This window comes from Klebsiella sp. RHBSTW-00484 (assembly GCF_013705725.1).
Classification (GTDB): domain Bacteria; phylum Pseudomonadota; class Gammaproteobacteria; order Enterobacterales; family Enterobacteriaceae; genus Klebsiella.
Map to the genome: position 1 here is coordinate 1,771,852 of NZ_CP055481.1, position 115,343 is coordinate 1,887,194.

The 115,343-nt window shown below is 50.6% G+C and carries 108 protein-coding genes, 7 tRNA genes, 1 other RNA gene and 1 pseudogene (1 of these 117 running past the window's edge); 80 read left to right on the forward strand and 37 right to left on the reverse strand.

Annotated elements, in window-relative coordinates; genetic code table 11:
- On the reverse strand, positions 1-691 hold the 5' end (the start) of the coding sequence (gene acrD / locus HV213_RS08510) for a multidrug efflux RND transporter permease AcrD (RefSeq protein WP_181485359.1). 2,423 nt of this gene lie to the left of the window's left edge; 691 of the gene's 3,114 nt are visible here — the first part of the coding sequence; it begins with the start codon at positions 689-691; its stop codon lies off the left edge, out of view.
- Between the two features lie 382 nt (positions 692-1,073).
- Between acrD and aegA the strand changes: the two genes are divergently transcribed.
- From aegA to HV213_RS08525, 3 genes and pseudogenes are all read left to right on the forward strand, one after another.
- Entirely contained in the window at positions 1,074-3,056 is a 1,983-nt protein-coding gene (gene aegA, locus HV213_RS08515) for a formate-dependent uric acid utilization protein AegA (protein WP_181485360.1), read from the forward strand.
- Between the two features lie 58 nt (positions 3,057-3,114).
- Positions 3,115-3,712, forward strand: a pseudogene (gene nudK, locus HV213_RS08520) (GDP-mannose pyrophosphatase NudK).
- Positions 3,713-3,777: 65 nt separating this feature from the next.
- Positions 3,778-4,845 carry a DUF1176 domain-containing protein gene (locus HV213_RS08525; protein WP_181485362.1) on the forward strand — a complete coding sequence of 356 codons (1,068 nt, stop codon included), beginning with the start codon at positions 3,778-3,780 and terminating at the stop codon, positions 4,843-4,845.
- A gap of 8 nt (positions 4,846-4,853) precedes the next feature.
- Here HV213_RS08525 and tkt read toward each other — a convergent pair whose 3' ends face one another.
- The gene (gene tkt / locus HV213_RS08530) at positions 4,854-6,857 is read right to left on the reverse strand and encodes a transketolase (protein WP_181485363.1); all 2,004 of its coding nucleotides are present in this window, start codon (positions 6,855-6,857) and stop codon (positions 4,854-4,856) included.
- Positions 6,858-7,145: 288 nt separating this feature from the next.
- On the opposite strand from tkt, the gene maeB reads away from it, so the two are divergent.
- Positions 7,146-9,425: an NADP-dependent oxaloacetate-decarboxylating malate dehydrogenase gene (gene maeB, locus HV213_RS08535; protein ID WP_181485364.1), complete on the forward strand. Its 2,280-nt coding sequence runs from the start codon at positions 7,146-7,148 to the stop codon at positions 9,423-9,425.
- Between the two features lie 629 nt (positions 9,426-10,054).
- On the forward strand, positions 10,055-11,707 hold the full coding sequence (locus HV213_RS08540) for a sulfatase-like hydrolase/transferase (protein WP_181485365.1): 1,653 nt from the start codon (positions 10,055-10,057) through the stop codon (positions 11,705-11,707).
- Positions 11,708-11,750: 43 nt separating this feature from the next.
- Here HV213_RS08540 and HV213_RS08545 read toward each other — a convergent pair whose 3' ends face one another.
- Entirely contained in the window at positions 11,751-12,992 is a 1,242-nt protein-coding gene (locus HV213_RS08545) for an anaerobic sulfatase maturase (RefSeq protein WP_181485366.1), read from the reverse strand.
- A gap of 403 nt (positions 12,993-13,395) precedes the next feature.
- On the opposite strand from HV213_RS08545, the gene HV213_RS08550 reads away from it, so the two are divergent.
- The 21 genes from HV213_RS08550 (at position 13,396) to eutR (ending at position 33,269) form a co-directional block, all read left to right on the forward strand.
- A complete protein-coding gene (locus tag HV213_RS08550) occupies positions 13,396-13,671 on the forward strand; it encodes a YtcA family lipoprotein (RefSeq protein WP_181485367.1) in 276 nt (91 codons plus the stop codon).
- A 19-nt stretch (positions 13,672-13,690) separates the two neighbouring features.
- The gene (gene mdtN, locus HV213_RS08555) at positions 13,691-14,722 is read left to right on the forward strand and encodes a multidrug transporter subunit MdtN (protein WP_181485368.1); all 1,032 of its coding nucleotides are present in this window, start codon (positions 13,691-13,693) and stop codon (positions 14,720-14,722) included.
- A complete protein-coding gene (mdtO, locus tag HV213_RS08560; RefSeq protein WP_181485369.1) occupies positions 14,722-16,770 on the forward strand; it encodes a multidrug efflux transporter permease subunit MdtO in 2,049 nt (682 codons plus the stop codon). The genes mdtN and mdtO overlap by 1 nt, the downstream gene beginning before the upstream one ends.
- Positions 16,767-18,227 (forward strand): MdtP family multidrug efflux transporter outer membrane subunit, encoded by a 1,461-nt coding sequence (locus tag HV213_RS08565; protein WP_181485370.1) that lies wholly within the window; start codon positions 16,767-16,769, stop codon positions 18,225-18,227. Before mdtO ends, HV213_RS08565 begins: the two co-directional genes overlap by 4 nt.
- 223 nt (positions 18,228-18,450) lie before the next feature.
- On the forward strand, positions 18,451-18,786 hold the full coding sequence (eutS, locus tag HV213_RS08570) for an ethanolamine utilization microcompartment protein EutS (protein WP_110272167.1): 336 nt from the start codon (positions 18,451-18,453) through the stop codon (positions 18,784-18,786).
- 12 nt (positions 18,787-18,798) lie between these two features.
- Complete coding sequence (gene eutP, locus HV213_RS08575; RefSeq protein WP_110272168.1) at positions 18,799-19,278, forward strand: ethanolamine utilization acetate kinase EutP; 480 nt, start codon at positions 18,799-18,801, stop codon at positions 19,276-19,278.
- Positions 19,256-19,948, forward strand: coding sequence for an ethanolamine utilization acetate kinase EutQ (gene eutQ / locus HV213_RS08580; protein ID WP_181485371.1), 693 nt, complete (start codon positions 19,256-19,258; stop codon positions 19,946-19,948). Before eutP ends, eutQ begins: the two co-directional genes overlap by 23 nt.
- Positions 19,945-20,748 (forward strand): ethanolamine utilization cob(I)yrinic acid a,c-diamide adenosyltransferase EutT, encoded by an 804-nt coding sequence (gene eutT / locus HV213_RS08585; RefSeq protein ID WP_181485372.1) that lies wholly within the window; start codon positions 19,945-19,947, stop codon positions 20,746-20,748. Before eutQ ends, eutT begins: the two co-directional genes overlap by 4 nt.
- Positions 20,745-21,761, forward strand: coding sequence for a phosphate acetyltransferase (gene pta / locus HV213_RS08590; RefSeq protein ID WP_181485373.1), 1,017 nt, complete (start codon positions 20,745-20,747; stop codon positions 21,759-21,761). The genes eutT and pta overlap by 4 nt, the downstream gene beginning before the upstream one ends.
- A 39-nt stretch (positions 21,762-21,800) precedes the next feature.
- On the forward strand, positions 21,801-22,094 hold the full coding sequence (eutM, locus tag HV213_RS08595; protein ID WP_110272172.1) for an ethanolamine utilization microcompartment protein EutM: 294 nt from the start codon (positions 21,801-21,803) through the stop codon (positions 22,092-22,094).
- Positions 22,095-22,200: 106 nt separating this feature from the next.
- A complete protein-coding gene (eutN, locus tag HV213_RS08600) occupies positions 22,201-22,488 on the forward strand; it encodes an ethanolamine utilization microcompartment protein EutN (RefSeq protein WP_110272173.1) in 288 nt (95 codons plus the stop codon).
- 11 nt (positions 22,489-22,499) lie between these two features.
- Positions 22,500-23,903, forward strand: coding sequence for an aldehyde dehydrogenase family protein (locus HV213_RS08605; RefSeq protein WP_181485374.1), 1,404 nt, complete (start codon positions 22,500-22,502; stop codon positions 23,901-23,903).
- 12 nt (positions 23,904-23,915) lie between these two features.
- Entirely contained in the window at positions 23,916-24,755 is an 840-nt protein-coding gene (gene eutJ / locus HV213_RS08610) for an ethanolamine utilization protein EutJ (protein WP_181485375.1), read from the forward strand.
- Positions 24,745-25,932: an ethanolamine utilization ethanol dehydrogenase EutG gene (gene eutG, locus HV213_RS08615; protein ID WP_181485376.1), complete on the forward strand. Its 1,188-nt coding sequence runs from the start codon at positions 24,745-24,747 to the stop codon at positions 25,930-25,932. Before eutJ ends, eutG begins: the two co-directional genes overlap by 11 nt.
- 154 nt (positions 25,933-26,086) lie before the next feature.
- Positions 26,087-27,319 (forward strand): ethanolamine utilization protein EutH, encoded by a 1,233-nt coding sequence (gene eutH, locus HV213_RS08620; protein WP_181485377.1) that lies wholly within the window; start codon positions 26,087-26,089, stop codon positions 27,317-27,319.
- Positions 27,316-28,719 carry an ethanolamine ammonia-lyase reactivating factor EutA gene (gene eutA / locus HV213_RS08625; protein WP_181485378.1) on the forward strand — a complete coding sequence of 468 codons (1,404 nt, stop codon included), beginning with the start codon at positions 27,316-27,318 and terminating at the stop codon, positions 28,717-28,719. The genes eutH and eutA overlap by 4 nt, the downstream gene beginning before the upstream one ends.
- Before the next feature lie 11 nt (positions 28,720-28,730).
- Positions 28,731-30,092, forward strand: a complete 1,362-nt coding sequence (eutB, locus tag HV213_RS08630; protein ID WP_181485379.1) for an ethanolamine ammonia-lyase subunit alpha — start codon at positions 28,731-28,733, stop codon at positions 30,090-30,092.
- A 20-nt stretch (positions 30,093-30,112) separates the two neighbouring features.
- Entirely contained in the window at positions 30,113-31,006 is an 894-nt protein-coding gene (gene eutC, locus HV213_RS08635; protein ID WP_181486366.1) for an ethanolamine ammonia-lyase subunit EutC, read from the forward strand.
- A 9-nt stretch (positions 31,007-31,015) separates the two neighbouring features.
- A complete protein-coding gene (gene eutL / locus HV213_RS08640; RefSeq protein ID WP_181485380.1) occupies positions 31,016-31,675 on the forward strand; it encodes an ethanolamine utilization microcompartment protein EutL in 660 nt (219 codons plus the stop codon).
- 10 nt (positions 31,676-31,685) lie between these two features.
- Positions 31,686-32,168 carry an ethanolamine utilization microcompartment protein EutK gene (eutK, locus tag HV213_RS08645; protein ID WP_181485381.1) on the forward strand — a complete coding sequence of 161 codons (483 nt, stop codon included), beginning with the start codon at positions 31,686-31,688 and terminating at the stop codon, positions 32,166-32,168.
- A gap of 48 nt (positions 32,169-32,216) precedes the next feature.
- A complete protein-coding gene (eutR, locus tag HV213_RS08650; protein WP_181485382.1) occupies positions 32,217-33,269 on the forward strand; it encodes an HTH-type transcriptional regulator EutR in 1,053 nt (350 codons plus the stop codon).
- Positions 33,270-33,573: 304 nt separating this feature from the next.
- Here eutR and HV213_RS08655 read toward each other — a convergent pair whose 3' ends face one another.
- The 3 genes from HV213_RS08655 to amiA form a co-directional block, all read right to left on the reverse strand.
- Positions 33,574-34,845: a DUF1963 domain-containing protein gene (locus tag HV213_RS08655; RefSeq protein ID WP_181485383.1), complete on the reverse strand. Its 1,272-nt coding sequence runs from the start codon at positions 34,843-34,845 to the stop codon at positions 33,574-33,576.
- A gap of 174 nt (positions 34,846-35,019) precedes the next feature.
- Positions 35,020-35,919 (reverse strand): oxygen-dependent coproporphyrinogen oxidase, encoded by a 900-nt coding sequence (gene hemF / locus HV213_RS08660; protein WP_181485384.1) that lies wholly within the window; start codon positions 35,917-35,919, stop codon positions 35,020-35,022.
- Positions 35,919-36,791 (reverse strand): N-acetylmuramoyl-L-alanine amidase AmiA, encoded by an 873-nt coding sequence (gene amiA / locus HV213_RS08665; RefSeq protein WP_181485385.1) that lies wholly within the window; start codon positions 36,789-36,791, stop codon positions 35,919-35,921. The genes hemF and amiA overlap by 1 nt, the downstream gene beginning before the upstream one ends.
- A gap of 211 nt (positions 36,792-37,002) precedes the next feature.
- On the opposite strand from amiA, the gene HV213_RS08670 reads away from it, so the two are divergent.
- The 4 genes from HV213_RS08670 (at position 37,003) to HV213_RS08685 (ending at position 39,495) form a co-directional block, all read left to right on the forward strand.
- Positions 37,003-37,428 carry a GNAT family acetyltransferase gene (locus HV213_RS08670; protein ID WP_004104360.1) on the forward strand — a complete coding sequence of 142 codons (426 nt, stop codon included), beginning with the start codon at positions 37,003-37,005 and terminating at the stop codon, positions 37,426-37,428.
- The gene (locus HV213_RS08675; RefSeq protein ID WP_181485386.1) at positions 37,415-37,864 is read left to right on the forward strand and encodes a DUF2919 domain-containing protein; all 450 of its coding nucleotides are present in this window, start codon (positions 37,415-37,417) and stop codon (positions 37,862-37,864) included. The genes HV213_RS08670 and HV213_RS08675 overlap by 14 nt, the downstream gene beginning before the upstream one ends.
- 61 nt (positions 37,865-37,925) lie before the next feature.
- A complete protein-coding gene (locus tag HV213_RS08680; RefSeq protein ID WP_181485387.1) occupies positions 37,926-38,501 on the forward strand; it encodes an RpoE-regulated lipoprotein in 576 nt (191 codons plus the stop codon).
- A 94-nt stretch (positions 38,502-38,595) separates the two neighbouring features.
- Complete coding sequence (locus tag HV213_RS08685) at positions 38,596-39,495, forward strand: Dyp-type peroxidase (RefSeq protein ID WP_181485388.1); 900 nt, start codon at positions 38,596-38,598, stop codon at positions 39,493-39,495.
- Between the two features lie 146 nt (positions 39,496-39,641).
- Here the strand turns inward: HV213_RS08685 and HV213_RS08690 are convergent, their stop codons facing one another.
- On the reverse strand, positions 39,642-40,004 hold the full coding sequence (locus tag HV213_RS08690) for an endonuclease domain-containing protein (protein ID WP_181485389.1): 363 nt from the start codon (positions 40,002-40,004) through the stop codon (positions 39,642-39,644).
- 199 nt (positions 40,005-40,203) lie between these two features.
- Between HV213_RS08690 and cysP the strand changes: the two genes are divergently transcribed.
- The 5 genes from cysP to cysM all read left to right on the forward strand — a co-directional run bounded on the left by cysP (position 40,204) and on the right by cysM (position 45,060).
- Positions 40,204-41,220 carry a thiosulfate/sulfate ABC transporter substrate-binding protein CysP gene (cysP, locus tag HV213_RS08695; RefSeq protein WP_181485390.1) on the forward strand — a complete coding sequence of 339 codons (1,017 nt, stop codon included), beginning with the start codon at positions 40,204-40,206 and terminating at the stop codon, positions 41,218-41,220.
- Positions 41,220-42,053 (forward strand): sulfate/thiosulfate ABC transporter permease CysT, encoded by an 834-nt coding sequence (gene cysT, locus HV213_RS08700; RefSeq protein WP_110272189.1) that lies wholly within the window; start codon positions 41,220-41,222, stop codon positions 42,051-42,053. The genes cysP and cysT overlap by 1 nt, the downstream gene beginning before the upstream one ends.
- Positions 42,053-42,928: a sulfate/thiosulfate ABC transporter permease CysW gene (gene cysW / locus HV213_RS08705; RefSeq protein ID WP_110272190.1), complete on the forward strand. Its 876-nt coding sequence runs from the start codon at positions 42,053-42,055 to the stop codon at positions 42,926-42,928. Before cysT ends, cysW begins: the two co-directional genes overlap by 1 nt.
- A complete protein-coding gene (gene cysA / locus HV213_RS08710) occupies positions 42,918-44,012 on the forward strand; it encodes a sulfate/thiosulfate ABC transporter ATP-binding protein CysA (RefSeq protein WP_181485391.1) in 1,095 nt (364 codons plus the stop codon). The genes cysW and cysA overlap by 11 nt, the downstream gene beginning before the upstream one ends.
- A gap of 136 nt (positions 44,013-44,148) precedes the next feature.
- Complete coding sequence (gene cysM / locus HV213_RS08715) at positions 44,149-45,060, forward strand: cysteine synthase CysM (protein WP_110272192.1); 912 nt, start codon at positions 44,149-44,151, stop codon at positions 45,058-45,060.
- On the opposite strand, the gene HV213_RS08720 is transcribed toward cysM, so the two are convergent.
- The 4 genes from HV213_RS08720 to ptsJ all read right to left on the reverse strand — a co-directional run bounded on the left by HV213_RS08720 (position 45,057) and on the right by ptsJ (position 47,973).
- The gene (locus HV213_RS08720; RefSeq protein WP_181485392.1) at positions 45,057-45,464 is read right to left on the reverse strand and encodes a YybH family protein; all 408 of its coding nucleotides are present in this window, start codon (positions 45,462-45,464) and stop codon (positions 45,057-45,059) included. The two genes, cysM and HV213_RS08720, sit on opposite strands and share 4 nt — an antisense overlap.
- A gap of 22 nt (positions 45,465-45,486) precedes the next feature.
- Positions 45,487-45,861, reverse strand: coding sequence for a YfeK family protein (locus HV213_RS08725; protein ID WP_181485393.1), 375 nt, complete (start codon positions 45,859-45,861; stop codon positions 45,487-45,489).
- Positions 45,862-45,952: 91 nt separating this feature from the next.
- Positions 45,953-46,660: a type 1 glutamine amidotransferase gene (locus HV213_RS08730; protein ID WP_181485394.1), complete on the reverse strand. Its 708-nt coding sequence runs from the start codon at positions 46,658-46,660 to the stop codon at positions 45,953-45,955.
- 14 nt (positions 46,661-46,674) lie between these two features.
- Positions 46,675-47,973, reverse strand: a complete 1,299-nt coding sequence (gene ptsJ / locus HV213_RS08735) for a MocR-like B6 salvage transcription factor PtsJ (protein ID WP_181485395.1) — start codon at positions 47,971-47,973, stop codon at positions 46,675-46,677.
- A gap of 82 nt (positions 47,974-48,055) precedes the next feature.
- Here ptsJ and pdxK point away from each other — a divergent pair, with 82 nt between their 5' ends.
- Together pdxK and HV213_RS08745 are read left to right on the forward strand one after the other, a co-directional pair.
- A complete protein-coding gene (gene pdxK, locus HV213_RS08740) occupies positions 48,056-48,922 on the forward strand; it encodes a pyridoxine/pyridoxal/pyridoxamine kinase (RefSeq protein WP_181485396.1) in 867 nt (288 codons plus the stop codon).
- A complete protein-coding gene (locus tag HV213_RS08745) occupies positions 48,919-49,158 on the forward strand; it encodes a cytoplasmic protein (protein ID WP_110272198.1) in 240 nt (79 codons plus the stop codon). The genes pdxK and HV213_RS08745 overlap by 4 nt, the downstream gene beginning before the upstream one ends.
- 42 nt (positions 49,159-49,200) lie before the next feature.
- Here the strand turns inward: HV213_RS08745 and crr are convergent, their stop codons facing one another.
- The 5 genes from crr to cysZ all read right to left on the reverse strand — a co-directional run bounded on the left by crr (position 49,201) and on the right by cysZ (position 54,062).
- Positions 49,201-49,710, reverse strand: coding sequence for a PTS glucose transporter subunit IIA (crr, locus tag HV213_RS08750; RefSeq protein ID WP_000522253.1), 510 nt, complete (start codon positions 49,708-49,710; stop codon positions 49,201-49,203).
- 42 nt (positions 49,711-49,752) lie between these two features.
- The gene (ptsI, locus tag HV213_RS08755) at positions 49,753-51,480 is read right to left on the reverse strand and encodes a phosphoenolpyruvate-protein phosphotransferase PtsI (RefSeq protein ID WP_181485397.1); all 1,728 of its coding nucleotides are present in this window, start codon (positions 51,478-51,480) and stop codon (positions 49,753-49,755) included.
- 44 nt (positions 51,481-51,524) lie between these two features.
- Positions 51,525-51,782: a phosphocarrier protein Hpr gene (gene ptsH / locus HV213_RS08760; RefSeq protein ID WP_002913505.1), complete on the reverse strand. Its 258-nt coding sequence runs from the start codon at positions 51,780-51,782 to the stop codon at positions 51,525-51,527.
- Positions 51,783-52,163: 381 nt separating this feature from the next.
- Entirely contained in the window at positions 52,164-53,135 is a 972-nt protein-coding gene (gene cysK, locus HV213_RS08765) for a cysteine synthase A (protein WP_181485398.1), read from the reverse strand.
- 165 nt (positions 53,136-53,300) lie between these two features.
- Positions 53,301-54,062 carry a sulfate transporter CysZ gene (cysZ, locus tag HV213_RS08770; RefSeq protein ID WP_181485399.1) on the reverse strand — a complete coding sequence of 254 codons (762 nt, stop codon included), beginning with the start codon at positions 54,060-54,062 and terminating at the stop codon, positions 53,301-53,303.
- A 230-nt stretch (positions 54,063-54,292) separates the two neighbouring features.
- Between cysZ and zipA the strand changes: the two genes are divergently transcribed.
- The 3 genes from zipA to HV213_RS08785 all read left to right on the forward strand — a co-directional run bounded on the left by zipA (position 54,293) and on the right by HV213_RS08785 (position 57,613).
- Positions 54,293-55,303: a cell division protein ZipA gene (zipA, locus tag HV213_RS08775; RefSeq protein WP_181485400.1), complete on the forward strand. Its 1,011-nt coding sequence runs from the start codon at positions 54,293-54,295 to the stop codon at positions 55,301-55,303.
- A gap of 74 nt (positions 55,304-55,377) precedes the next feature.
- Positions 55,378-57,402 carry an NAD-dependent DNA ligase LigA gene (gene ligA / locus HV213_RS08780; protein WP_181485401.1) on the forward strand — a complete coding sequence of 675 codons (2,025 nt, stop codon included), beginning with the start codon at positions 55,378-55,380 and terminating at the stop codon, positions 57,400-57,402.
- Positions 57,395-57,613: a DUF3820 family protein gene (locus tag HV213_RS08785; RefSeq protein ID WP_110272204.1), complete on the forward strand. Its 219-nt coding sequence runs from the start codon at positions 57,395-57,397 to the stop codon at positions 57,611-57,613. The genes ligA and HV213_RS08785 overlap by 8 nt, the downstream gene beginning before the upstream one ends.
- On the opposite strand, the gene HV213_RS08790 is transcribed toward HV213_RS08785, so the two are convergent.
- Positions 57,610-58,608: a bile acid:sodium symporter family protein gene (locus HV213_RS08790; protein WP_181485402.1), complete on the reverse strand. Its 999-nt coding sequence runs from the start codon at positions 58,606-58,608 to the stop codon at positions 57,610-57,612. The two genes, HV213_RS08785 and HV213_RS08790, sit on opposite strands and share 4 nt — an antisense overlap.
- Before the next feature lie 89 nt (positions 58,609-58,697).
- On the opposite strand from HV213_RS08790, the gene HV213_RS08795 reads away from it, so the two are divergent.
- A complete protein-coding gene (locus HV213_RS08795; RefSeq protein WP_181485403.1) occupies positions 58,698-59,624 on the forward strand; it encodes a LysR family transcriptional regulator in 927 nt (308 codons plus the stop codon).
- 31 nt (positions 59,625-59,655) lie between these two features.
- Here the strand turns inward: HV213_RS08795 and HV213_RS08800 are convergent, their stop codons facing one another.
- Positions 59,656-60,420: a nucleoside-specific channel-forming Tsx family protein gene (locus tag HV213_RS08800; RefSeq protein ID WP_181485404.1), complete on the reverse strand. Its 765-nt coding sequence runs from the start codon at positions 60,418-60,420 to the stop codon at positions 59,656-59,658.
- 273 nt (positions 60,421-60,693) lie between these two features.
- On the opposite strand from HV213_RS08800, the gene xapA reads away from it, so the two are divergent.
- The 4 genes from xapA (at position 60,694) to HV213_RS08820 (ending at position 64,009) form a co-directional block, all read left to right on the forward strand.
- Positions 60,694-61,527: a xanthosine phosphorylase gene (gene xapA, locus HV213_RS08805; RefSeq protein WP_181485405.1), complete on the forward strand. Its 834-nt coding sequence runs from the start codon at positions 60,694-60,696 to the stop codon at positions 61,525-61,527.
- A 70-nt stretch (positions 61,528-61,597) separates the two neighbouring features.
- Positions 61,598-62,854, forward strand: a complete 1,257-nt coding sequence (locus HV213_RS08810) for a nucleoside permease (protein WP_181485406.1) — start codon at positions 61,598-61,600, stop codon at positions 62,852-62,854.
- Between the two features lie 57 nt (positions 62,855-62,911).
- Positions 62,912-63,070 carry a XapX domain-containing protein gene (locus HV213_RS08815; protein WP_181485407.1) on the forward strand — a complete coding sequence of 53 codons (159 nt, stop codon included), beginning with the start codon at positions 62,912-62,914 and terminating at the stop codon, positions 63,068-63,070.
- Positions 63,071-63,124: 54 nt separating this feature from the next.
- Positions 63,125-64,009, forward strand: coding sequence for a LysR family transcriptional regulator (locus HV213_RS08820; protein WP_181486367.1), 885 nt, complete (start codon positions 63,125-63,127; stop codon positions 64,007-64,009).
- A 139-nt stretch (positions 64,010-64,148) separates the two neighbouring features.
- Here HV213_RS08820 and HV213_RS08825 read toward each other — a convergent pair.
- The 5 genes from HV213_RS08825 to HV213_RS08845 all read right to left on the reverse strand — a co-directional run bounded on the left by HV213_RS08825 (position 64,149) and on the right by HV213_RS08845 (position 64,700).
- Positions 64,149-64,274: non-coding RNA, RtT sRNA (locus HV213_RS08825), on the reverse strand.
- Between the two features lie 29 nt (positions 64,275-64,303).
- Positions 64,304-64,379, reverse strand: a tRNA-Lys gene (locus HV213_RS08830).
- 4 nt (positions 64,380-64,383) lie between these two features.
- Positions 64,384-64,459, reverse strand: a tRNA-Val gene (locus HV213_RS08835).
- 46 nt (positions 64,460-64,505) lie between these two features.
- Positions 64,506-64,581 (reverse strand) — tRNA-Val (locus HV213_RS08840).
- A gap of 43 nt (positions 64,582-64,624) precedes the next feature.
- A tRNA-Val gene (locus HV213_RS08845) sits at positions 64,625-64,700 on the reverse strand.
- A gap of 259 nt (positions 64,701-64,959) precedes the next feature.
- Between HV213_RS08845 and gltX the strand changes: the two genes are divergently transcribed.
- On the forward strand, positions 64,960-66,378 hold the full coding sequence (gltX, locus tag HV213_RS08850; protein ID WP_112212923.1) for a glutamate--tRNA ligase: 1,419 nt from the start codon (positions 64,960-64,962) through the stop codon (positions 66,376-66,378).
- Between the two features lie 55 nt (positions 66,379-66,433).
- Here gltX and HV213_RS08855 read toward each other — a convergent pair whose 3' ends face one another.
- The gene (locus tag HV213_RS08855) at positions 66,434-66,829 is read right to left on the reverse strand and encodes a YfeC-like transcriptional regulator (RefSeq protein ID WP_181485408.1); all 396 of its coding nucleotides are present in this window, start codon (positions 66,827-66,829) and stop codon (positions 66,434-66,436) included.
- A gap of 4 nt (positions 66,830-66,833) precedes the next feature.
- Positions 66,834-67,187, reverse strand: coding sequence for a YfeC-like transcriptional regulator (locus HV213_RS08860; RefSeq protein WP_110272213.1), 354 nt, complete (start codon positions 67,185-67,187; stop codon positions 66,834-66,836).
- Positions 67,188-67,403: 216 nt separating this feature from the next.
- On the opposite strand from HV213_RS08860, the gene HV213_RS08865 reads away from it, so the two are divergent.
- The 3 genes from HV213_RS08865 to HV213_RS08875 all read left to right on the forward strand — a co-directional run bounded on the left by HV213_RS08865 (position 67,404) and on the right by HV213_RS08875 (position 69,983).
- Positions 67,404-67,479 (forward strand) — tRNA-Ala (locus tag HV213_RS08865).
- Positions 67,480-67,518: 39 nt separating this feature from the next.
- Positions 67,519-67,594: transfer RNA gene (locus HV213_RS08870), tRNA-Ala, on the forward strand.
- Positions 67,595-67,802: 208 nt separating this feature from the next.
- A complete protein-coding gene (locus HV213_RS08875; RefSeq protein ID WP_181485409.1) occupies positions 67,803-69,983 on the forward strand; it encodes an EAL domain-containing protein in 2,181 nt (726 codons plus the stop codon).
- A gap of 42 nt (positions 69,984-70,025) precedes the next feature.
- Here HV213_RS08875 and HV213_RS08880 read toward each other — a convergent pair whose 3' ends face one another.
- On the reverse strand, positions 70,026-71,228 hold the full coding sequence (locus tag HV213_RS08880) for a NupC/NupG family nucleoside CNT transporter (RefSeq protein WP_110272215.1): 1,203 nt from the start codon (positions 71,226-71,228) through the stop codon (positions 70,026-70,028).
- A 345-nt stretch (positions 71,229-71,573) separates the two neighbouring features.
- Between HV213_RS08880 and HV213_RS08885 the strand changes: the two genes are divergently transcribed.
- On the forward strand, positions 71,574-72,809 hold the full coding sequence (locus HV213_RS08885; protein ID WP_181485410.1) for an Nramp family divalent metal transporter: 1,236 nt from the start codon (positions 71,574-71,576) through the stop codon (positions 72,807-72,809).
- A 40-nt stretch (positions 72,810-72,849) separates the two neighbouring features.
- Here HV213_RS08885 and HV213_RS08890 read toward each other — a convergent pair whose 3' ends face one another.
- Both HV213_RS08890 and mgrA read right to left on the reverse strand, forming a co-directional pair.
- Positions 72,850-73,200 carry a DUF2502 domain-containing protein gene (locus HV213_RS08890; protein WP_181485411.1) on the reverse strand — a complete coding sequence of 117 codons (351 nt, stop codon included), beginning with the start codon at positions 73,198-73,200 and terminating at the stop codon, positions 72,850-72,852.
- A gap of 130 nt (positions 73,201-73,330) precedes the next feature.
- Positions 73,331-74,323 (reverse strand): L-glyceraldehyde 3-phosphate reductase, encoded by a 993-nt coding sequence (mgrA, locus tag HV213_RS08895; protein WP_181485412.1) that lies wholly within the window; start codon positions 74,321-74,323, stop codon positions 73,331-73,333.
- A 175-nt stretch (positions 74,324-74,498) separates the two neighbouring features.
- Between mgrA and HV213_RS08900 the strand changes: the two genes are divergently transcribed.
- Positions 74,499-76,160 carry an alpha-keto acid decarboxylase family protein gene (locus HV213_RS08900; RefSeq protein WP_181485413.1) on the forward strand — a complete coding sequence of 554 codons (1,662 nt, stop codon included), beginning with the start codon at positions 74,499-74,501 and terminating at the stop codon, positions 76,158-76,160.
- Here the strand turns inward: HV213_RS08900 and HV213_RS08905 are convergent.
- A complete protein-coding gene (locus tag HV213_RS08905) occupies positions 76,157-77,392 on the reverse strand; it encodes an ion channel protein (RefSeq protein ID WP_181485414.1) in 1,236 nt (411 codons plus the stop codon). The genes HV213_RS08900 and HV213_RS08905 overlap by 4 nt on opposite strands.
- Before the next feature lie 264 nt (positions 77,393-77,656).
- Here HV213_RS08905 and glk point away from each other — a divergent pair, with 264 nt between their 5' ends.
- On the forward strand, positions 77,657-78,622 hold the full coding sequence (glk, locus tag HV213_RS08910) for a glucokinase (protein ID WP_112212930.1): 966 nt from the start codon (positions 77,657-77,659) through the stop codon (positions 78,620-78,622).
- Positions 78,623-78,663: 41 nt separating this feature from the next.
- Here glk and HV213_RS08915 read toward each other — a convergent pair whose 3' ends face one another.
- Both HV213_RS08915 and HV213_RS08920 read right to left on the reverse strand, forming a co-directional pair.
- Complete coding sequence (locus HV213_RS08915; protein ID WP_110272222.1) at positions 78,664-79,404, reverse strand: LytR/AlgR family response regulator transcription factor; 741 nt, start codon at positions 79,402-79,404, stop codon at positions 78,664-78,666.
- A gap of 11 nt (positions 79,405-79,415) precedes the next feature.
- Complete coding sequence (locus HV213_RS08920; RefSeq protein WP_181486368.1) at positions 79,416-81,095, reverse strand: sensor histidine kinase; 1,680 nt, start codon at positions 81,093-81,095, stop codon at positions 79,416-79,418.
- 398 nt (positions 81,096-81,493) lie between these two features.
- Here HV213_RS08920 and alaC point away from each other — a divergent pair, with 398 nt between their 5' ends.
- Entirely contained in the window at positions 81,494-82,732 is a 1,239-nt protein-coding gene (alaC, locus tag HV213_RS08925) for an alanine transaminase (RefSeq protein ID WP_181485415.1), read from the forward strand.
- A gap of 45 nt (positions 82,733-82,777) precedes the next feature.
- Here the strand turns inward: alaC and ypdK are convergent, their stop codons facing one another.
- The 4 genes from ypdK to HV213_RS08945 form a co-directional block, all read right to left on the reverse strand.
- A complete protein-coding gene (gene ypdK, locus HV213_RS08930; protein WP_077777854.1) occupies positions 82,778-82,849 on the reverse strand; it encodes a membrane protein YpdK in 72 nt (23 codons plus the stop codon).
- A gap of 802 nt (positions 82,850-83,651) precedes the next feature.
- On the reverse strand, positions 83,652-84,515 hold the full coding sequence (locus HV213_RS08935) for a hypothetical protein (protein WP_181485416.1): 864 nt from the start codon (positions 84,513-84,515) through the stop codon (positions 83,652-83,654).
- 461 nt (positions 84,516-84,976) lie between these two features.
- A tRNA-Arg gene (locus HV213_RS08940) sits at positions 84,977-85,048 on the reverse strand.
- A gap of 74 nt (positions 85,049-85,122) precedes the next feature.
- Positions 85,123-86,016, reverse strand: coding sequence for a formate/nitrite transporter family protein (locus tag HV213_RS08945; RefSeq protein ID WP_181486369.1), 894 nt, complete (start codon positions 86,014-86,016; stop codon positions 85,123-85,125).
- Positions 86,017-86,273: 257 nt separating this feature from the next.
- Here HV213_RS08945 and mlaA point away from each other — a divergent pair, with 257 nt between their 5' ends.
- Positions 86,274-87,035 (forward strand): phospholipid-binding lipoprotein MlaA, encoded by a 762-nt coding sequence (mlaA, locus tag HV213_RS08950; protein WP_181485417.1) that lies wholly within the window; start codon positions 86,274-86,276, stop codon positions 87,033-87,035.
- Between the two features lie 64 nt (positions 87,036-87,099).
- On the opposite strand, the gene fadL is transcribed toward mlaA, so the two are convergent.
- A complete protein-coding gene (gene fadL, locus HV213_RS08955; RefSeq protein ID WP_181485418.1) occupies positions 87,100-88,440 on the reverse strand; it encodes a long-chain fatty acid transporter FadL in 1,341 nt (446 codons plus the stop codon).
- A gap of 371 nt (positions 88,441-88,811) precedes the next feature.
- Here fadL and HV213_RS08960 point away from each other — a divergent pair, with 371 nt between their 5' ends.
- From HV213_RS08960 to sixA, 4 genes are all read left to right on the forward strand, one after another.
- Positions 88,812-89,096 (forward strand): YfcZ/YiiS family protein, encoded by a 285-nt coding sequence (locus tag HV213_RS08960; RefSeq protein WP_181485419.1) that lies wholly within the window; start codon positions 88,812-88,814, stop codon positions 89,094-89,096.
- A gap of 159 nt (positions 89,097-89,255) precedes the next feature.
- Positions 89,256-90,566, forward strand: a complete 1,311-nt coding sequence (fadI, locus tag HV213_RS08965) for an acetyl-CoA C-acyltransferase FadI (protein ID WP_181485420.1) — start codon at positions 89,256-89,258, stop codon at positions 90,564-90,566.
- On the forward strand, positions 90,566-92,710 hold the full coding sequence (gene fadJ, locus HV213_RS08970) for a fatty acid oxidation complex subunit alpha FadJ (RefSeq protein ID WP_181485421.1): 2,145 nt from the start codon (positions 90,566-90,568) through the stop codon (positions 92,708-92,710). The genes fadI and fadJ overlap by 1 nt, the downstream gene beginning before the upstream one ends.
- 209 nt (positions 92,711-92,919) lie before the next feature.
- Positions 92,920-93,405, forward strand: coding sequence for a phosphohistidine phosphatase SixA (sixA, locus tag HV213_RS08975; protein ID WP_110272233.1), 486 nt, complete (start codon positions 92,920-92,922; stop codon positions 93,403-93,405).
- Between the two features lie 20 nt (positions 93,406-93,425).
- On the opposite strand, the gene smrB is transcribed toward sixA, so the two are convergent.
- Positions 93,426-93,977 (reverse strand): endonuclease SmrB, encoded by a 552-nt coding sequence (smrB, locus tag HV213_RS08980; RefSeq protein ID WP_181485422.1) that lies wholly within the window; start codon positions 93,975-93,977, stop codon positions 93,426-93,428.
- 167 nt (positions 93,978-94,144) lie between these two features.
- Here smrB and prmB point away from each other — a divergent pair, with 167 nt between their 5' ends.
- The 22 genes from prmB (at position 94,145) to HV213_RS09090 (ending at position 115,131) form a co-directional block, all read left to right on the forward strand.
- On the forward strand, positions 94,145-95,077 hold the full coding sequence (gene prmB / locus HV213_RS08985) for a 50S ribosomal protein L3 N(5)-glutamine methyltransferase (protein ID WP_110272429.1): 933 nt from the start codon (positions 94,145-94,147) through the stop codon (positions 95,075-95,077).
- Between the two features lie 41 nt (positions 95,078-95,118).
- Complete coding sequence (gene aroC / locus HV213_RS08990; RefSeq protein ID WP_181485423.1) at positions 95,119-96,204, forward strand: chorismate synthase; 1,086 nt, start codon at positions 95,119-95,121, stop codon at positions 96,202-96,204.
- A 3-nt stretch (positions 96,205-96,207) separates the two neighbouring features.
- Entirely contained in the window at positions 96,208-97,032 is an 825-nt protein-coding gene (mepA, locus tag HV213_RS08995) for a penicillin-insensitive murein endopeptidase (protein ID WP_181485424.1), read from the forward strand.
- A complete protein-coding gene (locus tag HV213_RS09000) occupies positions 97,032-97,841 on the forward strand; it encodes a sulfite exporter TauE/SafE family protein (RefSeq protein WP_181485425.1) in 810 nt (269 codons plus the stop codon). Before mepA ends, HV213_RS09000 begins: the two co-directional genes overlap by 1 nt.
- A complete protein-coding gene (locus tag HV213_RS09005; protein ID WP_181485426.1) occupies positions 97,841-98,389 on the forward strand; it encodes an elongation factor P hydroxylase in 549 nt (182 codons plus the stop codon). The genes HV213_RS09000 and HV213_RS09005 overlap by 1 nt, the downstream gene beginning before the upstream one ends.
- Positions 98,390-98,420: 31 nt before the next feature.
- Complete coding sequence (locus HV213_RS09010; protein WP_181485427.1) at positions 98,421-98,702, forward strand: YfcL family protein; 282 nt, start codon at positions 98,421-98,423, stop codon at positions 98,700-98,702.
- A gap of 2,206 nt (positions 98,703-100,908) precedes the next feature.
- Positions 100,909-101,151, forward strand: coding sequence for a Flp family type IVb pilin (locus tag HV213_RS09015; RefSeq protein WP_181485428.1), 243 nt, complete (start codon positions 100,909-100,911; stop codon positions 101,149-101,151).
- Positions 101,152-101,519: 368 nt separating this feature from the next.
- Positions 101,520-102,431, forward strand: a complete 912-nt coding sequence (locus HV213_RS09020) for an SAF domain-containing protein (protein WP_181485429.1) — start codon at positions 101,520-101,522, stop codon at positions 102,429-102,431.
- A gap of 77 nt (positions 102,432-102,508) precedes the next feature.
- The gene (locus tag HV213_RS09025; RefSeq protein WP_181485430.1) at positions 102,509-103,927 is read left to right on the forward strand and encodes a type II and III secretion system protein family protein; all 1,419 of its coding nucleotides are present in this window, start codon (positions 102,509-102,511) and stop codon (positions 103,925-103,927) included.
- A 16-nt stretch (positions 103,928-103,943) separates the two neighbouring features.
- The gene (locus HV213_RS09030) at positions 103,944-105,080 is read left to right on the forward strand and encodes a hypothetical protein (protein ID WP_181485431.1); all 1,137 of its coding nucleotides are present in this window, start codon (positions 103,944-103,946) and stop codon (positions 105,078-105,080) included.
- Between the two features lie 77 nt (positions 105,081-105,157).
- Positions 105,158-106,447 carry a CpaF family protein gene (locus HV213_RS09035; protein WP_181485432.1) on the forward strand — a complete coding sequence of 430 codons (1,290 nt, stop codon included), beginning with the start codon at positions 105,158-105,160 and terminating at the stop codon, positions 106,445-106,447.
- A gap of 2 nt (positions 106,448-106,449) precedes the next feature.
- On the forward strand, positions 106,450-107,358 hold the full coding sequence (locus HV213_RS09040) for a type II secretion system F family protein (protein ID WP_181485433.1): 909 nt from the start codon (positions 106,450-106,452) through the stop codon (positions 107,356-107,358).
- A 1-nt stretch (position 107,359) separates the two neighbouring features.
- Complete coding sequence (locus tag HV213_RS09045) at positions 107,360-108,217, forward strand: type II secretion system F family protein (protein ID WP_181485434.1); 858 nt, start codon at positions 107,360-107,362, stop codon at positions 108,215-108,217.
- Positions 108,211-109,497 carry a tetratricopeptide repeat protein gene (locus HV213_RS09050; RefSeq protein WP_181485435.1) on the forward strand — a complete coding sequence of 429 codons (1,287 nt, stop codon included), beginning with the start codon at positions 108,211-108,213 and terminating at the stop codon, positions 109,495-109,497. The genes HV213_RS09045 and HV213_RS09050 overlap by 7 nt, the downstream gene beginning before the upstream one ends.
- 137 nt (positions 109,498-109,634) lie before the next feature.
- Positions 109,635-109,994 (forward strand): hypothetical protein, encoded by a 360-nt coding sequence (locus tag HV213_RS09055; RefSeq protein ID WP_181485436.1) that lies wholly within the window; start codon positions 109,635-109,637, stop codon positions 109,992-109,994.
- Positions 109,995-110,078: 84 nt separating this feature from the next.
- The gene (locus HV213_RS09060) at positions 110,079-110,576 is read left to right on the forward strand and encodes a roadblock/LC7 domain-containing protein (RefSeq protein WP_181485437.1); all 498 of its coding nucleotides are present in this window, start codon (positions 110,079-110,081) and stop codon (positions 110,574-110,576) included.
- An 18-nt stretch (positions 110,577-110,594) separates the two neighbouring features.
- Positions 110,595-111,083 (forward strand): hypothetical protein, encoded by a 489-nt coding sequence (locus HV213_RS09065; protein ID WP_181485438.1) that lies wholly within the window; start codon positions 110,595-110,597, stop codon positions 111,081-111,083.
- A gap of 147 nt (positions 111,084-111,230) precedes the next feature.
- The gene (locus HV213_RS33710; protein ID WP_442788163.1) at positions 111,231-111,581 is read left to right on the forward strand and encodes a prepilin peptidase; all 351 of its coding nucleotides are present in this window, start codon (positions 111,231-111,233) and stop codon (positions 111,579-111,581) included.
- Positions 111,582-111,591: 10 nt separating this feature from the next.
- Complete coding sequence (locus HV213_RS09075; protein ID WP_181485440.1) at positions 111,592-112,068, forward strand: TadE/TadG family type IV pilus assembly protein; 477 nt, start codon at positions 111,592-111,594, stop codon at positions 112,066-112,068.
- A gap of 23 nt (positions 112,069-112,091) precedes the next feature.
- On the forward strand, positions 112,092-112,694 hold the full coding sequence (tadF, locus tag HV213_RS09080; RefSeq protein ID WP_181485441.1) for a tight adherence pilus pseudopilin TadF: 603 nt from the start codon (positions 112,092-112,094) through the stop codon (positions 112,692-112,694).
- A gap of 28 nt (positions 112,695-112,722) precedes the next feature.
- Complete coding sequence (locus tag HV213_RS09085; protein ID WP_181485442.1) at positions 112,723-114,438, forward strand: pilus assembly protein; 1,716 nt, start codon at positions 112,723-112,725, stop codon at positions 114,436-114,438.
- Between the two features lie 24 nt (positions 114,439-114,462).
- A complete protein-coding gene (locus tag HV213_RS09090) occupies positions 114,463-115,131 on the forward strand; it encodes a lytic transglycosylase domain-containing protein (RefSeq protein ID WP_181485443.1) in 669 nt (222 codons plus the stop codon).
- Positions 115,132-115,343: the final 212 nt, after the last annotated feature.

Here is a 115,343-nt window from a genome sequence, read left to right on the forward strand (position 1 = left end):
TCAATGCCTGTTTATCCACCGACGGCGTGCCGCCCAGTTGGCCGACGGCAATCTGGGCGTTCTGTGACGAAATCGCATCGGTGACGTCTTTCGCCGTCATCTGAAAACTATTGAGCTTGGCCGGGTCGAGCCAGATGCGCATTGAGTACTGGGAGCCGTACGCGTCGATGTCGCCGACGCCGTTTACGCGGCTCAGCGGGTCCTGAATATTACTGGCGACGTAGTCGGAGATATCCTGTTTATCCATGCTGCCATCGGTAGAGACAAAGGCGATGGTCAGGATATTGGTATCCCCGGTTTTGCGCACCGTCACACCCTGGTTTTGTACGGCCTGCGGGAGTTTACGCATTGCTGATTGCAGCTGGTTCTGCACCTGCTGAACGGCTTCGTCCGGGTCGGTCCCGGCGGTAAAGCTCAGCGTCACGCTTGCCTGACCTGTGCCGCTACTCTGTGATGACATATACATCAGGTTGTCGAGTCCGGTCATGTTTTGTTCGATGACCTGGGTAACGGTATTCTCCAGCGTTTGTGCAGAGGCTCCGGGATAGTTCGCTGTGATTCGCACGTTGGGCGGTGCTAGTTCGGGGTATTGCTCCACGGGAAGCGACAAAATCGCGAGCGTTCCGGTCAGGCATAAAAGGATTGCCAGAACCCACGCAAAAATGGGGCGATCGATAAAGAAATTCGCCATCAGAATTGGAACCTCATTTTGCTCATCTTTTTGTTATTGCATAGCCTGTGACACTTTAGCGGCAAGCCCTCAGGCAATCGTGGAGAAATTAAGGAGATAGTGTAATTTATCATGTGGCTTTTATGGCAGCGTAAAGAACTGTCCTGCTATCTCCACCAATCTTCTGCTTTTCTGTGCATCGTCGCCTGACCTCTAACGTAACCAATTATTACTTAGCTAAATAAAACGTAATTTCATTTAAGTCAAAAAAATTGATCCACCTCGGGTTATCACCAAAAAATCGGCAACCTGTGCAAATGCACATTGTCCCTGCACCGTTTTGTCGGGTAATAGATAAGCATGCGAATTGAGGGGTTATTCACCAATAAGACTGAAGGATGTCATGAACCACTTTATTTTAAGCGATAGTCATAAGTGCATCGGATGCCAGGCTTGTGAAGTTGCCTGCGTCATGGCGCACAACGATGAGCAGCATGTATTGACCCCGCAGCGTTTCTTGCCGCGTATTACGGTTATCAAAAGCGAGCAAAAACGTAACGCAGTAACATGTCACCATTGTGAAGGAGCTCCTTGCGCCCGGAGCTGTCCAAATGGCGCAATCAGTCAGCTTAACGGCAGCGTGCAGGTTAATCAGGAGAAATGCATCGGTTGCAAATCCTGTATGGTTGCCTGCCCGTTTGGCGTGATGCAAATCGTTCTTACCCCAGTACAGGAGGGAAAATTTAAAGCGACAGCGCACAAATGCGATTTGTGTAATGGTCGTGAAGAGGGGCCCGCCTGCGTGCAAAACTGCCCGGCACAAGCATTACAGCTGGCGACGGACAACACGCTGTTAAATCTGGCAAGACAGCGGCGTCAGCGCGCAGCGCGTCTGGAAGCGCAGCCGTGGCATAGCCACCCGGGCGCAGTAGCATCGCCGTGTTCGGGCGGAAAGGTTGCCCAGATGGCCGCCACGCCATCGCGCGGTGAGCCTGACAAGCTGTCCGCTGAAGCGCGCAAAGCCAACTTTTCTGAGATCTATCTGCCGTTCAGCGCCGGCCAGGCCAACCGCGAGGCGGAACGCTGCCTGAAGTGCGGAGAAAACAGTATTTGCGAATGGACCTGTCCGCTGCATAACCATATTCCGCAGTGGATTGAGCGAGTGAAAGAGGGCGATATCTCAGCAGCCGTGGAGCTTTCTCATCAAACCAACTGCCTGCCGGAAATCACTGGCCGCGTTTGTCCGCAAGATCGCCTGTGCGAAGGGGCCTGTACGCTGCGCGATGAGCACGGTTCGGTCACTATCGGCAATATTGAGCGCTATATTTCCGATCAGGCGCTGGCCAGCGGCTGGCGACCGGATCTCTCTCAGGTCGTCGAAAGCGGCAAGCGGGTGGCGATTATTGGTGCCGGTCCTGCGGGGCTTGCTTGTGCCGACCGCCTGGTGCGCAACGGTGTGCAGCCGGTAGTGTTTGACCGCCATCCGGAAATCGGCGGCCTGCTAACCTTTGGTATTCCGGCATTTAAGCTGGATAAATCACTCCTTGCCCGGCGGCGCGAAATCTTTACCCAGATGGGCGTACGCTTTGAGCTGAACTGCGAGATAGGCAAAGATATCCCGCTGACTGCGCTGCTTGAGGACTATGATGCGGTGTTTATTGGTGCCGGAACCTACCGTTCAATGAAGGCGGATCTGCCCAATGAAGACGCCCCCGGCGTGTACGATGCGCTGCCATTCCTGATCGCCAACACCAAGCAGGTGATGGGGCTTCTGGAGCTGCCGGAAGAGCCTTACGTCAACACAGAAGGCCTGAACGTGGTCGTGCTGGGTGGGGGCGATACGGCGATGGACTGCGTGCGAACCGCGCTGCGTCACGGTGCGAAGCAGGTGACCTGTGCCTATCGTCGTGATGAAGCCAACATGCCAGGCTCGAAAAAAGAGGTCAAAAACGCGCGCGAAGAGGGCGCGATGTTTGAGTTCAATGTTCAGCCGGTAACGCTGGAACTGGATGCTGAAGGTAACGTCAACGGCGTGCGCTTCCTGCGTACTCAGCTTGGCGCACCGGATGCCCAGGGGCGTCGTAGCCCATCACCGATCCCAGGGAGTGAATTCGTCATGCCCGCTGATGCGGTGATTATGGCCTTTGGTTTCCATCCGCACGGTATGCCGTGGCTGGAGTCGGTCGGCGTACAGCTCGATAGTCGCGGACGAATCAAAGCCAATGTCGAAAGCCGCTATCGTTACCAGACCACCCATCGCAAGGTGTTTGCTGGCGGTGATGCGGTGCGCGGTGCCGATCTGGTGGTGACCGCGATGGCCGAAGGCCGCCACGCGGCGCAGGGGATCATGGATTTCCTCGACGTTAAATCGATTCCTCTTCACTAACGACAAAGCAGGTCCCACGGCGTAGTATGGCGACGTTATTTCATGCCGTGGGGCCCGTATGTCACTCAATATCAACGTTATCAAAGATAAAATTCTCTCCGAAAACTGGTTCGTTTTACGCAATATGACCTACGAGCTGACGCGTAGCGACGGCAGCGTGGTTCGCCATAAACGTGAGGTCTATGACCGCGGCAACGGTGCTACCATCATGCTCTATAACCGCCGCAAGCAGAGCGTGGTCCTGGTGCGCCAGTTTCGCGTCGCGACCTGGGTAAACGGCAATGAAGACGGCATGTTGATTGAGACCTGCGCTGGGCTGTTGGATAACGACGAGCCAGAAGTGTGCGTGCGCAAAGAAGCTATCGAAGAGACCGGCTTTGAGGTCGGCGAAGTTCGTAAACTGTTCGAGCTGTATATGTCCCCCGGTGGCGTCACCGAGCTTATCCACTTCTTTATCGCTGAATACAGCGATGCCCAGCGGGCTAACGATGGCGGCGGGGTTGATGATGAAGAGATTGACGTGCTTGAGCTGCCTTTCAGCCAGGCGCTGGAGATGGTGGCGAATGGGGAAATACGTGATGGCAAAGCAGTGATCCTCCTGCAATATTTGCAAACTTCCGGGCTGATGACGCGGGATATCTGATAAATCCGATTGAGTAAAAGCTCGCCGCTGGTGAACATAACCGCTGTTAATCGTGTTCTCACCGGGGTCGTGCCGCTCATGTTGTATCGGGTTATTTTGTTCCTGCTTTTCGGTTTGCTGCCGACTTCGTCGGCGTGGGCGGCACCGGCGCAACAGCTCTTTAGCGACTGGATGGTAACCTGCAATAATCAAAACTTCTGCGTCGCCCGCAACGTTGGGCTACATCATGGGCTGGTAATGACCCTCACTCGCAGCGCCGGAGCGGCCACCAATGCCAGCCTGCGCATCGAACTTGGCGGCGTGGGCAACCCGGTTGCTACCCTGGCGCCGATTGCGCCTCGTCTTCTCCTCGACGGTCAGTCCCTGACGTTGGGCGATGAACACTGGCAGATTGCCGATAAACTCCTTAAAACTGACGATAGCGCCACCATTAATGCCTTCCTGCAACAAGTGCAGGAAGCGCAGGCGATTACCCTCGAAAATGGCCTGCAGAAGATTTCTCTGCAGGGACTGAAGGCTGCTTTGTTGTTTATTGATAACCGACAAAAGCGGGTGGGTAGCGAAACAGCGTGGATTGGTAAGGGAGAAGAGCCGCCGCTCAGCGTTCCGCCAGCGCCTGCGCTGCGGACGGTAGCGAAAGTGGATATGACGCAATCGCCCCTCAGCCGTGATGAGCTTAACGATCTGATGGATTACGGTAACGAACGAATGAATAACAGCGCCTGTTCACTGGACCCGTTTCGCCGCGAGGTACGGGTTGCCGCGCTGACCGACGATAAAGTTCTGCTGATGACCAGCTGTGAAGCGGGCGCTTACAACACCATCTGGTTGGCCTGGCTGGTGTCGCGCCAGCGTCCATTTATTGCCCGCCCGCTACGCCTGACACTGCCTTTCCAGCCCCCCGGCGATGCGCCCCGCGCGATTGAGCTGGTTAACGCCAGCTATGACGATCGGCACCAGGAACTGGTGACGCTGGATAAAGGGCGTGCGCCCGGCGACTGCGGGACGCAAACGCGCTGGCGCTATGACGGCCAGCGGTTTAGCCTTGTGCGCTACGCCCGGCAGCCGCAATGCGATAACTGGCAGGGGCCAGACGCCTGGCCCACTTTATGGGTTACCCGTTCAGTTGCGCAGCCGCCACGCTGACAAGATACTCAACGGTGAAACCCGTTCTGTAATTCATCCGCCACGCTGACGATATGATCAACGGTAAAGCCGAAGAACGGGAAGAGGTCATCCGCCGGGGCCGATTCGCCAAAGCCGGTCATACCGACAACCTTGCCTTTTAAGCCGACGTATTTATACCAGTAGTCGGCGATCCCGGCCTCGACGGCGACGCGAGCTTCTACGCCCGATGGCAGGACCGATTCCCGATACGCCTCGTCCTGGGTATCAAACACATCGGTTGACGGCAGGGAGACGACACGAACATTCACCCCGTTGGCGAGCAGCTTCTCCGCTGCCAGCACGGTAATCTCCACTTCCGAACCGGTGGCGATCAGGATTAGATCCGGCTTGCCGCCGGCGTCCTTCAGTATGTATCCGCCGCGCGCAATATTCTGCACCTGCTCCGGCGTGCGCGCCATCTGCGTCAAATTTTGTCGTGAGAGAATGAGCGCAGTCGGTCCGTTGTGACGCTCTACCGCCAGTTTCCACGCTACTGCGGCTTCCACCTGATCGCACGGTCGCCAGGTGCTGAAATTCGGCGTCAGGCGCAGGCTGGCAAGCTGTTCCACCGCCTGGTGAGTTGGGCCATCTTCCCCAAGTCCAATGGAGTCGTGGGTATAAACCATGATTTGCCGCGCTTTCATCAGCGCCGCCATCCGCGCCGCGTTGCGGGCATACTCGACAAACATCAGGAAGGTGGCGGTATAGGGGACAAACCCGCCGTGATGCGCGATGCCGTTGGCAATGGCGGTCATGCCGAATTCGCGCACCCCGTAGTGAATGTAGTTGCCCGCCAGATCTTCTTTTAGCGAGGTAGAACCTTTCCAGATGGTCAGGTTACTTGGCGCGAGATCCGCCGAACCACCGAGCAGTTCCGGCAGCATCGGGCCGTAAATATTTAGGGTGTTTTGTGATGCTTTACGGGTGGCGATTTTTGCCGGATTGGCCTGTAGGTCGGCAATATATTTCTGCGTAGTTTCATTCCAGGAGTCAGGCAGACCGCCGCTCATGCGACGCGTAAACTCGGCCGCCAGGTCCGGCCAGGATTTTTGGTATGCGGCAAACTTCTCTTGCCAGTTTTTCTGCGCCTTTTCGCCTTTTTCGCGGGCGTCCCAGGCGCGGTAAATTTCTTTGGGGATTTCAAAAGCGGGATGGTGCCAACCTAGTTTCTGCCGCGCCAGCGCCACTTCCTGTTCGCCCAGCGCCGCGCCGTGGGCCTCTTCTTTGCCAGCTTTATTTGGCGAACCAAAGCCAATCACCGTCCGGCAGATAATCAGCGACGGTTTATCTTTCACGCTCTGGGCTTCCAGAATAGCTTTTTTCACCGCTTCCGGATCGTGGCCGTCGATTTCATGCACCACATGCCAGTGGTAGGCTTCGAAGCGTTTTGCCGTGTCATCGGTAAACCAGCCTTTAACTTCGCCATCAATGGAGATGCCGTTGTGATCGTAGAAGCCGATCAGCTTGCCTAATCCCAGCGTGCCTGCCAGCGAGCACACCTCGTGGGAGATCCCCTCCATCAGGCAACCATCTCCCATAAAAACATAAGTGAAGTGATCGACAATCTCGTGCCCCGGCTGATTAAACTGCGCGGCCAGCGTGCGTTCGGCGATCGCCAGACCAACGGCATTCGCCAGCCCCTGACCCAGCGGCCCGGTGGTGGTTTCAACGCCTGGGGTATAGCCAATTTCCGGATGGCCTGGGGTTTTTGAGTGCAGTTGACGGAAGTTTTTCAACTCCGCAATGGGTAAGTCATAGCCCGTCAGATGCAACAGGCTGTAAAGCAGCATCGAAGCATGACCGTTAGACAAAATAAAGCGGTCACGGTCGTACCACTGCGGGTTTTCGGGGTTGTGCTTGAGAAAATCATTCCACAGCACCTCGGCAATATCCGCCATACCCATTGGGGCGCCGGGATGGCCGGAATTGGCTTTCTGAACAGCATCCATACTCAGGGCGCGAATCGCGTTGGCAAGTTCTCTTCGGGACATAATGTGCTCCTGAAACAATACGTTGCGTGAGTTTTTATTGGCTTAGGATAGAGAGGTTGATGAAGTGCATAACTAAAAAGCATAGCAGACGGGACTATCATTGCTTCCGAAACTAAGTTACATAAACATTATAAATCGATAACAAATATAACTTTGTTTTGGCGAGAGTTTGGCGGTGTTCAAAGTTTACGAAGCCGTCAGGCGAGATACTAGGTGGCCCTTTAGGGTGAACATCCGATACGCCATTACGCTTCACCCCTACGATCGATATGTGAAAGGAAAGATAAAATGGATGAGCAGTTAAAACAAAGCGCCCTCGACTTCCATGAATTCCCTGTTCCCGGAAAAATCCAGGTTTCCCCGACTAAACCGCTCGCGACTCAGCGTGACCTGGCTCTGGCCTACTCGCCGGGCGTTGCCGCCCCGTGTCTGGAAATCGAAAAAGATCCGCTGGCGGCCTACAAATATACCGCGCGTGGCAACCTTGTTGCGGTGGTCTCTAACGGCACGGCGGTTCTGGGTCTTGGCAATATCGGTGCACTGGCCGGTAAGCCGGTGATGGAAGGCAAGGGCGTTCTGTTTAAAAAATTCGCCGGTATCGATGTTTTCGATATTGAGGTCGATGAACTGGACCCGGACAAATTTATCAACGTCGTTGCGGCTCTGGAGCCGACCTTTGGCGGCATTAACCTGGAAGATATCAAAGCGCCGGAGTGCTTCTACATCGAGCAAAAACTGCGCGAGCGCATGAATATTCCCGTCTTCCATGACGATCAGCACGGCACGGCGATTATCAGTACCGCCGCAATCCTTAACGGCCTGCGAGTGGTAGAGAAAAACATCTCCGATGTGCGAATGGTGGTTTCCGGCGCAGGCGCGGCGGCGATTGCCTGTATGAACCTGCTGGTGGCGCTGGGGATGCAGAAGCACAACATCGTGGTGTGCGACTCGAAAGGGGTTATCTACAAAGGCCGCGAGCCGAACATGGCGGAAACCAAAGCGGCTTACGCGGTGGAAGACAGCGGTAAACGCACGCTGGATGACGTGATTGAGGAGGCGGATATTTTCCTTGGCTGTTCGGGCCCGAAAGTGCTGACTCAGGAGATGGTCAAGAAGATGGCCCGCGCGCCGATGATTCTGGCGCTGGCCAACCCGGAGCCGGAGATTCTGCCGCCGCTGGCGAAAGAGGTGCGCCCCGACGCCATTATTTGCACTGGCCGCTCTGACTATCCGAACCAGGTTAACAACGTATTGTGCTTCCCGTTCATCTTCCGTGGGGCGCTGGACGTCGGCGCGACGGCGATTAACGAAGAGATGAAGCTGGCGGCAGTAAACGCGATTGCCGAGCTGGCTCACGCCGAGCAGAGCGAAGTTGTAGCTTCAGCCTACGGCGATCAGGATTTGAGCTTCGGTGCGGAATACATCATTCCGAAACCGTTCGACCCGCGCCTGATCGTCAAGATCGCGCCAGCGGTGGCGAAAGCAGCGATGGACTCCGGCGTTGCCACGCGTCCGATTGCCGATTTTGATGCCTACGTCGAGAAACTGAGCGAGTTCGTCTACAAAACCAACCTGTTTATGAAGCCGATTTTCTCGCAGGCGCGTAAAGAGCCGAAGCGTATCGTGCTGGCGGAAGGTGAAGATAACCGCGTGCTGCACGCGACGCAGGAGCTGGTGACGCTGGGGCTGGCAAAGCCAATTCTGATTGGTCGTCCGAGCGTGATTGAGATGCGCGTTCAAAAGCTGGGCCTGCAGATTAAACCGGGTGTCGATTTTGAAATCGTCAACAACGAGTCCGATCCGCGTTTTAAAGAGTACTGGCAGGAATACTACGGCCTGATGAAACGCAACGGTATTACGCAAGAGCAGGCGCAGCGTGAGATGATCAGCAACACCACCGCCATCGGCGCAATTATGGTACAGCGTGGAGAAGCGGACGGAATGATTTGTGGCACCATTGGTGATTACCACGAGCATTTCCACGTCATTAAGCCGTTGTTTGGCTACCGTGATGGTGTTCATACCGCCGGAGCGATGAACGCGCTGCTGCTGCCGAGCGGCAACACTTTTATTGCCGATACCTATGTTAACCACGACCCGTCACCAGAGCAGATTGCTGAAATTGCGCTGATGGCGGCGGAGAGCGTGCGCCGTTTTGGCATTGAACCGCGGGTAGCTCTGTTGTCGCACTCGAACTTCGGCTCGTCGGATTGCCCGTCCGCCAGCAAAATGCGCCAGGCGCTGGAGCTGGTGAAAGCGCGTGCGCCGGATTTGATGATCGATGGTGAAATGCACGGTGATGCTGCGCTGGTGGAAAGCATTCGTAACGACAGGATGCCGGACAGCCCGCTGAAAGGCTCGGCGAATATCCTGGTGATGCCGAATATGGAAGCGGCGCGTATTAGTTACAACCTACTTCGCGTCTCCAGCTCCGAAGGCGTCACCGTCGGTCCGGTGTTAATGGGCGTGGCGAAACCCGTTCATATTCTGACGCCTATTGCCTCGGTACGCCGCATTGTTAATATGGTCGCACTGGCGGTTGTCGAAGCACAAACTCAGCCGCTGTAATATATAAAGGTGCGGGAACTCTCCCGCACCTTTACTTTACTTCACTTCTCGTTTTCTTTGATTTTATCATTATTCAAATCTTGATTTTATCAATGCGCGACATTAATCATCCCGTCTTTTATTTATTAGATAACAGGGAATTCATCTCTTTAATTTGTTTTTCATTTCTTGTGAAATGGTCTTTTATCGGATTCTTTGTAAGGAAGTTTTAATGATATATTCATTGATTATATTGTTTTTGTATTTCATATGAAAGGTGTGAGTTGTGTCTGGAAATGAAATTTATTTAAATACAATTAATTGTGAAGTACGTGCTCAGGTTTAAAACGGACTATTCATACAGGGTATGAAATGATTTTATTCACTATTTTGATGATTGTGTTAATGGTTGAGCAGAATTGCCAACTTAATAGCATTTACAAAGATGACATCGGGTTAGTATTGAAGTGGTGTGGCTGGGATTATGATGATTTCCAATGCGTTGCCAATAATGTTAAGTGTGATTGTATTAGCCGCATTGAATTCAAAAATAACCAGCGAGTCATGACGTAGGTATGGCTAAAGTTATTATTTAGCGTGGCTATTGTCTCATCCCCTTTGGGGAACAAAAAATTAGGGAGCTTATCTTTATGGAATTAGCATTTTCTCCGAGGCTGCTTGCAATCGCTATTGCCGCAGCGATCCCATTTACCGCCAGCGCGGCAGATACCCCCGCCGTTGCGACTTCCCAAAATGGACATGCAGGTTACGACCATCCCAATCAATATCTTGTTACGCCAGCGACAAAAATTGCTGACAACTTGATGCCGGTCATGTCCCACCCTGAGCAGGATAAAGATACGCGGCAGAAACTGGCCGAGTTAGAAAAGAAAACGGGCAAAAAGCCCAATATTGTGGTGTTCATTCTCGATGATGTCGGCTGGATGGATGTCGGTTTTAACGGAGGAGGGGAGGCCGTCGGTAACCCGACGCCGGATATCGATGCCGTCGCGAATCAGGGATTAGTCCTGACGTCGGCTTATTCGCAGCCGAGTTCCTCTCCAACTCGTGCGACGATCATGACCGGGCAATACTCCGTTCACCACGGAATTCTAATGCCGCCAATGTACGGTATGCCTGGCGGCCTTGAGGGACTGACCACGCTGCCGCAACTGCTGCACGATCAAGGCTATATCACTCAGGCTATCGGTAAATGGCACATGGGCGAGAATACCGGATCGCAGCCGCAAAACGTCGGTTTTGACGATTTCCGCGGTTTTAACTCCGTCTCCGATATGTACACCGAATGGCGCGATCCGAATGTGAACCCGGAAGTGGCGCTAAGTCCTGCCCGTAGCCAGTATATTCAGAATCTGCCATTCGATAAAAATGATGTCCATGCGGTACGCGGAGGCAAGCAGGAAGCTGTAGCCGAAATCACGCCGAAGTATATGGAAGATCTGGACCAGCGTTGGATGAAGTACGGCGTTGAGTTTATCAACAGCATGGCGAAAAAAGATAAGCCGTTCTTCTTGTATTACGGAACGCGCGGCTGCCATTTTGATAACTATCCGAATGCCCATTATGCCGGGCGCTCGCCAGCGCGTACTTCCTACAGCGATTGTATGGTGGAGATGAATGACGTCTTTGCCAACCTGTACAAAGCGCTGGAGACCAGCGGGCAACTGGATAATACGCTGATCGTCTTCACCTCCGATAACGGCCCGGAAGCGGAAGTGCCGCCACATGGCCGCACGCCGTTCCGTGGCGCGAAAGGCTCAACGTGGGAGGGCGGGGTGCGCGTGCCGACGTTTGTTTACTGGAAGGGAATGATCCAACCGCGTAGATCCGACGGGATTGTGGATTTGGCGGATTTGTTCCCGACCAGTCTTTCACTGGCAGGCCATCCGGGCGCGGAGCTGGCGAAGCTGGTGCCTGAAAAAACCTTTATTGATGGTGTTGACCAGGCATCTTTCTTTATCGGTAAAGACGGACAGTCAAACCGTAAAGCAGAACACTACTTCCTCAATGGCGAGCTTTCGGCGGTTCGTATCGATGAATTTAAATATCATCTGCTTATCCAGCAGCCTTTCGCTTTCACGCAAACCGGCTATCAGGGCGGGTTTACCGGCGCAATTATGAAAACGGCGGGGACGATGATATTTAACCTCTATACTAACCCGCAGGAAGATGAAAGCGTCGGCGTACGCCATATCCCGATGGGGGTACCTTTGCAGGATGAAGTCCATAACTATATGGAAATTATGAAAAAATACCCACCTAAAGTGCAGATTAAACTCTAAGTTGTATTTAGTGGATAACCGGCCTCTTATGAAGCCGGTTATTTTATTGCTCTTTTCTGCGATGGTGTAAATGGGCATGCATAATATCGCTGGCCGGGCGGCCCATCGCCATCAGATCGGCCATTGCCTTCAGATATGGCGGTAAGTGCTGGAAATAGCGGTGAAGCCCGACACACAAATAATTCAATCCCGGTTTGCCCTCTTCCGTTAACGCAAAACGATGCTTTGGACATCCGCCCCAGCAGGCTTTTAGTACCGAACACTGACGGCACTGATTGGGCAGAGTGGCGTATTTATCTTTACCGAAATCAACCTGTTTTGCTGAGTCCAACATTGCTGCAAAGGTTTGCTCGCAGATATTTCCTAAATGATATTGCGGGTAGACGTAATGATCGCAGGCATAAACGTCGCCATTATGCTCGACAACCACGGAACGACCGCAGGTTGGCTGGTGATGGCAGACCGCACCGGGCGCGCCGACAAAGCTGGCGAATGCCCACTCAATGTTCATGACATAAATTTTACCTACATCACGCTTAACCCAGCGGTCAAAAACGTGACAAAGAAATGCACCATAGTCTTCAGGTTGTACCGACCATGATGTTAACGTCCCGCAGGTTTCGCCGGGCGAGCGTAGCGTCAGGCCAGACTGCTGCGATGACGTATCGGCCAGACGCTCGACGACGGGGATGAACTGAATAAACTCGATGCCGCTGGCGACGAGAAATTCGTACACTTTCTCCGGCTGCCGGGCGCTGTTGTGATTCACGCAGGCCAGCACGTTATATTGTACGCCATGCTGCTGAAGCCGGGCTAAAGCACGCATAACCAGCTTGTGCGTTGGACGGCCACCCTTCGTCAGGCGGTATTCGTTATGAATATCCTCAGGCCCGTCCAGCGATAAGCCAATCAGGAAATTATGGCGTACAAAAAACTCGCACCACTCATCATCTAACAGCACGCCGTTGGTTTGAAAACTATTGCTGATCTGCCGTCCGGCACCATATTGGACCTGAAGTTCGACAGCGTGACGGTAAAAATCCAGTCCCAGTAGCGTCGGCTCGCCGCCTTGCCAGGTGAATGCCACCTCTGACTTTGGATCGCATGAGGCAATATAATCGCGGACATAATGCTCCAGCATTGCATCATTCATACGAGGTTGTGGAATATCGTCATATAACGCGTGTTTTTCGAGATAGAAGCAGTAAGCGCAGTTCAGGTTGCAGTCCGATCCGCTGGGTTTCGCCATAGCATGAAAAGCACGGGTTGATATATTTTGAGACATATTACGCTGACCCTTAAAAACTATTTCCGATGCTCTGCGCCACTTCATTCGGAGCGGGCGGCAGGCAATGCGTCTATTGGTTGTAATAACATTCAACCATATCACCTGAGAATTTATTGAGGCCGAAGCGTAAATTCAGAATAATACATGCCGATATTGTCCATTATGGCACTATAGGGCGGTAATATCATGGGGAGAGAAGTTGGCTGTGAGCTGTTTAAAATATCCAATCATTTATTTGTTGAATGTGTTTGATTAAATAATAGATGGGAAATATAAGTTATGAATGCGGTGATTTGATAAAAGAGTTTACTATCAGTAATGGATAGCGATACTTTTACCTTCTTAAGATATTTTACATTCATTCAGGATATTGTTCGCAATAAACAGGATGTATTTCATTATGCAAACATTTAAATCCCGTATTGTGACGCAAATAGAAAGATTTTTCTGGCTTACGCCAGCGATATTATTAACAGGATGTACCCTGTCGCCCGCTATTCCCGTTATCGGCGCATATTATCCTGGTTGGCTATTTTGCATTATTATGGGCGTTCTTCTGACATTGCTCACCCGGCGATTGATTACTTACAGAAATATACAGCCGGGATTCCCCGCTATTGTGTATACCAGCCTTTTTGTCCTCTACTCCATGCTGTTCTGGCTGGTATTTTTTTAATTCATGTTGAGATGCCCTCATGGAAAGTTCACTGAAAAAATCGTCGGGTAAAAAAATACCGGCCTTGATTCTGGTACTACTGACGCTGGTCGTGTTGGTGTTTGTGATCTGGCGAGTGGACAGTTCGCCATCAACAAATGATGCCTATGCCGCTGCGGATACCATTGACGTTGTACCCGAAGTCAGTGGGCGCATTGTCGAGCTGGCGGTAAAAGATAACCAGCCGGTCAAGCAGGGGGAGCTGCTTTTTCGTATCGATCCACGCCAGTATGAAGCCAATCTGGCGAAGGCGGAAGCCGCGCTCATCGCGCTTGATAAGCAGATTATGCTGACCCAGCGCAGCGTAGATGCGCAAAAATACGGTGCCGATTCCGTTCAGGCGGCAGTTGCAAAAGCGCGCGCCGCGGCAAAACAGGCGGGCGATACATTGCGCCGCACTGAACCTCTGTTATCCGAAGGCTTTGTCTCCGCTGAAGATGTTGACCGTGCCAGAACGGCGCAGCGGGCCGCCGCGGCCGATCTCAATGCTATTTTACTCCAGGCACAGCAGGCGGCCAGCGCCGTGAGCGGAGTTGATGCGCTGGTGGCCCAGCGTGAGGTTGTACAGGCTGATATCGCCCTGACTAAGCTCTATCTGGATATGACGATTGTTCGCGCACCTTTTGATGGACGGATTGTTTCTCTGAAAACGTCCGTCGGCCAGTTTGCTTCAGCAATGAAGCCCGTATTTACCCTGATCGACACACGCCAGTGGTATGTCATCGCTAATTTTCGTGAGACGGATTTAAAAAATATTCGCCCGGGCGTTCCCGCGACTATTCATTTGATGAGCGATTCTGGCAGAACCTTCCAGGGGAAAGTGGATTCGATTGGCTACGGGGTGCTGCCCGATGATGGCGGTATTGTGCTGGGAGGATTACCGCACGTATCCCGCTCAATTAACTGGGTCCGCGTAGCCCAGCGTTTTCCAGTGAAAATTATGGTGAATAAACCGGACGCGGAGATGTTTCGTATCGGCGCTTCGGCTGTCGCAACGCTCGAGCCGCAATAATGCGCGCCCTCAATTATTTACCGATGTCATGGGTCCGGCTGCTGGCATTCTTTCATGAGGAGCTAAGCGAGCGGCGTCCAGGGCGGACCCATCAGACGATGCTGCTATGGGTGAATTGCCTGGTGGTGGTGCTGGTTTCAATGACCTTTGAAATCCCATTCCTGGCAATATCGCTGGCGGTGCTGTTTTACGGTATTCAGTCCAACGCCTTTTATACCAAATTTGTGGCGATTCTGTTTGTGGTCGCCACCGTGCTTGAGATTTGCAGCCTGCTGCTGATCTACAAATGGACCTACAGCTATCCGTTACTACGCATGGGTATTGCCAGCCTGATTGTGTTGGGAAGCATGTTTATGATGCGCACCCATCGCCTGGGCCTGGTCTTTTTCGCCGTTGCCATTGTGGCGGTCTATGGCCAAACCTTTCCAGGCATGCTCGATTATCCGGATATCGTACTGCGTTTAACGCTGTGGTGTATCGTGGTCGGCCTTTATCCCACCTTGCTGATGGTGTTGACCGGCGTTTTGTGGTTTCCCAGCCGGGCAGTTCAGCAGATGCGTACGGCGCTTTGCGAAAGGCTGGATGACGCGGTTAGCCATTTGACTTCGCCCGTTCCGCCTCTGGCAGAAAAAAACATTGAGAAAGAAGCGCTGGCTTTGCAAAAACTTAACGTCTTTTGCATGGCTGATGACGCTGACTGGCGCGCAAGAAGCGCCTGGTGGCAGACATGTGTCACAACGGTGACCTGGATATATGCCACGCTTAACCGCTTTGATATTTCGGCCATACCCGGCGACAAGGCAACTGGCGAGTTAATCAGTAAGCTGCGCGCTGAAATTGCCGGGCTGCAAAATGCGATTGCTCAGGGTGAACCCTGGCGTAGTGAATGGCATCTCAGCGCTGACGAGAGTGCCGTCGCGCAGGCGTGTGGTCTGCAAACGCTCTGCCAGATGTTGCTACAGCCAGGGCATATGGCTCCCGACACGCCGCCAACCCCGCCAGCGAAGCAGCCGTCAATGGCTGCCGATGCGTTTACCAACCCGGTCTATATCCGTTATGCCCTGAAAACGCTGCTGGCATGCATGATTTGCTATGTCTTTTATTCCGGCGTCGATTGGGAAGGCATCCACACCTGTATGCTGACCTGCATTATTGTGGCGAATGCCAGTGTTGCTTCGTCGTATCAGAAAATGGTGTTGCGTTTTGGCGGTGCGCTATGTGGCGCAATGTTAGCGCTGCTGGTGACGATTTTTATCATGCCCTGGCTAGACGGTATCGTTGAATTATTGTGCGTTCTGACACCGATATTTCTGCTTGGCGCGTGGATCGCCACCGGCTCGGAACGCTCGTCCTATATCGGGACGCAGATGGTCGTCACTTTCGCACTGGCAACGCTTGAGAACGCATTCGGTCCGATCTACGACCTGGTTGAAGTACGCGATCGTGCCATCGGGATCCTGATTGGCACTGCGGTTTCAGCCATTATCTACACCTTCATCTGGCCAGAAAGCGAAGCGGGCGTGCTGCCGAAAAAGCTGGCGAGCGCGCTGGGGATGCTCAGTAAGCTGATGCGTATTCCGCGCCCGCAAGATGCCGTGGCTCAGCGCAACTATTTGCAACTGCGCATCGGTTTTCTGGCAACCATCAGCAGCTGCGAGGAAATCTGCGAGCGGGTGGCATTAGAGCGTCATCTGGATGCCGATGAGCGCATCAGGCTGGTTAATTACGGCCAGCAGGTTATTCACCAGGGGCGAGAAATTCTTTATGCCTGGGAAACGACCTGGGAGCATGCCGGGATGCTGGACGATGAAGCGCAGCAGGCGAGAGCGGCCCGTTTTGCCGATGCGTTAGAAAAATACGCGCAGGGCCTGACGAGCGGCACGAGTTCACCTCCTGATATCGCGCTCTCATCCTCCTCTTTGGAAAAATTATCCGGGTTAGACAAACTGGAGCAATGCGTCATGCAGCAGATGATCCGTTTACCCGACTGGACCCACACGGATCACTCGCCAGCCAGAGAGCCGGTGCAAGGAGTCTCTCAACTATGACCAGTAACCTTCCGCGATTACTACTTTGCGGCATTCTTGCCAGCACCACCGCGCTCACCGGTTGCGCGCTGATACGCAAAGATTCTGCCCAGCATCAGTCTATTCAGCCCGATCAAATCAAACTGGCCGATGACATTCATCTCGCCAGCCAGGGGTGGCCGCAGGCGCAATGGTGGCGTCAGTTCAACGATCCGCAGCTGGACAATCTTATTCAGCGCACGCTTTCCGGCTCGCATACGCTGGCTGAGGCGAAACTGCGCGAAGAGCATGCACAATCGCAGGCCGATCTGTTAGAGGCCGGATCGCGGCTCCAGGTTGCCGCATTAGGGATGGTCAACCGGCAACGGGTTTCGGCCAACGGCTTCCTTAGCCCTTATGCGATGGATGCGCCAAAGCTTGGCATGGATGGCCCTTACTACACTGAAGCGACGGTGGGGTTGTTTGCCGGTCTGGACCTTGACCTGTGGGGCGTGCATCGTTCAGCGGTGGCGGCGGCCATCGGCGCGCAAAACGCCGCGCTTGCTGAGACGGCGGCGGTTGAGCTGTCTCTCAGCGCTGGCGTAGCGCAGCTTTATTACAGCATACAGGCCAGCTATCAGATGCTTGATCTGCTGCAACAAACTCGTGACGTTATTGATTTCGCAGTGAAAGCTCACCAGAGCAAAGTCGCCCACGGGCTGGAAGCGAAGGTGCCGTACCACGGCGCCAGAGCGCAGATGCTGGCGGTGGACAAACAGATCGCTGCGGTAAAAGGGCAAATCAAAGAAACGCGTGAGTCGCTGCGGGCGCTGATCGGTGCCGGTGCCAGCAATTTACCTGATATTAAGCCGATTGCTTTGCCGCAGATACAAACCGGTCTTCCAGCAACGCTATCGTATGAATTGCTCGCCAGGCGCCCTGATTTACAGGCAATGCGTTGGTACGTGCAGGCATCGCTAAGCCAGGTGGATGCCGCTCGCGCGCTGTTCTATCCGAGTTTCGATATCAAAGCGTTCTTTGGCCTCGATGCAATCCATCTCGATCAGCTGTTTAAAAGCGCCAGCAAGCAGATTAACTTCATTCCGGGTTTGCGCCTGCCGCTGTTCGATGGTGGGCGTCTCAATGCCAACCTGCAGCACACCCGGGCCGCCAGTAACATGATGATTGAACGCTATAATCAACAGGTACTCGACGCCGTGCGCGATGTTGCGATTAACGGTACGCGTTTGCAGACCCTGAATGAAGAACGTGGGATGCAACTGGATCGGGTTGAGGCGATGCGCTATACGCAGGCTGCCGCTGAGGCCGCCTTTAAACGTGGTCTGGGAAGCCGCTTACAGGCAACCGAAGCCCGACTTCCCGTTCTGGCGGAAGAGATATCGCTGCTTATCCTGGACACCCAGCGGGTTATCCAGAATATTCAGCTAATGAAATCGCTGGGGGGCGGCTACCAGGCTCCAGCGGTGACAAAAGAATAGTTTGAAAAATAATGATGATGCCGCGTGAAGTCCTTCACGCGGCATTTTTTATGCGTACACACTCACCACATTAATTAATCACCTCACCCTGATTTTTAGCCCTTATTTTTATTTTATTTTCTTAGTGATCTACCTCACCTTTTAAATCAGCTTGCCGAATTTTGTTATTTACTCCAGCAAAATCTTGTCACCATGAGTCCAGATTTTAGCGGAGCAGTGAGCCATGGATAAAGAACGCATCATTCAGGAATTTGTACCAGGAAAGCAGGTCACGCTGGCGCATCTGATTGCGCACCCTGGCGAGGAACTGGCAAAAAAGATCGGCGTTCCCGAATCCGGTGCTATCGGAATTATGACCTTAACCCCTGGAGAAACCGCCATGATCGCTGGTGATTTGGCGATGAAGGCCGCCGATGTGCATATCGGTTTTCTCGACAGATTTAGCGGCGCGCTGGTTATCTATGGTTCGGTTGGCGCGGTAGAAGAGGCGCTACTGCAAACGGTTAGCGGACTGGGCAGATTATTAAATTATACCCTCTGCGAGTTAACAAAAAGCTAATTAGAGGCGGCGATGAAACGTATTGCATTTGTCGGTACGGTGGGCGCGGGGAAAACAACACTATTTAACGCGTTGCAGGGGAATTATTCCCTCGCCAGGAAAACGCAGGCCGTGGAATTTAATGAAAGTGGCGATATCGACACGCCAGGGGAATATTTCAGTCATCCGCGCTGGTATCACGCGTTAATTACCACGCTACAGGATGTGGACACGCTGATTTATGTCCATGCAGCCAATGACAAAGAGAGTCGCTTACCTGCCGGGCTGTTGGATATCGGCACCAGTAAACGACAAATCGCCGCAATCAGCAAAACGGATATGCCGGATGCCGACGTTGCCGCAACGCGACGGTTACTTCACGCAATGGGGTTTCAGGAGCCGATTTTTGAACTCAACGGCCACGACCCGCAAAGCGTACAGCACCTGGTGGATTATCTGACAGAGCTCAGCCAAAAGGAGGAAGGGGCAGGTGAAGAAACTCATCACAGCTAACGATATTCGTGCGGTCCACGCACGTGGTGAACAGAAGATATCGGTTGTTCTGCGCGCCAGCATCATCACCCCGGAGGCCCGTGAAGTTGCGGATCTGCTGGGCGTCGCCATTACCGAATGCGATGAATCCACACCTGCGGTGGCGGCACCGGTGGCAGAGGAGAAAACCGAAAGCCAGCGCATTCGTGAAACCATCATCGCGCAACTGCCGGAAGGGCAGTTTACCGAAAGTCTGGTCGCGCAGTTGATGGACAAGGTGATGAAGGAGAAGCAGTCGCTGGCGCAGGGCGATATGCAGCCCAGCTTTAAATCGGTCACCGGCAAAGGTGGCGTAAAAGTCATTGACGGTAGCAGCGTCAAGTTTGGCCGCTTCGACGGTGCTGAACCGCACTGCGTCGGCTTAACGGACTTAGTCACCGACCAGGACGGCAGCAGCATGGCCGCCGGGTTTATGCAGTGGGAAAACGCTTTTTTCCCGTGGACGCTGAATTACGACGAAGTTGATATGGTGCTGGAGGGCGAGCTGCACGTGCGCCATGAAGGCGAAACCATGATTGCCAAAGCTGGTGACGTGATGTTTATCCCGAAAGGTTCGAGCATCGAGTTCGGCACTCCGTCGAGCGTGCGCTTCCTGTACGTTGCCTGGCCTGCGAACTGGCAATCGCTATGAAAGATTTCATCACCGAAGCCTGGCTCAGAGCAAACCACACGCTCAGCGAAGGAGCAGAGATTCATCTGCCCGCCGATGCTCGCCTGACGCCATCAGCTCGGGAACTGCTGGAAAGCCGCCGTCTGCGCATCAAGTTTATCGACGAACAGGGAAGCCTGTTTGTTGATGATGAGCAACAGCAGCCGCAGCCGGTACATGGCTTAACCAGCAGCGAAACGCACCCGCAGGCGTGCTGCGAGCTGTGTCGCCAGCCGGTGGTGAAAAAGCCCGACACGCTGACCCATCTGACGGCAGACAAGATGGTCGCCAAAAGCGACCCGCGTTTGGGTTTTCGCGCGGTGCTCGATAGCACTATCGCACTGGCGGTGTGGCTGCAAATCGAACTGGCAGAACCGTGGCAGCCGTGGCTGGCGGATATTCGTTCGCGCCTGGGCAACATTATGCGCGCCGACGCCATGGATGAACCGCTGGCTGCGCAGTCCATCGTCGGCTTGAACGAAGATGAACTGCACCGGCTTTCCCATCAGCCGCTGCGCTATCTCGACCACGATCATCTGGTGCCGGAAGCCAGCCACGGGCGGGATACCGCGCTACTGAATCTGTTGCGTACCAAGGTGCGTGAGGCAGAAACGGTTGCCGCCCAGGTCTTTATTAGCCGCAGTTTTGAGGTATTGCGCCCGGACATTCTGCAAGCGTTAAACCGCCTCTCCAGTACCGTCTACGTGATGATGATTCTGTGCGTCACGAAGCATCCGCTCACCGTTAGCCAAATACAACAGCGCCTGGGAGGGGAGCAATGATTATTGAACGCGCTCGCCAACTTGCATTGCATTCACCCGCTCGGGTGGTCTTTCCGGACGCGCTGGATGTTCGCGTGCTGAAGGCCGCGCACTACCTGCAACAGCAGGGGCTGGCAAGGCCGATTCTGGTCGCCAGTCCGTTTGCTCTGCGCCAGTTTGCGCTCAGCCACCGCGTGCCGATGGACGGTATTCAGGTCATCGACCCGCATAGCAATCTGTCCATGCGCGAAGCGTTTGCCGAGCGCTGGCTGGCCCGCGCCGGAGAGAAAACGCCGCCGGATGCGCTGGAAAAACTCAATGACCCGCTGATGTTCGCTGCCGCGATGGTCAGCGCGGGTAAGGCTGATGTGTGCATTGCTGGCAATCTTTCGTCAACGGCGAACGTGCTGCGCGCCGGATTGCGGATTATTGGCCTGCTGCCGGGTTGCAAAACGCTGTCGTCGATTTTCCTGATGCTGCCGCAGTACATCGGACCGGCATTAGGCTTCGCCGATTGCAGCGTGGTGCCGCAACCGACGGCGGCGCAGCTGGCGGATATCGCTATCGCCAGCGCCGATACCTGGCGAGCTATTACCGGCGAGGAGCCGCGCGTCGCGATGCTGTCTTTCTCAAGTAACGGCAGCGCCCGCCACCCCAATGTTGCCAACGTGCAGCAGGCGACCGAGATCGTCCGCCAGCGTGCGCCGCAGCTGATGGTGGACGGCGAACTGCAGTTTGATGCCGCTTTCGTGCCGGATGTCGCCGCGCAAAAAGCGCCCGCCAGCCCGCTTGAAGGCAATGCGAACGTGATGGTCTTCCCATCGCTGGAGGCGGGCAATATTGGCTACAAAATCGCCCAGCGGCTGGGCGGCTATCGCGCCGTTGGACCGCTCATTCAGGGGCTTGCCGCGCCGCTTCACGACCTCTCACGAGGTTGTAGCGTGCAGGAAATTATCGAACTGGCGTTAGTGGCAGCCGTGCCGCGCCAGACTGACGCGAATCGGGTAAACGACTCGCAAACACTCGTTGTATAGGTCCCGTTCTGGACCCCCTTTGATTAAGAGGAAAACACAATGGAAGCATTAGGAATGATTGAAACCCGGGGCCTGGTTGCGCTTATCGAGGCTTCTGACGCAATGGTTAAAGCCGCACGCGTGAAGCTGGTTGGCGTGAAGCAGATCGGTGGCGGCCTGTGTACTGCCATGGTGCGTGGCGATGTGGCGGCGTGTAAAGCCGCGACGGATGCCGGTGCCGCAGCGGCGCAGCGCATTGGCGAGCTGGTCTCGGTACACGTTATTCCGCGTCCGCATGGCGATCTGGAAGAAGTGTTTCCGATCAGCTTTAAAGGCGACAGCAGCAACCTGTAACCGCTCTCTGTGACGTCACCTGCTGGCGTCACGTTCTCCCTTTTGCAATTGGCTCTCTACGGAGGGCAGGGAACTGCTTTACCTGAAATAAGCCACGGAGGCGGATATGAAACTGGCAATCGTCACAGGACAAATTGTTTGTACCGTCCGCCATCAGGGACTGGCGCACGACAAATTGCTGATGGTGGAAATGATTGACGCCCAGGGTAATCCCGACGGGCAGAGCGCCGTCGCTATCGACAATATTGGCGCGGGGCCCGGTGAGTGGGTGCTGTTGGTTAGCGGTAGCTCAGCCCGCCAGGCGCATGCGCGTGAATCCTCTCCCGTCGACCTGTGCGTGATTGGCATCGTCGATGAAGCGGTGGCTGGTGGTCAGGTGATCTTTCACAAATAGGGCATAAGAAAATGAATCAACAGGATATTGAACAGGTCATCAAAGCGGTACTGCTGAAGATGAAAGACAGCAGTCAGCCTGCTGGCGCCGTTCATGAAATGGGCGTCTTTGCCTCCCTGGATGACGCCGTTGCGGCAGCGAAAGTTGCCCAACAGGGGCTGAAGAGCGTGGCGATGCGCCAGCTTGCCATTCATGCCATTCGTGAAGCGGGCGAAAAACACGCCCAGGAATTAGCGGAACTTGCCGTGACTGAAACCGGCATGGGACGCGTCGAAGATAAATTTGCCAAAAACGTCGCTCAGGCGCGCGGTACGCCGGGCGTGGAGTGCCTTTCCCCGCAGGTGTTAACGGGCGATAACGGCCTGACGCTGATTGAAAACGCGCCGTGGGGCGTGGTGGCTTCGGTAACGCCGTCCACCAACCCGGCCGCAACCGTCATTAACAACGCCATCAGCCTGATTGCCGCTGGCAACAGCGTGGTCTTTGCGCCGCATCCGGCAGCGAAAGGTGTTTCTCAGCGTGCGATCGGCCTGCTTAATCAGGCGGTGGTTGCGGCGGGCGGCCCGGCAAACCTGCTGGTCACCGTGGCGAACCCGGATATCGAAACTGCCCAGCGGCTGTTTAAGTACCCCGGAATCGGCCTGCTGGTCGTCACTGGCGGCGAAGCGGTGGTGGAATCCGCGCGCAAACATACCAATAAACGCCTGATTGCCGCCGGAGCCGGTAACCCGCCGGTGGTGGTTGATGAGACCGCCGACCTGGCGCGCGCCGCGCAGTCCATCGTCAAAGGCGCGTCGTTTGATAACAACATCATCTGCGCCGATGAAAAAGTGCTGGTTGTGGTTGATAGCGTCGCCGATGAGCTGATGCGCCTGATGGAAGGCCAACATGCGGTGAAACTGACTCCCGCTCAGGCCGAGCAGCTCCAGCCGGTGCTGCTGAAAAATGTCGATGAGCGCGGCAAAGGCACCGTCAGTCGTGATTGGGTCGGGCGCGATGCGGGCAAGATTGCCGCGGCCATCGGTCTGAACGTCCCGGAGCAAACGCGCCTGCTGTTCGTTGAAACCTCAGCCAGCCATCCGTTTGCGGTGACCGAACTGATGATGCCGGTGCTGCCGGTGGTGCGGGTCGCCAACGTCGAAGAGGCCATCGCCCTGGCGGTCCAGCTTGAAGGCGGCTGCCATCACACGGCGGCGATGCACTCGCGCAATATCGACAACATGAACCAGATGGCTAACGCCATCGACACCAGCATTTTCGTTAAAAACGGACCGTGCATTGCCGGGCTTGGACTGGGTGGTGAAGGCTGGACCACCATGACCATTACCACGCCAACCGGGGAAGGGGTGACCAGTGCGCGCACCTTTGTTCGCCTGCGGCGCTGCGTGCTGGTGGATGCGTTCCGCATCGTATAAGGAGTGAAAGAGATGGCGCACGACGAACAACTTTGGCTCACCCCCAGACTGCAAAAAGCGGCTGCCCTGTGTAATCAGACGCCTGCCGCCAGTGAATCACCGCTGTGGCTGGGCGTGGATTTAGGCACCTGCGACGTGGTGTCGATGGTTGTCGACAGCGAAGGGCAGCCAGTGGCGGTGTGCCTGGACTGGGCTGACGTCGTGCGTGACGGCATCGTCTGGGATTTCTTCGGTGCCGTCACCATCGTGCGCCGCCATCTCGACACCCTCGAACAGCAGCTTGGCTGCCGCTTTACCCACGCCGCGACCTCGTTTCCGCCGGGCACCGATCCGCGTATTTCGATCAATGTGCTGGAGTCCGCCGGGTTGGAAGTCAGCCACGTGCTGGATGAGCCGACCGCAGTGGCGGATCTGCTGCAACTGGATAATGCGGGCGTGGTGGATATCGGCGGCGGTACCACCGGCATCGCTATCGTCAAACGGGGCGAGGTGACGTACTCCGCCGACGAAGCCACCGGTGGTCATCACATCTCCCTGACGCTTGCCGGAAACCGCCGTATTCAACTGGAAGAAGCGGAGCAGTACAAGCGCAGCAACGCCCAGGAGATCTGGCCGGTGGTGAAGCCGGTATACGAAAAGATGGCCGAGATTGTTGCTCACCATATTGAAGGGCAGGGAATTGCCGATTTATGGCTGGCGGGCGGCTCCTGTATGCAGCCGGGCGTGGATGCGCTGTTTCGCAAGCGCTTCCCGGAATTGCAGGTGCATTTGCCTCAGCACAGCCTGTTTATGACCCCGCTGGCAATTGCCAACAGCGGGAGAGAGAAAGCGGAGGGAATCTATGCAAGCTGAACTGCAGACGGCGCTCTTTCAGGCATTCGATACCCTGAATCTGCAACGCGTAAAAACCTTTAGCGTACCGCCGGTCACGCTGTGCGGCCTTGGCGCGCTCAGCACCTGCGGGCAGGAAGCGCAAACTCGCGGTTTGAGCCATCTGTTCGTGATGGTTGATAGTTTTTTGCATCAAGCGGGAATGACCGCCGGGCTTGAACGCAGTCTGGCGATGAAGGGCGTGGCGATGACCGTCTGGCCGTGCCCACTGGGTGAGCCGTGCATTACCGACGTTTGTGCGGCGGTGGCGCAACTGCGTGAATCGCAGTGCGACGGCGTAGTGGCTTTTGGCGGCGGTTCAGTGCTGGACGCGGCAAAAGCGGTTGCGCTGCTGGTGACCAACCCTGACCAGGCGCTGAGCGCCATGACCGAAACCAGCGCATTGCGCCCGCGTTTGGCGCTGATTGCGGTGCCGACAACGGCCGGAACCGGCTCCGAAACCACCAACGTGACGGTGATTATCGATGCGGTTAGCGGACGTAAGCAGGTGCTGGCGCATGCTTCTCTGATGCCGGACGTGGCGATTCTTGACGCTGCGCTGACTGAAGGTGTTCCTGCTCACGTGACGGCGATGACCGGTATCGATGCGCTGACTCATGCCATAGAAGCTTACAGCGCGCTCAACGCGATGCCGTTCACCGACAGCCTGGCGATTGGCGCGATTGCGATGATTGCCCAGTCGCTGCCGAAAGCGGTGGGCTACGGCCACGACCTCGCTGCGCGCGAAAGCATGTTGCTTGCCTCGTGCATGGCCGGGATGGCTTTTTCCAGCGCCGGTCTGGGCTTATGCCACGCGATGGCGCACCAGCCTGGCGCGGTGCTGCACATTCCGCACGGTCAGGCCAACGCCATGCTGCTGCCGACGGTGATGGAATTTAACCGCATGGTGTGCCGCGAACGCTTTAGCCATATCGGCCGGGCGCTAACCGGCAAGAAAACCGATCACCACGACGCAATTGCTGCCGTACGCGAGCTGATTGCCGAAGTGGGCCTGACCAAACGGCTTTCGGATGCCGGAGCGTTACCTGAACACTTCAGCGCATGGGCGCAGGCGGCGCTGGGGGATATTTGTTTGCGCAGCAATCCGAGGACCGCCAACCAGGAACAGATCGTCGAGCTGTACGCGGCGGCGCAATGATGTGGATTTTCCCGGGTCGCGGCGTGAACGCCTTACCCGGGCTACGGAATAGCAGGCGGCTGTGACTACGTAGCCCGGCTAAGCGCAGCGCGAGCCGGGAAAATCCCCGGCGTTCACAGTATCTATAAATCATAAATGACAGGGAGTAAGGGCTATGGGAATTAACGAAATCATCATGTACATCATGATGTTCTTTATGCTGATTGCCGCCGTGGACAGGATCCTGTCGCAGTTCGGCGGCTCGGCGCGCTTCCTCGGTAAAATAGGTAAAAGCATCGAGGGATCCGGCAGTCAGTTCGAAGAAGGCTTTATGGCGATGGGCGCGCTGGGCCTGGCGATGGTTGGTATGACCGCGTTGGCTCCGGTACTGGCGCATCTGCTTGGGCCGGTGATTATTCCGCTGTATGAAATGCTCGGTGCAAACCCATCGATGTTCGCCGGGACGCTGCTGGCCTGTGATATGGGTGGCTTCTTCCTCGCCAAAGAGCTGGCGGGCGGCGACATTGCGGCTTGGATGTACTCCGGCCTGATTCTGGGTTCCATGATGGGGCCAACCATTGTGTTCTCCATACCGGTCGCGCTCGGCATTATCGAGCCCTCCGATCGTCGTTATCTGGCGCTTGGCGTACTGGCTGGGATTGTCACCATTCCGATCGGCTGTATTGCGGGTGGCCTGATTGCGATGTACTCCGGTGTTGAGGTTAACGGCCAGCCGGTTGAGTTCACCTTCGCGCTGATCCTGATGAACATGATCCCGGTGCTGATTGTCGCTGCGCTGGTGGCACTGGGGCTGAAGTTTATTCCAGAAAAAATGATCAACGGCTTCCAGATCTTTGCCAAGTTCCTCGTGGCGCTGATCACCATCGGCCTTGCCGCTGCGGTGGTTAAATTCCTGCTTGGTTGGGATCTGATCCCCGGACTTGACCCGATCTTTATGGCCGCAGGCGATAAGCCCGGCGAAGTGATGCGCGCCATTGAAGTTATCGGATCCATCTCCTGCGTACTGCTCGGTGCCTATCCGATGGTATTGCTGCTGACCCGCTGGTTTGAAAAACCGCTGATGCGCGTCGGTAACCTACTGAAAGTTAACAATATCGCTGCTGCTGGTATGGTCGCGACGCTGGCCAACAACATCCCGATGTTCGGCATGATGAAGCAGATGGATACTCGCGGCAAAGTCATTAACTGCGCGTTTTCGGTCTCCGCTGCTTTTGCGCTGGGCGACCACTTAGGCTTCGCCGCCGCCAATATGAACGCCATGATCTTCCCGATGATTGTCGGCAAGCTGATCGGCGGCGTGACGGCGATTGGCGTAGCGATGATGCTGGTACCGAAAGATGAAAACGTTTCTACACCAGCAGAAACCGAAGCGGAGGCGCAATCGTGAACACGCGCCAGCTGCTGAGCGTCGGTATCGATATCGGCACCACCACCACCCAGGTGATCTTTTCGCGCCTTGAGCTGGTGAACCGAGCGGCAGTGTCGCAGGTGCCGCGTTACGAATTCATCAAACGCGAAATTAGCTGGCAAAGCCCGGTCTTCTTTACCCCTGTCGATAAGCAGGGCGGTCTGAAGGAGGCCGAACTTAAGGCGCTGATTCTGGCCCAGTATCAAACCGCAGGTATTGCCCCCGAATCGGTGGACTCCGGGGCAATCATCATCACCGGGGAAAGTGCGAAAACCCGCAATGCTCGTCCGGCAGTGATGGCGTTGTCGCAGTCGCTGGGGGACTTTGTGGTTGCCAGCGCCGGTCCGCATCTGGAGTCGGTGATTGCCGGTCACGGCGCCGGGGCGCAAACCCTGTCGGAACAGCGCCTGTGTCGGGTGCTAAACATCGACATCGGTGGCGGTACCTCGAATTACGCCCTGTTTGATGCCGGAAAAGTCAGCGGTACCGCCTGCCTGAACGTCGGTGGTCGTCTACTGGAAACCGATGGGCAAGGGCGCGTGGTTCATGCTCATCAGCCGGGACAGAGGATTGTCGATGAGGTTTTCGGTGCTGGCACCGATGCCCGTTCGCTTAACGCTACCCAGCTGATTCAGGTGGCGCGACGGATGGCGGCGCTTATCGTCGAGGTTATCGACGGCACGCTCTCTTCACTGGCGCAAAAGCTGATGCAAACCGGATTGCTGCCCGTCGATAAGAAGCCAGATGTGATTACCCTTTCCGGCGGGGTGGGCGAGTGCTACCGCAACCAGCCCGCCGATCCGTTCTGTTTTTCTGATATTGGGCCGCTGTTGGCGACGGCGCTGCATGAGCATCCGCGCCTGCGCGAAATGAACGTGCAGTTTCCAGCGCAAACCGTACGCGCCACGGTGATTGGCGCGGGAGCGCACACGCTGTCGCTCTCCGGCAGCACTATCTGGCTGGACGATGTCGCTTTGCCGATTCGTAACCTGCCGGTGGCGATCCCGCTTGAGTCTGCTGACCTCGTGACGGCCTGGCAGCAGGCGCTGGTACAGCTCGATCTGGATCCTCAAACCGATGCTTACGTGCTGGCGCTTCCCGCATCGCTTCCGGTGCGCTACGCCGCATTACTCACGGTTATTGACGCGCTTGTCGCCTTTATCGCGCGTTTTCCCAATCCGCATCCCCTGCTGGTGGTAGCCGAGCAGGATTTTGGCAAGGCGCTGGGCATGCTGCTGCGCCCGCAGTTACAACAACTCCCGCTGGCGGTCATCGATGAGGTGAGCGTCCGGGCGGGGGACTATATCGACATTGGTACGCCTCTTTTTGGCGGATCGGTTGTGCCGGTGACGGTGAAATCACTCGCATTTCCTTCCTGAGGGAACGACTTATGAAACTAAAGACCACATTGTTCGGCAATGTTTATCAGTTTAAGGATGTAAAAGAGGTGCTGGCTAAAGCCAACGAACTGCGTTCGGGGGATGTGCTGGCGGGTGTGGCGGCGGAGAGTTCGCAGCAGCGCGTGGCGGCGAAGCAGGTGCTCTCCGATATGACGGTCGCCGATATTCGTAATAATCCGGTGATCCCTTACGAGGAAGACTGCGTGACGCGCCTGATTCAGGACGACGTCAACGAAACCGCCTATAACCGTATTAAGAACTGGACCATCAGCGACCTGCGTGAATATGTGCTGAACGACGAAGTGACCAGCGACGATATCGCGTTTGTGCGCAAAGGGCTGACCTCCGAAGTGGTGGCGGCGGTGGCGAAGATCAGTTCCAACGCTGACCTGATCTACGGCGCGAAGAAAATGCCGGTGATCAAAAAAGCCAACACTACCATCGGCCTGCCGGGCACCTTTAGCTGCCGTTTGCAGCCGAACGATACCCGTGACGATGTGCAGAGTATTGTCGCGCAAATCTACGAAGGGCTTTCCTTCGGCGCGGGTGATGCGGTGATTGGCGTTAACCCGGTCACCGACGACGTGGAGAACCTGACCCGCGTGCTCGATACCGTTTACGGCGTTATCGACAAATTCAATATCCCGACCCAGGGCTGCGTACTGGCGCACGTCACCACCCAGATCGAAGCGATTCGTCGCGGCGCGCCGGGCGGGCTGATTTTCCAGAGCATCTGCGGCAGTGAGAAGGGCTTAAAAGAGTTCGGCGTGGAGCTGGCGATGCTCGATGAAGCGCGGGCTGTGGGCGCGGAATTCAACCGTATCGCCGGGGAAAACTGCCTCTATTTTGAAACCGGGCAGGGCTCGGCGCTGTCGGCTAGCGCCAACTTTGGTGCCGATCAGGTGACGATGGAAGCACGTAACTACGGTCTGGCGCGGCACTACGATCCGTTCCTCGTTAACACCGTGGTGGGCTTTATCGGGCCAGAGTATCTCTACAACGACCGGCAGATTATCCGCGCAGGTCTGGAAGATCACTTTATGGGCAAGCTGAGCGGCATCTCGATGGGCTGCGACTGCTGCTACACCAACCACGCTGACGCCGACCAGAACCTCAATGAAAATCTGATGATTCTGCTCGCCACCGCCGGTTGCAACTACATCATGGGCATGCCGCTCGGCGACGACATCATGCTCAACTATCAGACCACCGCGTTTCACGATACCGCCACCGTCCGTCAGTTGCTGAATTTACGGCCGTCGCCGGAGTTCGAACGCTGGCTGGAAACCATGGGCATTATGGCAAACGGTCGCCTGACCAAACGGGCGGGCGATCCGTCACTGTTCTTTTGATGACGCGGGGATGACACATGATGGATCAAAAGCAGATTGAAGAAATTGTACGTGGCGTGATGGCGTCAATGGGACAACCGCAAACCACGGCGGCAGCGCCGCAGGCGGCGGTGACGAAGTGCGCCAGCCAGTGCGAAGTTGCCGCGGAGAGTTGCGAACTGGATTTAGGTTCGCCTGAAGCCAAGGCCTGGATTGGTGTGCAGCAGCCGCATCGTGCGGAAGTGCTGGCCGAGCTCAAACGCAGCACCGTGGCGCGCGTGTGTACCGGTCGTGCCGGTCCACGCCCGCGCACCCTCGCGCTGTTGCGCTTTCTTGCCGACCATTCGCGTTCCAAAGATACGGTGCTGAAAGAGGTGCCGGAAGAGTGGGTGAAAACTCAGGGTCTGCTGGAGGTGCGTTCAGAAATTAGCGACAAAAACCTCTACCTGACGCGCCCGGATATGGGCCGTCGCCTGAGTGCTGAAGCGATTGAAGCGCTTAAAACGCAGTGCGTCATGAGCCCGGATGTGCAGGTGGTGGTTTCCGATGGCCTCTCGACCGACGCGATCACCGTCAACTATGAAGAGATCCTGCCGCCGCTGTTGTCGGGCCTGAAACAGGCTGGATTGAAGGTCGGCACGCCGTTCTTCGTGCGCTATGGGCGCGTCAAAATCGAAGATCAGATTGGCGAAATACTCGGTGCGAAAGTGGTGATCCTGTTGGTGGGCGAGCGTCCGGGGCTGGGGCAGTCGGAAAGCCTCTCCTGCTACGCCGTTTACTCTCCGCGCGTGGCGACTACCGTCGAAGCGGATCGTACCTGCATTTCGAATATTCACCAGGGCGGTACGCCGCCGGTAGAAGCGGCCGCGGTGATTGTCGATTTGGCCAAACGCATGCTGGAGCAGAAGGCTTCCGGCATCAACATGACTCGTTAAGGAGGCATCATGCCTGCATTAGATTTAATTCGCCCCTCGGTGACGGCCATGCGCGTGATTGCTTCGGTGAATGACGGTTTCGCGCGCGAACTTAAATTACCGCCACATATACGTAGCCTCGGACTCATCACGGCAGATTCTGATGACGTGACTTATATTGCCGCTGACGAAGCGACAAAACAGGCAATGGTTGAAGTGGTTTATGGCCGTTCTCTGTACGCCGGGGCGGCTCACGGTCCTTCGCCGACAGCGGGGGAAGTGCTGATTATGCTGGGCGGCCCTAACCCGGCGGAGGTTCGCGCCGGTCTGGATGCGATGGTTGCGCATATTGAAAGCGGTGCGGCGTTTCAGTGGGCGAACGACGCTGAAGATACCGCATTCCTCGCACATGTAGTTTCGCGCACCGGCTCGTATCTCTCGTCGACTTCAGGCATCGCGCTGGGTGACCCATTGGCTTATCTGGTCGCGCCGCCTTTGGAAGCGACGTTTGGTATCGATGCGGCGTTGAAATCAGCGGACGTTCAGTTGGTGACCTACGTGCCACCGCCGTCAGAAACCAACTATTCGGCGGCGTTTCTGACCGGGAGCCAGGCTGCCTGTAAAGCCGCCTGCAACGCCTTTACCGATGCCGTTCTGGATATAGCCCGTCATCCAATCCAGCGCGCGTAAGGGGGCTGTGATGATCAACGCGCTGGGATTACTGGAAGTGGATGGCATGGTTGCCGCCGTTGACGCGGCGGATGCCATGCTGAAAGCGGCCAACGTGCGTCTACTCAGCCATGAAGTTCTCGACCCCGGGAGGCTGACGCTGGTGATTGAAGGCGATCTGGCGGCGTGCCGTGCGGCGCTGGATGCCGGAAGCGCAGCTGCACAGCGCACGGGCCGTGTTATTAGCCGCCGGGAAATTGGCCGACCGGAAGAGGATACCCAGCGGCTGATTAGCGGCTTTCAACGCCAGCAGGAAACGCCGGAGGCACCTGCAGCGACGGAGTCATCAGAAGCTCTGGTGGCGCTGCTGACATCGGTGCGTCAGGGAATGACGGCAGGGGAGGTGGCCGCGCATTTCGGCTGGTCGCTTGAAGAAGCCAGAAAGGCGCTGGAGCAGCTCTTTTCTGCCGGGGCGTTGCGTAAACGCAGTAGTCGCTATCGCTTAAAAAATTAACCAGTCGGAGGTGCCGGGAGCGCGACAGGGTTCCCGGCTCAAAAGATCATGAAAAAGAAAAAACCGGCAAACCTGCACCATCTTTATCATGAAGCATTACCCGAAGACGTTAAACTTACGCCGATGGTGGAGGTGGATAATATTCACCAGCGGCGAACTACCGATGTTTATGAGCACGCTCTGACGATTACCGCCTGGCAGCAGATTTACGATCAGCTGCATCCGGGACAATTCCACGGTGAGTTCACTGAGATTCTACTCGATGATATTCAGGTGTTCCGTGAGTATACCGGCCTGGCGCTGCGCCAATCCTGCCTGGTGTGGCCGAATTCCTTCTGGTTCGGAATTCCGGCGACGCGCGGTGAGCAGGGCTTTATTGGTTCGCAGTGTATTGGCAGTGCTGAAATCGCCACCCGGCCCGGCGGAACGGAATTCGAATTAAGTACGCCGGATGATTACACCATTCTTGGGGTGGTTATTTCAGAGGATGTCATCTCCCGTCAGGCCAGCTTCCTGCATCACCCGGAAAGAGTGCTGCATATGCTGCGAAACCAGTCGGCGCTGGAGGTGAAAGAGCAGCATAAAGCCGCGCTGTGGGGCTTTGTGCAGCAGGCGCTGGCGACATTTAGCGAGAGTCCGGATAATCTTCATCAGCCTGCAGTGCGCAAAGTACTGGGCGATAATCTACTGCTGGCGATGGGGGCGATGCTGGAAGAGGCGCAGCCGATGGTCACCGCCGAGAGCATCAGCCATCAGAGCTATCGGCGACTACTATCCCGGGCGCGAGAGTATGTGCTGGAGAATATGTCGGAACCGCTGACCGTTCTCGACTTATGTAATCAGCTGCATGTTAGCCGCCGCACGCTGCAAAACGCTTTTCACGCCATCCTGGGGATTGGCCCGAACGCGTGGCTGAAGCGCATTCGTTTAAACGCGGTACGTCGGGAGCTTATTAGCCCGTGGTCGCAAAGCGCGACGGTCAAAGATGCCGCGATGCAGTGGGGATTCTGGCATTTGGGGCAGTTCGCCACCGATTATCAACAGCTATTCGCCGAGAAACCGTCGCTGACGCTGCATCAAAGGATGCGCCAGTGCGTTTGATGTTGGTGGGCAGGCTCTCCGGTTGCTGATAACGTGCGCGTTTCGGCAATTGCCCGGTGGCGGCTAGCGCCTTACCGGGCCTACGAGATCCGCGTATGACATCAAGCCCGTAGCTAGTAAGGGCAATATCCACCAGTAGATACTGTGAACGCTTGTCGCTATTTTTAGTCAGTAACCCGCAAGTGGCTACAGGCTTGTCGACGGCTGTGAATCCGTAGGCCGGGCAAGGCGTTAGCCGCCGCCCGGCAGAAACGCGAGCACAATATTCAAAACAGTTTTGTCATCAGGCTCTAAGATTGAGCGTTTATGTCTGCTGATAAGATGTCGCCGTTGTACGGCAAGTGTGGCAGATAAACCCGTAAAGCATCCCGTCTGCGTATTCCTCAATATCTTCATAACTTATCTGCGCGAGGAACATCATCGTTTGCGCGCATGTTGGACATTTTGGATATTCCGCATCCTGAACCCAGGCCGGATGACCGCCGAGCTGTGAGAAGGTCGTGGGTAAATTGGGATCGGCGGCGAACAGCGGCAAGCGGATTTCGCCAGGATGCAGGATATCAAGCGGGAGCGTTATCCAGTCGGCGGAGTTCTTCACTGCCAGCGCCGAGATCGCATTTTTTTCGAACCATCGCGGCTGACCCTGGGGATCCAGCGTCGCGAAAACGGTGTCATATACCGTACAGCACTGGCAGATCAGAATACGAATTTGGTCGGGCCAGCAATCCGCGCTGAGGCCGACGGCGCCCGGCGCAACCTCAAACAGATTGATCAGCGGCAGGGAGCAGTGCGGGCAGTTCTCACCATATTCTGTGACGGCGCGAAAAACGGCAGGCTGTTTAGGCGCCTGTTTTACCAGATGGGTACATTGCGAGAAGTAAAGATCGCGTCTGCTACCATTTTCAGCGAGCTCCCATCCTGCCTGGTGAGCATAGTGATGAGGGAGGACATAAAGTGAAGCACTCCACAAAGGTGGTTCCTGACGCCAGCGGTTAAAACGCTCAACGACAACCTCATCGCCAATCCAGGCCAGTGCGCAAAGAATGCGGTCACGGTTTTCGTCATCGGTTTCAACCTCCTGCAAAAGCGCATCGCGTACGTCAGGCGGCGCGTGGTGAAAAGGCAGGGGGGAAGCTAGCTCCAGTTCCTCTTCATTTATTACCAGGCGTAAGAAATTATCCAGATTTGCTTGGGTAAATGCCGCCAGGCACAGAGCAATTTCCTGTGCATCATCCTCGTAACCAGAATCAAATAATTCTTCTGCATAATCGGCCATGTAGCGGCATTCATCAGCGGAGAGCTTTTTGTAAAGCTCATCGGTTGGAATGGGGCAGGGGACCCATTCGATTAACGGATCGTGTTCCCGGGGCTCATGAACGAGCTTAAGCATTTCAACAGGGTCGCTAATGCCGCTGAACGCATCGATCGTTTTTCTGTTTTTCCGGATATATTCTTCCTGCTCATGCCGATAGCGCGCATTGACGCAGGGCATGCAATAACCCTCCGTGCGGGCAGCCGTCGCTGGCAGAATGTGATGTGAGCATTGCGGGTTTTTGCAGGGAATTCGCTCGTCCATGCGATAAATATTCCATATCAGATATGTCGAACGCCTACTGTACCGCGGTGAAAGCTTAACAGCAGCAGGCTGTTATCCGATTTTTTCCGTGTAAGTGGTCACGATAAATATCGTCAACTTTTCCACTTGGCTATTTTTTCGGGGACGGAGGGTTTTAATAAACAGCTCGGTAAATTAAATCCAGTCTCTTACCTGAATAAATTCGCTGAGCGCCGCCTCCGGGCTGCCCGCTTCCGGCTGGTAGTCATATTCCCAACGTACCAGCGGAGGCATCGACATCAGGATGGATTCGGTGCGTCCGCCGGTTTGCAGGCCGAACAGGGTGCCGCGATCCCACACCAGATTGAACTCCACGTAGCGCCCGCGACGGTAGAGTTGAAAATCGCGCTCGCGCTCGCCCCAGAGCATCTCTTTACGTCGCTCGACAATCGGTAAATATGCGTCGGTATAGCCGTTGCCAACCGCCTGCATAAAGTCGAAACCATGGTCGAAATTCGGGGTATTTAAATCATCGAAAAACAGCCCGCCGATACCGCGCTGTTCATTGCGATGCTTAAGGAAGAAATAGTCGTCACACCATTTTTTGTAGCGCGGATAAACCTCTTCGCCGAAGGGGTGGCATACATCACGGGCGGTACGATGCCAGTGGACAGCGTCTTCTTCAAAACCGTAATAGGGGGTTAAATCGAAGCCGCCGCCGAACCACCACACCGGATCCACGCCCGGCTTTTGCGCAATAAAGAAACGCACGTTGGCATGGCTGGTGGGAATGTACGGATTGCGCGGATGCACCACCAGTGACACGCCCATGGCTTCGAAGCTGCGGCCCGCCAGCTCAGGGCGATGAGCGGTAGCAGAAGCTGGCATCGCATCGCCGTGTATGTGAGAGAAGTTCACGCCTGCCTGCTCAAAGATACCGCCGTCGCGCAGCACCCGGCTGCGCCCGCCGCCGCCGGCTTCTCGCTGCCAGCTATCCTCAACGAAATCGCTGCCGTCAACGGCGCTCAGCTTTTGGCAGATAGTGTCCTGCAAATGAAGAAGGAATGCTTTTACCTGCTGCGCGTCGGGTTTCATTAACGTCTCTTCGAATGGGCTTTCTGGTTATCGAACCAGTGGAAATAACTGATAATGCCGTTAGCAATCGCCGTGGCGATTTTCTGCCGGAACGCGGTGGTGCCCAGCAGCTTTTCTTCATTCGGATTGGTGATAAACGAGGTTTCCACCAGCACCGACGGAATCGATGGCGACTTTAGCACCACGAACGCCGCCTGTTCAGTATTGCGGCTGTGCAGCTTATGCACCGGCTTTATCTTTTTCAGGATATGCGAGCCGAGCGTCAGGCTGTTTTTGATGGTATCCGTTTGCACCAGGTCGAAGAGCACTTGCTGCAATAGGTGGTCTTTATCGGTCGCTTTCTTGCCAGCGACTTCATCCGCACGGTTTTCACGATCGGAGAGGTATTTTGCCATGGCGCTACTGGCGCCGCGGTTGGAAAGGGCGAACACGGAGGCCCCGGCTGCGCTCGGATTGGTGAAACCGTCGGCGTGAATCGACATGAAGAGGTCGGCACCGTGCTGATGGGCTATCTCTACGCGGTCGTATAGCGGAATAAAGGTATCCCCGCTGCGCGTCAGCCGCGCATCAATGCCGTTGCTGCGCAGAATGCTGCGCACGTTTTTAGCGATCGCCAGGACAACGTGTTTCTCTTTTGAGCCGTTATGGCCAATTGCGCCGGTATCGATGCCACCATGGCCCGGGTCGAGCATGACGACGCGTTTAGCGCCTTTTTTCTTCGCGGCGGGTTTGCTGTGCCCGTTAGATGTTTTTAACGGTTGTTCTTTCGCGCTGGCCTGTGAGGCGATCCCTGAAAGGGTGATTGCTGCCAGCCCGGCTTTCAGCACCTGGCGGCGCGAAGCCAGTGTTTTTAAGGGTTTAAAAGTGCTCATTCGGCCTGAATTGCAAACAAGTGATAACCAATGTTATATCGTATCGTGTTTTTTGATACGACCATTCAAAATAAGAATTGTTTTACTTTTCATTTCAATACATGACAAAGTCATATTATGCCATTTTTTGCGGCTCATTGCGCCTGATATTGGCTATCGCGCTCAATCGCGCCATAATCACTGTTTTTAACCGTTAATGGTGGGGAATACCATGGAGATACGCGTTTTTCGCCAACAAGATTTCGAAGAGGTGATTACCCTGTGGGAGCGTTGCGATCTCCTGCGGCCATGGAACGATCCGGAAATGGATATTGAACGTAAGCTGAACCACGATGCCAGCTTGTTCCTGGTTGCCGAGGTTAATGGCGAAGTCGTCGGCACGGTGATGGGTGGCTACGACGGTCATCGCGGATCGGCTTATTATCTTGGCGTGCACCCTGAATATCGTGGTCGCGGCATTGCGAATGCGTTGCTTAACCGGCTGGAGAAAAAGCTGATTGCCCGCGGCTGTCCAAAAATCAACATTATGATACGTGAAGATAACGACGTGGTTCAGGGGATGTACGAGCGGCTCGGCTATGAGCATTCGGACGTGCTGTGCCTCGGTAAACGCTTAATTGAAGATGAAGAATACTGAATTTATCCCCTCCGATTTTGATAGCCATGGTCGCCTGCGTTTGCCGTTTCTTTTTTGGTGCGTGCTGCTGTTGCAGGCGCGGACGTGGGTGCTGTTTCTGATGGCAGGCGCGTCGCGTCAACAAGGCGATGCGCTGCTGAATCTGTTTTATCCGAATCATGATAATTTTTGGCTGGGGTTGCTGCCCGGTATTCCGGCGGTACTGGCGTTTGTCGTCAGCGGACACCGTCAAAAATTTCCTCGGCTTTGGATGCTGATGCGCTGGCTGCTGGTCTTCTCGCAAATATTGCTGCTGGTCTGGCAGCCGTTACTGTGGCTGAGCGGTGAATCACCTTCGGCGGTGACCATCGCCCTGTTGGTGGCAGATCTTTACGCGCTCTGGTGGCTGTTGAGCAGCCGTCGGCTGAAAGCCTGTTTTCGTGACGAACAGCTTTAAGGGCACTTTTTGCCGATCGCGTACTCCAACATGCGTTGAATTAATAAGAAAGGACTGAGTCATGAAATCGCGACGTTTACTTCTCTGCGCATTACCGCTGGTCTTAACCGGTTGCTCAACAATGAGCGCGGTCAACTGGTCAGCGGCCTATCCGTGGAACTGGTTTGGTTCCTCAACGGAGGTTACCGAGCAGGGCGTGGGCAACCTGACCGCCGCGACGCCGATGAGCGAGCAGGCCATTAGCGATGCGCTTGGCAGCAGCTATCGCCTGCGCAGCGGTATGAAAACCGCCAACGGCAACATCGTGCGCTATTTTGAAGCGTTAAAAGATGACAAGGTCGCGCTGACCATCAACGGCGAGAGCGGCACCATCAGCCGTATCGACGTGCGTGATAGCGATATCGAAGCCGCCAGCGGCGTGAAAATAGGCACACCGTTTAGCGACATCTACAGTAAAGCTTTCGGCAACTGCCAGAAAGGCCATCATGACAACGGCACGGTTGTGGAATGTAAAGCCGAAGGTAGCCAGCATATCAGCTATACCTTCACCGGCAACTGGAGCGGGCCTGAAGAGCTGATGCCTTCTGACGACACGCTGAAGAACTGGCCGGTGAGCGAGATTATCTGGCGTCGCTAATTTGATCTGAAGTGATTCGACGTCCTGAAAAAGCGAGTACAATAGCACCTTAAAAAGGCCACAGCGTTGTGGCTGTATAATTTCAGGAGGAGCGATGTCTCAGGTTCAGAGCGGCATTTTGCCGGAACATTGCCGTGCGGCGATTTGGATTGAAGCGAATGTTAAAGGCGACGTTGATGCACTGCGTGAAGCCAGCAAGATTTTTGCCGATAAGTTAGCTACTTTTGAGGCGAAATATCCGGATGCTAAGCTGGGGGCGGTGGTTGCTTTTGGCCATAACGTCTGGCGTCAGCTGAGCGGCGGCGTGGGCGCGGAAGAGTTAAAAGACTTCCCGGTCTATGGTAAAGGTCTGGCGCCGTCTACCCAGTATGATGTGCTGATTCATATTCTGTCCGCGCGGCATGAGGTGAACTTCTCTGTTGCCCAGGCGGCAATGGCTGCGTTTGGTAACATCATTGACGTTAAAGAAGAGATTCACGGCTTCCGCTGGATTGAAGATCGCGACCTGAGCGGCTTTGTTGATGGCACCGAAAACCCGGCGGGTGAAGAGACGCGCCGTGAAGTCGCCGTTATCAAAGATGGCGTTGATGCAGGCGGCAGCTACGTTTTCGTTCAGCGCTGGGAACATAACCTCAAACAGCTTAACCGCATGAGCGTTCCAGACCAGGAAATGATGATTGGTCGTACCAAAGAAGCCAACGAAGAGATTGACGGCGACGATCGTCCGGAAACCTCCCACCTTAGCCGCGTTGATCTGAAGGAAGATGGTAAAGGCCTGAAGATTGTGCGCCAGAGCCTGCCGTACGGCACCGCCAGCGGCGTTCATGGTCTCTACTTCTGTGCCTACTGCGCGCGCCTGTACAACATTGAGCAGCAGTTGCTGAGTATGTTCGGCGATACCGATGGTAAGCGCGATGCGATGCTGCGCTTTACTAAACCGGTGACCGGCGGGTACTACTTCGCGCCGTCACTGGAGAGGTTGCAGGCGTTGTAAACTTTCCCCCTCACCCTAACCCTCTCCCCACAGGGGAGAGGGGATCGATCGGCGTTGCTGATGAGTACAGTTTCTCCTCGGCGCGACAGGCGGAACGATCGGCGTTGTTGGTGAGCTCGAGCGCCGACTGCCTTTCTCCCTCTCCCTCAGGGAGAAGGCCGGGGTGAGGGTATCCGCGACTCAAGCGTTTCAAGTATCCTGTCCATCACCGCCTCCTCATGATGTTCAAACTCATTATTCCAGAAACGTAAAACCTGCCATCCCTGACCCTGCAACCAACGGGTGCGACGGGCATCGTAAACACTCCTCTCATCGTGTTGCCCGCCATCCAGCTCAATCGCCAGCCGTACTGAGCAGCAGGCAAAATCGAGAATATAGGGGCCTACGGGATGCTGGCGGCGAAACTTATAGCGAGCAAAGCGACGGTCGCGGAGTAAATACCACAGTCGACGTTCCGCGGGCGTTAAGCTACGTCTGAGCTGGCGAGCTAATAATTGTCTATTGTTCATGTTGGCACGGTACCTTGGTGCCAGCGGCTTGTCAGAGTGACATTCAGATTCTGGATGCACGATTCAGAAATACTTTCCCATGTCCTTATTCTCTTTTCGACTTCCAAATCGCCAAACGGTATATAAAACCGTTACTCCTTTCATCACCGTTATAAATATGATGATCACCAGAAAGTCATCAAATTGATAAGGGTGCGCAATGGCCGTTAAATCACTGAAAAAAGGATATCTGGCGCTGGCAGCTTCTGTGCTGTTGGTTGCGCAGGCACAGGCGACGGAACTGCTGAACAGTTCCTACGATGTTTCCCGCGAGCTGTTTGCCGCCCTTAACCCGCCGTTTGAACAGCAGTGGGCGAAAGATAACGCTGGCGATAAGCTGACGATTAAACAATCTCATGCCGGGTCATCAAAACAGGCGCTGGCGATTCTGCAAGGCCTGAAGGCCGACGTGGTGACCTATAACCAGGTGACCGACGTGCAGATCCTGCACGACAAAGGCAAGCTGATTCCGGCCGACTGGCAAAGCCGTTTGCCGAATAACAGCTCGCCGTTTTACTCCACCATGGGATTCCTGGTGCGCAAAGGCAATCCGAAAAATATTCACGACTGGAATGACCTGGTGCGCTCCGATGTGAAACTGATTTTCCCGAACCCGAAAACCTCAGGCAACGCGCGTTATACCTATTTAGCCGCGTGGGGCGCCGCGGACAAAGCTGACGGTGGCGATAAAGCCAAAACCGAGCAGTTTATGACCCAATTTCTGAAGAACGTCGAAGTGTTTGATACCGGTGGTCGCGGTGCTACTACCACCTTTGCGGAACGCGGGTTGGGTGATGTACTGATTAGTTTTGAATCGGAAGTAAATAACATCCGCAAACAGTACGAAGATCAGGGATTCGAGGTGGTTATTCCTAAAACCAATATCCTGGCTGAATTCCCTGTGGCCTGGGTGGATAAAAACGTCAAAGCCAACGGTACGGAAAAGGCGGCGAAGGCCTACCTGACCTGGCTCTACAGCCCACAAGCGCAGACAATTATCACCGACTATTACTATCGCGTGAACAACCCGAAAGTGATGGATGGATTGAAAGATAAATTCCCGCAGACTGAACTGTTCCGCGTGGAAGACCAGTTTGGCTCCTGGCCGGAAGTGATGAAAACCCACTTTGTCAGCGGCGGTGAGCTGGACAAACTGCTGGCGGCGGGGCGTAAGTAATGTTTGCTGTTGCATCAAAGCGCGTGCTGCCGGGCTTTACCCTGAGCCTCGGCACCAGCCTGCTGTTTGTTTGCTTGATTCTGCTGCTGCCGTTGAGCGCGCTGGTGATGCAGCTCTCTGAGATGACCTGGGCTCAGTACTGGGATGTGGTCACTAATCCTCAGGTGGTGGCGGCCTATAAAGTCACCCTGCTGTCGGCCTTCGTGGCGTCGATTTTCAACGGCGTATTCGGTTTGCTGATGGCATGGATCCTTACGCGCTATCGCTTTCCGGGACGTACGCTGCTAGATGCGCTGATGGATCTGCCGTTTGCCCTGCCGACGGCGGTAGCGGGCCTGACGCTGGCGTCGCTATTCTCGGTCAACGGTTTTTACGGCGAGTGGCTGGCGAAGTTTGATATCAAAGTGACCTATACCTGGCTGGGTATCGCAGTAGCGATGGCTTTTACCAGCATCCCGTTTGTGGTGCGTACGGTGCAGCCGGTGCTCGAAGAACTGGGTCCGGAGTATGAAGAAGCTGCGGAAACGCTGGGCGCGACGCGTCTGCAGAGCTTTCGCAAAGTGGTGTTGCCGGAGCTGTCTCCGGCGCTGCTGGCTGGGATTGCGTTGTCGTTTACCCGTAGCCTCGGCGAGTTCGGTGCGGTGATTTTTATCGCCGGTAACATCGCGTGGAAAACGGAAGTGACCTCGCTGATGATTTTCGTTCGTTTGCAGGAGTTTGATTACCCTGCCGCCAGCGCAATTGCTTCGGTGATCCTCGCGGCATCGTTACTGCTGCTGTTCTCAATTAACACCCTGCAAAGTCGCTTTGGTCGACGCGTGGTAGGTCATTAATGGCGATCGTTGCTCAATTGAAGCGTTATGACGCGCCCCGTATTAACTGGGGAAAATGGTTTCTGATTGGTACCGGGATGCTGGTTTCCGCCTTCATTCTGATTGTGCCGATGGTCTATATCTTCGTGCAGGCGTTTAGCAAAGGCCTGATGCCGGTGCTGCAAAACCTTGCCGATCCGGACATGCTGCATGCTATCTGGCTGACGGTGATGATTGCTTTGATTACCGTGCCGGTAAACCTGGTGTTCGGTGTGCTGCTTGCCTGGCTGGTGACGCGCTTTACTTTTCCCGGCCGCCAGCTGCTGCTGACGCTGCTGGATATTCCGTTTGCCGTCTCGCCGGTGGTGGCGGGGCTAGTTTATTTGCTGTTTTACGGTTCTAACGGCCCGCTGGGCGGTTGGCTCGATGAGCACAACCTGCAGATCATGTTCGCCTGGCCGGGTATGGTGCTGGCGACCATCTTTGTGACCTGCCCGTTTGTGGTTCGCGAGCTGGTGCCGGTGATGATGAGCCAGGGTAGCCATGAAGATGAGGCGGCGATTTTGCTCGGCGCTTCGGGCTGGCAGATGTTCCGTCGCGTTACCTTGCCAAACATCCGCTGGGCGCTGCTCTACGGCGTGGTGCTGACCAACGCCCGCGCCATCGGTGAATTCGGCGCCGTGTCGGTAGTTTCCGGCTCGATTCGCGGCGAAACTTTATCGCTGCCGCTGCAAATTGAATTACTGGAGCAGGATTACAACACCGTCGGTTCGTTTACCGCCGCCGCCCTGCTGACGTTAATGGCTATTTTGACCTTGTTTTTGAAGAGTATGGTGCAATGGCGTTTGGCCAATCAGGAAAAACGCGCGCAACTGGAGGGAAATCATGAGCATTGAGATTGCCAATATTAAGAAGTCTTTTGGTCGCACCCAGGTGCTGAATGATATCTCGCTGGATATCCCCTCCGGACAAATGGTTGCGCTGCTGGGGCCGTCCGGCTCCGGGAAAACTACGCTGCTGCGTATTATTGCCGGGCTGGAGAATCAGTCCAGCGGGCATATCCGTTTTCACGGCACCGACGTGAGCCGTGTGCATGCGCGCGATCGCAAAGTTGGATTCGTGTTCCAGCACTACGCGCTGTTTCGCCATATGACGGTGTTCGACAACATCGCTTTTGGCCTGACGGTGCTGCCGCGTCGCGAACGTCCGAATGCTGCCGGTATTAAAGCGAAAGTGACCAAACTGCTGGAAATGGTGCAACTGGCGCATCTGGCCGATCGCTATCCGGCCCAGCTCTCCGGCGGGCAGAAGCAGCGCGTAGCTTTGGCTCGTGCGCTGGCGGTTGAACCGCAAATCCTGCTGCTGGATGAACCTTTCGGCGCGCTGGATGCTCAGGTGCGTAAAGAATTGCGGCGCTGGCTACGTCAGTTGCATGAAGAGCTGAAATTCACCAGCGTATTTGTAACGCACGATCAGGAAGAAGCCACTGAAGTGGCGGATCGCGTGGTAGTGATGAGCCAGGGCAATATCGAACAGGCCGATGCGCCTGACCTGGTGTGGCGTGAGCCTGCCACCCGCTTTGTGCTGGAGTTTATGGGCGAAGTTAACCGCCTGAAAGGCACCATTCGCGGCGGTCAGTTCCACGTCGGCGCGCATCGCTGGCCGTTGGGCTATACCCCGGCATACCAGGGGCCGGTCGATCTGTTCCTGCGTCCGTGGGAAGTGGATATCAGCCGTCGCACCAGCCTTGATTCGCCTCTGCCGGTACAGGTACTGGAAGCTAGCCCCAAAGGCCACTACACCCAATTAGTTGTTCAGCCCCTTGGGTGGTATGACGAACCGTTGACCGTGGTACTGCAGGGAGAAGACGCGCCGTATCGCGGGGAGCGCCTGTTTGTCGGCTTGCAAAATGCACGCCTGTACAACGGCAATGAACGCATCGAGCCGCGCGGGGAGCTTGCTCTGGCTGAATCGGCCTGATAGCTTAATCCGCAAGTTTATCGCCGTTTTCGCAACGGCAGGATTTGGTAGCCCGGGTTAGACGCAATGCGTCGCCATCCGGGGTCGTTTGCAGGCCGGGTAAACTCTCACCCGGCCTTTTTATTGGGCAAAAACCGTGAATACATTAGAACAAACAATTGGCAATACGCCTCTGGTGAAATTACAACGCCTTGCGCCTGACAACGGCAGCGAAATCTGGGTCAAGCTGGAAGGGAACAACCCTGCGGGGTCGGTGAAAGATCGCGCGGCGCTGTCGATGATTGTTGAAGCCGAAAAGCGCGGCGAGATTAAGCCCGGCGATGTGCTGATTGAAGCGACCAGCGGCAATACCGGCATCGCGCTGGCAATGATTGCTGCGCTCAAAGGCTATCAGATGAAGCTGCTGATGCCGGATAATATGAGTCAGGAGCGTCGTGCCGCTATGCGCGCCTACGGTGCCGAGCTGATTCTGGTCACCAAAGAGCAGGGGATGGAAGGTGCGCGCGATCTGGCGCTGGAGATGGCCCAGCGCGGCGAAGGTAAGCTTTTGGATCAGTTCAATAATCCGGATAACCCTTATGCGCACTACACCACCACCGGGCCGGAGATCTGGCAGCAGACTGATGGACGAATCACCCATTTTGTCTCCAGTATGGGCACGACCGGGACCATTACCGGCGTTTCACGCTTTCTGCGCGAGCAAGATAAAGCGGTGAGCATTGTCGGGCTGCAGCCAGAAGAGGGGAGCAGTATTCCGGGGATTCGCCGCTGGCCAGCCGAATATATGCCGGGCATTTTTAACGCACAGCTGGTGGATGAAGTTCTGGATATTCATCAGCAGGATGCGGAAAACATCATGCGAATGCTGGCGGTGCGGGAAGGTATTTTCTGCGGCGTCAGTTCCGGCGGCGCGGTGGCGGGCGCATTACGTATCGCCCGTGAAAACCCCGGCTCGGTGGTGGTGGCGATCGTCTGCGATCGCGGCGATCGCTACCTCTCTACCGGGGTCTTTGGCGAAGAGCACTTTGCCCAGGGCGCGGGGATTTAAACCTCGGGAGCGTCGAGCAGGTCGGTACCGTAGGAGTTATCTACGGAACATAGCCAGCGCTCACCCTGCTGGCGAAAGACATAGGTTGCGCGCCGCGTGACCTGTGTCGTGCCGCCTTCCGCAGTCGGGATATCCAGCCGGGTTTCCATAATCACCAGCGCATTGCCGCCGCCTTCAATAATCTCCATCTTCCCCTGCGTCACCACCAGCCGGTGCTGAAAATAATCGGCGATGGCGATAAACGCTTTGCGGATATTTTCTTTGCCCCTGACCACCATTCCTGGCTTAACCACCAGCGCGGCGTCTTCGGCGTAATACTCCATCAGGCTGGCGTAATCCTCCTGCGAGATGGCGCGATCGCAGGCTTCAATGGCGGCTTTTAACTGCGGGTTAGGATTGTGCATCTCTGATGGCCCTTTTTGTGAGCTATTGATTTTCCGCCGTGACCGTTTTATCCGTCTCAGCGATCAGGGTGTGCAGGTACGGCTGCGCGTTTTCGTCGCTTTTTCCAGGGATCCTGACGATATAGGGCTTACCGGTAATAGACGACGATGATGCTACCTTATCAATAAATTGCTCGGCGGTATCGATGCGGTTACGGGTATTACCAAGTTTTAACCGCAGATGTGACACTGCTTCCTCGCAGGTATGGGCATCGCCATTGCGTACGAAGATCAGATCCTTTTTTTGCCCCAGGGCGTCGAGCATCGCGTTAATGCGCTCTTCTTGATAAGCGTTGAGTTTGGCAAAGGCGGGAAGTGTAAGAAATAATGCCATCACCGCGCAGAGAATGTTCTTCATCTTGAGTCCCTTCCATAGTGGTTTGTTCGCGATAAAGTTTACTCTTTCCGCAGTGAGGGGATTTAGCTTTAAGAAAAACGCTCGCTTTTGGTTAATTCATCGTCAGTTTGTCGAGAAACGTCCACAGTTTCTGATTCATCTCACGGTAGTCCCAGCCGCGCATTTCTTGTTCGCTGCGGATGAAACGTCTGCCTCTGGCGGCGCTGAGCTCTGGCTGCGAATGAGCAATCAGCAGCTCAATGACCTCAGCATCAAATTCCATATGGCATTGGAAACCATATACCCGGTCGCGATATTTCACTATCTGCCGCGGGCAGCCTTCGCTGGAGGCCATCACTTCCGCTTCCGGGGTCAGTCCCGGCATGTCGTTATGCCAGTGGCCAACCACCAGTGAAGGGCCAAAGTGTGAGAGTTTGCTATCCTGCAGACCCGCAGTGGTTAGCGTTATCGGATAATGACCAACCTCTTTTTCCGGGCTTTGCATCACCGGCGCGCCCAGCGCTTCGCCAATCAGCTGCGAGCCGAGGCAAATGCCAATGACCGTTCGCCCGGCAGCAATCGCTTGGGCGATTAAGCGCTGCTCGGCGTGGGTATCAAAATAAGGGCATTCAGATAGCGTCGTGCACGGCGATTGCGGGCCGCCCAGCACAACCAGCATATCAAAGTCATCCGCATTTTCTGGCAGTGCATCACCCGCGTAAACGCGTGACCAACTGGTAGCGTAACCGCGCGCCTGCGCCCAATGCAGATACGCTCCCGGCGCTTCAAAGACTTCATGGACAATAAAGTGGATCTGCATAGCGTTAACTCCTGTCAATGTTGTTGTAATACCTGGCATAAATCATCGGCGAGTTTATTGATTTCATCATCGTTCAGCGTGGCGAGCGAAAGGCGGAGTCCGTGCGACAGTGCGCCAACACCGAACGTTTCTCCTTCGCGAACCAGCCAACCCGCGTGCGCCAGACGTAGGGCAATCGGCTGGCTGGGTTTCTCCAGGGGAAGCCAAAAGTTAAGACCGTCTCCAGGCGTAAAATGGGTGAGTCCACGCTGAGAGAGCGCGGTGACCAGTTTTTCATGTTGTTGGCGATAGTGGCGTTGGCTCTGCGTTAAAGATGCCATAAAGGCGCTATCATTCAGGCAGGCCAGCACCAGATCCTGCAGCAGATGGCTGACCCATTGGCTGCCGGAGTTCAGGCGTAGACGCAGCGCCGCCGATGTGTCTGGATCGCTGGCGACAATGGCCAGGCGCATATCCGGTCCCAGCGTTTTTGACAGCGACCGTACCAGCGCCCAGCGCTGAGTTTCAGCGGCCAGTGGGGAGTACCAAAGCGTCGCGGACAGCAGCGCAAAATGATCATCGACAATCACCAGAACCAGCGGGTAGCGGGCAAGTATTTCACGTATCGCCCGGGCGCGTGTTTCGCTGAGGCTACAGCCAGTGGGGTTGTGCGCGCGGGGGGTAATAATGACCGCCCGCGCGCCGTTGCGTAGCGCCTCTTCGAGCGCTGCGGGCTGCATCCCTTCACTATCCACCGGCACTGGCGAAGGGTTAAAACCGGCATAGCGCAGCATGTTGATACTGCTGAGAAAGCAGGGGTCTTCGATAGCTACGCTATCGCCGGGCAACAGCAGGGCGCAAAGCAGACGCTCAAGCGCATCGATAGCGCCGCTGGCCAGGTTAATCTCGGCGTCTATGCCCAAGTCTTTATTAACCCAGGTGTGGGCCCAGGTGGCAAGCTGCGGTTCAACTGCCGCATCGCCGTACAGACGTGGGGTGACTGCGATAGCGCTGAAATAGCGTTTAATGTCGGCCAGACGATTAGGGTCAGGATTGCCGCTGGAAATATCCTTCAACGGCGAAGAGGGATCGCCCCCTTCAAGCTCGGGGAGAGTATTGTGTGTCTTGATGACCGTACCATTACGCCCCTGGCTGATGGCTAATCCGGAGGTGACTAACCGCTTATAGGCTGAAGCGACGGTGTTGCGGTTAACCGAGAGATTGGTAGCCAGTTCGCGAACCGGTGGCAGAACATCGCCTGGTTTTAATACGCCGCTTTGTACCAGATGACGGACGTTATCGAAGATCTCACTAGCGGTTTTTCCGACAAACATTATTGACCTATGACAAAATGAATTTTAGCATAGGACGAATGATAATCAGAGTATGACCCGCTGTCCAGCGGGAGGAGAAAGGATGGGCCAGCAAGACGAAATACAATCGGTGCTCTTCAACGATAAAAGCCGGGCGCTACAGGTCGATATTGTGGCCGTGCAATCGCAAGTGGTCTACGGCAGCGTCGGAAATAGCATTGCGGTACCGGCGATAAAGCAGCACGGCCTGCGGGTGATGGCGGTGCCGACGGTGCTGTTCAGCAATACTCCGCATTATGATACGTACTATGGCGGCGTTATTCCGGAAGAGTGGTTTGTCGGGTATTTAAAGGCGCTGGAAGAGCGTGATGCTCTGCGCGAACTGCGTGCGGTCACCACTGGCTATATGGGCAGCGCGGTGCAGATTGAACGGTTAGCGCAATGGTTGTGCCGCATCCGCGAGCATCATCCAGATCTTTGCATTCTGGTCGACCCGGTCATTGGCGATGTGGATAGCGGCATCTACGTCAAGGCGGAGATTCCCGAAGCATATCGCATCCATCTGCTGCCCCTGGCGCAGGTTATCACGCCTAACCTGTTTGAGCTGGAGACGCTAAGTGGCCTGCCTTGCCACAATCAGCAGGAGGCGATTATCGCTGCGCGCAGCCTGTTATCTGATTCGCTGAAATGGGTAGTGATTACCAGCGCGCCGGGAATAGATAACGCCTCGATCAACGTGTTGGTGGTTAGCGCAGAGTCAGTTGAGATGGTGGAACATCCGCGTGTTGAAACGGACCTGAAGGGCACGGGAGACCTTTTTTGCGCCGAGCTGGTTAGCGGTTTAGTTTGCGGGATGCCGCTGAGCGATGCCGCGCGTGCCGCTGCACAGCGGGTACTGACGGTGATGACCTGGACTGATGAGCAGGGTTGTGATGAGTTAATTCTTCCACCGCCAGAGGAGGGAGTATGAAGAGCTACCGTTTAGTGGTTCGTCAGCTGGGAAGAGTTGTTGGACATTTTGATACCTCAGGCAGTGAGGCGCTGGAAGATGCCTGCGAAGTCAGCTCGCTGTTTGGGGCGGTTGGCGGATATCAGTGTGATTTGCTGGTCTCTGACAGCGAGAAGCGGATTCTGGAAAGCTCTCCGGAGGGTATGAAGGTGTTGTCGAGAGAGAAATGCTATCGACCGCTTAAAGCGACGATATAAAAAAATGGCGCCCTTAGAGGCGCCATTCTTCTGCGGCAAGAATTACTTCTTGATGCGGATAACCGGGGTTTCACCCACGGTTACGCTACCGGACAGTTTGATCAGCTCTTTGATCTCGTCCATGTTGGAGATAACAACCGGAGTCAGGGTAGACTTGGCTTTTTCTTCCAGCAGCGGCAGATCGAATTCGATAACCGGGTCGCCGACTTTCACACGTTGGCCTTCTTCAGCGATACGTTTGAAACCTTCGCCTTTCAGTTCAACGGTATCAATACCGAAGTGAACGAACAGCTCAATGCCGCTATCAGATTCGATAGAGAACGCATGATTGGTTTCAAAAATTTTACCGATGGTACCATCTACCGGCGCAACCATTTTGTTGCCAGTAGGTTTGATGGCAATGCCATCACCCACAATTTTTTCCGCAAAAACGACATCCGGCACGTCTTCGATGTTGACGATCTCGCCAGAGAGCGGGGCAACAATCTCAATAGTTCCGGTGTCTTTTTTGTCATCAGAAACCAGAGATTTCAATTTATCGAACAAACCCATGATCTTCTCCTAAGCAGTAATTTGGGCCGCGCATCTCGTGGATTAGCAGATTGTTTTTTCTTCAATGAACTTGTTAACCAGCGTCATTAACTCGTCCGTTGTCGGTTGAGCAAGAGCCTGCTCTGCTAATACTTTCGCATCTTCGAAGTTCGTGTTACGAATAATCTTCTTGATGCGCGGGATGGAAATGGCGCTCATAGAGAATTCGTCCAGCCCCATACCCAGCAACAGAAGTGTAGCACGTTCATCGCCCGCAAGCTCACCACACATGCCAGTCCATTTACCTTCAGCATGAGAAGCATCAATAACTTGCTTAATCAGCGTCAGGACGGACGGTGACATTGGCTGGTAAAGATGTGAAATCATATCATTACCACGGTCAACTGCCAGAGTATACTGCGTTAAATCATTGGTACCGATACTAAAGAAATCAACTTCTTTGGCTAAGTGACGAGCGATTGTCGCGGCGGCAGGGGTTTCTACCATTACGCCAATTTCAATGGCTTCATCAAAAGCTTTACCTTCGTCACGCAGTTCCTGTTTGTAGATCTCGATCTCTTTGCGCAGCGCGCGAACTTCTTCAACAGAGATGATCATCGGGAACATAATGCGCAGTTTACCGAAAGCAGAAGCACGCAGGATGGCGCGTACCTGGTCACGCAGGATCTCTTTACGATCCATTGCGATACGGATAGCACGCCAGCCGAGGAACGGGTTCTCTTCTTTCGGGAAGTTCATGTACGGCAACTCTTTGTCGCCGCCGATATCCATGGTACGAACGATAACGGCCTGAGAGCCGCACGCTTCGGCAACCGCTTTGTAAGCTGCAAACTGTTCTTCTTCAGTCGGCAGCGAGTCGCGGTCCATGAACAGGAATTCAGTACGATACAAACCTACGCCTTCCGCGCCGTTGCGCTCAGCGCCTTCGACGTCACGGACGGTGCCGATGTTAGCGCAGACTTCAACCTGATGGCCGTCCAGCGTAATTGCCGGCAGGTCTTTCAGTTTAGCCAGTTCCGCTTTCTCTTCAGCAACCTGAGCCTGCAGATTACGCAGTTCTTCGATTTGTTCGTTTGTTGGGTTAACCAGAACCTGGTTATTCACCGCGTCGAGGACCAAATAATCGCCGTTTTTCACCTGAGCGGTAACGCTACCGGTGCCCACGATGGCAGGCAGTTCAAGGGAACGCGCCATGATAGAGGTGTGGGAAGTACGACCACCAGCATCAGTAATAAAGCCTAGTACTTTGTCCAGGTTCAACTGTGCCGTTTCAGACGGGGTGAGGTCAGCAGCAACCAGGATAACTTCATCCTGAATCGCGCCCAGATCAATGATGGCCAGGCCGAGGATGTTGCGCAGTAGACGTTTACCGATATCGCGTACGTCAGCCGCACGCTCTTTCAGGTATTCATCATCCAGCTCTTCCAGTGCAATAGCCTGACCTTCGATAACTTCATTGGCTGCCGCGTCGGCAGTCATGTGCTTATCTTTAATCAGGGCTATGATTTCCTGCTCAAGCTCCTCATCTTCCAGCAGCATGATGTGCCCTTCGAAGATGGCTTCTTTTTCTTCACCGAAAGTTTCACCAGCTTTGGTTTTGATGACCTCCAGCTGGGCGGAGGCCTTGGTGCGGCCACTCAGAAAACGTTCAACTTCCTGATCAACCTTATCGGCAGAAATTTTCTTCCGGTCGATGACTACTTCATCTTCTTTCAGCAGGAGTGCCTTGCCAAAAGCGATACCCGGGGATGCTAAAATGCCTGAAATCATAACCCTACCTTACTTGTGACTGATATTAAAAAGAACCCGTGAACTTACTCGAGTTCAGCCATCAGTTTAACCAGATGCTCAACTGCTTTTTGCTCATCTTCGCCTTCGGCAGAAAGAGTCACAACGGTACCCTGAGTCAGACCCAGAGTTTGCAGTTTGAACAGGCTTTTGGCGCTGGCGCTTTTGCCGTTGGAGGTAACAGTGATCTCAGAAGTGAAGCCTTTTGCTTCTTTAACAAACTGAGCAGCAGGGCGGGTGTGCAGACCGTTCGGAGCGGTAATAGTAACTTCTTGCTGGAACATTATATTTCCCCAACTTATAGGTTTAGTGTTGTGGACCTAAAGTTTAGCCTAACGGCCAAACTTTAGCCTGTATCGTTAGCGCCGGCATTACGTGTCCGGCTCCGGCACCAGCAGCAGTGAATCGCCGCGTGAACCTTCAGGCCGTTGACGTCTACCACGTCATTAAACATTATGCCGCGAAAGGAAGACTTGAACCAAATCATAAAATCGATTCAGCTTATGGAAATCCAAATCCGAATAATTTCGCGCATCAAAATAAATGTGCTGGTTAAATACCAGACCCAACGAAGTGAATCAATGCCAGGAGGGGTAAAAATTTGAACTGTGCCACAAAAAAGCACCTGAAAAGGTGCTTTTTTACACGATGTTAACAGGCTGGCACTACTGTTGCAGTTCTTTCTCTGTGAAGAGATCAGCAAATAATGCAGTGCTTAAATAGCGTTCACCTGAAGAGGGTAGGATAACCACAATATTCTTATTGGTAAAGGCTTCATCTTCCTGAAGCTTCAGCGCAGCAGCAACGGCTGCACCGGAAGAGATACCGGCCAGAATACCTTCCTCTTCCATCAGGCGACGTGCGGTTGAAATGGCTTCTTCGTTGGTGATAGCAACGACTTTATCAACCAGCTTCAAATCCAGGTTGCCCGGAATAAAGCCAGCGCCAATGCCTTGAATTTTGTGCGGGCCGGGTTTTAGCTCCTCACCTGCCAGCGCCTGGGCGATAACCGGGGAGTCGGTGGGTTCAACCGCGACGGTAATCAGATCTTTTTTACCTTTGGTGCCTTTGATGTAACGACTTACGCCGGTCAGCGTACCGCCGGTACCGACTCCGGAGATGAAGACATCAACCTGACCGTCAGTATCTTCCCAGATTTCCGGGCCGGTGGTCTTTTCATGAATTTCCGGGTTGGCCGGGTTGCTGAACTGCTGGAGCAGTAAGAATTTCTCTGGGTTGCCCGCGACGATTTCTTCGGCTTTCTGGATTGCACCCTTCATGCCTTTCGCGCCTTCGGTTAATACCAGATTAGCACCTAATGCTTTCAACAGCTTGCGGCGCTCAATGCTCATAGTTTCTGGCATTGTCAGCGTTAGCTTATAGCCACGTGCTGCTGCGACGTAGGCAAGTGCAATTCCGGTGTTACCGCTGGTCGGTTCTACCAACTCAACGCCTGGTTTTAGTACACCGCGTTTTTCGGCATCCCAAATCATATTGGCACCGATACGGCATTTCACGCTAAAGCTCGGGTTACGCGATTCTACCTTTGCCAGGATGCGTCCGTTACCGATTCGGTTCAGTCGTACTAGCGGCGTATGACCGATAGTCAGGGAGTTGTCTTCAAAAATCTTACTCATGGCCCGTCCTTAACTGTATGAAATTTGGGAGTACGGCTTCAGCATACCCGCTTAAAGAATATGCGGAAGTAAGGATTTAGCATATCTATATTCGCAAGAGAAATAATGGCAAGCCATAAGTAATAAGGAGCGGCATAAGCCGCTCCGCAAGAAGAGAGGAGGGGATTACTTCCACATGGCGTGTTTGTCGCGGTAGCAATCGACCCACATCGCCGTTGCACCGCAAATGGCCACCGGCAAAATGACCAGATTCAGTACCGGAATCATGGTAAACAGGCTGGTCAGGGCACCAAATTGCATATTGGTTACTTTGCGGGTACGCAGCGCCTCACGCATGGTTTTAAACGGCACTTTATGGTTATCAAAAGGGTAATCGCAGTACTGAATTGCCAGCATCCAGGCACTGAACAGGAACCACAGTACGGGTGCAACGGTCTGGCCGATGCCGGGGATGAAATAGAGAATTAAAAGCACGATTGCCCGTGGGAGATACCAGGCAAACTTCTGCCATTCACGCTTCATAATGCGTGGCACATCTTTCATTATGCCGAAAACTCCGACATCCGGAGGCGTTGCGCCGGTGAGGCGCGCTTCAAGCTGCTCAGCCAGTAGACCGCTAAAGGGGGCGGCTATCCAGTTGGCAATCGTCGAAAAGAAGTAGCCAAAGACCAGCAGAATGGAGATAACCACTATCGGCCACAGCAAATAGTTAAGCCATTGCAGCCATTCCGGTACACGGCTCATCAGCGAAGGGAGCCAGCTACCCAAGCGAGTGAATAACCACCAGAAGGCTCCACCCATCAAAATGATGTTGACGAGTAAAGGGAGGAATACGTATCGACGGATCCCCGGTAGCCCGATCAGTTTCCAGCCCTGCGAAAAATAATAGACGCCACTACGCGGGGTCGTTGCGGATGATGAAACCATAGTCAGGCAATGCTCCTTTTTTGACATCCAGACTGAATGCCGGGATATTTTATCGGGTTAGCAGACAATAACCAGTTAGGAAATGTTCGAAAAAACAGCAAAAAGCACGATTTAGTTCATCTTTATGTAGTGAAAGCCCCAGACGCACTTGCACTTGATGTAATCGACAAATACTCTTAGTGAGTAAATGTTTGCCGTGGTGGCAAGGTGTTAGAACAACAGAGAATATAATGATGCAGGATTTGCGTCTGATATTAATCATTGTTGGCGCGATCGCCATAATCGCTTTACTGGTGCACGGTTTTTGGACCAGCCGTAAAGAACGTTCTTCGATGTTTCGCGATCGCCCACTAAAACGTATGAAGTCTCGCGACGATGAAGAGTCGGAAGGCGATGACTTTGATGGCGATGTTGAAGGCGTTGGTGAAGTCCGGGTTCATCGGGTTAATCACGCGCCGAATGGGACTCATGGGGAGCATGAAGCACCTCATCAGGCACCGCAACACCAGTATCAGCCGCCTTATGAGCGTCAGGCGCAGCAGCCTGTGCATCAGGAGGAGCCTGCTCGTGCGCCGCAGCCATCTCATCAGCCGCAGCCACATCAGCAGCCAGTTCATACACAGGCTCCGGTTCAGCAACCGCATCACGTTGCGCCGACACAGCAGCCCGTGCCGCCGCAGCCCCAGCAACCTGTTCAACATGTGCAGCAGCCAGTTCAGCATGCGCCGCAATCGGTTCAACAACCTGCAGTCGCTCCGCAGCCGGTACCTGAACCTCAGGCCGCTCCTGAACCGCAGCCAGCACCGCAGCCTAAAGAGCGTAAAGAAACGGTCATTGTGATGAACGTTGCCGCGCACCATGGTTCGCAGCTTAATGGTGAGCTATTAATCAACAGCATCCAGCAGGCTGGCTTCAAATTCGGCGATATGAATATTTTCCATCGCCACCTCAGTCCTGACGGTAGCGGCCAGGTCTTGTTCAGCCTGGCGAATATGGTAAAACCAGGCACATTCAATCCGGATAGCATGGCGGATATGATGACGCCAGGGATCACTATCTTTATGCAGGTTCCGTCCTTTGGCGATGAGCTGCAAAACTTTAAGTTGATGCTGCAATCCGCGCAGTACATTGCCGATGAAGTTGGTGGTGTCGTGCTGGACGATCAGCGTCGTATGATGACGCCGCAAAAATTGCGTGAATACCAGGACCGCATTCGCGAAGTGAAAGAGGCTAACGCCTGATTCATCTTCCTGAGTTTCGTCTACTTATCCTGAACCCCCGCCCGTCGGGGGTTTTTTATCATTGATGGTGCGATATGGAATCGAACGAACAAAAACTGACTGAACTGCGAACCACGCTTCGCCATCATGAATATCTGTACCATGTCATGGATACACCGGAAATTCCTGATGCGGAATACGATCGGTTGATGCGTGAATTACGTGAACTGGAAGCTCAACATCCTGAACTGATTACGCCTGACTCACCCACTCAGCGCGTTGGCGCTGCACCTCTGGCCTCATTTAGCCAGATTCGCCATGAAGTGCCAATGCTGTCGTTGGATAACGTTTTTGATGAAGAGAGCTTCCTCGCGTTTAATAAGCGCGTTCAGGACCGTCTGAAAAATACTGATGATCTGACTTACTGTTGTGAACTGAAGCTGGATGGCCTGGCGGTTAGCATTCTGTATGAAAACGGCGTTCTGGTACAGGCGGCGACCCGAGGCGATGGGACCACCGGAGAAGATATTACCTCCAACGTACGTACCATTCGCGCCATCCCCCTGAAACTGCGTGGTGACGATATCCCGCAGCGGCTGGAAGTTCGCGGCGAGGTGTTTCTCCCGCAGGCGGGGTTTGAAAAAATTAATGATGAGGCGCGTCGCACCGGTGGGAAAGTGTTTGCTAACCCACGTAACGCGGCCGCCGGTTCTTTGCGCCAGCTCGATCCGCGAATTACGGCGAAGCGACCGCTCACTTTCTTTTGCTACGGCGTGGGTGTGCTGGAAGGCGGTGAGCTGCCGGAAAGCCACTCTGCGCGTTTACAGCAGTTTAAGGCCTGGGGACTGCCGGTCAGCGAGCGCGTAAAACTCTGCCATACGCCAGAGGAAGTGCTTACTTACTATCGCAAGGTTGAAGAAGACCGTCCGAACCTGGGTTTTGATATCGACGGCGTGGTTATTAAAGTTGATTCTCTGGTGTTACAGGAGCAACTGGGCTTCGTTGCCCGTGCGCCACGTTGGGCGGTGGCGTTTAAGTTTCCGGCGCAAGAGCAGATGACCTTTGTACGCGATGTCGAGTTTCAGGTAGGGCGTACCGGCGCCATCACGCCAGTTGCCCGTCTGGAGCCAGTCCATGTCGCAGGAGTGCTGGTCAGCAACGCGACGCTGCACAATGCGGATGAAATCGACCGCCTGGGGTTGCGAATTGGCGATAAGGTGGTGATTCGTCGCGCTGGAGATGTTATCCCTCAGGTGGTGAACGTGGTCCTTTCAGAGCGTCCGGAAGAGACCCGTGAAATCGTGTTCCCCACGCATTGCCCGGTCTGCCATTCCGATGTAGAACGCGTGGAAGGTGAAGTTGTCACGCGCTGTACTGGCGGTCTGATTTGCGGCGCTCAGCGCAAAGAAGCGCTCAAACATTTCGTTTCTCGTCGCGCGTTAGATGTCGAGGGAATGGGCGATAAAATCATCGACCAGCTGGTTGAGAAAGAGTACGTCCATACGCCAGCCGATCTTTTCCAGTTGACGCCGGGTAAGCTCACCGGGCTGGACCGCATGGGGCCAAAATCAGCGCAGAACGTGGTGGATGCTCTGGAGAAATCAAAAGAGACCACCTTTGCCCGTTTCCTTTATGCGTTAGGGATCCGCGAAGTCGGTGAAGCGACGGCGGCAGGTTTAGCCGCTCACTTTGGCACCATTGAGGCACTGGAGCAGGCATCGATTGAAGATCTGCAAAAAGTGCCGGATGTTGGGATTGTCGTTGCGACGCATGTGCGTAATTTCTTTGCTGAAGAGAGTAATCGCGAAGTGATCGCTCAGCTTCGCAAAGAAGGGGTTCGCTGGCCCGCGCCGGTAGTGGTCAATGCCGAAGAGATTGATAGCCCATTTGCCGGGAAAACGGTGGTTCTGACCGGTAGTCTGAGCCAGCTCTCGCGTGATGACGCTAAGGCGCAACTGGTTGCGCTGGGGGCGAAAGTTGCGGGCAGCGTATCGAAGAAAACCGATCTGGTGATTGCCGGAGAAGCAGCTGGTTCTAAACTAGCCAAAGCGCAGGAACTGGGTATTACGGTGATTGATGAAGCCGAAATGGTGCGCCTGCTCGGAGAATCTCGTGGATAAAGACCAGCTTATTGAGATTGCCAACACGGAAATGCCGTTTGGTAAATACAAAGGGCGTCGTTTAATTGATGTGCCAGAAGAGTATTTGCTGTGGTTTGCTCGTAAAGATCAATTTCCCGCCGGGCATCTTGGCGAGTTGATGGCATTAACCTTGTTGATTAAAACCGAGGGGCTGACCGATCTGGTTCAGCCCCTTAAGCGCCCGCGTTAAGCTTCGGAGGCGCGGGTCTTTTCCTGCGCCTGTAACGCTTCGGCCTGGCGCTTATAACGACGCGCCAGCACGGCGCACACCATCAGCTGAATCTGATGGAAGATCATTAGCGGTAGCACCATTATCCCTAGTATTGAGGTCGGGAAGAGAATGTTGGCCATCGGGATTCCGTTTGCCAGGCTCTTTTTCGATCCGCAGAAGACAATCGTAATCTCATCCGCTTTATTGAAGCCGCACTTGCGCGCCACAAACACGTTGATAGCAATCACAATCGCCAGCAGAACAATGCTAACCACGACGATAAACAGTAGCGATCCGACGCCCACTTTGTGCCAGATGCCGTTCACAACCGCCTCACTGAACGCGGAGTAAACGACCAGCAAGATTGAAGTCTGATCGGTTTTTGAGATCCACTTTTTATGTTTTGCCACCCAATTGCCAATCCATGGGCGAGAAAGATGCCCCAGAACAAATGGCAGCAGCAGTTGCAGCATGATCTTGCCAACTTGCTCAAGGCTTCCGCCCGCGCCGTGCAAATTCATCAGCAGGCCAACCAGCAGCGGTGAAATAAAAATCCCCAGAAGACTTGAGGCTGATGCCGAGCACACTGCCGCAGCGACGTTGCCGCCCGCCAGCGAGGTAAACGCGATGGCGGACTGTACGGTGGCTGGCAGAATGCAGAGATAAATAAAGCCGGTGTACAGCGCCGGATCAACGTTTATTGGCGCCCACCATGCGAACAGTACGCCGAGGACGGGGAAGACGATAAAGGTGCTGCACATCACCCAGAGGTGTAAACGCCAGTGGCTACCACCGGCAACGATCGCTTCGCGGGAGAGTTTCGCCCCGTGCATAAAGAACAGCAGGGCGATGGCGGCGGTGGTTAAATGTTCAAAGAATGGGACAAATCCACCGCGTGCCGGAAAAAAGGAGGCCAGCAGGACGACGGTGACTAAGGTGAGAGTAAATGGATCAAGAATGCGGAAAAATTTCATAAACGCTCCTGAAAATCGATGCGACTATTGTGCTTTCTTTAGTTTGAGAAATAAAATCGATTTATTGCATCTATTCATGAAAAAAAGAGATGAATTATTCGCTACGTCAGTTAAAGGTGTTTGTGACCGTCGCTCGTGCCAGGAGCTTTAGCCGGGCAGGGGAGAGTATCGGCCTGAGCCAGTCGGCGGTGAGCCATAGCGTCAAAGAGCTGGAGCATCAAACCGGGGTGCGTCTACTCGACCGAACCACCCGGGAGGTGGTGCTCACGGAAGCGGGACAGCAGCTGGCGGCCAGACTGGAGCGTCTGCTGGATGAATTGAACAGTACGCTGCGTGAGGCCGGGCGCGTCGGGCAGCAGCTTACTGGAACCGTCAGAGTTGCCGCCAGTCAGACCATTTCTGCCCACCTGATCCCGCAGTGCATTGCATACGCTAATCGACGCTACCCTGAGATCGATTTTGTTCTCCACGACCGCCCTCAGCAATGGGTGCTGGAGAGCATCCGTCAGGGAGAAGTGGATTTTGGCATCGTTATCGATCCTGGAGCCGCCACCGATTTAGAGTGCGAGACGGTACTGGCGGAGCCGTTTTTGTTGCTTTGCCGCCACGATCACTCTTTTGCCCAACGATACTCTGTGGGCTGGCTGGAGCTACAGCAGCAGCGGCTGGTGTTACAGGATTATGCGTCCGGTAGCCGTCCGCTTATCGATGCGGCTCTCGCTGGATTTTCCGTTGAAGCGAAGATTGTGCAGGAGATTGGCCATCCAGCGACACTATTTCCGATGGTTGAAGCGGGAATTGGCATCAGTATATTACCGGCGTTAGCCCTGCCGCTTCCTCAGGGAAGCCATTTGCAGGTGAAGCGGTTAACGCCGGTAGTTGAACGGCAACTGATGTTGGCACGGCGTAAAAACCGGTCGTTATCAACTGCTGCAGAGGCGTTGTGGGAGGTCGTCAGGTCCCAGGCCAGCGAGTTGACCGCATGCCGTGCGGCAGATCCTCTCTATCAAATATAGTCGACCTGCCGCTTCAGGCAGGCGCAAAAGATTAAAATTGATATTTGAGGGAGTAAATAATGCCGTCCTGAAGAAAAGTTTCCCCAAGCTTATTCTTCGCGTAGCGATACTGAACGCCTGCTGTCAGATGAGGTGTCGCATTCCACCACAGCGCCACAGCGCCGTTAAGCCCATCTTTACCACCGTTGCCCGCAGCATAGGTTGCAGCGCGGTCAAATTCATATTCATTCCAGTTGGTCAGGGTGAATTTTTCACTACCCAGCATAAAGCTATATCCGGCTACCCAGCCCAGCACATAACCATTGTCGCCGCTATAATACGTTTGATCGGTATAGCGTTTGGCGAAGAAGGGTTTAAACCAGTAACCATTGCCGGTGAAATTATATCCGAGACCATAGAGAAACATATCATCATGGAAATTCACTCGATCGGGCGAACCGTAGGTGCCGTATGCGTGTAAATAGAGGTTTAATCCGGTATCGCCCAAATAAATACGGTTGGTATTTTTAAACGTATAGCGCTGTTCGCTACCGGGCTTGTCATGACGGCCATTGTAGAAATTTTCCCAATCAAAAAATCCATACATTTCCCCCCAGCTAAAGTTGGCACCACCTTCAAGTTCCAGATAGCCGAAATCATCTTTGTGGGATTTTTTGCCAGACTTCTCTGTCGTGCTTGATGTCCAGTCGAGGTAATGCAGGCCAAGATTGGCGAAACCACCTTTAAATTCAGCCTGTACGGTATGAGGTAAAACCAATGCGGCGGCAAAACTTAAATTTATAAGCGTTTTATTCATGGGGTGTTCCATCTGCCAGAAATATAAAAATGTAGGTGTTTATTTTATTTTGCTGTGGGCCCCAGCAGATGACATCTTATTCAAAAAAGAGAAGGTAAAACCAATATTTAATTATTGATAATCGATAGGTAAACGATCTGAATGAGGTTTATGTCATCAATATAGAAAGGATATCAATCATTACGGGAAAGTGTATTGGTAAACGATAGTCTTCTCTCGTTATAAACAAGAGGTACACAACACTTTCCGATTATTCAGCCTTAAGGATCTATCATGAGCCACTCCCTTTTGTCACAGAACCCTTGGTATAGCGCAGATATCATTCGTGGTTACAAGCCTGATTTTACGCCGCGCGTGGCATTTATTCTTGGTTCAGGTTTAGGTGCCCTGGCGGAACAAATTGAAGGTGCAGTGGCTATTTCTTACGAGAAACTGCCGGGTTTCCCGGTCAGCACCGTCCATGGACATGCCGGAGAGCTGGTGCTTGGTCATCTGGCTGGTGTTCCGGTTGCCTGCATGAAAGGTCGGGGACATTTTTATGAAGGCCGTGGCATGACCATTATGACCGATGCGATTCGGACTCTGAAGCTGTTGGGCTGTGAACTTCTGTTTTGCACCAATGCGGCGGGTTCTCTTCGTCCGGAAGTCGGGCCAGGTAGCCTGGTGGCATTAAATGACCACATTAACACGATGCCAGGAACACCGATGGTTGGGTTGAACGATGAACGCTTTGGTGACCGTTTCTTCTCACTCGCGAATGCCTATGATGCGGATTATCGTGCTGTATTACAGACTGTCGCGGCAGAAGAGGGTTTTCCGCTCACTGAGGGTGTTTTCGTTTCCTACCCTGGGCCAAACTTTGAAACGGCGGCTGAGATCCGCATGATGCAGATTATTGGTGGCGATGTCGTTGGTATGTCAGTCGTGCCAGAAGTCATCACTGCGCGGCACTGTGGCCTGAAAGTGGTTGCTGTCTCTGCTATTACCAATTTGGCTGAAGGCCTGGGTGATGTGAAATTATCTCATGCGCAGACCCTGGCAGCGGCTGAGTTATCTCGTCAAAACTTTATTAATCTGATCTGCGGTTTCTTACGTAAACTGGCCTGAAATTAATAATAACAATGACCCCGCGCACGGGGTCTTTCTCTTACTCTATCTCTACGGCAAGGAACGAAAAATGGGTATTGCGTCCCGATTAAAGGTCATGTCGTTTTTGCAATATTTTATCTGGGGAAGCTGGCTGGTGACCCTGGGTTCTTACATGATAAACACCCTCGACTTTACTGGCGCAAACGTTGGGATGGTTTATAGCTCCAAAGGACTGGCGGCCATTATTATGCCCGGCATTATGGGGATTATTGCCGACAAATGGTTACGTGCTGAACGCGCCTATATGCTTTGCCACCTGGTCTGTGCCGGGGTGCTATTGTATGCCACTACCGTCACCGATCCGGATACCATGTTCTGGGTGATGTTGATTAATGCAATGGCCTATATGCCGACGATTGCGTTGTCTAACAGCGTCTCTTATTCCTGTCTTGCACAGTCTGGACAGGACCCGGTTACCGCATTCCCACCGATTCGCGTGTTTGGCACGATTGGCTTTATTGTCGCCATGTGGACGGTGAGCCTCATGGGGTTGGAACTGAGTAGCGCGCAGTTGTATATCGCATCAGGTGCTTCGCTGGTGCTGGCGATGTATGCTTTCACGTTGCCGAAGATTCCGGTTGCTGAGAAGAAAGCGGCTACAACGCTTGCCAGTAAGCTGGGGCTAGATGCGTTTGTGTTGTTTAAAAATCCGCGTATGGCGATTTTCTTTCTGTTTGCGATGATGCTGGGGGCCGTGCTGCAAATTACCAACGTCTTTGGTAACCCATTTCTGCACGATTTTGCCCGCAATCCTGAGTTTGCCAATAGTTTTGTCGTTAAGTATCCCTCTATTTTACTTTCCGTTTCGCAGATGGCTGAAGTCGGTTTTATCCTTACCATACCGTTCTTCCTAAAACGCTTTGGCATCAAAACGGTGATGTTGATGAGTATGCTGGCGTGGACGCTGCGCTTTGGTTTCTTTGCCTTTGGCGATCCGTCTCCGTTTGGTTTTGTGCTGCTGCTGATGTCGATGATCGTTTACGGTTGCGCATTCGACTTCTTCAATATTTCAGGGTCGGTGTTTGTTGAGCAGGAGGTGAACTCCAACATTCGCGCCAGTGCTCAGGGGCTGTTTATGACGATGGTGAACGGCGTTGGCGCATGGGTTGGGTCTATTTTAAGCGGTATGGCGGTGGATTACTTCTCTGTTGACGGTGTGAAAGACTGGCAAACCATTTGGCTACTGTTTGCAGCCTATTCGTTGGCGCTGGCGGTGATTTTTGCACTGTTCTTTAAATATAAACATGAGCCAGAAAAAATAGTGATGAAGTCTCTGGCGCATTAATTCTTTTTCACTGGCGAGGGGATGCTCGCCAGTCTTTTTGTTCAGCAAGGATTGTTAATGAAAGAAATTATTTTCTCATCAGGTATCGGATTTGGTATTGGCGCTTTATTTACGCTGTGTCGCCTGCCAATCCCAGCTCCAAGTGTCCTGCCGGGCGTGCTTACCATTGTATTCATGTACATCGGGTATCTCGCCGTTAAATTCATTTTTCACTAGACTGTGTGGTAAATTCCGAGCGTTACCCTCTCTCATTTATGGAGTGCAGTCGTGTTGGAGCGAACCCACCGTATCGATCTTAAGTTGCTGCGTTACTTTCTCGCAGTTGCAGAAGAGCTGCATTTTGGACGGGCTGCCGCTCGCCTGAATATGTCACAACCCCCGCTGAGTATTCATATTAAAGAACTGGAACAGCAGCTTGGTACGCTGCTGTTTGTTCGCCATTCTCGCAGCGTGGTGTTAACACATGCAGGTAAGATCCTGATGGAAGAGTCTCGCCGCCTGCTGGCTAGTGCCAATCAGGCGCTGGCAAGGGTTGAGCAAATTGGACGCGGTGAAGCAGGGCGTATTGAGCTTGGCGTAGTGGGGACGGCAATGTGGGGGAAAATGCGCCCCGTGATGCACCGTTTTTTAAAGGATAATCCGAATGTCGAGGTGCTGTTTCGCGAAAAAATGCCTGCGATGCAGATGGCGCTACTAGAACGGCGAGAGCTGGATGCGGGAATCTGGCGGATGGCCACCGAGCCAACGGAAGGGTTTACCAGTTTACGTTTGCATGAATCGTCTTTTCTGGTCGCTATGCCGGAAGAACACCACCTGACTACCTATGATGTGGTTCCCCTGGAGGCATTGCGAAATGAATATTTTGTCACCATGCCCTCGATCCATACCGACTGGGCATTTTTGCAACGCGTTTGCCAGACTGCTGGATTTTCGCCGATGATTGTTCGTGAAGTGATGGAACCACAAACGGTTCTGGCGATGATCAGCATGGGGATTGGTATTACGCTAATCGCGGATAGCTATGCGCAGATGAATTGGCCTGGCGTTGTATTTCGTCCGCTGGAGGAGCGTATTCCCGCTGATTTATATATCGTCTATGAAGAGTCTCAGGCGACGCTTGCGCTGACGAAGCTAGTGGAAGCGTTGACGGGGTAATTAAGTCGTCGATGGTGGTGCGAACGTGTTATCGGGTCTACAACGTACCGGAGGCCTGATAAGCGTAGCACCATCATATAGGTTCAAATCTTGTATATTGCAGATAGCAAAAAAGCGCCTTTAGGGCGCTTTTTTGCATTGGTGGGTCGTGCAGGATGACTCGCTTCGCTCGCCCTTCGGGCCGTCGCCGCAGGCGGCTCCGTTGTCTCTCTTCGTTCGACTCGAACCTGCTGCAGGTTCGAATCTTGTATATTGCAGATAGCAAAAAAGCGCCTTTAGGGCGCTTTTTTGCATTGGTGGGTCGTGCAGGATTCGAACCTGCGACCAATTGATTAAAAGTCAACTGCTCTACCAACTGAGCTAACGACCCGAAGTGGTGGGTGATGACGGGATCGAACCGCCGACCCCCTCCTTGTAAGGGAGGTGCTCTCCCAGCTGAGCTAATCACCCACTTCGGTACTTCATTTTATTGCAAGAAATCCAGCTGGCGAGAAAGTGGTGGGTGATGACGGGATCGAACCGCCGACCCCCTCCTTGTAAGGGAGGTGCTCTCCCAGCTGAGCTAATCACCCACTTCTCAATTTCTTGCTACACGGCGGAGACTACGTTAAGTAGTGGTGGGTGATGACGGGTTCGAACCGCCGACCCCCTCCTTGTAAGGGAGGTGCTCTCCCAGCTGAGCTAATCACCCCCGCTGTGTGGAGTCGCATTATAGGGAGAGTTGAAAATGAGTCAACGCCTTTTCTAAATAATTTGTTTGTTCGTCGTAAAATTAAACAAAACGATCGCGAACTCATCTATGGCGCATGATTTATAAACAAAAAGAGCAAAGCGTGACGTTGAAACACCAACAACATTGAGGAATCAGCCCACAGTGTTAGAATATTGCCCTATAAAATCCAACGAACACTGCCGCCTGTCGGCATCTTTATCAAACGTAAGGCCAATTCATGAAAATCAAAACTCGCTTCGCGCCAAGCCCAACAGGCTATCTGCACGTTGGCGGTGCGCGTACTGCTCTCTATTCCTGGCTTTTTGCACGTAACCACGGCGGTGAGTTTGTGCTGCGTATTGAAGACACCGATCTTGAACGCTCCACGCCGGAAGCTATTGAAGCCATCATGGATGGCATGAACTGGCTGAGCCTGGAGTGGGACGAGGGTCCGTACTTTCAGACCAAACGTTTTGATCGCTACAACGCTGTGATTGATGAAATGTTGGAAGCGGGCACGGCCTATAAATGCTATTGCTCTAAAGAGCGTCTGGAAGCCCTGCGTGAAGAGCAGATGGCAAAAGGCGATAAACCGCGTTACGACGGCCGCTGCCGCCATGGTCACGAACATCACGCAGATGACGAGCCTTGCGTAGTGCGTTTTGCCAACCCGGAGGAAGGTTCTGTTGTTTTTGATGACCAGATCCGCGGTCCTATCGAATTCAGCAACCTGGAGCTGGACGATCTGATTATCCGCCGTACCGATGGTTCTCCGACCTACAACTTCTGTGTAGTCGTTGATGACTGGGATATGGAAATCACCCACGTGATTCGCGGTGAAGACCATATCAACAATACCCCGCGCCAGATTAACATTCTGAAAGCACTGAACGCGCCGGTGCCGATTTATGCGCACGTCTCTATGATCAATGGTGATGATGGCAAAAAACTCTCCAAGCGTCACGGTGCGGTCAGCGTTATGCAGTATCGCGACGATGGCTATCTGCCGGAAGCGCTGCTGAATTACCTGGTGCGCCTCGGCTGGTCCAGCGGCGACCAGGAGATTTTCTCTCGTGAAGAGATGATCAAGCTCTTTAGTCTGGGGGCGGTGAGCAAATCAGCCAGCGCGTTTAACACCGAAAAACTGCAGTGGCTGAACCATCACTATATCAACTCACTGGCTCCGGAATATGTCGCGACGCATTTACAGTGGCACATTGAGCAGGAAAATATCGACACCCGTAACGGCCCGCAGCTGTCTGAGCTGGTGAAACTGCTGGGCGAGCGTTGTAAGACTTTGAAAGAGATGGCGGCGAGCTGTCGTTACTTCTATGAAGACTTTGCTGAGTTTGATGCTGATGCTGCGAAAAAACATCTGCGCCCGGTTGCCCGTCAACCGCTTGAAGTGGTGCGCGATAAGTTAACGGCCATCAGCGACTGGACGGCGGAAAACGTTCACCACGCAATTCAGGCAACGGCTGATGAACTGGAAGTTGGCATGGGTAAAGTGGGGATGCCGCTGCGCGTCGCTGTGACCGGTGCAGGGCAGTCGCCAGCACTGGATGTCACCGTACATGCAATCGGTAAATTACGCAGTGTAGAACGCATCAATAAAGCGCTGGCCTTTATTGCCGAGCGTGAAAGCCAACAATCCTGATTTTGATTGCAGGATGAGTAAAACGGCAGGTGATTAACTCTGCCGTTTTTTTTGCTTATTTCTCAGCGTCAGTGATGCCTAACCGGGATAAAAATCCACTAATCCCTTCGCGTGCGAGAAGATCCCTCAGATGTAACTGCTCCGCCGGAGTCATAAGATGGAGTGTTTCGACGATTTGACGCCAGATAGCGTCAGCGTCATTAACGAAGTAGTTGCCTGGCTGTTCCGCTAGCTGATATTCCATGGTCAGATGCCGCAGTGCGGGGATATTCACCAGGAAATCGATAACCGGTTTGTCGATAACGATAAGGCGAGCACGCCCACCTTTGACGCCGGGTATGGCTTCTGTCCGCCACTTTTGCTCTCGGGCCCAGCGATTAATCGTCTGTCTGGCGAGGTTTAGACACTCAGCGAGCTCCGCTGGGGTCATTTTGTCTTTGAGTTTCATCATGATTTTACTGGTCGCGGATGCCCAGACGATTGAGTAGCCCGATGATCCCTTCGCGTAACAGCAGTGACATAAACTGCTTTTGTTCGCCCGTTGTCATCTCTTTGCTCAGCGTGAGCAGTAGAGATTCCAGATCGTTATCGGTTGCGGAATAGGGGACTGGATTTTCAGCCACACGCTGTGCGCTGCGAATAAACTCGCGAACTTGCTCGTTAACATGTACGAGACGCGCTTTACCGCCCTGTACACCAGGACGCGGGGACGTCTGCCATCCTTCTTTACGTACCCATTTGTTGATCGTTTGCCGACTGAAGCCAGTCAGATGTGCTATTTCTTCAGGTGTCATTCGTTCCTTGAGCATACTATTTCCTGAGTAAATATGGGGGAATTAGTTGTCCATGTTATAGCATCCTTTTAAGCGAAAGGGTGACATGTTTAGCTTCTCGCTGCGATAAGGCTCGCAATGTCAGCCGTTTGTCTGCTTTTTCAGCGATCAAATGGAGGGGATTCATTTTGCCGTTGACACCTGACGAAGGAATTCATATTATGCCGCCCGTCAACACGACAGCTTTACGTTGGGGCTATAGCTCAGCTGGGAGAGCGCCTGCATGGCATGCAGGAGGTCAGCGGTTCGATCCCGCTTAGCTCCACCAAATCCTGTTCCCATCAGGTTTTGGAACGTAAAACACTGTGGGGCTATAGCTCAGCTGGGAGAGCGCTTGCATGGCATGCAAGAGGTCAGCGGTTCGATCCCGCTTAGCTCCACCAAATTCAGAACCCTCGCTACGGCGGGGGTTTTTGTTTTTCATCGCGCTAACGTAAAGTAGCTTCTGAATAAGTCAGTAAGTATCCAGCAATCTTAGCGAAGAGTAATTTCAGATTTTTTCACGATTTAAAATCTTGCCTGTCATTATTAAGCGACATACCATTTACGCCTTAAATGTATTTAGCTCGGTGGGAGTTTTAATTAACAATAATGATTGATCATCTTAACATTAAGATCAAAAAAACTCTGCTGGCTATATTGATCTGTTTTATCGCGATTCCTCTATCCAGATTTATTTCCCCGCAAACGCTCATTGATGGAAATCAAATTTATCTGGCGTGGTTGCCGATGAGTGTAATGTATTCGGTACTTTTTATTTTTGGCCGATATGCCGTTGCGCCATTGATTATTACGTTTGCGGTGACTAATACCTGGATTATCGACCTGACGCTACCGCAGGCGGCAATCCTGCTGTTTTGTCAGCTTTTCTCGGTCTTTGTTGCGTGTGCTATTGTCCGCCTTCAGCTTGGAAAACGTTGGCGTGCAGGGTTGACGGCAAAGCATATGGGAATGAGGGTGTTTTGGGGCGGTTTTTTTGCTCCCATTCTGCTGAAGATCACCATGTACATGGCTGGACAGTTTTTTTCATTTCCGTTGGCCATCTCCAGCTATTTCGGCAATATGTCGGTTATCTACACGATTATTGATATCCAAAGCCTAATTAGTGCAGCATTAATTTTTACAACATTCTTTTATTATCCGTTGCGGATGATTATCAGTCCGCAGTATGCGCGTGCATTCTGGCTCAATCTTTCTCAATCGTGGCGCACGCGCGAGCAGCGGGTATTTACGCTATATTGGTTTGCGGCGTTGGCGACTATATTACTTATACTCTGTTCACCTTATGATTCTGATTTCATTGCAGGTTATTTAGTCCCCCTTATATTCATCCTGCACTTCATTGGGATTAGTCGCCTGGATCATATGCTAATTCGCATCTCATGGTCTGTTTCTGCATTTTTACTCGTGGCGTACAACCAGAATTTTTTACATGGTGTGCAGACTGAATATTCACTCTCGTTTGTCCTCTCTGTGTTGATTTCTTTCACCATCTGTTTGTTTTATATGGTAGATATTTATGCTCGTAGCGAGAGGATAAAGCTAAGATGGCGAGACCAGGCTGAGGAAGACCCGCTAACCGGTTTACCGAATTTGCGTGCACTGGAGAGCTATCTGCACCGTAATCCGACGGTCGTTATCAGCAGCTTACGGATTCAAAATCTGGATTTCCTCAGTCGTCATTACGGCATGATGATGAGAGTCGATAGCAAACGACAAATTGTCCGCAAAATGCAGCCGTTACTCAGTCAGGGTGAGAAGATTTTTCAGCTACCCGGCAGCGAGCTGTTACTCGTACTGAATGGTCCGGAGCCTGCGGCACGCCTCAGTCATATTGTCTCAACACTTAATCACAAAAAATACAGCTGGCATAACCAGATGCTTGATCTTGAATTTGGCGCGTCCTGGGGTCGCTATAACGGCATAGAATCGGAACTTCATCCAATGTTGGGTCAGCTAAGCTGGCTGTCGGAGCAAGCGGGAGCGGCTCGTCGAGTATTAGCGTTAGATATAGCTCAAGAGCAAATATCCGATCAAACTACTGACCAGGTACGGTTGTTAGCCCAGGTTAAACAGGCGCTTAACAACCGCGAAATTGTGTTGTATGCCCAGCCTATTCAGGATGCTTCAGGAAACGGTTACTACGAAATACTTAGCCGTATACGTTGTGGTAACAGCATCATTACTCCCGATCGGTTTATTCCTCTGATTGCGCAGTTCAACCTGAGTCAGCGTTTTGATATGCAGGTTCTGGAAACGCTATTCAGTACGGTGCATCAATATCCAGGGATGCATTTCTCCGTCAATTTAATGCCTTACACGTTGATGCAAAACGACAGCGCAGCACAAATTATCTCACTGTTTAAGCGCTATAACTTGTCACCAGAGGTCATAACCATCGAAGTGACTGAAGAGCAGGCATTTTCTGATGTTGAAACCAGTCTGCATAATATCCACCAGCTACGAAATTTTGGCTGTAGTATCGCCATTGATGACTTCGGTACGGGCTACGCTAACTATGAACGCCTGAAAAGTTTACAGGCTGATATCGTTAAAATAGACGGTTGCTTTGTGCGTGATATTGAGACCGATCCGCTAGATACCATCATGATCAAATCGATTATTGAAATGGCGAAGGTAAAGAATATGAAGGTGGTTGCAGAGTATGTTGAAACTCAGGAACAGAGGGAAAAGCTTCTACAGCTAGGGGTCGACTATTTACAGGGCTATTTGATTGGCAAGCCGCAGCCACTGAGCGAACTGCAGGCATGAAAAAGCCGGGACTCGCCCGGCTTTTTCAATACAAGTTACAGATTACAATACCAGTGCAGCGATAGATGCAGAAAGCACACTCACCAGAGTAGAACCGTAAAGCAGCTTCAGGCCGAAACGGGAAACCACGTTACCTTGCTCTTCATTCAGTCCTTTAATCGCGCCAGCGATGATACCGATTGAGGAGAAGTTGGCGAAGGACACCAGGAAGATGGAGATGATGCCTTCCGCACGTGGAGAGAGGGTTGAGGCCACTTTCTGCAGATCCATCATGGCGACGAATTCGTTAGAAACCAGTTTGGTGGCCATAATGCTTCCCACCTGCAACGCTTCGCCCGCCGGTACGCCCATTATCCATGCGACCGGATAGAAGATGTAGCCGAGGATCCCCTGGAAGGAAATGCTATAGCCGAACCAGCCGGTAACGGTGGCAAACAGGGCATTCAGCGCAGAAATCAGTGCGATAAAACCGATCAGCATCGCGGCAACGATAATCGCTACTTTAAAGCCTGCAAGGATGTATTCCCCCAGCATTTCGAAGAAGCTTTGTCCTTCATGCAGGTTAGACATCTGCAGATTTTCTTCACTTTCATCAACGCGATATGGGTTAATTAATGACAGCACAATAAAGGTGCTGAACATGTTAAGTACCAGTGCCGCAACAACGTATTTCGGCTGCAGCATGGTCATGTATGCGCCCACGATAGACATGGATACGGTAGACATCGCCGTTGCCGCCATGGTGTACATGCGGTTGCGGGACATTTTACCGAGGATATCTTTATAGGCGATGAAGTTTTCGGACTGGCCCAGAATCAGCGAACTGACTGCGTTAAAGGATTCCAGTTTGCCCATGCCGTTAATTTTGGACAGCACGGTACCGATGGCGCGAATGACGATAGGCAGAATACGGATATGCTGCAAAATACCGATCAGCGCAGAGATGAAGACGATTGGGCACAACACTTTCAGGAAGAAGAAAGCCAGGCCTTTGTCGTTCATGCTGCCGAAGACGAAGTCTGTCCCTTCATTGGCGAACCCGAGGAGTTTTTCGAACATCTCGGAGAATCCTTTCACAAAACCCAGACCAATGTCAGAGTTCAGGAAGAACCAGGCCAGCAGAACTTCAATGACAAGCAGTTGAATGACATAACGAATACGAATCTGCTTACGGTTGTGGCTAGCCAACAGGGCCAAAATAGCAACCACTACGATCGCGAGAATAAAGTGCAAGACGCGGTCCATATTTGCTCCAAATATGAGGCAGGTTAAATTTCTTTGCACATTCTATGTAACGGGAGCAAAGAAAACGAGAGCTAGCACACACTATTGCAAGCATATGTGACTAATGGCAAAAATAGTGATCAACCATGCATTTTTGTTATGTTACGTAAAGGTTTTAAAAGTTGCATCGTTGTACTATTCTGAAGGTCGTATAAAAACAATTTATCAGCTGCAGTTTTCAGTTGCCGACCCGCTATCGTTCCCTTCTATCACAGCAATTATTATCACCTTTTTAAATGAGCTTGATAATCATTCGCATTTTGATAGCATGAAACATAGCAAAGGCTATATTTCCAGAGGCAGAAAATGACAAGCAGTCGCGTTGAGAATAGCAGCGGTCGCGCAGCGCGCAAGATTAAGCTCGCCTTGATGGGGCCTGCGTTCATTGCTGCCATTGGCTATATCGACCCGGGTAATTTCGCCACCAACATTCAGGCCGGGGCCAGCTTTGGCTATCAATTGCTGTGGGTTGTGGTCTGGGCGAACCTGATGGCGATGCTGATTCAGGTGATGTCAGCGAAGCTGGGCATTGCTACTGGCAAAAATTTGGCGGAACAGATTCGCGACCATTATCCGCGTCCGGTGGTGTGGTTTTATTGGGTACAGGCTGAGATCATCGCTATGGCGACCGATCTTGCTGAATTCATCGGCGCGGCCATCGGCTTTAAGTTGATTCTTGGCGTCTCCTTACTGCAAGGGGCGGTACTGACCGGCGTGGCAACCTTCTTGATTTTGATGCTTCAGAGTCGTGGACAAAAACCGCTGGAGAAAGTGATTGGTGGCTTGCTGCTGTTTGTCGCCGTGGCGTACGTTGTCGAGTTGATATTCTCCCAGCCGGCGTTGGCACCGCTGGCAAAAGGGATGCTCATTCCATCGCTACCCACCAGTGAAGCGGTATTTCTTGCCGCCGGGGTGCTGGGGGCGACTATTATGCCCCACGTCATCTACTTACATTCTTCACTAACTCAGCATCTACACGATGGGACACGCAAAGAGCGCTATAACGCGACGCGCTGGGATGTGGCGATTGCCATGACTATTGCAGGCTTTGTGAACCTGGCGATGATGGCGACCGCCGCCGCAGCGTTTCACTTTAATGGTCATACGGGGATTGCTGACCTGGATCAGGCTTACCTGACGTTGGAACCGTTGTTGAGCCACGCGGCGGCGACTATTTTTGGCCTTAGCCTGGTGGCTGCGGGATTGTCATCTACGGTAGTGGGTACGCTGGCGGGGCAGGTGGTAATGCAGGGTTTTATTCGCTTTCATATTCCACTTTGGGTTCGCCGGACGATTACCATGTTGCCGTCATTCATTGTTATTTTGATGGGGCTGGATCCCACTCGCATTTTGGTCATGAGCCAGGTCTTGCTGAGCTTTGGTATTGCACTGGCGCTGGTGCCGCTGCTGATCTTCACCAGTAATTCACAGCTGATGGGTGATTTAGTTAATGCCCGATGGGTGAAATTGCTGGGATGGGCGATAGTCGCGATTGTGGTAGTTCTGAACGGTTGGCTGATCGTCGGGACGATATTTAGCTAATCCTTATATAAAATGGGGAGCCATCTGGCTCCCCATGCTGTTAGTGATGCCCGTGGCCATGCCCGCGGCCACCTCCTGGCCCACGTCCCCGGCCGCCGTGTCGGTCATCGCGATCGTTCCAGCCTTCGCGATAGCCGCGCTCGTAAGCCTTACGTTTATCCCAGCCGCGGTGCCAGCCGTTGTCGTGACGATGCCAGCGGTTATCGCGCCATTCATAGTTTTTGCGCCAATAGTCACGGTTGCGCCAGCCGCCACCGTCCCAGTAGTTACCGTAATTGTCGCGATCGCCAATTTGTAATTTTATTGATGGCAACAGGGTGATTTCACCAGCATTAGCGACCAATGGCGCTGTAGCCAGTAGTACTGCAGCCAGAATCAGTGACCTGAACATACTCTTCTCCTTCACGATCGGGGCCGTTGTCGGCCTGTTAACCTGATATTACGGGGCGGTAAAGCCCCATCGCATCGGCTGAACTCCTAAATCGCAAGGGAGAGCACTTTTTGCTAAAGTAAAAATGAGTTTACACCGCAAGGATCGCGTCAATGACTGCATTTTCTTCGGTGCTGAAATGGCGGTTTCCCAGCATGCCAACCGCGTCATCCAATTGGGAGGTTTTGCTTGCGCCAATCAGCACCGAGGTCACTTTCTCCTCGCGCAGTACCCAGGCCAGCGCCATCTGCGAGAGCTTCTGCCCACGAGATTCGGCCAGCGCATTCAGTTGACGAACTTTCTCCAGTTTGTCATCAGTGAGCTGATCCGGTTGTAGAAAACGGCTGCCGCTGGCGGCGCGCGAGTCCGCTGGGATCCCATGTAGATAACGGTTGGTCAACTGACCGCCCGCCAGTGGTGAAAACGCTATACTACCCACCCCGGCAGTTTGCAGGAAATCCAGAAGCCCATCTTCAACCCAGCGTTCAAACATCGAATATTTGGGTTGATGAATCAGGCACGGCGTGCCGAGATCGTTGAGGATGTTGACGGCTTCCTGGGCTTGTTCGAGCGGGTAGTTAGATAACCCGATGTACAGGGCTTTACCCTGGCGAACGATATGATCCAGCGCGCGCATCGTTTCCTGAAGCGGTGTCTCGGGATCAGGGCGATGATGGTAGAAAATATCGACATATTCCAGCCCCATTCGCTTCAGGCTTTGATCGAGGCTGGCAACCAGATACTTGCGTGAGCCCCAATCGCCATAAGGCCCGTCCCACATGGTGTAGCCGGCTTTACTGGAGATGATCAGTTCGTCACGATAAGGCAAGAAATCTTCCCTCAGGATCCGGCCGAAATTGCTCTCCGCCGAACCCGGAGGCGGCCCGTAGTTGTTCGCTAAATCGAAATGAGTAATGCCGAGATCGAATGCATGGCGCAGAAGCTGACGGCTGTTTTCCACCAAAGTTTCATCGCCAAAATTGTGCCAAAGTCCAAGAGATATAGCCGGTAGCTTCAATCCGCTATGGCCGCAACGGCGGTATTCCATCGTCTGATATCGCGTCGCATTTGCCTGGTAAACCATACTTCCTCCGCAGATAAAACAGGGTGTGTATACGTTTACACTAAAGAATGTTTGCCGCTGAGTACACTCCCTAAACACGTAAATTTTGCTTTCCACCACATTTGTGGTGCGGAATCTGGACAGTGCATCTGTGTATTCAATACTCAACTTACCTGCACGAGAGGAGAGTATGGATATGCAACCGACTTACACTATTGGCGATTACCTACTGGATCGTCTCGTAGATTGCGGCATAGACCGCTTATTTGGCGTCCCTGGAGATTACAATCTACAGTTCCTCGACAGTGTGATTGCGCATCAGGACTTAGGGTGGGTCGGTTGTGCTAATGAGTTAAACGCGGCCTATGCCGCCGATGGCTATGCGCGTATCAAAGGCGCAGGTGCGCTACTGACTACTTATGGCGTCGGTGAACTGAGCGCACTTAACGGTATTGCCGGGAGCTATGCGGAGCATATTCCAGTCCTGCATATCGTGGGTGCCCCCTGTACCGGCGCGCAGCAGCGTGGTGAATTGCTGCACCATACGCTCGGTGATGGTGACTTTAGCCATTTCTCGCGTATGAGTGAGCACATTACCTGCTCTCAGGCGGTGTTGGCGGCGGGAAATGCCTGCCATGAGATCGATCGCGTATTGAGCGAGATGCTAACTCACCATCGTCCTGGCTATCTGATGCTACCCGCCGATGTTGCAAAAGCAAAGGCTACGCCGCCAGCCAGTCGTTTGCTTATAGAAAGCTTGCCCGCTGATGAGAACCAACTGATCGGCTTTCGTGAGCATGCGGAGTTGATGCTAAGAAGCAGCCGTCGCGTATCGCTGCTGGCTGATTTCCTCGCCCAGCGTTATGGGTTGCAAAACACGCTCAGAGAGTGGGTGGCGAAAACGCCGATTTCTTATGCCACGATGCTGATGGGGAAAGGGCTTTTTGATGAACAGCAGCCGGGTTTTGTCGGAACCTACAGCGGGATCGCCAGCGCTGATAAAACCCGTGAAGCGATTGAAAATGCCGATACGATAATCTGCGTGGGGACGCGATTTACCGATACCATCACCGCTGGTTTCACTCAGCATCTTCCTCAGGAAAAAACAATTGAAATCCAGCCGTTTGCCGTCCGAGTCGGCGACCATTGGTTTAGCCGGGTTCCGATGGATAAGGCGCTTGATATCCTTATTAATCTTGCCGCAAACCTGGCTGCAGAGTGGCTGCCCCCACAGGTTTCGGCTTTCGGTGTGGATAATGCAGCGGGTGATAGTCTGACGCAGAAAAACTTCTGGAGCGCTGTACAGAAACAACTACGTACTGGAGATATTATTCTTGCCGATCAGGGGACCGCCGCTTTTGGTGCCGCAGCACTCAAGCTTCCCGCCAACACAACGCTGATTGTCCAGCCGCTATGGGGATCGATTGGCTTTACTCTCCCGGCGGCCTACGGGGCGCAAATAGCGGCGGCGGACAGAAGAGTGGTGCTGATTATTGGCGACGGTGCCGCGCAGCTTACTATTCAGGAGATGGGATCGATGCTGCGTGATAAGCAACGTCCGCTGATTTTACTGCTTAATAATGAGGGATATACGGTTGAGCGTGCGATTCACGGCCCTGAGCAACGGTATAACGATATTGCGCTTTGGGACTGGAATCGCCTGCCGGAAGCCTTCGCCCCTGATGTTCCTTCCCGCTGTTGGCGAGTCGCGCGTATGCAGGAACTGGAGGAGGCGATGGCCAGCAGCGTTACCTCGGACAGGCTGATGCTGGTGGAGGTGATGCTGCCAAAAATGGATATCCCTGATTTTCTGCGCGCTGTCACTCAAGCTCTGGAGGAGCGAAACAGCCGCGTTTAATCGCCGCGCTTCCTGGCGATCATTAGCGGTTTTCCGGCTAACATTAGCCAGGCCGGTAGCATAACGATACACAGCAGTGGCAACAGGGTAGAGTCCGGGACCACAACTGCGGCCATAAACAGGCTCAACCAGCCATCCCGAGTGACAACCAGCGTTAGCCCGAGAATGGCGCAGGAGATGGTTATGGCTGCCGGGACGGCGGGAACGTGCGCATGCAGCATCAGCCCAAGCGCTACGCCGACGAATACCGCCGGGAAAATTCTCCCGCCGCGAAAGCCGCTGGCGGCGGCCAGCACCAGCGCCGCCAGCTTCACCAGTGCAATAAGCATGTAATCGTTAGCGGTCAGGGTGAGGCTAAGCGCCAGTTGCTGCATCTCATCCAGACCTTTAAACAGCGTAACATGCCCGCCGATGATGCCCAGTACCCCTAATAAAAAGCCGCCAATCCCCAAGGTTAATATCGGGTTTTTCAGGCTTTGCATCAGCGTATGCAGGCGCGGCAGGCACCAAACGGCAACCATACCGACGGCAATCGCGATAAGTGACACGATGGCACCGCTAATAATATCCACAAAGCGCAATTCAGGAAGATACGGAAGCGGTAGCGAAAATTGGGGATGAAAAAACAGGCTGGTGGTCAGTGAACCGGCAGCTGCCGCAAGCAGCGGTGCGAATAGCCGATCCCACAATGGGACATCGTTGCTGCTATTGAGCGTTTGCGAAAAGATGAGCGCAGCCGCAACCGGAGTACCGAATAGCGCGCCAATGGTGCCTGAGGCGGCAAGAATCGTCCAGTCCAGGGCGCTGACTCGCGGGAATAACCGGGTACCAAGTGCGGCTGCCAGGGCAATATTCATTACCATAATGGGATACTCAGGCCCAAGACTAACGCCGCCAGCCAGACCTAAGATCAGTGCGGTGAGCAGGCCCGGCAGCGCGCTGATGCTGACAGGTGCGCCAATTAATGACTCTGTCGCAGGATCTGGCCCGGCGTGACCCGGGCTAAAGCGTACCACCAGGCCGACGGCGATACCGGTGCAGGTAAGAAGAGCGATAGTCCAGACCGGACCGCTGGCATTAATGCCAAAACTCGCTGGCAGGCGGATCCAAAGGATATTTTGCAAAATAGCTGCAACTTTCATCGCCACAATCAATACGAGGCTGGATGCGATACCAATGATGATCGCGGGTATCGATAATAACAGCATCGTTCTGGCGCGTGGGTGCAGCATGAATAGTATCCTTTTAAGTATCCTGGAGCACTACATTGCCTGGGCGCTTTATGGGCGTCGATGCAAATGATGCTGAAACGATCAAGTAAAGATGCAGCCTGACAATTGTAAGATATTCGATTCACAATTTTTCATGAATTACAGTACAACTGTGACGCAGATCGCTAAACCAGGGGTGCTTATGCGTTGGTCGTTGTTGTTAAGGCGTCATGAATTTACAGTGTGCCAAAAGAACCATTTTGACTTTAGCGGAGCCGTAACGGAATGACAAAATTTGCTTTAGTAGGGGACGTTGGCGGAACGAATGCTCGTCTGGCGTTATGTGATATTGCAAGCGGGGAAATCTCCCGTGCCAAGACCTATTCCGGGCTCGATTATCCAAGTCTTGAGGCCGTTGTTCAGGTCTATCTGGAGGAGCATGACGTCAAGGTGGAAGACGGCTGTATTGCCATTGCTTGCCCAATTACCGGCGACTGGGTGGCGATGACTAACCATACCTGGGCGTTTTCTATTGCCGAGATGAAAAAGAATCTGGGCTTCTCTCATCTGGAAATCATTAATGATTTCACAGCCGTATCGATGGCGATTCCGATGCTGAAAGCTGAGCATCTGATTCAGTTCGGCGGTGCGCAACCGGTGGAAGGCAAGCCAATTGCCGTCTATGGCGCAGGTACCGGTCTGGGCGTTGCTCACCTGGTGCATGTTGATAAGCGTTGGGTGAGCCTACCGGGTGAGGGCGGCCATGTTGACTTCGCACCGAACAGCGAAGAAGAGGGCATTATTCTGGAAGAACTGCGTACCGAGCTGGGGCATGTCTCCGCCGAGCGTGTGCTGTCAGGGCCGGGGCTGGTGAATCTTTACCGGGCGATTGTGAAGTCCGATGGGCGTCTGCCGGAAAACCTACAGCCTAAAGACGTAACTGAACGTGCGTTGGCCGATACTTGCATCGATTGTCGTCGCGCGCTGTCGCTATTTTGCGTCATCATGGGCCGCTTTGGCGGTAACCTGGCGCTAACTTTGGGGACTTTTGGCGGCGTGTATATCGCCGGTGGCATTGTTCCGCGCTTCCTCGACTTCTTTAAAGCCTCCGGTTTTCGCGGTGGATTTGAAGATAAAGGCCGTTTTAAAGCCTTTGTGCAGGATATCCCGGTATATCTGATTGTCCATGACAACCCTGGGCTGCTGGGTTCCGGTGCGCACCTGCGTCAGACTCTCGGTCAGGTTCTCTAAACCCGCCTCTTACCCGGATAAATCGTTTATCCGGGTCATCTCTACAGATGCATTAGCTGGCGAAACTCTTTGACCTTGCTGCGGCTCACCGGGACCTGAAACTCCAGGTCGCGAAGCCGCAGAATATAGGTATTGTTGAACCAGGGTTCAATTTCGCGAATTTTATTCAGATTCACGCAATATGAACGATGGCAGCGGAAGAAGTGTGCTGGCGGCAGCTTGTTACAGAACTCCGTGATATTCATCGGCATCACGAACGACTCCCGACGGGTATAAACGAACGTCATCTTTTCATGCGCTTCGGCGTAGTAGATATCATGGATGCTGGTCACGATGATGCGTTCATCTTTAATTAAATTGATCGTGTCGTTTTCCCGCGTTGGGTTGGATACCGCCCCCGTACCGGTGCTGACTTGCTGCTGTTGCCAGGCGCTGGTCAGCTTTTGCAGCATGTTAATAATGCGCGATTCCTGGTACGGTTTCAGGATGTAATCAAATGCCTCCAGCTCAAAAGCTTCTACTGCATGTTCTTTCCACGCAGTGATAAAGACAATAAAGGGTTTGTGCACAAACTGGCTGATATTTTGCGCCAGCAGAACACCATCCAAAGAGGGGATGTTGATATCAAGAAAAATGGCGTCAACTTTGTTGTGCTGTAAAAACTTCAGCACGTCCAGCCCATCATCAAAGGTACCGACAATCTCCATCTGACTGTGGGTGTTAATCAGCCAGGTGAGCTCTTGTTGCGCCAGGAATTCATCTTCAACAATGATGACTTTCATCTTATTTCCACTCATGATAACAGCGACTCCGTCGCCGCCTGGGGCGCATGTTGGGTTGGTATGTAGAAGGCAATTTCGGTGCCCGGCGTCAGGTGTCTAATGTGCAGGCCTTCGCCATACAGTAGCTTCACCCGATGATGAACATTCAGTAAACCGATTTTATTTCCCGGCATTTCATCAGCTTCCACTCTGGCGACTACCGCAGGGTCGATACCATTACCTGTATCCCGAACGCTAATTCGTACCCGATTTCCGCACTCATTAATACCGATGGTGACCACGCCTTTTCCTTTGCACGGTTGGATCCCATGGACGATGGCATTCTCTACCAGCGGTTGGATCAACAGGCTGGGGATCATGAAGCTCACTTCATCATCAATATCATAAATCACCGTTAGCTTATCGCCGAAGCGCGCCTGTTCAATGGCGATGTAATCCTTGATTTGGTAGAGCTCTTTTTTGATATCAATCTGCTCGTCATCTTTTAATTCAATGTTATAGCGTAAATAGCGCGACAAATTAAAAATCAGTTGCCGCGCGGTGTCCGGATTCATGCGAATTGATGATGAAATGGCGTTCAGGGCGTTAAAGAGAAAGTGAGGATTGATTTTGCTTTGTAGCGCACGAAGCTCGGCTTTGTTTGCCATCTCGCGAAGCTGTTCGGCGCGGGAAACCTCCAACTGGGTGGAGATAATCTGCGACAAGCCAATCGCCATTTCCTGCAGCGAAGAGGTGATTCGGTGCGCGTGGCAGTAATAGATTTTTAGCGTGCCGGTAACCACACCTTTCTCCGATAGCGGGATCACCAGCATGGAGTGAATTTCCGGCGTTCGATGAGCTTCATCATTATTTTTAATGATGATTTTTCCATAGCGGATCGCCTGTTGCGTTGTTGGGCTAATAAAGTCGTCGTTATCACGATAGTTGATTTCTCCCACGCCGACATAAGCCATCACGTGCTGGGTATTGGTAATCGCGACGGCATCGGCATTGATATCGCGGCGGATGATATCGCATACCTGGCGCAGAGATTCACTGTTTACGTGGCGAAACAGCGGTAGCGTTTTGTTGGCGATATCGAGCGCCAGTTTTGCCTGACGAGCGGCGCTGGCTTCTTTCTCACCCTCAACGCTTTGCACCAACAGGACGATAAAACCGATACAGACGCTGCCGAGGATCATCGGGATCCCAATTTTGGAGACAATGTCCATTCCTAGCGAGAGAGAAGGGGCCCACACCACGACGAGGATCATGGTCAGCGTTTCGCACAGCATCCCGGCAAGAATCCCGGCTTTCCAGCGTTGCGTTTTAGGAATTTTTCGACTGATAAAACCGGAGAGCAGGCCGGCGACAATGCTGGTGATGAAACAGGGGATGGCGGTGACGCCATCGATATCGATGAGATAGCGATGCACGCCAGCAATCACGCCCACGATCGCTCCGACCCAGGGGCCAAATAAGATACCGCCGGACATGACTGCGATGATACGCACGTTGACCAGCGATCCCTCTACCGGCACGCCGGACCAGGTACTGAACAAGGCAAACAGGGAAAAAATCGCGGTAACGGCCAGCAGTTCTTTTGGTGTATGCGCGGATTTATGCAGAAGTTCGCGAAACAGGCGCAGACGGATAAGGAAAAAAAGGCAAATCAACATTAATGCCGCGCGGTCAAAAACTGCCAGCAGCATCGTGAATATTTCGTGCATGTGTACGCCGTGTTAATCGCGAGAAAGGAATATGATAGAAAACCTTGCAGCAGAAGGCTAGCCAAAGGCAAGAATAGGGAAAGGTCACACAAATAAAAGGGGATTGATGGCGAATCCTGGAGATTCAATCATCTCCACTTATTGTAGATAAATGAAGTAAATTAAAAGATATCAACCTGTTAATTTTTATTGGTGAACTCACGTAGTCAGACATGATTTGTGCCGCATTTAGTGGCGCTGATACCCGTTTTATTCACCAGCAATTATTTTTTATCTTCCCTCTCGACAACATGAATTTTTTCGGGTTATTTTCTAAGCGTGCCGCAACTGCGGCAGCGTCGCTCGGACGGTCCGGGCGCTAACGTTAATCTGAGGAATCTATGGCTGAATTCAGTCCTGAACGCCGTTTCACGCGTATCGATCGTCTCCCTCCGTATGTTTTTAATATCACTGCTGAACTGAAGATGGCTGCGCGCCGCCGTGGTGAAGACATTATTGATTTCAGCATGGGTAACCCCGATGGTGCGACCCCGCCGCATATCGTTGAGAAATTATGCACCGTTGCCCAGCGCCCTGATACGCATGGTTATTCCACTTCTCGTGGGATTCCTCGTCTTCGCCGTGCTATTTCACGTTGGTATCAGGAGCGTTATAACGTTGATATCGATCCTGAATCGGAAGCGATTGTCACTATTGGGTCGAAAGAGGGGCTGGCACATTTGATGCTGGCGACACTTGATCATGGCGATACCGTACTGGTACCGAATCCCAGCTACCCAATTCACATTTATGGCGCGGTGATTGCCGGAGCCCAAGTACGTTCAGTGCCGCTGGTGGAAGGTGTGGATTTCTTCAACGAGCTTGAGCGTGCCATTCGGGAAAGCTATCCGAAGCCGAAAATGATGGTCCTTGGCTTTCCGTCTAATCCGACTGCACAGTGCGTCGAGTTGGAGTTTTTTGAGAAAGTGGTCGCGCTGGCGAAGCGCTATGATGTTTTGGTCGTGCACGATTTGGCCTACGCCGACATTGTTTACGATGGCTGGAAAGCGCCATCTATCATGCAAGTTCCCGGTGCGCGCGATGTTGCCGTCGAATTCTTTACGCTGTCCAAGAGCTACAATATGGCAGGCTGGCGCATTGGTTTTATGGTGGGTAATAAAACGCTGGTTAATGCGTTGGCGCGTATTAAAAGCTATCACGATTACGGGACGTTCACCCCTCTGCAGGTGGCGGCTATTGCTGCACTGGAGGGCGATCAGCAATGTGTGCGTGATATTGCCGAGCAGTATAAGCGCCGTCGCGATGTGCTGGTGAAAGGGTTGCATGAGGCGGGTTGGATGGTGGAGTGTCCGAAGGCGTCGATGTATGTGTGGGCTAAAATCCCGGAGCAGTACGCGGCGATGGGCTCGCTGGAGTTCGCCAAAAAAATGCTACAGGATGCCAAAGTCTGCGTTTCGCCGGGTATTGGCTTTGGTGATTATGGTGATACGCATGTACGGTTTGCTTTAATTGAAAACCGCGATCGCATTCGCCAGGCCATACGCGGCATCAAATCGATGTTCCGTGCAGACGGCTTACTCCCTGCCTCGACGAAGCTAACGAGCGAAAACCATGAGTAAAAAAGCGGGAGCCAGTTGGCTCCCGCTTTTTTAACACCGTTATGGCTAGATCATCAGGGCGAAAGTACCGGCCCAAACGATGACCATAAAAGAAATGCCCATTAAAAAGTATTTCACGACTCATCACTCCGCGCGCTCTGCGAGACGCCTAAATGAATTTAATTTTCATGGCCTGCTTTAACTATCGCCAACAGCTGCTGGCGTTAGTTGTCAATTCTGTGCTCTAACTGCTCCAGATGGCGCTAATGTACGCCTAAAAAAAGAGAGAGACAAGAGCCATTTTTTTATTAATTTTTAGTTACTTACGAGTGTCGTTATTCGGCGACACATTAATTTCACTTGGTATTAAATTCTATTCTGGCGACGGCAGCTAATGACCAATTCCGTACCAGCGTTGCTGCTTGATTTTGAGATTCTTTCAGTTCCAGGTAACTTTGGGGACTCGCACCACGTTTTAGATAAACGGTATTTTTTTAAAGGATTGCTTAAGGTGATAAAGTGCCTGCTGCCCTATGGCAAAAAGTGAAAGAACGGTGAGCTGGTGAAACTTCTGGTGACCTGCTTGAGTAGTCATGTTGAATGTTGCAAAGCTCATAAGAAGGTGTGCACTCGTCACCATGTTGGATGTTTGCAACATGGTAACGACAGCGCTTTATATAGCAGCCAGGTTTTATAAAGAAAAAATCAAATTATCGAATGCTAATGTCCATTAAAAGATGATTTCATAATCACACTGATGAGTGTCGTCCAGGTTGATGTGAAGTCAGTTATAACTGATTTTAATAATATTTTTAGAGTTCAGTTATGAAGTGAGGTTTGGGTGCGTGATTTATTTTATGGTTATCTTAAGCATCGCTTCATCGAGAAGATTTTGCGATGCTGATTTTGATTTTAATATACAGATAAAATGATTTTGTTGTCATTTAAAAAGAGTACCTGAAGTTGGGCTGTCCGTATCTATGTAGTTTGAAATCATCCCCTCGGCACTGAGTTTCTCCATTATCATACTGAATGTTTTACTTTTGACGTTCTCCGTGGCATTCAGAATGTTAGTACTGAATGCTGGGTTGGAACGAATGATATAATTGATGAATTCAAGTAAAAGCTTGTTCTGTGGGATAAATGAATTATCGTGAATTATCTTATCCTCAAAAATATTTAATGGTTTTTCTGAGAATTCCAGGGGGCGGCTGCTGATTGTATGCTCGTAAATTTTTTCAATGGCCTGATTGGTGATATACAGCTTATTCAACGAGATTGTCGGCTTCTCATCCTCATCAGGAGTAAAGTGGCAAAAGACGACATTCCTTGCTGGAGAGATAATGCTTATTCTTTGTTCTGAAAGGGTATTCTCTGGATTCTCCAGTATCTCCATTAAATTTCTGGAATGGCTGTACCACAGGCCTGACACGGAAACTTTGAGTTTGAACTGTGTCACAGGAGAGCCGTATTGGGTCTCCAGATTGGGCTCACTTTCATTGAGCGTCAGGATAGTGTTTATTTTTGAATGCTGCGACCAGGATCTTTCGCTTCTGCTCACTTCATCAATATTTGAGGCATTATAAAAATAGGGCTTATTACCGCCCATGTCATGCCTAATTGCACTTTTTAATGTCCCATGTGTTTTACCTAACTTAAGACAAAGATTGATGGCTCCAATATCATGCCAGTGAAGCAAATCTTCTAGTTCACAGTTTAATAATTTTTGTGCACGCGAAATTGAACAGTATTCCAGCGGCGGAAGGTTGTTTAACTTCCATATGTTTCGTTCTTTTTTATTCATGATGGTATTGTTTTGTGAGAATAATGTTGAATTAACTTAAATGTGTTTTGATGAACCTTTCTCATCTTTTGTGATGTTAACTTCATATTAGCGAATTCATTAAAGGCTAACGTTAATCTTGTTTCCCATTGAGTCTAACATGAATGTTATTTATGACGCGCATTCTACCAGCTATTTTATAGCGGTTAAATATGTCTATGATAAAAAACTTCGCTGATATGATAAGTTTAAATTATTATTTGTTGTGTGAATTTATTTGGTTTTAATCATCTGTTCTGTGTATTCAATCCAGTCATCATTGGTAGAAAGGATTTCAGTATGGTGCATTGTCAGGCGTGAAGATGGAGTAATAGGGGCGGGTAAAATGTTAACTTTGCTTGATAAGCACGAGCAACCGTTCAATGGTAAATCGGGCGATACGAGTGAATATATTGAAACGAAAGGGAGGAGGTGCTGGAAAGTGTCCCCTGCAGGAATCGAACCTGCAACTAGCCCTTAGGAGGGGCTCGTTATATCCATTTAACTAAGGGGACGAGGCGCCGGGATTATAGCGTTTTTTTCCTTGCAGGTTAAGCAGGTATGGTCTGACTGCTCAAACTGTCGCCACTTAATGCCCTTTTTTTGCTTTAGCTCGGGATTTTTTCTCGTGGGCCATGTCGTTACGGATCTGCGCATGGCTAAGTAAGGCAAAAATAAAGGTCCCGCCGCAAATGTTGCCGGCAAGAGTCGGTAAAGCAAAGGGCCAGATGAATTCTTGCCACGGTAGCGTCCCGTTGAACACCAGATAGAATATTTCGACGCTGCCGACTACAATGTGAGTCGTATCCGCGAGTGCAATGAGCCAGGTCATCAGGATAATGACCACAATCTTTGCAGAGCCTGCAGCAGGAAACATCCACACCATTGTAGCGACCAGCCAGCCGGAAATAATCGCATTAGCGAACATCTCCGTGGGTGTGTTGCTCATTACTTTTAAACTGATGCTCTGGAAGGCCTCAAGCGTGGGTTTATCAAAAACCGGCATGATATCAAACGCCCATGCCGCAATCGCGGTGCCAATTAAATTACCTATCAGCACTACGCCCCAAAGGCGCAACAAAAGGCCAATATTGCTCAGCGTGGGCTTATGCATTATGGGCAATACAGCGGTAACGGTGTTTTCGGTAAATAGCTGTTGGCGCGCGAGGATGACAATAACAAAACCAAAAGTGTAGCCCAGGTTTTCCAGCAAAAAACCACCGGGAATTTCATCAAGATGCACATGAAAGATGCCTTTTGCTACCAGCGAAGCTCCCATCGAAAGGCCAGCGGCAATGGCTGACCACAGCAGCGCCATGGCATCGCGCTCTAGTTCTTTCTCCCCTTCCTGACGAATCTCTTCATGGGTCGCCATCGCTTGTGAAGGTAATCTCTCTTCATCAACCTCAATTTTCTCACCTTGTTGTTTTTCATCACTTTCTACTTCGATCTCTTCACTGTCATGGTGAGTTTGCGGATTCATCAGTTTTCCCCTGCTATTGACCTTAATTATAAGCGTAGAGATGTTTGAACTATCCGTATCTGGATAACCTCCTAAATTCTTCACAATGACAAGATTAGCAATACGGACATTGCAAAATGTGTATAGAATCGTGGAGCAACAATTATGCCAAAGAAGGCTATGCTGAAAGCAGGCACATGCTTATGGGCGATATCTTAATGGAGGCAGCTGTCCCCGGATAACCCCCAGCGATAGCTAAAATTAACAGGGAGACACCTATGAATTTTCGCCTGTCGGCGCTTGCGCTTGGCGCCACATTGCTGGTGGGATGCGCCAGTTCTAGTTCTGGCGATCAACCGCAGGGGCGTTCAGATCCGCTTGAAGGCTTTAACCGCACGATGTTCAACTTCAACTTCAATGTCGTTGATCCTTATGTTCTTCGCCCTGTAGCAGTGGCGTGGCGTGATTATGTGCCGCAGCCTGCGCGCAATGGGTTGAGTAACTTTACCAGCAACCTTGAAGAACCGGCGGTAATGGTCAACTCCTTCCTGAAGGGCGATCCCTACAAAGGAATGGTGCACTTTACCCGTTTCTTCCTGAACACCCTTCTTGGGATGGGTGGCCTGATTGATGTGGCTGGAATGGCGAATCCGAAACTGCAGCGCGTTGAAGCGAGTCGCTTCGGCAGCACCCTTGGTCACTATGGCGTTGGCTATGGCCCGTATGTGCAATTGCCTTTCTATGGCAGCTTTACGATTCGTGACGAAGGTGGTGATATGGCGGACGGACTCTATCCGGTCCTCTCCTGGCTGACATGGCCGATGTCTATCGGTAAATGGATGGTTGAAGGGGTTGAGACTCGTGCACAGCTGCTGGATTCAGACGGTCTGCTCCGTCAGTCTTCCGATCCGTACATCTTAATGCGTGAAGCCTATTTTCAGCGTCATGACTTTATCGCCAACGGCGGTAAACTCACTCCGAATGAGAACCCGAACGCGCAGGCGATTGAGGGCGATCTTAAGGATATCGATTCGCAGTAATCTATTTCTGGAAATAAAAAAAAGGGTGAACATGATGTTCACCCTTTTTTATCCCTTCAGATTATCAGAAGCGGTAGTTGAAGTTCGCGCCGTACAGCCACGCTTTGCCTTCAGAGCGGAAGGTGTAAGGACCTTCTTTGATTTCTACATGCTGACCGTGCATATAGGAAACGCCCACGTCAACTGATGCATCTTTATTAAAGGCATAGGTGGTTCCCGCGCTCAGCCACAGACGATCCTGATCCGGAATGGAAATTGAACGGGTTGTCGCAGGTACCGGGCTATCATCAAAGGCGATACCGGTACGGAATGTCCAGTTATCGTCATAGTAGTAGGTGGTACCCAGGGCAAGACGATAGGAATCCTTAAAGCTCTCATCCTTGTAGAACAGCGTTTGTCCGTCAGAGCCGGTGGCTTTCAGCTCCTGAAACTGACTCCAACTGGTATAAGCGATGCTATAGTGAACGGCCCATTTAGGTGCGACACGGTTATAACCGGACAATTCCCACATTTCTGGCAGGTTCAGTGTCAGAGAGCCAGGAATTGTCGAGCCGCCTGTTGGGTAAGGAAAGCCCGGAACCGCCGTGTTCATGTTGCTACGATAATCACCGTCAAAATCGATTTTGATTTCAGAGCGGTAGGTCAGGCCGTAGCGGTTGTTTTTGTCTACTTCATACAGAATACCTGCGTTCCAGCCAAATCCCCACTCATCACCCTTCAAGCGAGCAATCTGTTGATCCGCTGGGATCGCTGCAAGCTGCTGTGCTTTGGCAATAGCAGCAGGTCGCGCAGACGCGGGTAAATTAGGTACCTGCTGCATAATCTGACCCGCAGCGAGCATACCGGCATCGCCTGCATAACGCTCAATTTTCGCCTTGGCGTAGACCGCATCAAAGCCAAGACCAAAACTCCAGTTATCATTCAGGCGATAAGCACCACTCAGGTTCAGATTGACGGTTGTCAGATCTGTTTTACCACCCATGGTCCCGGCGGCGTAGTCAGTACTGTATTCCGTTGCTAGCCCGTAGTTGGAGGTAATTGAAGCCCCCCAGCCGAATTTATCGTTAATCGGGGCGACATAATGTAAATTTGGCACCCAAGCTGTAGGGGCAATATTGTCAGCATCCAGACTTTTGCCAGATGGCGACTTGCCCGAAATATTCACATCAGGATCAACAAATACCGCACCCGCCGACATTGACGGACGATCGAACATCATAATTAACGCCGGGTTACGGCTGGCGTTTCCCGCGTCATCAGCAATAGCACCTTCACCGGAATAGGCGCGACCAAGGCCTGATGAAGAGAATTCATTTAGCTGAAAGCCTGCTGACCAGGCCTGTGTTGAAACAAGTGCTACAGCCACTGCAAGGGCAGATTGGGTAAAGCGGGTTTTCTGGCTCATGCCCATAACCTCATTGAGTTATTTTTATTTAAACAATGTTACATGCCGTAACAGAAGCGCGAAGTGTAGGGTCTGCTTTACGACAGAGAAATCAGACCAGTGCGCTGAGTATAGGTCTGACCAGATGATATGTTGCAAGTTTGTTTATAAGTTTTTTCAATTGTGATACGAAAAACGCGATCCAGCTGGCAAATTTGCTGTTGTACCTCATATTCGAAATGGGCAATTTTTGTTTTGGATCATTTTTAAGTGTGATTTCGCTCACTTATCTCATTTGTCACCATTAACGGCTGGAGGAGGTTATTCGCCGGGCGTAAAATAAACAGATTATTTATCTGGCACCTTGGGTGCATATACAGAGGAAATCTACAATGAGTAAATGCAGTGCTGATGAAACCCCGGTTTGCTGCTGTATGGATGTTGGTACCATCATGGACAACACCGATTGCACCGCCTCATACAGCCGCGTGTTCGCAAGCCGTGCCGAAGCAGAACAAACACTCGCCGCATTAAGCGAAAGAGCGCGTAGTGTTGAATCCGAACCGTGCAAAATCACGCCGACCTTTACTGAAGTTGATGGTGGTGTGCAGCTGGATATCGACTTCGTATTCTGCTGTGAAGCTGAAACCCTGATTTTCCAGCTTGGCTTGCGTTAGTCTTTCCCCAAACGCCCCTTTCCGCAGGGGCGTTATCTTTTCTATCCAATGTGTTTTGGCTCCCACTTTTTCTGTTCCCCGATTGGCTTAATGTAAAATATTGGTTAAAACTGTTATCAGGTCAGACCACTTTGTTTTACCGGTTAACAGGGGAGTGTTATGAGTCAGGCATTACCGCTAGTCACCCGCCAGGGCGATCGCATTGCTATCATCAGCGGTTTACGTACTCCGTTTGCCCGACAGGCGACGGCGTTTCACGGCATTCCTGCCGTTGATCTCGGTAAGCTGGTGGTTGGCGAAATGCTGGCCCGCAGCGATATCCCTGTGGAAATAATCGAGCAGCTGGTATTTGGCCAGGTTGTGCAGATGCCGGAAGCGCCAAATATCGCTCGGGAAATTGTTCTGGGAACCGGCATGAGCGTACATACCGATGCATATAGCGTCAGTCGCGCCTGTGCGACCAGTTTTCAGGCTGTGGCCAACGTCGCAGAAAGCCTGATGGCAGGAACTATCCGGGCGGGCATCGCGGGTGGGGCTGACTCCTCGTCCGTGTTGCCCATCGGTGTTAGCAAAAAACTCGCCCGCGTCCTGGTTGATGTGAATAAAGCACGTACCCTGAGTCAGCGCCTCAAACTCTTTTCCCGCCTACGCTTTCGCGATCTTCTTCCTGTGCCGCCAGCGGTCGCCGAATATTCCACCGGCCTGCGGATGGGGGACACCGCCGAACAGATGGCGAAAACCTGGGGTATTACCCGTGAACAGCAGGATCAGCTAGCGCTTCGCTCGCACCAGCTTGCTGCGAAGGCTTGGGAAGAGGGAAAACTATCAGCAGAAGTGATGACGGCATATACCCCGCCTTTCCGTGAACCGCTGATTCAGGATAATAATATTCGTAAAAATTCAACGCTTGCTGATTACCAAAAGTTACGCCCGGCCTTTGATCGCAAACACGGGACCGTGACCGCCGCTAACAGTACGCCGTTAACCGATGGCGCGGCTGCGGTGATTATGATGACAGAATCCCGGGCTAAAGAGCTGGGGCTTGTCCCGCTGGGCTATCTACGCAGCTACGCTTTCAGCGCCATTGCTGTCCAGCAGGATATGCTGTTGGGACCGGCATGGTCGACGCCGCTGGCGCTGGAAAGGGCAGGACTTACTCTGGCTGATTTAGCCCTGATTGATATGCACGAAGCCTTTGCCGCGCAGACGCTGGCCAATTTGCAGTGTCTCGCGAGCGACCGCTTTGCTCGCGAAGTGCTTGGGCGTTCACAGGCAACAGGAGAGGTTGATGAGAGCAAGTTCAATGTGCTCGGCGGATCCATAGCCTATGGTCATCCTTTTGCCGCCACGGGCGCGAGAATGATCACCCAAACGTTACACGAACTGCGGCGTCGTGGAGGCGGGTTTGGTTTGGTCACTGCCTGCGCTGCGGGTGGTTTAGGTGCAGCTATGATTTTGGAGGCCGAATAATGGAAACCCTGTCGGCATTTACGCTTGAGATTCGCCCTGACAATATTGCCGTGATTACGATTGATGCTCCCGGCGAAAAAATGAATACCTTGAAAGCAGAGTTTGCCAGCGAAGTACGGGCAATCATCCGTCAGCTTCGTGACAACAAAGACCTGCGCGGTGCGGTGTTCATTTCGGCAAAGCCAGATAATTTTATTGCCGGGGCCGATATCAACATGATTGCCCGCTGCGTTTCAGCCCTGGAGGCTGAAACATTGGCCCGTCAAGGGCAGCAGATTATGGCGGAGATCCACGGGTTGTCGATTCCGGTTATTGCTGCTATCCACGGGGCATGTCTGGGCGGTGGCCTTGAGCTGGCGCTGGCTTGTCACGGGCGGGTGTGCAGCGATGATGATAAAACCCGACTTGGTTTGCCTGAAGTTCAATTGGGCCTGCTGCCAGGTTCCGGTGGTACCCAGCGTTTACCAAGATTAATCGGCGTCAGCAGCGCGCTGGATATGATCCTGACCGGCAAGCAGCTTCGCCCGCGTCAGGCTCTGAAAGTGGGACTGGTTGATGAAGTGGTGCCGCAGGCCATTTTGTTGCAAACCGCAGTAGAGTTGGCGTTGAAAGGACGACCGGTAAGCCGCACTGTTCCGGTACGCGATCGCATCCTCGCCGGACCATTAGGTCGTAGTCTGTTATTTCGCCTCGTGGCGAAAAAGACACATCAAAAAACACAAGGTAATTATCCAGCGACCAAACGTATTCTACAGGTGATTGAAACCGGGCTGGCGCAGGGTTGCAGCAGTGGTTATGCCGAAGAAGCGCGAGCCTTTGGTGAGCTAGCGATGACGCCGCAATCGCAAGCGTTGCGAGCCATTTTCTTCGCCAGTACCGATCTTAAGAAAGATCGCGGTGCGGATGCTGAACCCGGCGCGTTGCGCAGTGTAGGTATTCTTGGCGGCGGGCTGATGGGAGGGGGAATTGCTTACGTCACCGCCTGTAAAGGAGGATTGCCGGTACGCATTAAGGACATCCAACCGCGCGGGATCAATCACGCCATGAAGTACAGCTGGGATCTGCTCGACAAACAGGTTCGCCGCCGCTATCTACGGGCTAGCGAGCGCGATCGTCAGCTGGCGTTGATCTCGGGTTCTACGGATTACCAGGGATTCGCACACCGTGATGTGGTTATCGAAGCGGTGTTTGAAGACATTACCCTCAAGCAAAAAATGGTCAACGAGGTTGAGCAGCACTGTAGCGCTGAGACGATCTTTGCCTCTAATACCTCATCATTACCGATCGGTGAGATCGCGGCTCAGGCGAGCAGGCCGCAGCAGGTTATCGGCTTACACTTCTTCAGTCCGGTAGAGAAAATGCCGCTGGTGGAGGTTATTCCGCATGCTGGTACGAGTCAGCAAACTATCGCGACGGTGGTAAAACTGGCGAAGCGACAGGGCAAAACCCCCATCGTGGTGGCTGACAAATCGGGCTTTTATGTTAACCGTATCCTGGCCCCTTACATTAATGAAGCGATGCGCCTGTTGATGGAAGGAGAACCGATAGAACATATCGATAATTCATTGGTGAAATTCGGTTTTCCGGTCGGACCTATTCAACTGCTTGATGAAGTCGGTATCGATACCGGGACTAAAATTATCCCGGTGCTGGAGGCTGCATGGGGAGAACGTTTTAGCCCGCCTGCAAACATCATTAACGTGATTCTGAATGACGATCGCAAAGGTAGAAAAAATAATCGGGGTTTCTATCTTTATGAGGCGAAAGGGCGTAAAAGCAAAAAACGGCCCGACACTGCTATTTACTCTTTACTGGGCGTTTCTTCTGCGCGGGAGCAATTGTCTGCGCAACAGGTGGCGGAACGGTGTGTGATGATGATGCTTAATGAGGCAGCGCGCTGCTTCGATGAGCAAATTATCCGCAGTGCGCGCGATGGTGACATCGGTGCCGTGTTTGGTATTGGTTTCCCGCCGTTTCTTGGTGGCCCGTTCCGCTATATAGACAAGTTGGGTGCGGGGGAAGTCGCGGCAATTTTGCAGCGCCTGGCCGCACAGTATGGCCCGCGTTTTACACCATGTGACACTTTATTACACATGGCTGAGCAGGGGGCGACCTTTTGGCCCACTGATGAACGGACGACCTAAGTTGTGGTCAAAGAAGGTAAATCCGGCAATGAATGATGCTGACCATTGGCTGTTTTGTGAGCAATAGTTGACTATACTTACGCCATTGAGGTAAAAAACAGCGTTTCATTCGTTGAATGGATCAGGCACAATGCCCGGCCACCGGGTCACCTGCGTATTGTTTACGTCGGTAAGACTACGGTGCTTCTGGTTAACAAAAGCGGTGCAATATGCAAGTTTTTATTATGCGTCACGGCGACGCTGCCCTCGATGCAGCCAGTGACTCGGTTCGTCCACTAACCGTCTGCGGTTGTGATGAGTCTCGTCAGATGGCAACCTGGCTGAAAGGTCAAAAAGTGGATATTGAGCGGGTTCTTGTGAGTCCCTACCTGCGTGCTGAACAGACGCTGGAGATTGTTGGGGAGTGCATGAATCTGCCGAAAGATGTCGACGTGATGCCGGAACTCACGCCGTGCGGCGATGTTGGTCTGGTCAGCGCTTATCTTCAGGCGCTGGCAAATGAAGGTGTGGCGACGGCATTGGTCGTGTCGCATCTGCCTTTAGTGGGGTACCTCGTCTCAGAGCTGTGCCCGGGGGAAACTCCCCCGATGTTCACCACATCTGCTATTGCCTGCGTCACGCTTGATGCTGAAGGCAAAGGTGAATTCACCTGGCAAATGAGCCCCTGCAATTTGAAGATGGCGAAAGCGATTTAATCTCCTCCGGGGCTGACGAACTACGGAAGCTCCGGTGGTTGCCACTCTTCAACTTCAATCAGTACCAGCAGTGCGGCGTCACCGCCGTACTCTTTTGGTGCCTGATGAAATGCCATGATCTGCGGATGTTGCGCCAGCCATAGTGGTGTTTGCTGCTTAAGAATGTGTTTCCCATGCCCGTGCATCACGCAGGCGCAGAACACATGCTCGCGACGACAGGCGGCAATCAACGCGCCTAGTTCCTGTTTAGCCTGCTGTTGGGTTAAGCCGTGCAGATCAAGGAATAGCTCTGGCGAATAATCACCTCGACGCAATTTTTTCAGCTCAAAATGGCTGACGTCCGAACGGACATACTTAACCGAGCCTTCGGTATTTAGCAGTGGCTGAAATTCATCGGAAAAGAAATGGCTGTTGTCTACCTGTTCCTGGAGTAACCGTTTTGGCGGCACCTCAGAGATTTTCTTGCGTAGCGGGCGGTGAACGATAGTGTCCTGTTTAATCTGACGCGTGCCGGTCATCAGTTGCCGGAACAATGCCTGATCCTCCTCACTTAGCGATGTTTTCTTTTTCATTACCTGGTCTCATTTTTTCTTTGTTGCTAGTTTACCCGACTCGTCATACATCCAGGCAAGGAAAACGTATATTTCCCCCTCAGCCTGACGTAAGAATGCTGATTTATGCCCGTCTTCGTGGCAAACTAGCCGCCGAATTTATAGCAGAGCGTGTCCTGGAGGATAGCGTGGATAAAATTTTTGTTGATGAGGCTGTTAATGAGCTTCATACCATTCAGGACATGTTGCGTTGGGCGGTAAGCCGCTTTAGCGCTGCAAATATCTGGTACGGACACGGTACTGATAACCCGTGGGATGAAGCGGTGCAACTGGTGATGCCGTCGCTGTATTTGCCGCTGGATATTCCGGAAGATATGCGCACCGCGCGCCTGACTTCCAGTGAAAAACATCGCATCGTTGAGCGCGTGATTCGTCGTATTAATGAGCGTATTCCGGTGGCTTATTTGACCAATAAAGCCTGGTTCTGCGGCCATGAGTTTTACGTTGATGAGCGCGTGCTGGTGCCGCGTTCACCGATTGGCGAGCTTATCAATAATCAGTTCGCTGGCCTGATTGACCATCAACCGCAGCACATCCTCGACATGTGTACCGGCAGTGGCTGCATTGCTATCGCCTGTGCTTATGCCTTCCCGGAAGCGGAAGTTGACGCGGTAGATATCTCCCCGGATGCGCTGGCTGTTACCGAGCAAAACATCGAAGATCACGGTTTAATTCACAACGTAACGCCGATTCGCTCCGATCTGTTCCGCGATCTGTTGAAGGTGCAATACGATCTGATCGTGACTAATCCACCTTATGTGGATGAAGAGGATATGTCCGACCTGCCGGGCGAATATCGCCATGAGCCGGTTCTGGGACTGGCTTCAGGTAGCGATGGTCTGAAGCTGACCCGCCGCATCCTGGCCTGCGCGCCAGATTATCTTAACGATGACGGTATCCTGATTTGTGAAGTCGGCAACAGCATGGTACATCTGATGGAACAGTATCCTGACGTTCCATTTACCTGGCTGGAGTTTGACAATGGCGGTGATGGCGTCTTTATGCTGACTAAATCGCAACTGATTGACGCCCGCGCGCATTTCAGCATCTATAAAGACTAAAACAATAAACACGCAAACATAACGACAATAACGGAGCCGTGATGGCAGGAAACACAATTGGACAACTCTTTCGCGTTACTACCTTCGGCGAGTCGCACGGCCTGGCGCTGGGCTGCATCGTTGATGGCGTGCCGCCAGGTATTCCGCTGACCGAAGCTGACCTGCAGCACGACCTCGATCGTCGTCGGCCAGGAACGTCGCGTTATACCACCCAGCGTCGTGAACCGGATCAGGTGAAAATTCTTTCCGGCGTCTTTGAAGGCGTGACCACTGGTACCAGCATTGGTTTGCTGATTGAGAACACCGATCAACGTTCCCAGGACTACGGCGCGATTAAAGACGTTTTCCGCCCGGGTCATGCTGACTATACCTACGAGCAGAAATACGGCCTGCGCGACTATCGCGGCGGTGGTCGTTCTTCCGCGCGTGAAACCGCGATGCGCGTGGCTGCAGGGGCGATTGCCAAAAAATTCCTCGCCGCCAAATTCGGTATTGTCATTCGCGGCTGTTTGACCCAGATGGGCGATATTCCGCTAGCGATAAAAGACTGGGATCAGGTTGAGAAAAACCCGTTCTTCTGTCCGGACCCGGATAAAATTGAGGCGCTTGATGAACTGATGCGTGGCCTGAAAAAAGAGGGCGACTCCATCGGGGCAAAAGTGACCGTGGTAGCGGATGGCGTGCCTCCGGGACTGGGTGAGCCGGTATTTGACCGTCTGGATGCGGATATTGCGCACGCGCTGATGAGCATCAATGCGGTAAAAGGTGTGGAAATTGGCGATGGTTTTGAAGTGGTGAAACTTCGCGGTAGCGAAAACCGCGATGAAATTACCAAAGAGGGTTTCCAGAGCAATCATGCAGGCGGTGTACTTGGTGGTATTAGCAGCGGCCAGCAGATTGTGGCGAACATCGCCCTGAAGCCAACTTCCAGCATTACCGTTCCAGGGCACACGATTAACCGTTTTGGCGAAGAAGTCGAAATGATCACCAAAGGGCGTCACGATCCTTGTGTCGGTATTCGTGCGGTTCCGATCGCCGAAGCGATGCTGGCGATCGTATTAATGGATCACTTTATGCGTCAGCGCGCGCAGAACGGCGACGTGACGACATCAATCCCACGCTGGTAATAGATGAAAAAAACCGTTATCGCACTGCTGGCACTCCTCGCCAGCAGTGCCAGCCTGGCGGCAACGCCGTGGCAGAAAATATCGCAACCCATTAGTGGTAGCGCACAGTCCATCGGCGCGTTTGCTAATGGCTGTATCGTTGGTGCGCAGCCGCTGCCGTTGAGCGCCAACGGCTATCAGGTGATGCGCACCGATCAGCGCCGCTATTTCGGCCATCCGGATCTCGTTCAGTTTATTCAGCGCCTGAGCAATCAGGCGCACAACAAAGGAATGGGGACGGTGCTGATTGGTGACATGGGTATGCCGGCTGGTGGTCGATTCAACGGCGGCCACGCCAGCCATCAGTCCGGGCTGGATGTGGATATTTTTCTCCAGCTCCCGCAGGCGCGCTGGAGTTCAGCGCAGCTCATGAAGCCACAGGCTCTGGATCTGGTTGCGCGTGACGGCAAACGCGTAGTGCCGTCACTGTGGAGTCCGCAAATCAGTCATCTGATTAAGATGGCGGCGGAAGATAGCGAAGTCACGCGCATTTTCGTTAACCCGGCGATCAAGCAGCAGTTGTGCCTGGATGCGGGTAACGATCGCGACTGGTTGCGTAAAGTTCGACCATGGTTCCAACATCGAGCGCATATGCATGTGCGCCTGCGCTGTCCTGTGGGGAGTCTTGAGTGTGAAGATCAGGCTCCACCTCCGGCAGGCGATGGTTGTGGCGCGGAATTACAAAGCTGGTTTGAACCACCGAAACCAGGATCAACCTCTCCTGCGAAGAAGACGCCGCCTCCATTGCCGCCTTCCTGCCAGGCGCTACTGGATGAGCATGTTCTTTAATGGATAGTTTTATCGATCTGTTTATTGTGTCACCGACGGTACTGGTTGTGCTGTTTTTCGTAGCCATTCTGGCGGGATTTATTGATTCCCTGGCGGGTGGCGGTGGGTTGCTAACCGTACCGGCATTGATGGCTGCTGGTCTCCCCCCTGCGCAGGCGCTGGCGACCAACAAACTGCAGGCTTGCGGCGGCTCGCTTTCCGCATCCCTCTATTTCATCCGCCGCAAGGTAGTGAATCTCGCCGATCAGAAGCTGAATATTCTGATGACGTTTATCGGCTCAACTGGCGGTGCGCTGCTGGTGCAGCACGTCCAGTCCGATATTCTCAAGCAGATTCTGCCAATACTGATTATCGGCATTGGCCTCTATTTCCTGCTGATGCCGAAGCTCGGCGAAGAGGACCGTCAGCGTCGTCTTTACGGTCTGCCGTTTGCTCTGGTGGCTGGCGGCTGCGTGGGTTTTTATGATGGCTTTTTTGGCCCGGGTGCAGGTTCTTTTTACGCGCTGGCTTTTGTGACTCTGGCCGGGTTCAATCTCGCTAAATCGACCGCCCATGCCAAAGTGCTTAATGCTACCTCCAACGTCGGCGGCCTGCTGCTGTTTATCATTGGCGGTAAAGTTATCTGGGCCACCGGCTTTGTAATGATGGTAGGACAATTTATTGGTGCCCGCGCCGGTTCGCGGCTGGTGCTGAGCAAAGGACAATCACTAATTCGACCGATGATTGTTGTCGTGTCGGCGGTGATGAGTGCAAAACTTCTTTATGACAGCCATGGACAGGAGATCCTCCACTGGTTGGGGATGAATTAATGAACAGTACGCATAATTACGAACAGCTGATTGAAATCTTCGACGGTTGCTTTGCCGACGATTTTAATACCCGTCTGATTAAAGGCGATGACGAACCGATTTATCTTCCGGCTGATGGCGAAGCACCTTATAACCGCATCGTTTTTGCCCACGGCTTTTACGCCAGCGGATTACATGAGATTTCGCACTGGTGCATCGCTGGTAAAGCGCGTCGCGAGTTGGTTGACTTCGGTTACTGGTACTGCCCTGATGGCCGTGATGCGATGACTCAGTCTAAATTTGAAGACGTAGAGGTGAAACCGCAGGCGTTTGACTGGCTGTTTTGCGTGGCGGCGGGCTATCCGTTTAACGTCAGTTGCGACAACCTGGAAGGCGATTTCGAACCTGACCGTATTGTTTTTCAACGGCGAGTACATGCTCAGGTGATGGTCTATCTGGAGCAGGGGATCCCCGAGCGTCCGGCGCGTTTTATCAAAGCATTACAAGAATATTATCAAACGCCGCCTTTGACGGCTGAGCAATTTCCGTGGCCGGAAGACCTGCACTAAGGCCACACTTTACATAATATGAGGAAAGAAGATGATCGCGGAGTTTGAATCACGCATTCTGGCGTTGATAGACGGTATGGTAGACCACGCCAGTGATGATGAACTATTTGCCGGCGGTTATCTGCGCGGCCATCTGACGCTGGCGGTGGCTGAGCTGGAAGGTGAGGACGAGCATACTGCGCAAGCGGTGAATGATAAGGTTATCCAGAGCCTGACGAAAGCGATCAGCGCTGGCGAACTGTCGCCACCCGATCAGATTCTGGTGCAGGGCATGTGGGATAATTTGTATCAGCAGGCTATTAAAGCCAAATAGAGAATAGCCAAGTTTAGCCCCGGATCATGTTAAATTAGAGATCTCCGTTTTTTGTAGACTCCGGATAAATACACCGGAGTCATGCCACGTAATTATAACTGTATCCTTCCATAATAGATTTTCCTGCTTTAGCTATCTTTTACACCGGGCTGGTCCCAACTCGCGGCTAAGTATTGACATGTTTTCGTGGCGCTGGACCGCGAGCGATACACCGTACTGAACCGTCCTGGGAATCCTAAGACTATACTGGAATTCAGAAGGCGAATCGAAAATGTGATTAAAACGTCCCCGAATTGCGTGAACGTGTCGTCAGAATGCAACAGGAGTATCGAGATGTGTATCCCATCAATGCCATTGCCCCAATGATTTGACTGTCACTTATCGCAGCGACAACAACAAACTCAAGCTCAGTAAACGTCAGTGCTCAAAAAACTGGAGCCACAGTAACAATATCCTGAGCCAAGCTGCTGTGTATTTTGCCCGGACAGCCTCCGCTGCTTCAGGAAATCTAAGTGGCGAACATGGTGACAGGGCGGTTGTCACAGAAACTGCCCGTCGATATATTGCAGGCCCCAGTAACAGCAGTGCTGCTCGGAACGACTCAGCAACAGAGACAAACGTGACGTTCGTCTGAAGCAGGAAATATAGCGCGCTTCTGATGAGTGATCCTACCCGCCAATGGTGGACACGGGACTAAGTGAGTAAACTCTCAGTCAGAGGTGACTCACATGACTAAAACAACATTAACCATCAATAAGCCCCGTAAGCAACACACGACTGAGTTCCGTAAGTAAGCCCTTAAAGTCGCTGAAAGCATCAGCATTACCGTCGCTACCCGTGAACTCGGCTGTATTAATCGCAACTTTATGTCAGGCGGATCAAACCGTGTGGTTGGTCAATTTCTTCACGTATGACGGCACAGTTTATCTGTGCAAAAAGTTTTTTCCACTCACACAAGGTGGCGTACATTCACCGTAAACGCTTTATCCGCCGGGAAATGATATGAATGACGGTGTTAAATTCTATCGCGCCGCTTTAGCTATTGTAGATTACTGCTAAATATCCCTTCAGGAAGTACAGAGGCTGACAACCGCGTGGCTGTTGCTGGGTCTGGAAACTATCGTGAATGGTGCAGTTAGGCGTGTATCAAGAGCGTGATAGCATTTTAGTATCATGTTTTATTTCTCAAGATGATGAATATGTTCTTCCATATAACGAATACGCAACTGATTTGGTGTCATAGGGGCATGATTATCTAACACATGTATGCCCTAAGAGTGGAGTCAACGACGTGTAGGCTTCACTGGCTATACGGCATAAGTATGAGTATCAATAGTGAGTAGTCATTACGTAAATCAGAATGTAGTTATAGTATGAACAACAAAAACCAGAAAAAGAAAGAAGTGAATCTTAATCAAGGGACGAGAATTAAATTTATTACACACAATTAAAAACAGCAAAGAGGTATTGTTTAGCTTTGTAATTTATCCGGTCAAGATACACTAAAGTTATCAGTGCGGGCATTATATATATTTACTGTCTCTATATATATGGGGGGGGGGTATTCAATGTCGGAATGATTATGATTTGCAGGCTGAATAAAATTAAAAATTCATATCTTAATTTAAGTTTGTACATGACCATAAACAATATTCTATTTCAATAATTCAATGTTTAACTTATTAAGATAAAATTGATTTTATTACAATATAACTCATTGAAAACAATGTCTTTTTTATTATTGTCTGGTTTGGTGGTTTACAAGTGATGGCTGAGTGAACATTCCAAGTGTCAAGAGAGAATACGTATATTTTTACATTTGTTTCTTAAATGGTTTTTATTTTAATAATTTTCAAATATGCATTCTTTATGTGTAATTAATTTTTGATATATAACCAATTTATGATTATGTATGTGAATTTGAAAATTGAATAATGAATAAATATGAAATGACTAATGATAACTCTTGAATCATTAGAGTTAGGAATTATATTGGTATTATTTTGATTTGTCATTTCATCTATTTGTTTTTGGAATATAAATGAAATCCTAATTGGTTTGCATTAGGCTGCTATTTTAAAATTTGCCCCATATAATGTTTTTGCTCGATGAACCCAAGGAACTGGGAACTGATAGCCTGCTTATACGGTATAGCAATTCATACATATAGATGATTTTTATAAACGATAAATTAAAGGGCTTGGTAATGAACGATTTAATTCTTAAAACTTATGCTGCTGGTACCTCTGGACTGGGAAATATTCGTCACTTCTTTAAAGACGATGAGCGTGGCGTGACAGCTGTTGAATATGCGATTGTTCTTGCTGGTGTTGCAGCAGTTGTTGCGGTTATCTTTGGTCAGGATGGTACAGTACAGACAATGCTGGAAGGCATCTTCTCTAGCGTCGAAAGCAAAGTCAACGCTTCAATGACTTCTACGACTCCATAATAATGATATATATGGCCAGCATATTACTGGCCATTTTGTAAGCGTTAACTATATAATTAAAATGCCATTAGCCATAAATATAACAGTGGGTATTCCTGCTCATTGTTATATCTATGGCCACGGTAGACTAGTCATGTATTAAAATTGTCATATTCCGGACTTTGTATTGTTCGTGCGGTAGCTATGCCAAAAAATATAGTAACTATCTAACTTATTAATTAATCAGTATATTGATGTACTTTAAGTAATCGCCTTTCTGAGCTTATCACTTGATAAGTAGTATAAGGGAAGTATAGATTAAAGGTTTAAACGGACGAATCCTTTTAGCAAGGCGTAATTTTACATATATGTAAACTCTGAGGGTCTCAATGAATAAGAAATATTCACAGATAATCAACATCGCGATGGTGGTTATTGGCATTATTGGTATGGCACTGTATTTTATTTCTGATAGAAAGCCAGCAACAACACTACCTGATGTGCAAGTTCAGCAAGAAAAAGAGCCTGCTATACCAATGGAAACTATCACCGTTGCTGTTGCTAATAGCGACTTGGTGAAAGGAACAAAGTTAGCTGCAAGTGATTTCAAATTAAAAACGCTAGCGATTAAAGAAGGTAGCCATGACCGAGAAATACTTGCAGTAAAAAATGTTGAAAACTGGATGATAAAGAGCGATATTGCATCTGGTTCCTATATACCAGTTTCTGCATTGGCTGAGCCTGGATCCGAAGAGTATATAATCATGTCAGCAAAACCTGGCAGCATTGTATATGGATTTTCTATTAAAAATTCCGATAGTTATCTTTTTGCTAATACCAGACCAGGCGAGGGGATTGACATTTATTTATCATATCATTTACGCCATAACATTAAAGATAATGGTAGCGTATCAGTTACACCCACGACGGAAACTAGCGACGCTATTAATAGTAAGCATTTCAAACTTATAATGAAAAATAAAAAAGTGCTGGCTATAAATAAGTTCGAAAGCCAGGTTGTAAATTCTGTGGCAGAAGATAATCCATTAAAAAAAGAGGGTTATATTCTAGTCGAACTGACACCTGATGAAGTGAAAACCCTGAAAGGCCTTGATGGAGCCAAGCTATATATTTTCCCTGGTCAATCAGAAACCAGAGCGTTAGGTGCGCAGCACTCTGCACTAGTTGGTGATGAAGGGCAATGGCCGATTGATAATAGAGATATTTTGTCTATCGGAAATAATTCTCAAAGCAATGATACAGTTGAAGAGAAGATTAAAGAATATCGTGGCGAAAAGTAGTGGCAAAATTTAAACGATATTTAACAAATTATAAAAATTAATCCCGAAAGAAAATAAAAGGATAGAGGAACAGATATATGCTGAGGATGGTTAAAGCATTAAGTATATTCATCATGTTGCAATGTAGTATTTCTGTAGCATTTGGGGCTGAATTGTCAATGAAGGAAGGGCAGTCAACAAATGTAACCTCGGGCGAAAAAATTGATACGGTATTCATCTCAAACCCTGCCGTTGCAGATTATAAAGTTATTGGTAATAAAAAAGTTGTATTGTTTGCAAAAAGTTATGGAGTTGCTGAAATTACACTCTATGGTGCAAATTCAAAAGTCTTAAAAAAAGTGAATGTTTCGGTAGATGGCGTTGGCAGTTTGCTGGCGGATACAGTGAATAAGCAATTCCCTGGTACGCGAATTAATATTGAACGCTATATGAATGGCACGAAGTTGGCCTATATAATCAAAGGTGAGGTTGCTACAGAGGAACTGCGCGATCAAATCTACCAAACAGTAGGAAGCCTTGTTGGAGAAGCACTAAAAGAAGATGAAGTTTTGTTCAAGGACAAAGCAGACAATGGTGCTGGTGATGTGAAGGTTCATCATTTAACAAAAAATAAGTGGATCAATGTCATTGATCGTATGACAGTACAATCTTCCGCACAGCAGGTCAATGTTAAGTTGACCGTTGTTGAAGTGACAAAGAAATTTACCGATGCGTTAGGTATTGAATGGAGCAGTTTAACGTTAGATAGCATAATAAACGGTGGCAGCGCAACGAATACTGCGGGTGTGTTTAGCCTGATCGGTTTTAAAGGTGGATTTGATGCGGCTAATATCAGTACATTGATTAATGCAGTAAAAAATGACAGCATTGCTCGTGTTCTTGCTCAACCTAACTTAACGGTGTTATCAGGGGAAGTGGCTACCTTCTTGGTTGGTGGCGAAATTCCGATTGTCATTGATAGTGGTGGCAGCAGTTCATCATCTGTTCAGTATAAAGAATATGGTATCCGTCTTAATATTGGCGCTAAGGTGAACAGAAGTGATAAAATACGACTTTATATTGCAAATGAATTGAGCAATGTAACAGGCAGTTATACTTATAACTCATATTCAATCCCGACTATTAATACAAGAAGAACGCAATCAACGATCGAGCTTGCAGATGGTGATAGCTTTGTCATTGGTGGCTTGCTGAGCGAATCCGATCGTGAGAGTTTATCAAAAGTTCCATTTGTCGGTGATATTCCTATTCTTGGTGCACTTGCCCGTAGCTCGCAAACGGAAAGAGAGAAAAGTGAGTTGGTGGTTTTCGCAACGGTGAAACTGGTTAAGCCTGTATCCGCGAATAATAGCCATCAGCTTCCTGTTCCGCAATTTCATAAAACATCCGTTGATAAGCTATTTTTTAACGTTGGGGTAGCCGAGGAGCACAAAGAACGAATGACTTCTGACGATAATGGCAAGCAGTTTCTGTCGCGTGGCGGATTTATTCGTTAAAGCTGAGGGATTAGATATGATGGATTTGACTACAATTAATAAAGGTTCCTCTGGTAGCAAAGGTGCGGAGTCGCATTTAGGAAAAATAGCTATAATATCTGCTCGCCAGCATGTTATATCAGGTATCACTACTCAGCTGAGAATGAATGGAAACTATGATTTTATTATAATAAAGTCTTCTTTCGCGGATGAATTTGAGGACAAAGAATTATCATCAAGTGAATACGCAATTATAGATATTGAAAGTTTTCGTGATGTGTCTGAGATTGAGAGAAAAATAAAATTCCTTATACCTATAACAGTCAAAAAGATTTTTATTGGGGATATTGACTCAATTAGCTTTCATGATGAAATGAAGCGTATTGGCGTCAGCTATTTGCATCTCGACTCACAATTAATGCAACTAGGTCTCACACTAAAAAACACAGAAACTAATACTGAAGAAATTAGTCATACACAGAAAATCAGTATAATAGGTTGCAAAGGTGGAAGTGGTGCGTCGCTTGTTGCATGGTGGCTTTTTCAGTCAATTGGAAAACTAAGTCATTTACCTATTTTATTAGTTCAAGGACATACAGGTAGTGCTGATTTAGATTTAATTTCAGATATCACAATACAGAGAGATGGTGTCATTACACCGTTAAATGCTCATCAGGCATTAAAAATAGCAACTGAGGAAGAACAGTGGTTATTTGATGATCCTAACTTCAAAAACTACAATATGGTGATATTTGATTATAATGTTACGACACAAGTTAGAGATAAGTTAGCAGTTATTGTACCTGGAAGTGATTTTATATTTGTTGTTGTAACAAGAGAACTATCTTCGGTAAGAAACGCAAGGTTGATTTTAGATGAATTGCAGCGAAATTCGCCTACAGGCGGTCATGATGCACATAATGTATCGGAAAATATCATCATATTAAATGATAAAACACCTGCAAAATCTGATGAGCTATCAAATGAAGATATTGAAAACTATCTTGCTCGCAAAATCGATATTTTTTCTCCTTTCCAAAAGGATGTGAAGAAATTTGATTCAAAAATGCAATTATATAATTTTGCAGCGCAGATGCTTGGTAAAAATTTAATTGTTAACGGTGCTAAGCAAAAGAAAGGTTTTAGTTTGGGTGGTTTATTTAAAAAGAAATAATCTGATAAAACTATTAATGAACTATAATTGAGCTACCAAAACCCAGAGAGTAATCTCGGGGTTTTCATGGATGATATATGAATAAATCTCCCTCATTTGTTTACTTCAGACAAGAGGTACTCAAAAGCATTGATCTTGAGCAAATTGATAGCGTTAAAGGTAATCGAACAGATTTATTTAATGAAGTTAGCATGGTTGTCAGGACCGTAATTAATAATAATCGTACTGATAACTATCTTACCGCCCCAGAACGGCAGGAACTTTGCGAATTGGTGGTTGACGAAATCACTGGCTACGGACCATTACGTGAACTGATGGAGGATGATTCTATTAGTGATATTTTAGTCAATGGCCCGAACCATATTTTTGTCGAACGCAAAGGTAAACTTACACTATCAGACAAAAAATTCATTAATAATGAGCAATTGACAGATATTGCACGTCGCCTCGTTGGGAAAGTAGGACGACGAATCGATGACGCGCAACCACTTGTTGATGCTCGTATGCCTGACGGTAGTCGCTTGAACGTAGTTATATCGCCGATAGCCATTGATGGGACTTCGATGTCAATACGTAAGTTTGGCAAGGGAAATATTACTCTTGGTGAACTAATTAGGTTCGGCAGTATTAATGAGATGATGGCGAATTTTCTCGTTATCGCCAGCCGCTGTCGTCTTAATATCATTGTTTCAGGAGGTACCGGCTCAGGTAAAACTACCTTACTAAACGCGATGTCGCAGTATATTGATGATAGTGAGCGTGTATTGACTCTCGAAGATGCTGCCGAACTAAGGCTACAACAAACTCATGTTCTGAGATTAGAAACACGGCTCGCGGGGTCGGAAAATCAAGGGCAGATAAACATGCGTAACCTTGTGATTAACTCCCTACGTATGCGCCCTGACCGGATAATTATTGGTGAGTGTCGTGGTGCAGAGGCATTTGAAATGCTACAGGCAATGAATACCGGCCATGATGGTTCGATGTCAACATTGCATGCAAATAATCCTCGTGATGCGCTGGCTCGCTTAGAGAGTATGGTTATGATGGCTAACGCTGCATTACCTCTTGTAGCTATTCGCCGAAATATCTCAACTGCAGTGAATATTATTGTGCAAGCTTCGCGTTTACCGGATGGTTCAAGAAAAGTAACAAATATTACAGAAGTAATGGGGATGGAAGGGGAAAATATTATTCTTCAGGATATCTTTGCTTATACCGCGAATCCTGAAAGAGATAGTAACGGAATGATTACAGGGGCCTTTACATGCAATGGACTATTACAGCGTTCAGCAGTATATCGTCAAGCCCTGGTTCATGGATTCCTTGACCCTCTCAAACAATTATTTGGTAATAAGGTATCATGATAATGATTGTCATTTTTTCAATAATATTGCTATTAGGAGCAATACAGCTTTATTTTTCTATAAAATCAACAAGGCAAATTAAAGATAAAATATTATCTACTAATATTATTGCGACTCAAAGGCGTCAGAGTAAAAGGGCTGTCATCGATAATATTATTAGTTTGTTTAAAGATAAATTAATAAAAATCCGTATAAATCTCATTGGTAAAAATGGCGAGCTTATTATTAAGAATACAGCCATTCTAATCGCATCAGTAATTGCAACAATATTTATAAATTTTGAATATCTTAAGTTTAATAGCATAATAGTGACTTCTTTGACGATTATAGTATTGACTTATATACTTTATGTTAACCAGACCAACAAGAATCGAAGAGAGTTCGAGAGAGATTTTGCTGAAGCACTTAATATCATCAACAGCGCTACCCGTGTTGGTCGCCCAATTATGCAGGGTTTCGAAGAGTGTGTGCGTGCAATTGATACTGATTTTGGTCGTGAGTTTAAACGCATTTTAATGCGCCTTGATATAGGTGATGAACCTGAACGCGTATTTATAGATTCCTATAAGCGTTATCCCTATAGCGAATACTTTTCATTTATAATTACTATTCTTATAAACATGAAAGGTGGAGGGCAAGTTAGTGAAGTAATGACCAGGCTTACAATGTTGATATCGGCGAGTAAGACTTTGGAAAGAAAGAAAGTCGCTATGACTTCTGAAGCAAGAATGTCGGTTAAAGTTCTTGTTATCATTCCCGTATTTTTCTTCTTTTTTCTTAAATTCGTATCACCAGATAATTTTGATATTTTAATTGGCACCGAAGCCGGTAAGTATATTCTATATTATGCCATTGGTAGTATTTTAACAGGGTTGTTAGTCGTCTGGTCAATGATGAATAAGGTTGGTTAATATGGTGTATTTTATATCATTTGTAATATTTTTATTAGGCGCCAGAGGCATTTTAATGCTTATATACCGGCGGCGGCGGATTAATCAGGTAGAAAGGCTAATTAACTTTACAGAAAAAAATAACGATAAAACTAAAATTCTTGAATATGGTACTAATTTAATCGAGACTCAGTTAGATAAGACCTTCAAAAAAAATAGTAAGTTGGTATCAATTACCTCAGCACTGGATAAGAACGTCAAGGCGAAAGCGATTCTTTTTGCTGTATTTACAATCCCAGTTTTGCTCTGTAAGTTTTTTGGTTGGATCCAGTTAGATCAACAAATGCTACTTATTGTACTTCTTGCTGCACTGTCCATAATTATTATTGTACCTGCAAGAGTACAAGCAGCTGCTACTCAACGCCGTTATCGCAGAATATCAAATGATATACCTTATGCAATCGATTTACTTGCTGTATGTATACAGTCAGGTATGACAGTTGAGGCTTCATTGACGTACATAGCATATAAAATGGAGATGATAAATAAAGATTTATCATCTTTATTAGTGCGTACTGTTATGCGAGCTGACGTCAGTGGCATAAACTCTGCTCTCGAACAACTATCTGCTGAGGTGAGCAATGACGAGATTCGAATGTTATGTTCAACATTGATGCAAAGTACTAAATTTGGTTCTTCTATTTATTCAGTTTTAATTGAGCTGTCTAAAGAAATCAGACAGATGTATTTATTAAGTATGGAGGAAAAGGTTGCTGCATTATCTGCAAAAATGACTTTTCCAATGATTGCTTTTATTTTGTTTCCCCTGATCGCGATCGTTGCTGGTCCGGGCCTGATTAAGATGAGCTCAACATGGTAAAAAAATTAATTCCCATATTAGTGCTTGCTGTTCTTACTGGTTGTTCAGGCGAGTTGTCAAATTCTTCCGATGACGATCAAAAGGAATATATACTCACACAGCTTAATGACTATCAAGGTCTGATAGAAATTTACAGGAAAAGGCTCAGTGTGAAAGACAATGCAGATGAGCGTTATTATCTGGCTGAATTATATAATAAAATAGGCGATTATTCATCGTCTAATATTTACTTGCAACCTTTAATTAATAAGAGTACGGAACAACGCTACTTGATTCTTCATGTAAAAAATCTTTTGGAATTAGGTAGAGAGAAAGAGTGTGAAGATATTTTGAGTTCATTACTTGCAAAAAATAGCTCAAGCGGTGAACTTTGGAATCTGCAAGGAGTACTATTTGCTCAAGAAGGTCAGTATGAGCAAGCGGTTCAGTCTTTTGCAAAAGCTAGAGGACTTTTCTATAACGAGGAAGTCGTTATAAACAATCTAGCGATGATGGAAATATTGCAACAAAACTATCCTAAGGCTCGAGATCATCTCTTGGATCTCTATTCAAGGAAGAAATATCAACGCCAAACGGTTTATAATTTGGTTTATACACTTGCTAAAACAAATGATGATGAAAGTGCACAAAAGATTATTGTTGATGAGAAATTAACAGCCGGAGAACCGTATAAATTAATTCAGGCTTTAAAGAAAGTATCACCGAAGGAACAGCTTAATGTTACCAATGCAAGGGGCATAAATAAAATACAAAATGAAGCGAAAGTTGATGATAACGATACATCAAAGAATACATTCTCACATGAAACAATGAAAATAGAAAATGTTGCTAAATCGGAGAATTCAACGAGTGCTGTATCGTCTCAAGTCGCGTTAAACTGTATTCCCCAGTTAAATAATAAAAGCAAGCCGAATGCATTCATCGGTAAAGTGGAAAACGCTAAAATAATAGCCGGTTTAACTGCTGGTAAAATTAGTAATGGCAATGCAGTAGCACTTTATTCGGCGTACTCACTGAATTATATAGTGTTACCGCAAGAGAAAAATAATCAGTTAAGTATTCAGATTTTCAGCTCAATGCCCGCTGGTGATCTATACTCCAGACAGCTTTCAATACTGCAAAAATATCCGGAGATAAATAATGTTGATTTTTATAATAATGGAGATAGCAGCATCACATTGAGAATAACAACCAACAAATGCATCGTTAATAAGGCAATTAAACGAGCTGTGGGGAATGCAAAGTATAAAGAGAAATTATTGATTGAGTTTTCTTACTAACGTAAATCACAATCCATTTATATATGAAGCTCATATAAACTGGTGCATTTATAAAGATTGTTTTTTTGGTGCTGTCTTTTCTATGTATAAGTAAATAATTTCTCTTGATTTTATAAAAACATTCTCCAGGAGTAAAAATGGAAAATGAGGTTGACTATTTACTAGATGCATTGTCAGGTATTGATGGTGTTTTATGTGTGGCTATTATTGATAATATTGAAAAGAAAATTTCCCGTAGCAGGAATTTAAATGATAATTGCAATGTTCTTGCAAGTACGATGAGCGACATTGTTAGAGCTAATGTTAAATACTCTCGGTTGTCATCCAAAAAGCATGAATTAGATGATGTTCTTATATCTTACAATAATGAAATACATCTCCTTAAACCGTTGGTACACACTGCAAAGTATTTTATATATATAGGGATATCACGAGATACTAATCTTGCTTTAACGCGAATCCGCTTGAATGAGCAACTCAATACTTATTTAAAATGAGATTGTCATTTGTTCTCAAATTGTCGGGAGTATTTATCGTGATAACGATAAGTCAATATTAATTAATTTGATGGGTGAATTAATATGAATCTGCATACATTACCATTTGTAATAAATGATTCAAACTCGGGGAGCAACGAATTATCTCTGGATGAGAATGTTAAGGTGTCAGAGCTTGATCATTTTCCCGAAACTTTAATACATGAATTGAAGAATGAGTTGGACGCCTTTTCGAAAAATAATGCGGTTCTGAAGAATATACTTATCTCAACAGCTGACGGTTTTGAAATTGCTTCATTATTAACCCCAGGTTCAGAGCTTCATATAAGAAAAGTTTCAGCATTGACAAGTTCTTTATTAGGGATTAGTTCCGCGATGCTTCAGGAAATGGGGGGAGGGGAGCAAAATGCTGTGTTTATGGAAAGTAATAATAACATGATATTGTTCAATCGCATCCCGGCTGAGCAAAAGATGCTTTGTCTTATGGCTGTGACAACAAAAGATGAATCCATCGGCCAAATATTTTGGCGCCTACGCCAACTTTCTGAAAACGTTATCAAGATTTGTAATAAACATATGTAAAACCAGCGAGATCATTTCATGAATAATTCTATTTTATATAGTTTTGCTGTGCAGCTTTGTTGTTCAGACCATATTAGCGGATTTATTCCAGCACAACCTGTCATTGATACCAGAGAGAACCTTACAGAGCAACGACTTTCCTCTTTATTTAAGCTTGTTAGTACTATACATAATGATATTTTAAGTATGTCTCCTGAACGATGCCCGGATACCATTTCTTTTGTTTTTGAAAAATCATTACAGCTGACATGTTCCGATATTTCATGTGGTGTTATTGCTGTTGAACCTATTTTATATGACCGTGATGAAAAAATAGGTGAAACTATTAAAATTTATTTTTCAAGGATCATCGAACAGTTAGGAAAACATGAAGTAGTGATACCAAAAGATAATTGTTCATGCATATCTAAAGTTCACAACGATGTTGTTGCAGGCACCGATAAAATACTGGTTCTGCCAGTCCATAAAGTGATGAAAAAAAGAAAAATAAAGAAGGGTAAACGATAAAGATAACTTTACTATGTGTTCTGTAGGTTATTACATTACAGAGCACATATTTTATTTGGAATGATGATGGATATAATGCCTTATATTACTACAACAATTACATTTATTATATACGTAATATTAATATATGCATGTTATACAGATCTCATGTATCGAAAAATAAAAAATCGATGCGTTATTCTGGCGTTGATAGCATCACTATGTCTGAGTATTTCGTATGGTGATGTTAATATTCTTGCGCCAACGCTTTTTTTGATCGTTGGCTACATATTTACCATTACTGGATGCATTGGTGCCGGTGATATTAAATTGATAGTCGCATTGCTTGTAGGAATACCTGATGTTTTGATTTACCCTTTTTTTATCATGACATGCATACAGGGTATTCCTTTAGCATTAATTTGTTTGATATTTTCCATGTTTGTGATTAAAAGTAACTTTAGAACCGTACCGTTTGGTATTGCAATTGCTATTGGCTATATTAGTGTAACCATATGAGGGTAATAAATTGTTACAGCTAAAAAATTTTCTTTGTAACACTAAAGGATCTATTGCGATTGAATATGCTTTCGTTGTAATTCCGTTTATTATATCTATTTTATTTATCATGGAAATATGCCGGGTGACATATATTATGTCATCTGTTGATTTGATATTGTCTGAGTCAAGTAGCGCAACCTCAACGCTATCCAAATCCTCTGATAGTTCTGCCTACTTTCGTCGAATGGCAAAGAAAATGTCACAGGGATCTCCTCTGTTGCTATTTGGAGATATGGAGATAAAAACAGAAGTGACATATTGCGCAAACTTTGAGGAATTGACTACAGGAACATGTACTTCTAACTCTTTGGGATCAAACCCTTTAGGTATCTATAAAATTGAGGTTCCATATAAACCTTTATTCTTCATATTTCCAGCATCTTATTTTCAAAATAAAATGGTGAGGAAAATTATCCTTATCCAAGAGAATAATTTATCCCGATAATTATATCCTGTGGAGCCTAGTTAATGTTATGGAAAAACAACAGGTCTGAAGATGGGTCTTCAGCTATCGAGTTTGCGTTATATATGTTTATTTTTGTTTTAATGTGTGGTTTTTTGATGGATATGAGCTTTGCTATCATCAATAAAAGCCATGCGGAACGAGTTAATAACTCTTTAATGATGATTTTTCGTGAGCGGATTGCTTTTTATAATAGCACGGAGACAATTACTCAGGCGGATCTTATACATTTGAAAAGTATTTCTGATGCCCTTTTAAAAAAAGAGGATGGTTCAATTGATGATTATCAGTTAGCTATTAGAATGATCTCTTTTTCCAGTCGTTCAACGCAAAATCGTCAGATTCCGTCGGAGCTTTTTTATGCCAGTCCGGCTGTTAATGGCTGTGATAGTGCAAGGAATAGATCGGATCAGAATAGATTAGCGGCTATGTCTGCATGGGGATTAAGACCAAGCGCAACAAAAGATGAGGCTGTATTTTGGTATCCGGTCTATGAGATCACTTTGTGTATACCAGGGTCTGTTAGTTATTTTAACAGAGCACTTGGTGTTTTTAATAGAAACCTGAGTAGTCTTTATATCAGAAATGCTTCACTTCCACGCAAATAGTTATTATCTGATTTTAATGGTGATTTGAATGAAATGTTCGAAATTACATTTGCTAAAATTTTTTAGGAAAAATAAAGGTTCAATAGCTGTTAGTTTCGCACTTATGTTACCTGCTCTGATGGGGTTCTATTCTCTTGTTGTTGATGGTGCCCGGTTTAACTCTGAACGTTCTCGTCTTGCTGACGCGCTAAACCAAAGTGTCTATGCGGTTGCGGTAGCGGATAACAGAAATCAAACACCAGATGCCAGAGCAGAGAATATTGCCAAAGTAGGTTCATATTTGACATATTATTTCCCCGATAAAACAATAGATACAAATTCAATATCAGTAGATGGTAAGTTAATTTTTGATGAAAAAAATATATTATCTGCTGTGGATTATAAGGTTAATGCAGACCAGATTACACACCCGATTTTGAAATTATCAGAAACCGGAAGCATGTCAGGTTTTCATTCAAATGTAACTTTGCGCGGAAATGGTCTTTCCGGTACTGTTCGTCGTACTACGGTAACAAGAAGTATTCCTACAGACTATGTTTTTGTAGTTGATTTTTCTGGTTCAATGACTAGTAGTTCTGCTGAGCGGGGCCTTTCTCGTGAACAATTATTGAAAAAGGTTGTAACTACGCTGGGTGAGCAAATATTTGAGCTTGATAATGGTAGTACGATTGGATTTGTCCCGTATTCGTATGGTGTTCCTGTGCGTCTGGATAAAACTAATTATTCCAGTCCGCAGGGGAAAGAAGTTGGTTGTACTCATATAGCAAAAATGAAAAGCGACTTTGAATCTTTAGATTGGGATTTTTGGTACAATAAACCAAAAGAACCAAAAGGTAGAGCTGGAAGGATGTCATTGGATGACTTTATAAAACTCACAGACTCAGCTCAGAGAAACTATTATATGAATGTTATTGCTAAGGCTAATCGCCAGACGGACAGTTGGTTAATTTCTCAAGGGTATTGTGTAAAGCAAAATGGAAGCCTTCTCTGTGATGCTGATAGTAAGTCAAACATTCATAACCCGGCCAATGCTGCCGAGCTTAACAGGAATTTTAACAATTTTTTGCGTTTCACCCTTAATGCCTCTTCCTATAATTCACTGTTAAATTCCAGTAATGTTGACATTGAAGGAACACTTTCTGGAGACTATTTGTTTAGTGAAAAAAATGTCAAGACCTATGTATCTTCTCTGGGAGCGGGAGACGATATCCCATTTGGATACGGAGGTTGTTACTATAGTATTCCCGAACGTAATAACCTGTCCGAAAATATTAGAGACCTGGTTCAACCGGCTTACTATCTGATGGACTTATCAAGCGACCCAAGCGTACTTAGTGAATTTAGCGCGATGACTCCAGAAGGTGGTACTGAAAGCTTATGGGGATTGTTACGTGCGGTTCCTTTACTTGCAAAAGGTAAGAATGAACGAAAAATGATGTTTGTGGTTTCTGATGGTCTGGATAGTTATCCTGCTCTACGACAGAATATGATGACGAATTACAACCTTTGTGGTGTCATCCGGGAAGGGTTAAAAAAATATCCAGAGGGAACACCAACAACAAGTGCTTCTATATATTACATTTCTCTTATTAACAACAGTTCACCCACTGAATGGGCTAATAGTTGTGTTGGAAATGGTAATGCTTACACTGCAACTAATCTCAATGATTTAACAAATGTTATCGGCTCACTCATGTTCCAGAATAGCATCTCATATATCAATCCTGACGAGACCGAATTATAGTTTATTAATCTATAGGTGTGTCTAATGAGTGACTTTCCAGCACTTATCCTACAGTGCGGCAATGAAGTATCGACTGAGGTTTTGCAACGTATAGTCAGCGTTGAATCATCCTTTAATCCTCATGCCATCGGTGTAGTTGGGGGGAGGCTTATGCGCCAGCCAGTATCGAAGGAGGAAGCTGTTGCTACCGCACGCTACCTTGAAAATGCTGGCTGGAATTTTTCGATGGGATTGGCGCAAATCAATCGTTATAACTTAGCGCGTTACGGTTTAAGTTATGACTCTGTTTTTGAACCTTGTGCTAACCTTCGTGCAGCTGCATCTATCTATAATGAGTGCTTCAATCGGGCAGTTAAAACGTCTGATTATGCTACTGCGCGCTTAAAGGCTTTTTCTTGTTATTACAGTGGTAATTTTACGCGAGGTTTTTTGAACGATGGTGGTCAGAATAACAGCTATGTTCAGAGGATCTTGAATGTCAATGTAGATAAAAATACTTTGGCACATATTGCGCCTATACCGGTACTTTCTAATGGCGATAGCAGTAATATCAAAAAGCCGGTTTATGATAAAGCTCAAATGCATCAACCCCAGCGACAAAAAGGGACCAATAATGAACTAGATAAGCGACGCTTGTACAAGATTAGTGGGAAATCGACTTCATCAGGTGTTAAACAATTACGTGGTGAATAACTGAAGGTCCATATTTAATTTGATAATCTACGTTTCTGTAATTACATGCGAAATATGTTTTAATTATATAAGGTGTTTTTTATTTGATTTTTATTTGATTTGTATTTGAGTTTTGTATGATATCTTTATTTTATATTTGAATTGATTATTATACTGCTAGATATTAATGTTTTTTTGGTTTTTTTTGTGGCTGTTTTTTTTATTTGTTGATA

Excerpts from the sequence above, each read along its gene's own strand:
- aegA (WP_181485360.1), top strand. The coding sequence starts at position 1,074 with ATGAACCACTTTATTTTAAGCGATAGTCATAAGTGCATCGGATGCCAG.
- HV213_RS08525 (WP_181485362.1), top strand. The coding sequence starts at position 3,778 with ATGTTGTATCGGGTTATTTTGTTCCTGCTTTTCGGTTTGCTGCCGACT.
- tkt (WP_181485363.1), bottom strand. The coding sequence starts at position 6,857 with ATGTCCCGAAGAGAACTTGCCAACGCGATTCGCGCCCTGAGTATGGAT.
- maeB (WP_181485364.1), top strand. The coding sequence starts at position 7,146 with ATGGATGAGCAGTTAAAACAAAGCGCCCTCGACTTCCATGAATTCCCT.
- HV213_RS08540 (WP_181485365.1), top strand. The coding sequence starts at position 10,055 with ATGGAATTAGCATTTTCTCCGAGGCTGCTTGCAATCGCTATTGCCGCA.
- HV213_RS08545 (WP_181485366.1), bottom strand. The coding sequence starts at position 12,992 with ATGTCTCAAAATATATCAACCCGTGCTTTTCATGCTATGGCGAAACCC.
- HV213_RS08550 (WP_181485367.1), top strand. The coding sequence starts at position 13,396 with ATGCAAACATTTAAATCCCGTATTGTGACGCAAATAGAAAGATTTTTC.
- mdtN (WP_181485368.1), top strand. The coding sequence starts at position 13,691 with ATGGAAAGTTCACTGAAAAAATCGTCGGGTAAAAAAATACCGGCCTTG.
- mdtO (WP_181485369.1), top strand. The coding sequence starts at position 14,722 with ATGCGCGCCCTCAATTATTTACCGATGTCATGGGTCCGGCTGCTGGCA.
- HV213_RS08565 (WP_181485370.1), top strand. The coding sequence starts at position 16,767 with ATGACCAGTAACCTTCCGCGATTACTACTTTGCGGCATTCTTGCCAGC.
- eutS (WP_110272167.1), top strand. The coding sequence starts at position 18,451 with ATGGATAAAGAACGCATCATTCAGGAATTTGTACCAGGAAAGCAGGTC.
- eutP (WP_110272168.1), top strand. The coding sequence starts at position 18,799 with ATGAAACGTATTGCATTTGTCGGTACGGTGGGCGCGGGGAAAACAACA.
- eutT (WP_181485372.1), top strand. The coding sequence starts at position 19,945 with ATGAAAGATTTCATCACCGAAGCCTGGCTCAGAGCAAACCACACGCTC.
- pta (WP_181485373.1), top strand. The coding sequence starts at position 20,745 with ATGATTATTGAACGCGCTCGCCAACTTGCATTGCATTCACCCGCTCGG.
- eutM (WP_110272172.1), top strand. The coding sequence starts at position 21,801 with ATGGAAGCATTAGGAATGATTGAAACCCGGGGCCTGGTTGCGCTTATC.
- eutN (WP_110272173.1), top strand. The coding sequence starts at position 22,201 with ATGAAACTGGCAATCGTCACAGGACAAATTGTTTGTACCGTCCGCCAT.
- HV213_RS08605 (WP_181485374.1), top strand. The coding sequence starts at position 22,500 with ATGAATCAACAGGATATTGAACAGGTCATCAAAGCGGTACTGCTGAAG.
- eutJ (WP_181485375.1), top strand. The coding sequence starts at position 23,916 with ATGGCGCACGACGAACAACTTTGGCTCACCCCCAGACTGCAAAAAGCG.
- eutG (WP_181485376.1), top strand. The coding sequence starts at position 24,745 with ATGCAAGCTGAACTGCAGACGGCGCTCTTTCAGGCATTCGATACCCTG.
- eutH (WP_181485377.1), top strand. The coding sequence starts at position 26,087 with ATGGGAATTAACGAAATCATCATGTACATCATGATGTTCTTTATGCTG.
- eutB (WP_181485379.1), top strand. The coding sequence starts at position 28,731 with ATGAAACTAAAGACCACATTGTTCGGCAATGTTTATCAGTTTAAGGAT.
- eutC (WP_181486366.1), top strand. The coding sequence starts at position 30,113 with ATGGATCAAAAGCAGATTGAAGAAATTGTACGTGGCGTGATGGCGTCA.
- eutL (WP_181485380.1), top strand. The coding sequence starts at position 31,016 with ATGCCTGCATTAGATTTAATTCGCCCCTCGGTGACGGCCATGCGCGTG.
- eutK (WP_181485381.1), top strand. The coding sequence starts at position 31,686 with ATGATCAACGCGCTGGGATTACTGGAAGTGGATGGCATGGTTGCCGCC.
- eutR (WP_181485382.1), top strand. The coding sequence starts at position 32,217 with ATGAAAAAGAAAAAACCGGCAAACCTGCACCATCTTTATCATGAAGCA.
- HV213_RS08655 (WP_181485383.1), bottom strand. The coding sequence starts at position 34,845 with ATGGACGAGCGAATTCCCTGCAAAAACCCGCAATGCTCACATCACATT.
- hemF (WP_181485384.1), bottom strand. The coding sequence starts at position 35,919 with ATGAAACCCGACGCGCAGCAGGTAAAAGCATTCCTTCTTCATTTGCAG.
- amiA (WP_181485385.1), bottom strand. The coding sequence starts at position 36,791 with ATGAGCACTTTTAAACCCTTAAAAACACTGGCTTCGCGCCGCCAGGTG.
- HV213_RS08670 (WP_004104360.1), top strand. The coding sequence starts at position 37,003 with ATGGAGATACGCGTTTTTCGCCAACAAGATTTCGAAGAGGTGATTACC.
- HV213_RS08675 (WP_181485386.1), top strand. The coding sequence starts at position 37,415 with ATGAAGAATACTGAATTTATCCCCTCCGATTTTGATAGCCATGGTCGC.
- HV213_RS08680 (WP_181485387.1), top strand. The coding sequence starts at position 37,926 with ATGAAATCGCGACGTTTACTTCTCTGCGCATTACCGCTGGTCTTAACC.
- HV213_RS08685 (WP_181485388.1), top strand. The coding sequence starts at position 38,596 with ATGTCTCAGGTTCAGAGCGGCATTTTGCCGGAACATTGCCGTGCGGCG.
- HV213_RS08690 (WP_181485389.1), bottom strand. The coding sequence starts at position 40,004 with ATGAACAATAGACAATTATTAGCTCGCCAGCTCAGACGTAGCTTAACG.
- cysP (WP_181485390.1), top strand. The coding sequence starts at position 40,204 with ATGGCCGTTAAATCACTGAAAAAAGGATATCTGGCGCTGGCAGCTTCT.
- cysT (WP_110272189.1), top strand. The coding sequence starts at position 41,220 with ATGTTTGCTGTTGCATCAAAGCGCGTGCTGCCGGGCTTTACCCTGAGC.
- cysW (WP_110272190.1), top strand. The coding sequence starts at position 42,053 with ATGGCGATCGTTGCTCAATTGAAGCGTTATGACGCGCCCCGTATTAAC.
- cysA (WP_181485391.1), top strand. The coding sequence starts at position 42,918 with ATGAGCATTGAGATTGCCAATATTAAGAAGTCTTTTGGTCGCACCCAG.
- HV213_RS08720 (WP_181485392.1), bottom strand. The coding sequence starts at position 45,464 with ATGCACAATCCTAACCCGCAGTTAAAAGCCGCCATTGAAGCCTGCGAT.
- HV213_RS08725 (WP_181485393.1), bottom strand. The coding sequence starts at position 45,861 with ATGAAGAACATTCTCTGCGCGGTGATGGCATTATTTCTTACACTTCCC.
- HV213_RS08730 (WP_181485394.1), bottom strand. The coding sequence starts at position 46,660 with ATGCAGATCCACTTTATTGTCCATGAAGTCTTTGAAGCGCCGGGAGCG.
- ptsJ (WP_181485395.1), bottom strand. The coding sequence starts at position 47,973 with ATGTTTGTCGGAAAAACCGCTAGTGAGATCTTCGATAACGTCCGTCAT.
- pdxK (WP_181485396.1), top strand. The coding sequence starts at position 48,056 with ATGGGCCAGCAAGACGAAATACAATCGGTGCTCTTCAACGATAAAAGC.
- HV213_RS08745 (WP_110272198.1), top strand. The coding sequence starts at position 48,919 with ATGAAGAGCTACCGTTTAGTGGTTCGTCAGCTGGGAAGAGTTGTTGGA.
- crr (WP_000522253.1), bottom strand. The coding sequence starts at position 49,710 with ATGGGTTTGTTCGATAAATTGAAATCTCTGGTTTCTGATGACAAAAAA.
- ptsI (WP_181485397.1), bottom strand. The coding sequence starts at position 51,480 with ATGATTTCAGGCATTTTAGCATCCCCGGGTATCGCTTTTGGCAAGGCA.
- ptsH (WP_002913505.1), bottom strand. The coding sequence starts at position 51,782 with ATGTTCCAGCAAGAAGTTACTATTACCGCTCCGAACGGTCTGCACACC.
- cysK (WP_181485398.1), bottom strand. The coding sequence starts at position 53,135 with ATGAGTAAGATTTTTGAAGACAACTCCCTGACTATCGGTCATACGCCG.
- cysZ (WP_181485399.1), bottom strand. The coding sequence starts at position 54,062 with ATGGTTTCATCATCCGCAACGACCCCGCGTAGTGGCGTCTATTATTTT.
- zipA (WP_181485400.1), top strand. The coding sequence starts at position 54,293 with ATGATGCAGGATTTGCGTCTGATATTAATCATTGTTGGCGCGATCGCC.
- ligA (WP_181485401.1), top strand. The coding sequence starts at position 55,378 with ATGGAATCGAACGAACAAAAACTGACTGAACTGCGAACCACGCTTCGC.
- HV213_RS08790 (WP_181485402.1), bottom strand. The coding sequence starts at position 58,608 with ATGAAATTTTTCCGCATTCTTGATCCATTTACTCTCACCTTAGTCACC.
- HV213_RS08795 (WP_181485403.1), top strand. The coding sequence starts at position 58,698 with ATGAATTATTCGCTACGTCAGTTAAAGGTGTTTGTGACCGTCGCTCGT.
- HV213_RS08800 (WP_181485404.1), bottom strand. The coding sequence starts at position 60,420 with ATGAATAAAACGCTTATAAATTTAAGTTTTGCCGCCGCATTGGTTTTA.
- xapA (WP_181485405.1), top strand. The coding sequence starts at position 60,694 with ATGAGCCACTCCCTTTTGTCACAGAACCCTTGGTATAGCGCAGATATC.
- HV213_RS08810 (WP_181485406.1), top strand. The coding sequence starts at position 61,598 with ATGGGTATTGCGTCCCGATTAAAGGTCATGTCGTTTTTGCAATATTTT.
- HV213_RS08815 (WP_181485407.1), top strand. The coding sequence starts at position 62,912 with ATGAAAGAAATTATTTTCTCATCAGGTATCGGATTTGGTATTGGCGCT.
- gltX (WP_112212923.1), top strand. The coding sequence starts at position 64,960 with ATGAAAATCAAAACTCGCTTCGCGCCAAGCCCAACAGGCTATCTGCAC.
- HV213_RS08855 (WP_181485408.1), bottom strand. The coding sequence starts at position 66,829 with ATGATGAAACTCAAAGACAAAATGACCCCAGCGGAGCTCGCTGAGTGT.
- HV213_RS08860 (WP_110272213.1), bottom strand. The coding sequence starts at position 67,187 with ATGCTCAAGGAACGAATGACACCTGAAGAAATAGCACATCTGACTGGC.
- HV213_RS08875 (WP_181485409.1), top strand. The coding sequence starts at position 67,803 with ATGATTGATCATCTTAACATTAAGATCAAAAAAACTCTGCTGGCTATA.
- HV213_RS08880 (WP_110272215.1), bottom strand. The coding sequence starts at position 71,228 with ATGGACCGCGTCTTGCACTTTATTCTCGCGATCGTAGTGGTTGCTATT.
- HV213_RS08885 (WP_181485410.1), top strand. The coding sequence starts at position 71,574 with ATGACAAGCAGTCGCGTTGAGAATAGCAGCGGTCGCGCAGCGCGCAAG.
- HV213_RS08890 (WP_181485411.1), bottom strand. The coding sequence starts at position 73,200 with ATGTTCAGGTCACTGATTCTGGCTGCAGTACTACTGGCTACAGCGCCA.
- mgrA (WP_181485412.1), bottom strand. The coding sequence starts at position 74,323 with ATGGTTTACCAGGCAAATGCGACGCGATATCAGACGATGGAATACCGC.
- HV213_RS08900 (WP_181485413.1), top strand. The coding sequence starts at position 74,499 with ATGCAACCGACTTACACTATTGGCGATTACCTACTGGATCGTCTCGTA.
- HV213_RS08905 (WP_181485414.1), bottom strand. The coding sequence starts at position 77,392 with ATGCTGCACCCACGCGCCAGAACGATGCTGTTATTATCGATACCCGCG.
- glk (WP_112212930.1), top strand. The coding sequence starts at position 77,657 with ATGACAAAATTTGCTTTAGTAGGGGACGTTGGCGGAACGAATGCTCGT.
- HV213_RS08915 (WP_110272222.1), bottom strand. The coding sequence starts at position 79,404 with ATGAAAGTCATCATTGTTGAAGATGAATTCCTGGCGCAACAAGAGCTC.
- HV213_RS08920 (WP_181486368.1), bottom strand. The coding sequence starts at position 81,095 with ATGCTGCTGGCAGTTTTTGACCGCGCGGCATTAATGTTGATTTGCCTT.
- alaC (WP_181485415.1), top strand. The coding sequence starts at position 81,494 with ATGGCTGAATTCAGTCCTGAACGCCGTTTCACGCGTATCGATCGTCTC.
- HV213_RS08935 (WP_181485416.1), bottom strand. The coding sequence starts at position 84,515 with ATGAATAAAAAAGAACGAAACATATGGAAGTTAAACAACCTTCCGCCG.
- HV213_RS08945 (WP_181486369.1), bottom strand. The coding sequence starts at position 86,016 with ATGAATCCGCAAACTCACCATGACAGTGAAGAGATCGAAGTAGAAAGT.
- mlaA (WP_181485417.1), top strand. The coding sequence starts at position 86,274 with ATGAATTTTCGCCTGTCGGCGCTTGCGCTTGGCGCCACATTGCTGGTG.
- fadL (WP_181485418.1), bottom strand. The coding sequence starts at position 88,440 with ATGAGCCAGAAAACCCGCTTTACCCAATCTGCCCTTGCAGTGGCTGTA.
- HV213_RS08960 (WP_181485419.1), top strand. The coding sequence starts at position 88,812 with ATGAGTAAATGCAGTGCTGATGAAACCCCGGTTTGCTGCTGTATGGAT.
- fadI (WP_181485420.1), top strand. The coding sequence starts at position 89,256 with ATGAGTCAGGCATTACCGCTAGTCACCCGCCAGGGCGATCGCATTGCT.
- fadJ (WP_181485421.1), top strand. The coding sequence starts at position 90,566 with ATGGAAACCCTGTCGGCATTTACGCTTGAGATTCGCCCTGACAATATT.
- sixA (WP_110272233.1), top strand. The coding sequence starts at position 92,920 with ATGCAAGTTTTTATTATGCGTCACGGCGACGCTGCCCTCGATGCAGCC.
- smrB (WP_181485422.1), bottom strand. The coding sequence starts at position 93,977 with ATGAAAAAGAAAACATCGCTAAGTGAGGAGGATCAGGCATTGTTCCGG.
- aroC (WP_181485423.1), top strand. The coding sequence starts at position 95,119 with ATGGCAGGAAACACAATTGGACAACTCTTTCGCGTTACTACCTTCGGC.
- mepA (WP_181485424.1), top strand. The coding sequence starts at position 96,208 with ATGAAAAAAACCGTTATCGCACTGCTGGCACTCCTCGCCAGCAGTGCC.
- HV213_RS09000 (WP_181485425.1), top strand. The coding sequence starts at position 97,032 with ATGGATAGTTTTATCGATCTGTTTATTGTGTCACCGACGGTACTGGTT.
- HV213_RS09005 (WP_181485426.1), top strand. The coding sequence starts at position 97,841 with ATGAACAGTACGCATAATTACGAACAGCTGATTGAAATCTTCGACGGT.
- HV213_RS09010 (WP_181485427.1), top strand. The coding sequence starts at position 98,421 with ATGATCGCGGAGTTTGAATCACGCATTCTGGCGTTGATAGACGGTATG.
- HV213_RS09015 (WP_181485428.1), top strand. The coding sequence starts at position 100,909 with ATGAACGATTTAATTCTTAAAACTTATGCTGCTGGTACCTCTGGACTG.
- HV213_RS09020 (WP_181485429.1), top strand. The coding sequence starts at position 101,520 with ATGAATAAGAAATATTCACAGATAATCAACATCGCGATGGTGGTTATT.
- HV213_RS09025 (WP_181485430.1), top strand. The coding sequence starts at position 102,509 with ATGCTGAGGATGGTTAAAGCATTAAGTATATTCATCATGTTGCAATGT.
- HV213_RS09030 (WP_181485431.1), top strand. The coding sequence starts at position 103,944 with ATGATGGATTTGACTACAATTAATAAAGGTTCCTCTGGTAGCAAAGGT.
- HV213_RS09035 (WP_181485432.1), top strand. The coding sequence starts at position 105,158 with ATGAATAAATCTCCCTCATTTGTTTACTTCAGACAAGAGGTACTCAAA.
- HV213_RS09040 (WP_181485433.1), top strand. The coding sequence starts at position 106,450 with ATGATTGTCATTTTTTCAATAATATTGCTATTAGGAGCAATACAGCTT.
- HV213_RS09045 (WP_181485434.1), top strand. The coding sequence starts at position 107,360 with ATGGTGTATTTTATATCATTTGTAATATTTTTATTAGGCGCCAGAGGC.
- HV213_RS09050 (WP_181485435.1), top strand. The coding sequence starts at position 108,211 with ATGGTAAAAAAATTAATTCCCATATTAGTGCTTGCTGTTCTTACTGGT.
- HV213_RS09055 (WP_181485436.1), top strand. The coding sequence starts at position 109,635 with ATGGAAAATGAGGTTGACTATTTACTAGATGCATTGTCAGGTATTGAT.
- HV213_RS09060 (WP_181485437.1), top strand. The coding sequence starts at position 110,079 with ATGAATCTGCATACATTACCATTTGTAATAAATGATTCAAACTCGGGG.
- HV213_RS09065 (WP_181485438.1), top strand. The coding sequence starts at position 110,595 with ATGAATAATTCTATTTTATATAGTTTTGCTGTGCAGCTTTGTTGTTCA.
- HV213_RS33710 (WP_442788163.1), top strand. The coding sequence starts at position 111,231 with ATGTATCGAAAAATAAAAAATCGATGCGTTATTCTGGCGTTGATAGCA.
- tadF (WP_181485441.1), top strand. The coding sequence starts at position 112,092 with ATGTTATGGAAAAACAACAGGTCTGAAGATGGGTCTTCAGCTATCGAG.
- HV213_RS09085 (WP_181485442.1), top strand. The coding sequence starts at position 112,723 with ATGAAATGTTCGAAATTACATTTGCTAAAATTTTTTAGGAAAAATAAA.
- HV213_RS09090 (WP_181485443.1), top strand. The coding sequence starts at position 114,463 with ATGAGTGACTTTCCAGCACTTATCCTACAGTGCGGCAATGAAGTATCG.